Origin of the sequence: Streptomyces sp. NBC_01451 (assembly GCF_036227485.1) — a bacterium.
Taxonomy (GTDB): Bacteria; Actinomycetota; Actinomycetes; order Streptomycetales; family Streptomycetaceae; genus Streptomyces.
This window is the reverse complement of sequence record NZ_CP109479.1, coordinates 5,266,775-5,382,117: the sequence shown is the minus strand read 5'-3', so window position 1 is coordinate 5,382,117 and position 115,343 is coordinate 5,266,775. Positions and strand designations below refer to the sequence as shown.

The window sequence follows — 115,343 nt, the reverse complement described above, 5'->3', positions numbered from 1 at the left end:
CGCATCCTGGACGGCCGCCAGGAAGTCGACATCCTCACCCTGGAGGCGCACCCGAGGGTCGGCTTCCCGGTGATCGCGCTCCTTGCCCGCCGGTACGGCATGAAGGTGGTGCTCACGGACTCCAACCGCTACGGCGGGATGTGCGCCTCGGTCTTCCTGCCCGAGGCCCTTCTCACCACCGCTGCGGCTGAGCTCGAACCGGCTCCGCGACCCGCCCGCGTCGCGGCGCCTGCGCCTTCTTCCCCCGCCCTGACGGAGAACGGACTGCCGACGCGCACGTCTCGCCAACCGGTGCATGCGCAGCAACAGGCTTCTGCCGGGCGTCGCACGAGTACCGAACCGGCCCGGCCCGCGGTCATCGGCGCCTGGCAGCAGGCAAACAGACAGGCTCGCGGCACGGCCGCACCCCCGCAGGATCGCGCCGGGGACACCGACGTACACCCCGACCAGCAAGAAAGGCCCCTCGACTCATGACGACGCAGGTGAACAGGCTCGGCTGGATGCTCGGGGACCTCACGAGCATGCCGGATGTCAGCTACGCCGTCCTTCTGGCCACGGACGGTCTCGCCCTGGGCTACTCGGAATCGGTGGACCGTGACACGGCAGACAAGGTCGCCGCGTCCACCAGCGGCTTTCACTCCATCGGCGTCGCGTTGGCCCCGTACACCGGTGGCAAGAAGAACGGCCTGCGCCAGGTCGTCGCCGAGTTCGACGAGGGACTCCTGTTCGTCAAGACGGTCGGCCACAACGCGTTGTTGGCGGTCTCGACGACCGAGGCGGTGGACGCCGAAATCCTCACCTACCGGATGAACGGACTGACCGAGCGCCTCGGTGCGGAACTGTCCAGCCCGGCACGGGACAAGGGTGACGAAGGCGGCGCTCGGCCATGAGCGCTCTGCGGCGCGATCCCGACATGGTCCGAGCGTATGTCCGGACACGAGGGCACTCGTCACCGTCCCGCGACGGCCTGACCCTGACGACTCTGGTTCGCGCCGCAGACCGCCCGCTCCACGGCCTCGACGTCGAAGCCCGGCGGATCCTGCGGATCTGCAACGGGCCGATCGTGATCGCCGAGATCGCCTCGCTCCTCGATCTGCCCCCCACCGTCGCTCTCATCGTCGTCTCCGGACTTCTCGACACCGGCCACCTCAACACCCCGGCACCGGCCGACCAGCCGGACATCAGCGTTATTGAGGAAGTACTCAATGGACTCCGTGCTCTCGTCTGAGCACCAATACCTCCCAACCACCGTGACCCGGTCAGCGAAGATCCTGATCGCCGGCCACTTCGGGGCAGGCAAGACGACGCTGGTGGGCAGCGTGTCGGAGATCAAACCGCTGAGGACCGAGGAGCCGATCACAGAAGCCAGCACCGGCATCGACGACCTCGCCGGCCTGCCCAGCAAGACGGAGACGACGGTCGCCTTCGACTTCGGCCGCCGCACCCTCAGCCCCCATCTGGCCCTCTACCTGTTCGGCACCCCCGGACAGAACCGGTTCACCCCCTTCTGGGAGCACCTCTTCCACGGGGCGCTGGGCGCGCTGGTCCTCGTCGACACCCGTCGGCTCCAGGACTCCGACGCGGTTCTCGCGCTCTTCGAAGAACGCGGCCTGCCGTTCGGAGTCGCCGTCAACGAATGGGACGGCGCTCAACGGTTCGACCTCGACGAGGTCCGCCGGGCCCTGGCCCTCGACGACGACGTGGTGGTCACGTCCTGCGACGCCCGCGACGAAATGTCCTCCATCCACGCGCTGATCGCGTTCGTCGAATACCTCCACCGATCCAGCCGACTGGAGCACCTGTCGTGACCATGCCGCCACCATCATCGCAAGCCGGCCACCGCGCTCACGCCGGTCGGACGCGGTTCGCGATGTACGCGCCGGAGTTCGCAGCTGATCCCTCCCGCTTCTACACGCAGATGCGGGAGCAACACGGAACACTGGCCCCGGTCTACCTGGACCCCGACGTGCCCGCCACGCTGGTGATCGGCTACCAGACCGCCGTCCGCATCCTTCACGACCCCGTACGGTTCCCCGCCGACCCGCGGGTCTGGCAACAAGGCGTCCCCGCGCACTGCCCGGTCCTGCCGATGCTGGAGCACCGCCCCAACGCGCTGCGCAACTCCGGTCCCGCTCACGCTCGTTACCGTGCCGCGAACACGTCCGCCCTCGACCATGTCCGCCAGCACGAACTGCAGGCCATGGTGGAACAGATCGCCATTCCCCTGATCAACGAGATGTGCGAGGTGGGCCATGCGGACCTGCTGACGCAGTACGCACAGCCTCTGGCCTTCCAGGTCCTCAACGCGATCCTCGGCTGCCCACCGGAGATCGGCCAGCGCGTAGCCCTCGGGATGGCCGCGATCTTCGAAGGCGTAAACGCCGAGGCCGGCAACGCCATGCTCACCGAGGCTCTCAGCGAACTTGTCGACCTCAAGCGCCGCCACCCGGGCATGGATGTCACCACCGGCCTGTTGAGCCACCCGACGCAGCTGAACGAGCTGGAGCTGATACACCAGCTGGTCACCCTCTACGGCGCCGGCATCGAGCCCGAGCAGAACGTCATCGCGAACACCCTTCTGCTGATCGTCAGCGACGAGCGGTACTCCGGCGACGTGCTCCGGGGGAGCCTCAGCGTCCGCGACGCTCTCGACGAGCTGCTCTTCGTGGACCCTCCGCTGGCCAACTTCTGCGTGTCGTATCCACCACGTCCGGTCGAGATCGACGGCGTCGTCCTACCCGCCCACCAGCCGGTCGTCATCAGCATGGCCGCCTGCAACAACGACCCCGCGGTCATCTCCGACCAGCGGGCCGGCAACCGCTCCCACCTGACGTGGAGCGCCGGGCCCCACGGCTGCCCCGCCCAGCCCCTGGCCTACCTCATCGCCCAGGTGGCCATCGAGCAGATCCTCGACGCCCTCCCCGAAATGGAACTCGCCGTCCCCGCCGACCACCTCACCTACCGCCCCGGCCCGTTCCACCGCTCCCTGACCGGCCTGCCGGTCCGCTTCCCCCCGTCGCCGCGCCTCACTCTGACCTAGGGAGAACCCGACATGGACCGCACCCTGCCCCTCGTCCTCGACCCCACCGGCCGTGCGCGCGCGGCCGAAGAAGACGCCCTCCACGCCGCCGGTCCCGCCACGCTCGTGGACATCCTCGGCGTGACCGCCTGGTCGGTCAGCGACCCGGCCATCCTCAAAGGCCTTCTGAACGACGCCCGGGTGTCCAAGGACGCCAGCAGGCACTGGCCGGCGTTCATCAGCGGCGAGATCACCGAGAAGTGGCCGCTGGCCCTGTGGGTCGGCGTGGACAACATGTTCACCGCCTACGGAGACAACCACCGGCGGCTGAGGCGTCTCGTCAGCAAGGCGTTCACCGCCCGACGTACCGCAGAGATGGTGCCGCGCATCGAACAGATCACCGCCCGCCTCATCGACCGGATAGCCCGGACCCAGCCCGGCGAGGTCGTCGAACTGCGCGAGGCCCTCGCCTTCCCCCTGCCGATCCAGGTCATCGGCGATCTCATGGGTCTGACCCAGGACGTGTGGCCCCGCTTCCGGACCGTGGTCGACGGAGTCTTCGACACCACCCTCACCAGCGAGGAGGCCCGCGCCAACACCATGGCCCTGTACGGCATCCTCACCGAACTGGTCGCATCGAAGCGGGCCACCCCCGGCGAGGACATCACGTCGACGCTCATCGACGTACGCGACGAAGAGGGCGATGGCTCCGTTCTCACGGAGCAGGAACTCCTGGACACGCTGCTCCTGATCATCAGCGCCGGCTACGAGACGACCGTCAACCTGCTCGATCAAGCCGTCACCGCGCTGCTCACCCGCCCCGACCAGCTCGCTCACGTCCGGGCGGGGCGCGCGTCCTGGGACGACGTGATCGAGGAGTCCCTCCGCTACGCCGCCCCCATCAGCCACATGCCGCTTCGATACGCCGTCGAGGACATCCCCCTCCCGGACGGGATCGTGATCAGCCAGGGCGAGGCGATCCTCGCCTCGTACGGCGCCGCCGGTCGCCATCCGAACCTGCACGGCGCCACCGCGGGAGCCTTCGACGTCATGCGGGACGACAAACAGCATCTCGCTTTCGGACACGGCGCTCACTTCTGCCTCGGCGCTCCCCTGGCCCGCGCCGAAGCGCGAGCCGCGCTGCCCGCCCTCTTCAACCGCTTCCCGGACATGGCCCTCGCCGTGCCGCCCGAGGAGCTTGAGCCGGTGGCGAGCCTCCTCGTCAACGGGCACCGCACGGTGCCCGTGCGGCTGCAGCCCATGCGCCGACCCGGCTGAGCCGGGGATACGGGCGCGTACAGGGTCGGCTCTATCGAGTGGGAAACGCCCAGTTCAGCGCCCGTTGTCAGTGCCTTTTGGCAGGCTACGCACCCACACGTGAATACCTAGAGAATCCATCCAGTCACATGCTGTGCGCGCAGTGACTGGATGGCCCGGAGAACGAAAGGGGGCACCGAGGTGACGAACATGCCCGGCGCACTCCACGAACTGGTGGCGTCGGTAACCGACACGTACACCGTGGTTGCTGAGCACCCCCGCCCCGGCACCATCAGGCCGTCCCTCTGGGAAGTCCACGCGTCCGGGGGCCGGCGGTGGTTTGCCAAGCAGCACGTGGGCCCCAAGCTGCACCGGCGTGAGGTCGATGCATACCGGAAGTGGACGGTCTCCCTCGGCGAGGGCCGGACGCCCGACCTGGTCGCCGCCAAGGCCGCCTCCCACACCGTCCTGGTCACCGCTGTGCCCGGACACAGCCTCGACTCGCTCCGACTGCCGGCCGAGCAGAAGCGCAAGGCCTACGAGCAGGCAGGTGAGCTCCTCGCTCGCCATCACGCGGCGGCCGGCGACGAGCCCACCGCGGACACGACCGAGGGCGAGTGGGAAGAGACGGTGTCGAAGGTCCTGGTGCCTGCCACCGCGTACGTGCCCAAGCACGAACTCTCAACGGTACGAGCCCTCCTGAGCGAGCCGCCCCCACGGCTGCCCCAGGTCGCCGGGCACGGCGACTACATGCCGAAGAACTGGATGTGGGACGAGTCCGAGCAACTGCTGAGGGTCATCGACTTCGAACGCGCCGAGCTCCAGCCCGCGCCACGCCGGGATCTCAGCCGCCTGCGCTACCGGATCCTGCACCACAACCCGGACCTGAACGCCGCGTTCCACCACGGGTACGGCCGCACCCTCACCGAGGAGGAAGCGGCGGCATGCCGGGCGTACGGGGCCCTGGACGCTGTCGACTCCCTGGCCTGGGGCATCCAGCATCACGACGTCGGTCTGGTCGACGAAGCCCACACCATGCTGGAGAACCTGCGCCTGGAGACCGGCAAGAGCGTGTGGAGCGGGTGGCGCGCGTGAATACCTTCGCCGGACTCTCCGCCTATTACCGACGCTTCCGCCCAGGCATCCCCGTCGCCCTCGCGGCCCTTCTCGACCAGGCCGCGCCAACAGACAGCCCACGGCGCCTTCTGGACATCGGCACCGGCCCGGGACTCGTTGTTCACGCGCTCTTGCCGTACTTCGACGATCTTTTCGTGGTCGATGCCGAGCCGGGGATGCTCACGGAGGCCGAAGCTATGCTCCGTCCCACGCTCGACACCGCCCACCGGCTGCAACTCCGTCACGCGCTCGCGGAGGACTTCCTGCCACCGGAGGGATGGCGACCGCATCTCGTCACCTGCGGCCGTGTCTTCCACTGGCTGAACCAGCCGCGCTTCCTCGACCGGCTCAGTGAGTACGTGGCCCCCGAGGGGGTGGTCGCGGTCTTCAGCGACCGGAGTCTGTGGACCGCCGACAGCCCGTGGCAGCAGGCCGCCCGCGAGGTCGTCCAGCACTTCCTCGGTGGGCAACGGAGAGCAGGCGACTGCGCCTTCAGCACGCCTGGGCCGCCGTACGAGGAGGTACTCCGTGCTTCCGCCTTCTCACACGTCACCTCCACGGTCGTTCCCGTCCACCGCCATTGGAAGATCTCGCAGGTCCTGGGCTACCTGTACTCAACATCGTTCGCGGCCCCGCATCTGTTCGGCGACCGCCGCGACGACTTCGAGCTGGCCGTTGCCAACGTCCTCACACCCTTCGCCGACAGAGGAGTGCTCACGGAGGACAACGCGTTCACCGTCCTCACGGCACGTCGTCCCTCGACACACGAAGGCCTGTGATCCCTATGGACGAAGCAGAGCGGGGTGCGGCGTTGACCGCTGACGTGCTGGAGGACCGGTACGGACTCGTCGTCGACCTCGTCGAGCCGGTGCACATGGGCACGGACACGATCAACCGACGAGTCCTGACCGACGACGGGCTGCGGTTGTTCGTCAAGCAGTACCCGGCGATGGCCGACCTGGACGAGGCACGCAACGCGTGGGACATGTCGGAATACTGCCGGGCAGCGGAACTCCCCGTTCCACGCGTGTGGCCCGACGCCGACGACAACCTGGTCACCATCGCGGAAGGCAGCGCATGGGCCGTCGTCGACGAGGCCCCGGGCCAGGTGACGTCGTCGGCCATGACGGTCCCCCTCGCCGAACACATCGGCGTCGTCATGGGGCGCATGCACCGTGCGCTCGCCGCGTACCCGCTGCCCAAGCGCTTACAGCAGACCCGCTGGCGGACAGAGTCCGTCGAGGACGCGGTAGCGAAGTGCGACACCGTGATGACCAGAGCCACACGGCAAGGCCACGACCGTCTCGACCAACTGCGAGTCGACCTCGACCAGCGGCGTACGGGCTTAAGCACCCACGCTGCCGCGCTGCGGGAACAGCTGCCCGAGACGCTCGTGGAACAAGCACTGCACGCGGATCTCACCCGCACCAACCTGATCACCCTCTCCGATGCCGTCACCGGCATCATCGACTTCCGCTGCGCAAGCGCGATGCCGGCCTGGGAACTGGGGCGAGCGGCGTTCGACCCACGCACCGTCGCGACCAGCACCGAGTGGACTGCCTGCGCCCTGGCCATGGTGAGTGCCTACCGCTCGGAGCATCCCAGCCTCCCCATGCAAGAGGTCCAGGCCTGCGCTCGGATCGCCTTGCTGTACATGCTGTTCAGCTTCTACGGCGCCACCACCGCCGAGTACGACCTGCCTCGGGACGCCGAGCTGGATCTGAAGCGGCACTGGAGCGAGCGTCAGACCGCCATCCGGCGCCTGCTCTGTGACCTTGAGGGCCTCGAAGACGAGCTCACCGCCCTCGGGGCGAGCGAGGACACCTCATGACCATCCGGCGGCTAGCAACTGCACGGCATTCCAAGGATGTTGAGGAACGGCCTCAACCGCACACGGCATTCAGGGGGACGCCATGGCGTATCGAAGAGTGATCGGCCTGTACCTGGTTCTCATCCGTAACCAGCCCGTGCTGGGCTTCCGCACGACCTCGGCCGGGCACCGCGTGTCGGTGGAGGGCTGGAGCTGATGACCACCATCCCGAAGCCCGCTGCCACAACCGCAGCGACCGACGAGGCGGAGGCATCGGATGAGGAGCTGAAGTTCGTCATCCCCGGCGACCGCCGCATCGAGGCCGCCAACGCGATCACCACCCGCGCGATGGCCCGGCGCCTGCCCCAGCTGATCCGCCGATCCCTCGCGCTGGGCTGGCAGGTCGACCGCACCGCAGTCATCGCCCTGCTCGGCGTCCAGCTCCTGTCGGGGGTGCTGGAGGCGTTCGGGCTGATGGCCACCACCGGTGTGATCAAGCCGCTGATCGCCTCTCAGCACATCAGCAGCGACCAGCTCCGCTCAGCCGTACCGTCGCTTATCGTCCTGTCGGTCGCCATCGGTCTGCGTGCCCTGCTGGGTATCGTCTCCACCGCGCTGTCGGCCCGGCTGGCGCCGCGTATTGCCCGGGAGGCCGAACTCGAACTCCTCGACGCGGCGACCAAAGCGGAACTGGCCGCATACGACAACCCCGGATACAACGACCGCTGGGACGCGGCCGACCGGGGAGTGGAGGTCTCCAGGGACCTTCTTACCCAAGCTCAGTACATTCTCGCCGCCTCCACCTCTCTGATCGCCTCCGCGTGCGTCCTGACCGCCGTGCACTGGACGCTGCTGCCGCTGCTCCTCCTGGCGGCATTGCCGAAGGGCGTGGCCAGCGTGCGGGCGGCCCGCATCAGCTACATCGCCTCGCTCGCCACCACGAAGGACCGGCGGCTGCTGGGCATGCTCCGCTGGCACCTGGTCGACAAGCAGACCGCCGACCAGGTCCGCTCCGGCACCATGGCGCCGTTCCTGCTCGACAAGTACCGCACGGCCGGGGTGCGGATCGACACGACGACCGACCAGGCCACCTGGCGCTCCGCCAGGATCTCCCTGGTCGGCGGAGCCGCGGGAGGTCTCGCCCACGCCGTGGTCTGGGTGGCCCTGGCGCTGCTGGTGTCCGCCGGGCAGATCTCGGTCGCCGCCCTCGGCACCGCGTTCCTCGCATTGGGCCGCGTCAGCGCGGGACTGGACGGGATCGTCGGCTACGGAGCCCAACTCTTCCGTACCGGCATGTACTTGGACGACTGGGCGGACTTCATCGACGAAGCCGGCGGACACCGCATCGACCGCGGCCCCCAGACGCCGGCCGTGCCCACGCTCGTATGCGCCGAGAACATCACATTCCAGTACCCGAGCGCAGAGCGCCCGGCCCTGGACGACGTCTCCTTGGAGGTTCGGCGCGGCGAAGTCGTCGCGCTGGTGGGCGAGAACGGCTCCGGCAAGACCACCCTCAGCAAGATCCTGTCTGCTCTGTATCTGCCCGACCAAGGAGCCGTCACCTGGGATGGCACCGACACCAGGGATCTGGACGCGCATGCCACCTGGGCGCGTGTTGCCGTCGTACCGCAGTCCTATGCGAACTGGCCCCTGTCGGCGAGGGAGAACATCACGCTCGGCCAGGCCACCGAGGACGGGGACGCCGCAGTGCTCGCCGCAGCGCATGCCGCGGGCGCCGACGAGGTCATCGACGGACTGCGAAACGGCTTGAACACCCTGCTGGCCAAGGAATGGTGGGGTGGTCAGGAACTGTCCGGCGGGCAGTGGCAGAGGATCGCACTAGCCCGAGCCTTCCACCGGCCGGCCGGACTGCTCGTCCTGGACGAACCGACAGCAGCCCTGGACCCAAGGGCCGAGCACCGCATCTTCACCGGGCTGCGCCGGCTTGCTGCGGACCGCGCGGTCGTCCTGGTCACGCACAGGCTCACCAACGTGACCATCGCCGACCGAATCGTCGTTTTGGACAAAGGCCGCGTCGTCCAGCACGGCACCCCCGAGGAGCTGCTGGCCCAGCAAGACGGCTTGTTCCGCGAACTGTGGGATCTGCAGAACGAGCGCACCGGCCGTGTACCCGCCCCGGCTGTAGGGTCCGCGGTCCGATGCGCAATGTCGGCTGAGGATGCGCAGTGAATGCGCAAATCCAGGGTTCGGTGCGCGATGGCTGTAGTCCGTAGCTGTTCGAGCGGGGCCAGACACAGTGAAGGCCCGGTATCCACCGGGCCTTCACGTTTGAGTAGCGGGGACAGGATTTGAACCTGCGACCTCTGGGTTATGAGCCCAGCGAGCTACCGAGCTGCTCCACCCCGCGTCGGTACGGTGAACTCTACGGCACCGACCCGGCTCGGCCGAATCGGATTTCACCCGACGCCGAGAGTCACAACGAAGCCATTCTTCCGAACGGCGTACCCGTCACGTTCTTACTTGCCGGCTTCGCCGGATTCTTCGCTTGAGAATCCCCCCATGGTTGGCATGCTCAAGCAGCGAGCAGTTCAGACAGACACTCGGAGGGGTCGCCTCCGAGCGTGTTGCGTGGGTGGCTGCGGTGTTCGTCAGCTCTGGCTTCAGGCTTCCCGTCCCCCGACTGCTGGCGCTCCAGGCCGAGCAGCTTCAGCAGGTCGGCGGTGACCACCCGGTAGGCATTGCCGAGACGCAGCACCTTGACCGGGTACTCCCCTTGCTTGGCGAGCCCGTACCCGGTGGAGCGGCCGATCATCAGCGCCCGGTTCGCGGTGTCGAGGTCGATGACCGCCGGAAAAGCGAGTAGCTCGTCGCTCGTCAGCCCTCGCGTCTCACGGGACGAAGAAGATGCCGTCACGATGCTCTCCTGAAGGTGATTGGTGTCGTGGTGCCGCCAAAGATGTACCACGTAGTTGCGGCAGCACCTTTTCTCAACCTAAAGTGCCTACATGACACCTGATCAATGGCCGACAGTGTTCACCGCTCGGATCGCCCAGGCGGTGCGGGAGGCGCGCAAGGCCGCTGGCCTCACCATGGGCGAAGTCGCCCATGGCTGCGCTGAACGCGGCTTGACGGAGTTCACCGAGCACTCCATGAAGAACCTGGAGTCCGGGCGCAAGACGAGCATCACGGTCGCCGACTTCGTCGTCTTGGCCGATGTCCTAGGCGTCCCGCCCGTGGCTCTCCTCTTCCCACTCGGTACCTCCGCCACCGTGGAGGTCCTCCCGGGCAAAGAGGTGTCCACCTGGGACGCTCTCGCGTGGTTCACGGGCGAGACTCCCATGGACCAACCGGCGCCCGAGGGCACCGCCCGGGACGTACTCGACGTCTTCCGTAACCACGGCGACCTGGTGGCCGCCGCGTTGATGTCCACCGCGCTGGCCACGGAGAGACGCCGCCAGGCCAGCACCACTTTGGACCGGGCACGCCGGACCGCGCTCCTGGAGCGGGCCAGCAGCTACGAGGAGCACGCCTTCGAGGACTGTGCCGAGCTGCGGGCTTTCCGGGGGCGCATGCGCGATCGGGATCTGGTGCCGCCCTCGCTCCCCTCAGAACTGGCCCATGTCGACCACCCCGAGAACAACCCCGAGGACAGCGAGTGAAGAACGGTACGACCTCCCGTCGGTGCGCCTGCCGGAACCCGACCACAGGCAAGCCGTACGGGACGGCATGCCCCAAGGCATCCAACACTCGGCATGGCCTCTGGTACGCCATCCAGGAACTTGTCCCCCGCCAGGACGGCACCCGCCGCCGGTTCCGTCGGGGCGGATTCGAAACCGCCACCGCCGCGAAGACGGAGCTCTCCAAGGTCGCGGCGCTCATGGCGATACCGGACGAGGACGACCCGGCCGGTCAGCTCGCCATCAGCGATCTCCTCGAAGCCTGCGCGGCGGCGAAGGAGCCACTGCCGGACTACGACGAGACCCTGCGACGCTTCAAGACCGGCCAGGCACTCAACTCGAAGATCACCGTTGGCGAGTGGCTCGACACCTGGCTGGCGGGCCGCAAGCGCCTTCGCGTGACCGGCTACAAGCGTTACGAGTGCGACGTCCGTGTCCACCTCAAGCCGCACCTGGGCAACATCCGGCTGGACAAGCTCAGGGTCCACCACCTGAATACGATGTTCGACTCGATCAACGAGCGCAACATCGAGATCCAGGAGCAGAACGCCCAGAGGAAGGCAGTCCAGGCCGAACTCAAGGCGACCCCGAACAAGGGTGCTGAGAACCGGGCCCGTCGGGGGTGGTTCAGGGCCCAGCTCGACGCGATGCCGCCGTTCCGTCGTATCACCAGCCTCAATACCCAGCCGCACATCAAAGCCACGCTCAGGGCCGCCCTGAACGTGGCCATCGCCCAGCAGGTGATGTCCCCCTTCAATCCGGCCGAGCACGTCGAGCTCCTCCCTGGCACGAAGCCGAAGGCCCTGATCTGGACCGACGAGCGAATTGCTCGCTGGCAGGCGACTGGAGTCAAGCCTTCGCCCGTCATGGTCTGGACCCCGGAGCAGACGGGGAAGTTCCTCGACTTCGTCGCGGGTGACCGGCTCTACCCGCTGTGGCGGCTGATCTCCTTCCGAGGAACCCGGCGCGGCGAGTCGTGCGGTGCCCGGTGGGAGGACCTGTCGGCCGCTGAGCGGTCCCTGGCCATCGCCACGCAGCTCGTCCAGGACGGCTGGGAGATTCACGAGGGCGCCCCGAAGACCGACTCGGGCATCCGTCTCATCGCCCTGGACGACGAGACCTTCGACGTCCTCCAGGCCCACAAACTTCGTCAGGAGCGCGAGCGCGAGCAGTGGGGCGAGGGCTGGAAAGACACCGGACGAATATTCACCCAGGAGGACGGCTCCCTGCTCCACCCGGGCAAGGTGAGCGACCTCTTCGAGCGACTGGTCACCGCCGCCGGCCTGCCTCCGATCCGGCTCCACGACCTTCGCCACGTCGCCGCCACGCTCATGCTCGCGGCCGGGGTGGACATCAAGGTCGTCAGCGAAACGCTCGGCCACTCGGACACCCGCATCACCCGCGACATCTACCAGGCGGTCCTGGACGGCCTCGCACGCGACGCCGCCGAGAAGGTTGTCCAACTCGTCCCGCGCTCACGCCCCCACCTCAGCGCAGTCCCGGACAAGCAGACCCCCGAGCCCTCCCGCACCCTGCCGAGGATGCAGCCCCCCAAGCGCCCTTCAGACAAGGAAGAGAAGGACACCGCCTGAGAACACCGTGACTAGGGGCTTCGGTCAACAGCCGTCTGACCGGAGCCCTCTGTGGATCACCGGCCGGGGTGGGTGACCGAGGTGTGCCCGGCGCCGATTCCTGGAGCAGCGTTAGCCGGGCCGCTCAGTCGGTCAGCACGGCGAAGGGGTGCGGGTGACGGAGTATCCGGCCTCGAACCCGGTCATCATGGACGCTATGACCGGCACAGAAGAATCGGGCTTTGACGTTGTGGTGACGTTCTCCGCCGCAGAGCGGGAGGCCATCGCCGAGCACGCGGCCGAGCTCCAGGTTCCCCTCAATGCCTATATCCACAAGGCCGCTACTCGGCGGGCCCGAGACGGCGATCTCAAGCGCCGGCTCCGCCGGGAACTCGCCAACAACAGCCGCCCCGAAGAGGCGGCTTCCGGCCGGCTCAGTGACATCTTGGAACCATTCGTCGACCTGCCTGCCCTCACCGATGAGGAGAAGGAAGCCCGGGCACGGGAAGCCGCACGCGAGTGCGGGATTGAATATACGCCCCAGGTCCGGGCCCTGGGGCAAGCACTCTGGGCGAGAACTTACGACTGCCACGGCGCATCCGATGACTGAGCTTTCGATCAACTAGGTCTGCCCTGAACTCGGTGGCCTATTGATGTTCAACGACGACTGACGTCGGCACGTGGGGCGGGCGCACCCCACGCTCTCGCTGGCATCGCGGGCTTCGCAGTGCGTCCCAGCCCGCCGGGTGATCATCCGGCGGGCTGGTCCAGGTACCCGCGGGGTCAGCAGGACCAGAAGGTCATGTTCACCACGATCGCCGGGGCGAACGTACCGTCGGGCAACTGCAGCGCCGAGACACATGAGCCCTACTGGGGCGCGTGACGCCAGTCGTACAACATGTTCCTGTTCAGTGACGTCGCAGGGCCGGTGTGTACGCCGAGATCTGTTCTCGTAGATCGGCGATGTCGATGGCCAGGCGCTCGGCCGTCTCGGGAAGCCGGACTCCGGGAACTGCGGCGGCCAGGCGGAGTGCGTCTTCGTGCAGTGCGCACTCCAGTTGGGTGGCGTCGCGTAGGTGAGCCCGTGCCTGTGCCGCGGCGTCATGGATGAGTGCGTGGATCTGTTCCGGCTCAGGTGCGGGTGTGGGAGGAGTCGGCGCCGGGAGTGCTGATACCGGTTCGTCGGTCAGCTCGTGTGTGTAGGCGGGTAGCAGGGGTGGTTCGGAGCACTCGCGGTACCAGGCCCATGCGTGGTGGGCGGGGATGTGGACCTTTCCGCCGGGCGTCGTGCGGGTGGTGGTGACTGGCTGGTCCGTGCTGGCGGCGGGGCGGTGTTGCGGGGGGCGTTCGGGGAGTCCGCGCAGCGCGGCGAAGTCGGCGGGGCGGGTGGTCAGGCGTGCGGTGATGGCGTGGGTGAGGGCGGCGATGTGGCGGCACGGTGAGATGCCGCAGTCGCAGCTGAAGGTGATCTCGTCAGACGTGGGCTGGATGGGCACGCCGCCGGTATGAGCCGGGTTGGTGAGGCATTCGGGGAGTTTGCCGGTGCGGACGGCTTGGTGGTGCCCGCAGGTGGGGGAGGCGGATTGCCAGGCCGTGGTCTGGTCGTCGGTGAGGACCGGCATGGTGATCGTCGGGTGTGCTGGTGTGGTGTGGTGCCGGTCGCTGGCGGTGGCGCTGACTCGGCCGGGTTCGAGGGCGAGGTGGGTGAGGCCGCCCGCGGACAGGTCGTTGTGGCCGGCGAGCCAGAGGGCGTCGTCGTTGATGGCGGCCCGCAGGATGGTCTCCCAGGTGTGGGCCCATGCGTTCGGGGTCATCGCTGTGCTCCCAGGGCGATCAGGTCGATGATCTGGTCGTCGGTCAGTTCGGTGAGGGCGGAGTAGCTGTCGGCGAGCACGGCGTCGGCGAGGGCCCGTTTGTGGTTGAGGAGTTCATCGACGCGATCCTCCAGAGTGTTCTCCGTGATGAGCGGGTGCACCGTGACGGTGCGCTGCTGCCCCAGGCGATGGGCGCGGTCGATGGCCTGGTTCTCCTTGGCCGGATTCCAGGGGCGGTCGAAGAGCACGACGTGGCTGGCTTGAGTGAGGGTGAGGCCGGTGCCTCCGGCCTTGACCGTCATCACCATGAGCTGGCCGGAGCGGGCCTGGAAGGTGTCGATGATGCGCTGGCGTTCGCGGACGGAAGGGATGTCGCCGCTGTAGTAGAGCGGGTCGTGGCCGTGGCCGCGCAGGTGCCGTACGAGGAGCTTGGCCATGAACCGGTACCGGGTGAAGATCAGCGTGGATTCGTCGGGGGCAGTCAGGGCGGGCAGCAGGTCGTCGAGCGCGCCGAGCTTGCCGGACCGGGATGCCGCCTGCTCAGGGTCGTAGTCGTCGTCCAGGGGGTCTTTGAGGTACTGGGCGGGTGAGTTGCAGATCTGCTGCAGTTTGTTGAACAGCTCCAGCAGCAGGCCTCTGCGGTGCACTCCTTGGGCGTCGCGGATTGCCTGGAGAGTGTCGTCGGCTGTCTGTTGGTAGAGCTGGATCTGTTCGTGACTGAGGTTGACGATGCGTGGCCGGATGTCCTTGGGCGGCAGTTCGGTCAGGATGCCTGGGTCGCTCTTGCGGCGGCGGAGCATGAACGCGCTCATGAGGCCGGACAGCCGTGTGGTTCGCTCGGTGTCGGCGATGTTGTCCTCGATGGGGCGGGCGAACTGGTCGCGGAAGACGCGTTGTGTTCCCAACAGGCCGGGGTTGAGCCAGTCCATGAGGGCCCATGCCTCGGTGAGGTTGTTCTCCACCGGGGTGCCGGTCAGTGCCACCCGGACTGCGGTCTGGATACGGCGCAGGGCGTGAGCGGTGGCAGTGCGGTGGTTCTTGACCATCTGGGCTTCGTCGGCGACGACCAGGTCGAAGTGCAGCAGGGCCAGCAGGTCGACGTCGCGGCGGAGCGTCTCGTAGCTCGTGATGATGATCGTGCGGGAGGTGGCGTCTTCGAGGGTGCGGTCGGCTCCCAGGTAGCGCAGGGTCGGCACGGTCGGGGCGAACCGGTGGACTTCCCGCTCCCAGTTGATGACGACGGAGGCCGGGCAGACGATCAGGGTCGGTCCGGTGGCGCCGGACGTGGATTCCCGGCGGTGCAGGTGTAGCGCCAGTGCGGTCAGGGTCTTGCCCAGGCCCATGTCGTCGGCGAGCAGCGCGCCGAAGCCCGCGCTGGTGGTGTTCGCCAGCCAGGCCAGACCCAGATGCTGGTAGTCCCGCATCGTTGCCTGCAAGGTTTGTGGCGCGGGGACGGGTGTTGTGCGGGAGCCAGTGCGCAGGAAGTCCACGAGGTCGGCGAGCGCGGCCGTCGGCTCGCAGGGCATGACGTGCCCGTCGACATCGATAGTCCCGGTCAAGGACGCGCGGAGGGCTTGTTGCGAGGAGATCGGGCCGATGCGGCGGTCGGCGGCACGGCGGGCGGTGTCTTCGTCGACCATCACCCACTGGCCCCGTACCTTGGCCAGCGGCCGTGGCGCCTGGGCGATGTCGTCCATCTCCTGGTCCGAGAGGTCGGCGTCACCGAGCGACATCTGCCACCGGCCGTCCAGCACGTCGTCGAGAGAGAACCGCGGCCGGGGCACGGCTGCGGACGCGTCGGGCTGTCCCCCGACCACTGCGCGGGTGCGCAGCAGGTCGGTCCACTGCTGTTGCCAGTGCACGCTCAGGCCGGCCCGCTCCAGTTGACCCCGTGTGGCGCCCAGCAGCAGGACGGCCTCACCGGCGAGCAGCGTGAACCGGTCGGGCACCGGGCCCTCAAGGAGCCGTCTGGCCGGCTCCCACACCTCGGCGATGCGCCGCAGCCGTCGGCGGATGTGCCCCACCACTGTCTCGTCGCCGGCCACCTGCTCAACCCGGCGGAACAGCTGCTGCTTACGGCTGTCCGCAGTGGGCTGGGCGACCAGCAGTTCGGCCCACAGCAGTTCCGTGTCGTTGGGGCTGCCCTTCTTCGGGGCCTGTACGGACAGTTTCAAGTCCACAGCCGGCACCTCGGCACGATCGTCCTCGGCACGATCGGCCCACTGGTGCAGTGCGGCACTGCGCTGCTGCTGCGGGATGGGGGCGATGAACGGGGTGTGTCCCAGCACCGCTGCGGTGCCGGGGCCGCGCAGCATCGCCTCGGCGACCGCGTCGAGCCCGGCGCGGATCGCGACGCGCGGCGCCCACAGGAGATAGGGCCGGGTGTCGTTGGCTGCCCCGCAGTGCGCGGGAGGCACAAGGGCCTGCCGGAGCTGCCGTGCGCGCTGGCGCTCGTGTTCGTTGAGCGGGCCCAGACGCCACACGTCGGTGCCGTGGCTGTCCAGTGTCGGGTACACCCGGCCGTCGGCGACCACGGCCATCCCCAGCTGGATCACCTGGCGCCACATCTGGGCGGACGGGGCGATCTTGTCGCCGTCGGCTGTCCGGGCCATGGCGTTGGCCAGCAGTCGCACGGGTACCTGCCAGCATTTCACCATACGGGGGCCGACCGCGAGGCCCTGGCCGGGCAGGACGAGGTCTGCCGTGCAGCATCTGATCGGGCGGCGGCAGATAGCCTCCAACGGGAGCCCGTCGGCCCGGTAGAGCAGGAAGCGGCCGGCGCCGTCCTGCAGATCGATGGTGATCTCCATGTCCTGCCGCAGCAGTTCAACGAGTGTGTCCTCGGCGGCTGCCGCCTCGTCGCGGTCCGCGAGGAGACCGGCCGGATTGCGATGGGCGCCTACGGCTCCTGAGCTGGAGGCCGCCACCGCCGGATCAGGAGCGGTGGGAGCGTTCCGATCGTGGCCCTGCCCCTCCGCCGGAGTTGCCAGCAATTCGATCATGGCCTCGGCGGCTCGGCGTTGCGCGTCGCGCTTGTTTGGCCCCTGCCCCAGGGTCTCCAGCCACTCCGCGTGCACCTGACAGGTGATCCGTGCGACGAATCCTGCGGAGTCCTGGTCGGGGTCCTCGATCCCCAACTTGCTGATCTTGCCGGTCTGTTTGAGCTCGTTCAGGAGCATCAGCGGATTCTTGCCGCCGAGCGCCGGCACCGGAACGCGGCCAAGGCGCAGACCTCGGCCTGCCTTCATGGCGCGCTGAACGGTACCCAGCAGTTGACGCGCTGCCGATGCCCGCGTGCTGGAGCGGCCAAGTCCCCGCTCCGTCACGGTGAGCAGCTCACCGCGGTACACGCAGGCGGCGACGCACACGAACAACGGTTCCAGTCCCGTGATGCCGGGCGCGCTTTTGAAGACGAGTTCGGTGATTGTGCCGGATTCGGCGAGTACCTTCAGCGGCTCCAGCGGATCCTCCTCCTGCGCGGGGCCATTGCCTGCCGCAGGGTGGGGCTCTGCGGCCTGGATCGGCAGCGGCGCTTGCAAGGGCAGGCCGGCCAGTTGGGCCAGCAGCCGGTGTGCGGCAGTTCCGCGCGCCTGCCGCTTGTTGTTGCGCCATGGACCGAGTTCGCTGATCTGCTCTCCGTCGATCATGCAGGTAGCGCGCGATCGGAAGAGCGGCGGACCGGGATCGCTCTTGCGTACTTCTTCTGTATAGGAAGGCGTCGGCCCGTAACGCAGTGACTGATGCAGGGTCAGCACGGCGACAGCGACGCCGGGATCACACGCCGCAGCCAGGGCCGCCTCGCGAGCAGGCAGCCACGCTGAAGCTCGGGCGGTGAACAGAACAGCGTGCAGGTCGCGCGGGATCAACTCTCCTGCGTTGATCCGCAACACGATCTCGGCCACTTCTGCCGGCGCGATCTGGGGGCGTTCCAGAGCCTGTTGGAGGCGGGTCGGGAAGGACCCGTCCCGGGCCTGGGCCGGCGGCGAAGCCGACGAGAAGCGGCCGGCCGGCACCCATCCGGCGAGGGTGCTGTCCTGCTCGACCTGCTCGGCTCCACACAGGTGACCGAGCAGACTCACCGCCGCGCACTGATGGGCGGCCTTGCGGCTGGGGCGGGTCACCACGGCACCGTGGGTGCTCGAGCCGGGCTGCCGCCACCCGGCCTGAGCGCTGAACAGCTTCGGGTTCGCGCTGGGCACCTCGCGGATCACGAAGGCCGACGCAGCTCCGATGTCCTGGCAGTGCGTATGGAGCACGGAGGTGGCCAGCTCCGGACGCGCCGACACAATCGCCCACGCCCCGGAGACAGCCGCCTCGGCGGAAGGGAGCGACGAGGCCCGCATCAACAGCAGACGCAGATCCTTGACACCGAGACGTCCAGACCCTCCACGTGCGGAGGCCTCCGCAGCGACCTCGGGAGGCAAGTAGCGGTTCGCCCACGCCGCCTCCAACAGCCGGGAGAAAACATGCGGATCCACCGACTCAAGAGCAACACGGGAACCGGACGCGGGGTGTGGCACACGGACAGTCGAATTGGGCGATACAGGGGCCATCTCTACCTTCAAGGAGAAACAGAAGAAATGAGGTGGCATGTAGCAAACCAGCACTCCTGTGCGCAGCGGCTGACGAACAAGTCCTGCGACCGTCTGGGACGGGACGCCAGTGACCAGCACGCACTTGCGCACGGCGGTCACCCAGGAGAACCAGGACGAAGCCCCCAAGATCTACTCGATCGAGGGACAGAGGACCGGGACCGGGCGGTTCACCTGTCAGGAGGACGGCGGATGGCGCGTCCTTACGCATGCGCCTGCCCTGGCCCGGGCAGGCGTCAGCGCGTGCGGGAGTAAATGGGCGCCGCAGGTCCGTTCACCGGCTCAGCCACTCGATCGTGTCGGACAGGTCCTGGCGCTCCTCCGAGCCCTGGACGGAGTTGACTCGCTTTTTGTGGAACGCGACAACTCGGCCGTTCCCATTGGTGCAGCTCTCGCCCGAGACGGCATTGCAGAAACCGCAGCCCAGCGTCAACGGCAGCCGTTCGAGTCGGTCCCTGACATCCGTGAGTCTCCTGTACCGGTGGTCGTGGCATGCGAAGACCCCCTGGGGAGTCGTACAGGTGCCGCCGTCACCCAGGGGATAGCCGCACAGTTCACGATCGCGCGGATCGTGATGTGCACACCGGTCGCTTTCCGTACGCCGGTTGAACGGGCAGCGCAGTCCGCCGGAGTAGCGCACCCAGCGGGAGTCCTGGAGTTCCTCATCCAGGGTCACGGTGCACCGGTCCGGGAAGGGATCCGGGACGTCGGCGGGCAGCGGCCACTGGTGCTCGACGCAGCGCTCGTTCGGCGCACCGACAAACGCGGCACAATGGCCCCAGGCCGGGTAGTTGGAGTGCGGTTCCGTGCGCGACGATGCCCAGAAGCACACCGGCCGGAGAATGGCAGCGAACTTGTCCCGCAGCTGACGGGCCTCAGGAGCTGGCGCGTATTGCAGGAGCCGGAAGGCTTCCTCCATCTCTTGGGCGGAGATCTCGACGCGCCGAGCGGCTCCATTACGTCTGCGTGCGATCACGCGTGCCGGCTTGGGCGGAGTGGGGGTGGTCCTCGACATGGAGGCGATTTGTACCGCAGCGCGGCGGTGTCGGCGCGATGTACACGCCGACACCGCCCACGCTACAAAGAATCAGCGCCTGAGCGCTGCACGCGCATCGTAGCCAAAATTCGCTTGAACGCAGCGCAAGGCGGGCGCACCAAATCGGCGGATGGGCTGCCGTCGCCTGTCCGGCTCTGCTCGGAGGTCTCCGAACCGGTCCGGGGCGCCAGGGGCGACGGTCCGCCAGATGGCGCATGGATCGTGACCCTGGCCTGCTGCATGCGTTGGACTCGTCGTGTCGAAGATCGAATCCAGCAACGTCAGCACTGCCCCGGCCGGAAAGCCCCAGACGCTGCCTTTCCTCCTGACGAGTCAGCAAGGTGAAGCTGCGCGGACGTTGCTGAGCTACGTAGTCTCGCTCGGCCTTCCTGACCCCGACGCCCAGCTCGTCGCTGTGGTGGTGGCCATCCGGGCCGCACGTGGCGGTGTCGGCAACCTCACCGGGACGGACCTGTCCGCCCTGCGGCTCAGCGATGCGCGCGGGGCCGTCGATGCCCTCCGCGCCCTGGGCTGGCAGGTGGACGACGCCCTCTTCGACGGCGATGATCCGGCAACGCCGGTACCCGTCACGGTCCCTGACCTGGCACGGGAAGCTGACCGCCCCCTTCCGTTCGGGAAGAACGTGCGCTCACGGGTGTCTGGATGGACCACGAGGGCCTTGTCCGCCAAGCCGGTCAAGAAGCTCCCGCCCGCCGCGCGGCTGGCCGGCTTGTTCCTCGCCGCGCACAGCACGTCCGAGCTCCATGGACAGATCCCGCCCGACCTTCCCGAAGCCTGCCGTGCCGCCCTGCCTGATCTCCTGCGGAAGGGATTCCTCGCGGAGCTGTCCGAGGGCCGTTGCCGGCTCGACCCTGCAGTACGCCACTTGTCGGGCCTGCGCCGTCCCACCGAAGAGGAGCGGGCGGCGGAACCCGCGAAGGCCGAAGGCAAGACTGTGCCCCCTCGAATGCCGGATTTCCAGTTCGACGCTGCCGCCTGGTCAGCGTGGAAGACAGTGGCAACCCCTGCACTGCGACGGCACGTCGAGACGGTCGAGTACTGCGCCATGTGCGCTCTCGAACCGGGGCGGGTCGCGGAGGCATTCATGGGGCGCGTTCGCCCTCAGTTCTTCCCCAAGTGGATCAAGGACGCCTACGGCGACTGGAAGGACTCCCACCCCGACCGCGGCCCGCAGGCGGCCGAGTTCACCGTGGCCTTCCGGGCCGAGCACGGCCACGGCCCGTCCTACAACCAGCTGTGCTCGGGCATGGGCTGGGGCGTGAACCGATCAGTGCGGGGCTTCATCGTGCAACGGCTGCTGGCGAACGAATGGTTGATGGACACGAGCCCCGTGCCGTGGACACTGCGCCCGGGCAGGGCCGCTCAGGACCAGGGCATCGCGCTGCCTAAGGCGCGAAGCTCGACCGTCGCCGCGCACGTCGGGCCGTAGCCCGGCAGCCCCATGGCGATGGGCAGTGGCCCTCTGGCGCGGAGCCGGGAGGATCTATACGTTCGCGGACCATGAGTTGGACTACTGCGCTTGCTGTGTTCGGTGCGAGTACGGGCGCCTTCGGAGTGGCCTGGCAGGTCTGGAGCCATTGGCTCACGGGCGGTCGAGTTCAGGTGCTCGCCTTACGTGGACACCGCAGCGACGATCGCTGGGAGATATCGACATCGGTGGTCAACATCGGTCGCCAGGACGTGACTGTGCACGGGTACACCGTCTGGTTAGACCTGGACGGGATGCTGTGGAAGCGTCTGCGGTGGAAGGCTCGGATGCTGTTCAAGGTCGGTCTCGCCCAAGTACGCAGCACTCTGGTCACCTTGCCGCCTTCGTTCAATGTCAGTGGCAACGGGTGGCTGCGGGACGGGAACGGCGGCATCCAGTTCCCCGTGGTGGTGCGGGCCGGGTCCACCCTCCGGCTGCCGAGCATTCTCCTGGGGTGGGAGTCGGATGCGCGGTGCCGGCCGCGGGTCGCGATCCACTTGGGCTCGGGGAAACTCGTGCAGGCCGAGGCGCGTCCGGCGGATGTGTTCGAGCCGTTGGACGTCACTTCACAGTTCCGGATCGTCGCGTACATGGAGGTTGACACCCGGTCGGATGAGCTCGCGGGCCGCCCAGAGGGAAGCAACGGAGGGCCGACCCGGGTGACCACGAGCGTGAGGAGCCGTGGGAACAATCGAGTCGACAGCGTGATCCATATCGACGAGCCATCCGACCCCGTGTGACGAGTCGCGTCAACTCGCAGCGGGATTCGCCTGGTCAATGCGGGGCCGGGTGCTCGCGGTGCACGGTGTAAGGGAAGACCCCGAGGCTGCGGCAGTCTTCGCACAGGGATTGCATCCTTATCCCGGAGCCGTCGCCGCGGAAACGGATGCGCCCGGCGGCTCCGCAGGCTTCGCAGGTGTGCTCGGACGCGGTCTCGGCGGCATCGGTCAGAGCGGCGGCTTGGTCGGCGAACTCGCCGTCGAACTCGCCGGCCTCGAAGCGATCGACGACGCTGACCCGCAGCCCGCCGAGCTGGGTGCCGAACTCCTCAACCCGGTAGACGGGATCGAGCGCGGACAGGTCGCGATGGAGCTGGTCCAGCAGCTCGGTCCATCCGGGGCCGACGGTGGTGACCCAGGCCGGGATCTGTCGCGAGGTGTCGGTGACGTGGTTCGTGTCCGTCATGCCACCCATGGTGACGTGGGGGTGTGACAACGGGCCCTCGGCAGGGTAGGGCTGACACACACCTCTGCGCTTGTGGAGATCGAACAAAGCGCCTGCTGCGTTGCCGGCTCCCAGCTCGCGCGTCCTGGCCACACACCTGCAGCGCCGCTGCAGGAATGGCCGCACCTCGGCCTCACCTCGCCGTCGACAGGCCCTCTGAGCGCTTCAGCCCTCACCAAGAAGGGTCAAGGGCAAGGAAAAACCCCAGGTCACGGCGAGTGAGTCCTGGGGTTTTCCGGAGCCGCCTTCGGGATTCGAACCCGAGACCTACGCATTACGAGTGCGTTGCTCTGGCCATCTGAGCTAAGGCGGCGCGCTGTCCACACCATGGTGCGATCAGCAACGTCCGCAAGTCTACACAGTTTCCGGGGGTGCTCCGCACACCCCCGGAGGCCCCCGTACCGGCGCCCGCCGCGCCGCTACGAGCAGCGCTTCCCCTCCGCCGGAGGGGTCCCCCGGAGCAGATAGGTGTCGATCGCGTCGTCGATGCAGTCGCTGCCCCGCCCGTACGCCGTGTGACCGTCGCCCTCGTACGTCAGGAGGCGGGCCGAGGAGAGCTGGCGAGAGAGGGACCGGGCCCAGCGGTACGGGGTAGCCGGGTCGCGGGTCGTGCCGACGACCACGATCGGGGCGGCGCCCTTCGCCTCGATGCGGTGCGGCTCGCCCGTCGGCCGAACCGGCCAGTACGCGCAGCTCAGGGAGGCCCAGGCCATGACCTCGCCGAAGACGGGGGACGCCTTCTCGAAGGACGGCAGCGCTTCACGCACCTGGTCGGGGGTGTTGTACGCCGCCGGGAGATCGAGGCAGTTCACGGCCGCGTTGGCGAACATCAGGTTCGAGTAGCGGCCGTCGGCGTCGCGCTCGTAGTAGCCGTCGGAGAGGAGCAGCAGGCCCGCGCCGTCCTTGTCCCGCATCGCCGAGGTCAGCGACTCGCGCAGTTGCGGCCAGGTGCTCTCGTCGTACATCGCGGCGATCACGCCGGTCGTGGCGAGGGCCTCGCCCAGCTTGCGGCCGTCCGCGTCGCCCGCCGGGATGGGCGAGGTGTCAAGGCGGTCGAAGAACGCCTTCAGCTTCGTGCCGACCTCACGTTCCTCCCTGCCCAGCGGGCAGTCCCGCTGCCGTACGCAGTCCTTCGCGAACGCGTCGAACGCCGTCTCGAAGCCCGCCGTCTGGTCGAGGTTCAGCCGGCGCGCGGGCAGGGAGGGGTCCATCGCGCCGTCCAGGACCAGTCGGCCCACGCGGTCGGGGAAGAGGCCCGCGTACGTCGCCCCGAGGAACGTTCCGTACGACGCCCCGACGTACGTCAGCCGCCGGTCGCCCAGCACCGCCCGCAGGATGTCCATGTCCCGGGCCGCCTCGACCGTGGACACGTGCCGCAGCAGGTCGGACGAACTGCCGCCGCAGCCCTCCGCGAACTCCTTGTACGCGCCGACCAGTTCGTCCGTCTCCCGTTCGTTGTCGGGAGTCGTGTCCGTCTGTGTGTACGTGTCCATCTCGCGGCCGTCGAGGCATTCGACCGGCTCGCTGCGCGCCACTCCGCGCGGGTCGACCGCCACCATGTCGTAGCGCGCGCGGACCTCGGCCGGGTAGCCGATCCCGGCGTACGCCTGGAGGTAGCCGACCGCCGAACCGCCCGGCCCACCCGGGTTCACCAGCAGCGAGCCGAGCGGCTTGCCCGAGCCCGTGGCCTTCTTGCGGGAGACGGCGAGCCTGACGTCACCCTTGGACGGGGCGGCGTAGTCGAGGGGTGCCTTCATCGTGGCGCACTGGAATCCGGGTACACCGCACGACCGCCAGCTCAGCTTCTGCGCGTAGTACGACGCGAGGCCGGTCGGCGTGGCCGTCGAACTCGCCGCACTCGTCGAACTCCCCGTGGAACAGGCGGAGACGAGCAGCGCGGCGACCGCGAGCAATGTCCAGGTCTGACGAGGTGTGCGCCTCATATGCATTCAGCGAGCGTAACCCTGCGAAACCGACCGAATACCTTCCGTACGCAACATGACTCGTACGAGTTACGAGTCACGAGTGATGGGGGACGAGGGACGTCACACGCCATCCATCACTCATCGCCCATCACAAGCTGCGGGCTGCGGGCTGCGGGCTGCGGGCTGCGGGCTGCGGGCTGCGGGCTGCGCAAGTGGTACGACTCGCGAGTCGCCGACACCGACCGTCAGCCCGCTCTCAGCGCCAGCGTCATCGCCTCCACCGCCAGCAGGGGTGCCACGTTGCGGTCCAGGGCCTCGCGGCACGCGGCGATCGCGTCGATGCGGCGGAGCGTCGACGCGGGCGAACCGGCGCGGGCCAGGCGCTCCAGGGTGTCCTCGGCGTCCGCGTTGGCGATCGCCAGGCGGGAGCCGAACTGGATGGCGAGAACATCGCGGTAGAAGCCGGTGAGGTCGATCAGGGCAAGGTCGAGGGTGTCTCGCTGCGTACGCGTTCTCCGGCGCTTCTGGCGGTCCTCAAGCTCCTTCATCACGCCCGCCGTACCGCGCGGCATCCGGCCGCCCTGGGCCGCGCCCATCGCCTGCTTCAGCTCCTCCGTCTCCTTCACGTCGACCTCCTCGGCGAGCTGCTTGGCATCCTCCGAGGCCGAGTCGATCAGCTCCTGGGCCGCCTTCAGACAGCCCCCGACGTCCTCGACGCGGAGCGGCAGCCTGAGCACGGCGGCCCGGCGTTCCCGGGCCCGCGCGTCCGTGGCGAGCCGGCGGGCGCGGCCGATGTGCCCCTGGGTGGCCCTGGCCACGGTGTGCGCGACGTTCGGCTCGATGCCGTCCCGGCGGATGAGGATGTCGGCCACCGCCTCCACGGGTGGAGTACGCAGGGTGAGGAGGCGGCAGCGGGAGCGGATCGTGGGCAGCAGGTCCTCGATGGACGGAGCGCACAGCAACCACACCGTGCGCGGCGCGGGCTCCTCGATGGCCTTGAGCAGGACGTTGCCCGCGCCCTCCGTGAGGCGGTCCGCGTCCTCCAGCACGATGACCTGCCAGCGTCCGACGGCCGGTGACAGCTGGGCCCGCCGGACCAGGGCGCGGGTCTCCTTGACGCCGATGGAGAGGAGGTCGGTGCGGACGACGTCCACGTCGGCGTGTGTGCCCGTCAGGCTCGTGTGGCAGCCGTCGCAGAACCCGCAGCCGGGGACTCCGCCGAGGGCACGGTCGGGGCTCACGCACTGCAGGGCGGCGGCGAAGGCGCGGGCCGCTGTGGACCTGCCGGAGCCGGGCGGGCCGGTGAAGAGCCAGGCGTGCGTCATCTTCGACGCCTCGGGCTGGGGCTCGCCCGCGGCGACGGCGGTGACCAGGGCGTCGGCATCCCGCGCGGCGGCCTCCAGCTGCGCGCTCACCTTCGCCTGGCCCACCAGGTCGTCCCACACCGGCATGGGAGCACCACCCTTTCGTCACACCTTGTCGGCGACGCCGCTTCGTCACACCGTTTCGACATACCGTTTCGTCACGGCTTGCCTCGCGAAGTCCATTGTGCGGGTCCCCACTGACAACGAGTCGATCCCCACTGACAACGGGTGCTCACTGACAGCGGCCCGCCTCAGCGGCGCCGCCCGCCCCGCCCCCGCCCCTCGTCCCGGTCGTCGTCCGAGCGTGCCCCGAACAGTTCGTCGGCCAGCGTCGGCAGGTCGTCCAGCGGAGTCTCCTCCGCCCAGTCGGAACGCGGGCGCCGACGCGGGGCGCCGTCGGCATCGAGCTGGGGCAGTTCCCGCGTACGGTCCTCACCGGCCCCGGACTGACCGTCCGCACGCTCGTCCCGGAAGAACCCCGGCGGCACACGATCCGCTGGCGCGCTGTCCCGCCGACCCGTGCTGTCCTCCCGTACGGCAGGCAGCACCGCGGTCTCATCGGCCGCACCCGGCACCACGGGCGGCAGCACAGCCGTGTCGTCGGCGGCCCCCGAAGGAACCGGTGGCAACACCGCGGTCTCGTCCGCCGCGCCGGGCACCACAGGACGCAGCACCGCCGTCTCGTCCGTCGCCCCCGAAGGAACCGGCGGCTTCTGCAGCTTGGCCGTCACCTCGGAGTCGGAAGCACCGGACCGGCCGCCCCCAGCCGCACCGGACCTCGCAGCCGCACCTCCGGCCGCCGCCGTACCCGTACCAGCACCCGAAGCCGCGCCGGTACCCGAAGCCGCTTCCCCGGCATCAGCCGCGGAAGCCGTCGCCGCCGAAGCCGCGGCAGCCTCCGCCGCAGTGGTCGCAGCGGCGGTCGCCGCCGCCTCCGCGACACGCTGCCGTTCAGCCTCCGCGACGCGCCGACGCTCCGCCTCCGCCCGTACGAGCGCCTCCTCGGCCTTCCGCTGCTTCTCCAGCCGGCGTTCCTCCGCCTCCGCGTGCAGCCGTGCCTCCTCCTCGGCCTGCCTGCGGCGGCGGTCCTCGTCGGCCTTGCGGCGGGCCTCGGCCTCGGCGCGGGCCTTCTCCTCCGCGAGGAGCCGTACCCGCTCCTCCTCGGCGCGGCGGCGCGCGTCCTCGGCCCGCTGCCGGGCCTCCTCCGCCTGGCGTTCGGCCTCGCGGCGCTGCGCCTCCTCCAGCTCGCGGCGCTTGCGCTCCTCCTCCTCGGCGCGCAGCCGGGCCAGCGTCTCCTGGCGCTCGCGCTCGACGCGTTCCTCCTCGGCCTTGCGCGCGGCCTCTTCCTCCGCCTTGCGCCTGGCCTCCTCCTCGGCCGCCCTGCGTGCCTCCTCCTGTGCCTTCACCTCGGCCTCGGAGAGGGGCAGCATCTGGTCGAGCCGGTGGCGGACGACCGTCGTGACGGCCTCGGGCTCCTGGGCCGCGTCCACGACCAGGTAGCGGCCGGCGTCGGCGGCGGCCAGCGTGAGGAAACCGGACCGCACGCGCTCGTGGAACTCGGCCGGCTCCGACTCCAGCCGGTCCGGCGCCTCCGTGAACCGCTCCCGCGCGGCCTCCGGGGAGACGTCCAGCAGGACGGTCAGATGCGGGACCAGGCCGTCGGTCGCCCAGCGCGAGATGCGGGCGATCTCCGTCGGGGAGAGATCCCGGCCGGCGCCCTGATAGGCCACCGACGAGTCGATGTACCGGTCGGAGATGACGACAGCGCCGCGCTCCAGGGCAGGCCGTACGACCGTGTCGACGTGCTCCGCGCGGTCCGCCGCGTAGAGCAGCGCCTCCGCGCGGTGCGACAGGCCGGCGCTCGACACGTCCAGCAGGATGGACCGCAGCCGCTTGCCCACCGGGGTGGCCCCCGGCTCGCGCGTGACCACGACCTCGTGGCCCTTGGCCCTTATCCACTCGGCGAGCGCCCTCGCCTGCGTGGACTTGCCGGCCCCGTCGCCGCCCTCCAGGGCGATGAAGAACCCGGTCGAGGCGAGTGCCTGCGCGGGGTCGTCTCCGCCGCGCACCGCGTCCCGCAGGTCGTGCCGCAGGGGTACGCCGGAACGGTCGTCGACCTTGGCGAGGACCAGCGCGGCCACCGGCAGCAGCAGCGCGCCCACCAGCATCAGGGTGAACGCCGCGCCGCCGTGCGCGAACACGAACTTGCCGCTCTCCAGACGGTGCGGGCCGATGAGGGCGGCCACCAGGGGGGCGATCAGCGCGGCCAGTGCCACGGACACCCGTACGACCGCGTGCAGGTGCTCGGTGAGCCGCGTGCGCCGCTGGTCCTCGGTCTCCTGGTCGAGCAGGGTGTGCCCGGTGTTGGCGGCGATGCCCGCGCCGATGCCGGCGAGCCCGACGATCAGCAGCACCGTCGTGACGTCCGGGACCAGCCCGGCGGCGAGCAGCGCGACCCCGGTGAAGGCGACGGCCAGCGCGAGCAGCCGACGCCTCGACAGCGCCACCAGCACCTTCGGTGCCGTACGGATTCCGATGACCGTGCCGCCGGTCAGCACGAGGACGAGGAGCCCGAACGTCACCGGGCCGCCGCCCAGGTCCTTGGCGTGCAGGACGGCCACGGAGACGGCCGCCGCGACCGCGCCCGAGACGGCGGCGCAGGCCAGGACGAGCAGCGGGATCGCGCCCGTACGGCCCGTGTCGGCCGCCGTGCCGGACTTGGGGCGGCGCAGGCCTTCGAGCGGTGACCGCGCGCGCGGGGTGCGCGTGTCGGGCAGCTCCAGGGCGGTGAGCACGGACAGCGAGGCGGCGAACAGTCCGGCCGCGACATACGACCCGAAGGCCGCCTGGTGCCGACTGAACCATTCGATGCCCGTGCCCAGCAGGTTGTTGACAAGCCCGGCGACGACGAGCGCGGCGCCCGCGAGCGGCAGCGCGACGAAGGTCGTACGCAGGGACAGGCGCCGCAGGGCGTCCATGTGGTCCGGCAGCGGGCGGACCGTGGCCCCCTCCGGGGGAGGCGTGGGCAGCAGTGCGGGCGCCGCGCTCTCCCGGCACACCGTCCAGAAGCGCTCGGCGACGCCGGTCACGAAGGCGGTGACCAGGAGGACGGCGAGGGCGTTCTCAGGCGTCCAGTCGATCCACAGGGGCGCGATGATCATGAGTATGGTGCGCAGGCCGTCGGCGCCGACCATGGTCCAGCGGCGGTCGAGCGGGCCCTCTCGCGAGGTGATCGACGTGAGCGGGCCGAGCAGGACGGCGCCGAAGAGCAGTGTGGCCAGAACCCGTGCCCCGAAGACGGCCGTCACGGCGAGCGCCACACCCCGGTCGCCGCCGCCGAACGAGCCCTCGGCGACGGCCGCCTGAAGGACGAGCACCACCAGGACCAGCAGCGCGAGCGCGTCACCGACACCGCCCACCAGCTGCGCGCTCCACAGCCGCTTCAGCTGGGGCTGCCGCAGCAGGGCGCGGACGGCGCGTTCGCGGGAGTCCGCGACCAACGCGTCGTCGGGGGCCTGGGGGGTGGCCGTTGGCTGCTCTGCTGGCGTCATGCTTTCAGCCTATCGGCAGCCACCGACAGGTCGAAGTGGCCGTCCGACGTACGACCGCCCCGACACCTGATGGTGCCGGGGCGGTCGTGTCGCGAAGCCGGCGTGACGGCGAAGTGAAGATCGGTCACCACGGCCGGTCACCACGGCCGGTCACCACGGCCGGTCAGCCCAGCCGATCACCGCAGTCCGTCAGCGCAGTACGTCACCGCAGTCCGTCAGCGCAGTCCGTCAGCGCGCTCGGCCGCGACCGTTCACCGGTGTTCATCCGTGTCGACCGATGATCACCGGTGTCGCCGCGGCCGACGGACTCACTCCTCGCCCGTGACCGTGGCCCTCGCGGCGGTCGCCTTCTTGGCCGGCGCCTTCTTCGCGGCCGTCTTCTTCGCGGTGGTCGTCTTGGCCGCCGTCGTCTTCTTGGCGGCGGTCTTCGTCGTGGCGGCCTTCTTGGCGGGGGCCTTCTTCGCCGGAGCCTTCTTCGCTGTCTTCTTGACCGGCGACTTGGCGCGCTTCTCGGCGAGCAGCTCGTAGCCGCGCTCCGGGGTGATCTCCTCGACGCTGTCGCCGGAGCGCAGGGTCGCGTTGCTCTCGCCGTCGGTGACGTACGGCCCGAAGCGGCCGTCCTTGACGACCACCGGCTTTCCGCTGACCGGGTCCGTGCCCAGCTCCTTCAGCGGCGGCTTGGCGGCGGCCCGGCCACGCTGCTTGGGCTGGGAGTAGATCTCCAGCGCCTCTTCGAGGGTGATCGTGAAGAGCTGGTCCTCGGTCTGCAGCGACCGCGAGTCCGTGCCCTTCTTGAGGTAGGGCCCGTAGCGCCCGTTCTGCGCGGTGATCTCCACGCCCTCCGCGTCCTTGCCGACGACCCTGGGCAGGGACATCAGCTTGAGCGCGTCCGCCAGCGTCACCGTGTCCAGGGACATCGACTTGAACAGCGAGGCCGTGCGCGGCTTGACGGCGTTCTTGCCGGTCTTCGGGGTGCCCTCGGGGAGCACCTCGGTGACGTACGGGCCGTAGCGGCCGTCCCTGGCGATGATCTGGTGGCCGGACTCGGGGTCGGCGCCCAGCTCGAAGTCGCCGCTCGGCTTGGCGAGCAGCTCCTCCGCCAGTTCGACGGACAGTTCGTCGGGAGCGAGGTCCTCCTGCACGTCGGCGCGCTGGTGGTTCTCGGAGTCCTTCTCGCCACGCTCGATGTACGGGCCGTAGCGCCCGACGCGCAGCACGATGTCGTTGCCCACCGGGAACGACGACACCTCGCGGGCGTCGATCGCGCCCAGGTCGGTCACCAGCTCCTTGAGACCGCCGAGGTGGTCCCCGTCGCCGTTGCCCGCCTCGGCCGCGCCGCCGACGGCGGGAACGGGAGCGCCATCGGTGCCCACCCCGAAGTAGAAGCGCCGCAACCACGGCACGGACTGGGCCTCGCCACGGGCGATGCGGTCGAGGTCGTCCTCCATCCGGGCGGTGAAGTCGTAGTCGACGAGCCGCCCGAAGTGCTTCTCCAGGAGGTTGACGACGGCGAAGGACAGGAAGGACGGCACCAGGGCCGTGCCCTTCTTGAAGACGTAACCGCGGTCGAGGATGGTCCCGATGATCGAGGCGTACGTCGACGGGCGGCCGATCTCGCGCTCTTCGAGCTCCTTGACCAGCGACGCCTCGGTGTAGCGGGCCGGGGGCTTGGTGGCGTGCCCGTCGACCGTGATCTCCTCGGCGGACAGGGCGTCGCCCTCGTTCACCTGGGGCAGACGGCTCTCGCGGTCGTCCAGCTCGGCGTTCGGGTCGTCGGCGCCTTCCACGTACGCCTTCAGGAAGCCGTGGAAGGTGATCGTCTTGCCGGAGGCGCTGAACTCGGCGTCACGGCCGTCGGCGGACGTGCCCGCGATCTTCACGGTGACCGAGTTGCCGACCGCGTCCTTCATCTGGGAGGCGACCGTGCGCTTCCAGATCAGCTCGTAGAGCCGGAACTGGTCGCCGGTCAGGCCCGTCTCGGCCGGAGTGCGGAAACGATCACCCGACGGACGGATCGCCTCGTGCGCCTCCTGCGCGTTCTTGACCTTCCCGGCGTACGTCCGCGGGGACGAGGGGAGGTAGTCGGCGCCGTACAGCTGGGTGACCTGGGCGCGGGCGGCGTTGATCGCCGTCTCCGACAGGGTCGTGGAGTCCGTACGCATATAGGTGATGAAGCCGTTCTCGTACAGCTTCTGCGCCACCTGCATGGTCGACTTCGCGCCGAAGCCGAGCTTGCGGCTGGCCTCCTGCTGGAGCGTCGTCGTACGGAACGGGGCGTACGGCGAGCGGCGGTACGGCTTCGACTCGACCGAGCGGACGGCGAAGCTGGTGTCCGCCAGGGCGGCGGCCAGGGCGCGGGCGTTCGCCTCGTCCAGGTGGAGGGTGTTCGCGCTCTTCAGTTGTCCCAGGGAGTCGAAGTCGCGGCCCTGTGCGACGCGCTTGCCGTCGACGGCCGCGAGGCGGGCGACCAGCGACGACGGGTCCGACGAGTCTCCCGCGCGGCCGGTCGCGAAGGTTCCCGTCAGGTCCCAGTACTCAGCAGAACGGAAAGCGATGCGCTCGCGTTCCCGCTCCACCACAAGTCGCGTCGCGACCGACTGGACACGGCCGGCCGACAGGCGCGGCATGACCTTCTTCCACAGGACCGGCGAGACCTCGTAGCCGTAGAGACGGTCGAGGATGCGGCGGGTCTCCTGGGCGTCGACCAGCTTCTGGTTGAGCTCGCGCGGGTTGGCGACGGCGGCCTGGATCGCGGCCTTGGTGATCTCGTGGAAGACCATCCGCTTGACCGGGACCTTGGGCTTCAGGACTTCCTGGAGGTGCCACGCGATGGCCTCGCCCTCGCGGTCCTCATCGGTGGCGAGGAAGAGTTCGTCGGAGTCCTTCAGCAGGTCCTTGAGCTTCTTGACCTGGGCCTTCTTGTCCGCGTTGACCACGTAGATCGGCTGGAAGTCGTGTTCGACGTCCACCCCGAGGCGGCGCACCTCACCAGTGTACTGCTCGGGTACCTCGGCGGCGCCGTTGGGGAGGTCGCGGATGTGCCCGACGCTCGCCTCGACGACGTATCCGGGGCCGAGATAGCCCTTGATCGTCTTCGCCTTGGCAGGCGACTCGACGATGACGAGTCGGCGGCCGCCCTGTGCGGTCTCGCTGGTCGGGGACAACTTCGCTCTTCTCTCCGGTCGACACTGGGGTCTCCCCCGGCCTTGTTCCCGGGGTCGGGTCATGCTGACGCTGCGGAGTGTGACGGTACATCCCGCCCCCGTGTCAAACGGGAAAAGCCCGCAACGGCCACTCGAACGGTAACCCGACTACCGCCATTCCTGCCGCCCGGAGTGTCGACCTGCCCCTTCGAGCTTATTCGGAGGGTGACCTACCAGTTACCTGCGCGGCCACGCCGTGTGCGCCTCCCATACGCCTCCCGCCCACCTCACACACGGGTCAGGCACCATGCGGCGACCCCGACGGCGACCAGCGCGGCGACGCTCGCGAGGACCGCCGATGCGACGGGGTTCACACCGTGGGCGACGGGCGCCCGATGCCGTACCCGGGCCGCGGTCCACACCAGCAGCCCGCCCCCGAACAGGGCGAACACCACTCCCGCGAAGATCGCCGGTCCGCTCTCCATACTCCTGTGCGCCCCTTTCCTCCGGCCCGGGAGTCCCCGGCCCCGGGAGGCTGGCACGTCCGGGAAGCGTCCACGCGAACCCGAGGTGAACACCGGGCGGACAGGGGCCAGGCGCCCCGGTGCGTACCCGCCGACCGCCCTCGGCGCCCTCGCGGGAAGGGCCGGCCGGCCACGTTCCGTCGCGGGCGAGGCCCATGAATCTCACAGGCGGCGGCGCGCGGCCCGCCCGGGTCCGGCCACCCCAACTCGGCGTGAATATGCCGCTCGAACCTCGCCAACCACGCACTCGGTACGGCGGCACGGGCACCGCGAGCGGTCGGCCCACGCCACCCGCGCGCATCCCCATGCCTCGCGCGCCGCCCCTGTGCCTCCCACTGCCGTACGGCGGAGGCGTACGCGACCTGCCGTACCCGTATCGGCCGCCGAGCCCCCCTCCGCCATGGTCGTCACGACGTAGACAACAGGCTCACCGCCACGGAACCGGCAGTACAGGGCCCCACGGCACCGGACCCGGCACGCGCTCACCCGCCCGACGGCTCCAGGAAGCCCTGCTCCACCAGCAACCGGATCTGCGCGGGTGTGCGGTCCCGCAGCGACACCGGGTCCTCGCCGACCAGCTGGGCGATGGCGTCCAGAATCCGCCCGGCGCTCAACTGGCCGTCGCACACGCCCGCGAAGCCCGCGCCGACCGTGTCCACCTTGGTGGCGCGGCGCATCCCGCGGTGCTGGCGCAGCACCACGTGTTCCGGGTCCTCGGCGCCGGGCAGCCCGACCTGCTCCTGCACGACCTCGTCCACCAGTCTGAAGTGCCCGGCGAGCAGGGACGCGTCGTCGTGCGTGCGCAGGTAGTCCACACGCTCGAAGTGGGCGCGAACCGTGTCCCCGAGGGGCTGTTCTACGGGATGCGGCCATTCCTCCACGGTGACCGAAGGCGCCGTCGCCCCCGTCCTCCGCAGCGTGATCCAGCCGAACCCGACCGCCTTCACCTTGCGCGTCTCGAACTCGTCCAGCCAGGCGTCGTACCGCGCCCGGTACTCCGCCGGGTCGGAGCGGTGGTCGCCGGCGTCGCGCAGCCACAGCTCGGCGTACTGCGTGACGTCCTGCACCTCGCGCTGCACGATCCAGGCGTCGCAGCCGCGTGGCACCCAGGACCTGAGCCTGTCCTGCCAGTCCTCCCCCTCCACGTGCTGCCAGTTGGCGAGGAACTGCGCGAACCCGCCCTCACGCAACCGCTCCCCCGCCTCCTGAACGAGCGTGCGGCACAGATCGTCCCCGCCCATCCCGCCGTCGCGGTAAGTGAGCCGCGCGCCCGGCGAGATCACGAACGGCGGGTTGGAGACGATCAGGTCGTACTTCTCGTCGTCCCGGACCGGCTCGAAGAGCGAGCCCTCGCGCAGGTCGGCCGCAGGTGCGCCGGACAGCGCGAGCGTCAGCGCGGTGATGTGCAGGGCACGGGGGTTGAGGTCGGTCGCCGTCACGCGCGTGGCGTGCTGGGCGGCGTGCAGCGCCTGGATCCCGGAGCCGGTGCCGAGGTCGAGCGCGGAGCCGACCGGCGTACGGACGGTGATGCCGGCGAGGGTCGTGGAGGCACCGCCCACCCCGAGTACGACGCCCTCATGGTGACTGCCGATGCCGCCGGCTCCGCCGACCGCGCACCCGAGGTCGGACACGATGAACCAGTCCTCGCCGCCCGGCCCGCCGTACGGCCGTACGTCGACGGCGGCGGTCACCCGGCCGTCGTCCCCGGACACCAGCCACCCGCTCGCCACGCAGTCGTCGACGGGCAGCACGCCCGCCACGCGCGCGCGGGGCACGGACTGCTGCAACAGGAACAGCCGTACGAGCTGTGCCAAGGGCGTGTCGCCGCGGGTCGCCCGGAGCGCGGGCACGGTCTCGCTGCGCGCCAGGGCGGCGTACGCGGGCGCGCCGAGCAGGTCGAGCAGCCCGTCGGCGGTGAAGTCGGCGGCCAGAAGCGCGGCCCGGAGGCTCGCGGCGGCATCGGGGCGGTCGGCGGAGGGCAGGGCGTGCAGGCTGGCGTTACTCACGCCCCCTATTGTGTCCGCCCTGCCGCTCCGCCGCGCACGCCTGTGGACAGACGCGCGCGGACACCCCGTACGCCTGTGGAAAACTCCCGCCGCGGCTCGGCAGGGTCCGGCGGAGCGATCAGCCGGCCGTCGAGGAGGCCGCCGGGGACACCGGGGTCGACTTGCAGCTCTCCTGCTCGGCCATCGACTTGCCGACGTCGCCCTCCTCCAGGGCCTTCAGGGCGTCGTTCCCGCTCTGGCTCAGCTTGTCCAGCTGGGTGGCGACACCCTTGAGACCGTCGGCGAACTTCGCCTGGTTCTTGATGTCGAGTCCGTCCACCTGCTTCTTCAGGCCCGCGTAGGAGGCCGAGATGTCGTTGAGTTCCTTGACGGCGTTCGCCTTCTTCGTCTCGCCGTCGTCGACGTTCGGCGCACCCGCGGTGTTCACGGCCGCGCCGATCGCCTTGTAGGCGTCCGCCATGTCCTGGAAGGCCTGCGCGTCGGTCTTCTGGACGGCCGCCGGGGTGCTGTTGTCGGAGGTCTCCTTCTGGATCGCGGCATTGGCTGCCTCGATCTTCTGCGCCTGCGGTTTCACCGCGTCGCACACCTGCTTGGCCCAGGCATCCAGCTTCTCGTTGCCGTCGTCGCTGCTGCATCCCGACAGCGCCAGTACCAGTACCGCACCGCCGGACAGTGCGACCGCGAGCTTCTTGTTCACCGGATTGGTCCCTTCCATGGCTCTCGGCCCCGGAACATACACGGCAACTGGGCGACATCAGCATGACGGACATCCGCTTGATGTGTTATTGCCGCCATTTGCACCAAGAGAGAGCCAAGAGAGAGAAGGCTCACGGAAAAGGCGTGCAACCCACGTCGAGCGGGCGGACGACGCGTCACAACGCGCCGCCCGCCCGCTCGTTGACCGGTTCCTGACCAGCCATAAGACATCGTGGAAGACGAATCCGTGGTCCGCGGACCCTGCTCGGGCTACGAGACCACCGCGGGATCAGCCGACTTGGCTTCCCGTTCCGCCTCCTCCGCCTCGTCCTCCCCGGCGACCCCGCGCCGTTTGGAGACGTACACCGCGCCCACGATGACCGCGATCGACACGACGGCGATGACGATGCGCAGGGCGAGATTCTCGTCGTCGCCGTAGCTGAACTTGATGATCGCGGGCGCGACGAGCAGCGCGACCAGGTTCATCACCTTCAGCAGCGGGTTGATGGCGGGACCCGCGGTGTCCTTGAAGGGATCGCCGACGGTGTCCCCGATGACGGTCGCCGCGTGGGCCTCGCTGCCCTTGCCGCCGTGATGGCCGTCCTCCACCAGCTTCTTCGCGTTGTCCCACGCGCCACCGGAGTTGGCGAGGAACACCGCCATCAGCGTGCCGGTGCCGATCGCGCCCGCGAGGAACGAGCCGAGCGCGCCGACCCCGAGCGTGAACCCGATGGCGATGGGCGCCAGGACAGCCAGCAGCCCGGGCGTGGCGAGCTCCCGGAGCGCGTCCTTGGTGCAGATGTCGACGACGCGCCCGTACTCCGGTTTCTCGGTGTAGTCCATGATCCCGGGATGCTCGCGGAACTGCCGCCGCACCTCGTAGACGACCGAACCCGCCGACCGCGAGACCGCGCTGATCGCCAGTCCGGAGAACAGGAAGACGACCGCCGCGCCCGCGATCAGACCGACCAGGTTGTTGGGCTGCGAGATGTCCATCACCAGGTTGAGCGGCCCGCCCTCGCCGACCTTCTCGCCGACATCGCGCGCCGCGGTCGTGATCGCGTCGCGGTACGACCCGAAGAGCGCCGAGGCCGCCAGGACCGCGGTGGCGATGGCGATGCCCTTGGTGATGGCCTTGGTGGTGTTGCCGACGGCGTCCAGGTCGGTGAGCACCTGCGCGCCCGCGCCCTGGACGTCGCCGGACATCTCGGCGATGCCCTGGGCGTTGTCGGAGACCGGCCCGAAGGTGTCCATCGCGACGATCACACCGACCGTGGTGAGCAGACCGGTGCCGGCCAGCGCCACCGCGAACAGCGCCAGCATGATGGACGTACCGCCGAGGAGGAACGCCCCGTACACGCCGAGGCCGATCAACAGGGCGGTGTAGACGGCCGATTCGAGCCCGATGGAGATGCCGGCGAGGACGACGGTGGCCGCGCCGGTGAGGGAGCTCTTGCCGATGTCCTTCACGGGTCGGCGGGTGGTCTCGGTGAAGTAGCCGGTCAGTTGCTGGATCAGGGCCGCCAGCACGATGCCGATGGCCACCGCGAGGAGCGCCAGGATCCGCGGATCGCCGCCCTTGTCGGAGATCGCCGTGTCGGCGACCCCGTCCAGATCGGCGTACGACGACGGCAGATAGACGAAGACGGCGACCGCGACGAGTGCGAGCGAGATCACAGCGGAGATGAAGAAGCCGCGGTTGATCGCGCTCATGCCGCTCCGGTCGGAACGCTTCGGCGCCACCGCGAAGATGCCGATCATCGCCGTGAGGACGCCGATCGCGGGCACCAGGAGCGGGAAGGCGAGTCCGGCGTCACCGAAGGCCGCCTTGCCGAGGATCAGCGCGGCGACCAGCGTCACGGCGTACGACTCGAAGAGGTCGGCCGCCATGCCGGCGCAGTCGCCGACGTTGTCGCCCACGTTGTCGGCGATGGTGGCGGCGTTGCGCGGATCGTCCTCCGGGATGCCCTGTTCGACCTTGCCGACCAGGTCGGCGCCGACGTCGGCTGCCTTGGTGAAGATGCCGCCGCCGACACGCATGAACATGGCGATGAGGGCGGCGCCGAGACCGAATCCCTCAAGCACCTTCGGCGCGTCGGCCGCGTACACCAGCACGACGCAGGAGGCGCCCAGCAGGCCGAGGCCCACGGTGAACATGCCGACGACGCCGCCCGTACGGAAAGCGATCTTCATCGCTTTGTGGGAGACCTCGGTGAGATCCCTTTCCGGCTCGCCTTCCGCCGGTGTCGCCTCCCGGGCCGCGGCGGCGACACGCACATTGCTGCGCACGGCGAGCCACATGCCGATATACCCGGTGGCCGCCGAGAACGCGGCGCCGATCAAGAAGAACACCGACCGTCCGGCGCGCTGATTCCAGTCGTCAGCCGGCAGCAGCATCAGCAGGAAGAAAACGATCACTGCGAATACGCCGAGCGTGCGCAACTGCCGTGCCAGATAGGCGTTCGCGCCTTCCTGGATCGCCTTCGCGATCTCCTTCATGCTGTCGGTGCCCTCGCCCGCCGCGAGTACCTGGCGCACCAGGACCCCGGCGACCACGAGCGCCGCCAGGGCGACCGCGGCGATGACCATCACGATCAGTCGGTTGTCGTCGGTCAGTACTGCGGCTGCGAAGGTTGTGGGTTGATCGAACCGATGAGGGGAAGAAAGCCCCGCCATTCGTCCTCCTTGACGCTTGGACTGAGCTCAAGATGTGGACGGATTGTAGGTACCGGAAACTGATCAAAACAGTACGCGGTTGACGGAATTCAACTTCCCGTACCTTCCGCAAATGATCGATAATCCTCGACGAGGACGCGCGACTCCGAAAAACGGTAACGCTTCAAAGACATTGTTGCGTGATCAAATTACCGCTCCATTGATCGTGAAGCAATTCACGAAACGCCGTGCACGATCACGGTAGGACCGGGTACCTGCACCGGGACATGCCAAAGGGCCCTACCGAGTAGGGCCCTTTGGGCAGAGAATTACGGGCCGGACGGCCTCAGGGGAGGAGCGTGACCGGCGGCGTGGTCGGCCAGCTCATGCGGATCGATCCGCCGTTCTCCCCCGAGGTGACCTCGACGTCGTCGACGAGGCCGCTGATGACCGCGAGGCCCATCTCGTCCTCCTCGGCATCCACGTCCACGCCACCGTCGGCACCCGGAGTGTCGTCACCGGGAGTCGAGCGGGGTGCTTCGTCGCCGACCTCGATGGAGAACAGCTTCTCCTCCTCGACCAGCGTCACCCACACCGGCTCCGAGATACCGCTGCTCTGGTGCAGTCCGACGGCACGGGAACAGGCCTCGCCCACGGCGAGTCGCACCTCGTCGAGTACGGCCTCGTCCACTCCGGCCCTGCGCGCCACCGCTGCCGCCACCAGTCGGGCGGTCCTGACGTGCTCGGGCAGCGCGCTGAAGCGGAGTTCAACGGTGGCCATGCATCCCCCTCGGAATACGGGCGTGCGGTCAGGGGGTCGGGTCGCCGAGACCCGGACCCCCCTCGTTAACTTCTTCCGTCGCCGGACGCACCTACGAGTGACCGCGTGCGCGTCCGGTAAACGGCCGTCAGTCGGTGGCCGCCACCGCTTCGTCGACCGAGGTGTGAATCGGGAACACCTTGGTCAGACCGGTGATGCGGAAGATCTTCAGAATGCGCTCCTGGTTGCACACCAGGCGCAGCGAGCCCTCGTGGGCACGCACACGCTTCAGGCCGCCGACCAGTACGCCGAGCCCGGTGGAGTCGAGGAAGTCGACACCCTCCATGTCCACGACGAGGTGAAAACTCCCGTCGTTGACCAGCTCGACCAGCTGCTCACGCAGCTTGGGCGCGGTATAAACGTCGATTTCGCCACCGACCTCGACGACCGTACGATCGCCGACGGTACGGGTCGACAGGGACAGGTCCACGGATCCTCCAGCACCTTGCTATCGAGCGGTCATCCCAAGGGACACCTCGGCAGAGTCCCCAGGACGGTTCGCCAGCCGCGATGGCATTCAATCACTTACCGCAGGGCGTGCACGACGCCTTGGGCCCATTGTCCGTCACGCCAGTGACACACTCGATGCCGATGGCCAAGAATCACCGATCCGAACGACCCTCGGCTTTCGCCGCCTCGCGACCCGATCCGGGCACGATCCTGGACCGGCTCGCCTCGGGGCCGAGCCGCGCTTCGCGCATCACTCATACGGAGCACTTGCCCCCACGTGCGGGCCGTCATGCCGTCTGGCCGGACCGGATTCGCGCCGAGGTCATCGCGGCCGTCCAGTCCGCCGGAATCGAACACCCCTGGGCCCACCAGGCACTGGCCGCCGAGCACGCCCTGGACGGCGACAACGTGATCGTCGCCACAGGCACCGCCTCGGGCAAGTCGCTCGCGTACCTCGTACCGGTCCTCTCACGCCTCCTGGACGGCTCCGAGGCGCCCAACGGCCGCGGGGCGACCGCCCTGTACCTCGCGCCGACCAAGGCCCTCGCAGCCGACCAGCGCCGTTCCGTGAAGGAACTTTCACAACCTTTGGGAAACGCGGTACGACCTGCCGTGTACGACGGTGACACCCCCGTCGAGGAACGCGAGTGGGTCCGCCAGTACGCGAACTACGTCCTCACCAACCCGGACATGCTCCACCGGGGGATACTCCCGTCCCACCCGCGCTGGGCCTCCTTCCTCAAATCGCTGAAGTACGTCGTCATCGACGAATGCCACACCTACCGCGGTGTCTTCGGCTCCCACGTCGCCCAGGTCCTGCGCCGCCTGCGCCGCCTGTGCGCCCGCTACGGCGCCTCCCCGGTCTTCCTGCTCGCCTCCGCCACGGCCGCCGAGCCGTCCGCCTCAGCCGGCCGTCTGACGGGCCTCCCGGTGGTCGAGGTCGCCGACGACGCCTCACCCCGTGGTGAACTGGTGTTCGCCCTCTGGGAGCCCCCGCTCACCGAACTGCACGGCGAGAAGGGCGCCCCCGTCCGCCGGACGGCCACCGCCGAGGCCGCCGACCTGCTGACCGACCTCACCCTCCAGGGCGTGCGCTCGGTGGCCTTCGTACGCTCCCGGCGCGGCGCCGAGCTGATCTCGGTGATCGCCCAGGAACGGCTCTCCGAGGTCGACCGCTCGCTGGCCCGCCGCGTGGCCGCCTACCGCGGCGGCTATCTCCCCGAGGAGCGCAGAGCCCTCGAACAGGCCCTCCACTCCGGCGAGCTCCTCGGCCTCGCCGCCACCACCGCCCTCGAACTCGGCATCGACGTCTCGGGGTTGGACGCCGTCGTCATCGCCGGCTACCCGGGCACCCGCGCCTCCCTGTGGCAGCAGGCGGGCCGCGCCGGACGCGCCGGACAGGGCGCGCTGGCGATCCTGGTCGCCCGCGACGACCCGCTGGACACGTTTCTCGTCCACCACCCGGAGGCCCTGTTCGACCAGCCCGTCGAGTCGACGGTCCTCGACCCGGACAACCCGTACGTCCTGGCCCCCCACCTGTGCGCGGCGGCGGCCGAATCCCCCCTGACCGAGGCGGACCTGGGACTCTTCGGCCCTGAAACGGCGGCCCTGCTACCGCAGTTGGAGGCCGCGAAGCTGCTCCGGCGCCGCACCAGCGCCTGGCACTGGACACGCCGCGAGCGGGCCGCCGACCTGGCCGACATCCGCGGCGGTGGCGGCAACCCCGTCCAGATCGTCGAGGAGGGCACGGGACGGCTGCTCGGCACGGTCGACGCGGGCGCCTCGCACACGACCGTGCACGAGGGCGCGGTCCACCTCCACCAGGGCCGCACCTATCTCGTCCGCTCCCTCGACCTGGCGGACTCGGTCGCCCTGGTCGAGGAGGCGAACCCGCCGTATTCGACGGTCGCCCGCGACACGACGTCCATCGCCGTCCTGGAGACGGACACCGAGATCCCCTGGGGCGACGGCCGCCTCTGCTACGGCTCCGTCGAGGTCACCAACCAGGTCGTCTCCTTCCTGCGCCGACGCGTCATCACCGGTGAGGTCCTGGGCGAGACGAAGCTCGACCTCCCTCCGCGTAAGCTGCGCACCCGTGCCGTGTGGTGGACCGTCACCGAGGACCAACTCGACGCGGCCCGCGTCAATCCGGAGATCCTCGGCGGCGCGCTGCACGCCGCCGAACACGCGTCGATCGGCATGCTGCCCCTCTTCGCGACCTGCGACCGCTGGGACATCGGCGGCGTCTCCGTCCCGCTCCACCCGGACACCCTCCTTCCCACGGTCTTCGTGTACGACGGCCACCCGGGCGGCGCGGGCTTCGCGGAGCGTGCCTTCCACACGGCCCGCTCCTGGCTGACGGCCACCCGTCAGGCCATCGCCTCCTGCGAGTGCGACGCCGGCTGCCCGTCCTGCATCCAGTCCCCCAAGTGCGGCAACGGCAACGAGCCCTTGCACAAAAAGGGAGCGGTGCGGTTGCTGACGGTTCTGCTGCAGGGGGCGCCCGAGGAGAAGGCGCCGGACGAGAAGGGTTAGGGCGCGCACCCGGCACCCGGCACCCGCTCGAACAGGCGCATGAGGCGTGAGGCGTGGATGCACGGGTACGGGTGCACGGGTTCCTCTCAGGTCGGTCTCAGCGGGCCAGGGGGCCCTGGTGGTCCCGCTCTCGACCTGACCTCCGCCCTGAAAAGGCCCCGTCCCGACATCACCGTCAGGTCCGACGTCTCACCCACCATCGCGCACCGAACGAGCCGGGTCTTCTGGGCAGCGGCCACCCGGTCCGCACGCGCGCAGGCCTGCTCGGCACCCTCCGTCCAGTGGTCGGCTGCGGCGAACGCCGCCAGGTCCGCACCCGCGGCGGCCCGATGCCGGGCCACGGCCGCCTGCCCCACGGCGAGCAGTACGCCGAACACCACGCACAGGACGGCGACGGCGCCAACGCTCCAGACCGTCGCGGAGCCACGGTCGGAGCGGACCGAGCGCGCGGAAACAGCTCCGGCGAGCCTGGCAAGCCACCCGCCTCTCCAACGCCTCACGCGCCCACCCCCACCGTCTCCTCCGCCAACGCCGCCGCTTCGTACGCCACATCGACGGCGAGGCCACCGAGTCCCGGCGGCCGAGCCACCACCCGCACACGCACGAGGTCGCCCTCTCTGGTGACGGTGACCTCCGCCCCGCGCGGGGCCGCGCCCCGGGCCACCGCGACGACAGCGCCGGGCGGGTCCTGCCGGGCGGCGGCCCGGGCACCGGCCCGGGCGGCGTCCACACACTGGATCTGCGCGGCGGCGACGAGCAGCGCCCAGACCAGCGCCATCGAGAACAGCACCAGTGCGGGCAGCACCACGGCGGCCTCGGCGGTCACGAAGCCCCGGTCCCGGAACCGTCCCACATCCCTTTCCCGGCCCCGGCGTTCACATCTTGGCATCGAGGGCCTTCTTCACGATGGCCTGCAATTCCGAGCTGACCTGCCCGCTCGTCACCACCTTGTAGAGCACCGCCGCGAACGCCACCGCGGCGATAATGCCGACGGCATATTCCGAAGTCACCATCCCGGCATCCCTCCGCGCCACCAACACCGCACGCGCCCTGCACACCAGGCCGCACATCCGTTCCCGCACCACTGCGAACATCTCAACTCCCTTAATTTTCAACTCTGTTGATGACTCGTCGTTGATGACTTGCTGTCGATGAACTGCTCCCGATCAGGCCCCGCTCGTGTCATCCACCACCCCCGCCCAGCAACCCGTCCGCCAGCCCGATCACCACAGGCAGTACGCCGACGGCGATGAACGCGGGGAGGAAGCACAGCCCCACCGGCGCGGTGACCATGACGGCAGCCCGCCGGGCCCGCTCCGTCGCCGTGCGTCCCCAGTCGGCCCGGGTGTCCGCGGCGAGGCGTGCGACGGGCCCGGACGCCGGTACGCCCGACTCGTCGGCCCGCTCCAGCAGCCTCGCCAGGGGGCCGGCTCCCGGTATCGACGCCAGCCTCCGCCAGGCTTCGGCCGCTTCGCCGCCGAGCCGCACCTCTGCGGCGCCCCGCGCCAGCGCCTCCCCGACCGGTCCCGTCAACGCCTCGCCCACCGCCTGGGCAGCGACCACCGGTCCGGCGCCGGCCGCGATACATGCGGCCAGTAGATCGGCGGCGAGCGGGAGTTGCCGGGTCGCCTCGGCAGCGTCGACGTCCGCCGCCACGCCACCGGCCGCCCTCCGCAGCCGCCACCGCCACAGCCCGACCCCGGCGACCAGCCCCACCACGACGCCAGCCAGGCCGCCGACCAGCACCCATCCGCCGCTCACCGCACCCACCACGGGCAGCCACCGCCGTACGGCAACCCGCGCCCCGAACCACCCTCCCGCCGGGCCGCGTTCCCGCCCCGCCTCCAGCGCGAGCAGCCGGACCAGCCTCCGGCGCACCCTCCGTTCACGCCGGACCGTCTCGATCCACCGGAGCAGCCACCCCAGGGCCAGTACGGCCCCCAGCACCACCCCCAGCCTGTGGAAAACCTCCGCGCTCACGCCAACTCCCTTCTCCGGCCACGCTCGACAGCCGTGCCGCGACGACGGCCTCCGTCATCAACTCCCCCGGCCCTCATGCCGCCTCCGCTCCCCGCACGATCCGCAGCGCCCACCACAGGCCCACGCCCTCCAGCACCCCGCCGACCAGCAGGCAGCCCAGTCCGGCGCCCGTGTGCAACAGCACGTGCAACGGGTCGGCGCCCAGTGCCGTGCCCAGGACGAGGCCCAGCACCGGCAGGCCCGCGAGCATCACCGCCGTCGACCGGGCACCCGCCAACTGGGCACGCAGGTCGGCGCGTTGGTCCCGGTCGGCGCGCAGAGCCCCTTCGAGGCGGTCCAGCCCGGCCGCGAGTCCCGCGCCCTGGTCCACGGCCACCCGCCAGCACGCCGCGAGGCCCAGCAGCCCCTCCGCGCCCGGTTGCCGGGCCGCCGCGGCGAGCGCCCCGGGTACGTCACCGCCGAACCGTGCCGCCGCCAGCACCGACGCCTGTGCCCCGCCGAGGCCGCCGGAGTCGCGTGTCGCCCGCAGCAGCGCCTCCCCCGGCTGCCGCCCGGCGCGCACTTCACCGGCGAGCGCCCCGCACAGCGCGATCACCGCGTCGCCCCGCCGCTCTCCCGCCCGCCGCACCTCCCCGGCGAGCCTGACCCGGCGCAGCAACGGCACCCCGGCCGCGCCCACCAGCGCCGGCACCACGGAGGCACCCAGCAGCGCCACCACCAGCCCGACGGCCAGCGCCCACCACTCGGCCCGCAACCGCCCGCGCAGCCGCCGCAGTTCACCGGACGCCCGCTCCCACGGAGGCGGTCCGGTCCCCACGGCCCCGCCTCCGGCGAGCAGCAACTCAGCCCGCCGGGCCCCGGGATACCGCCCACCCAGCAGCCAGCAGACCACCCCGACACACATCCCGGCCGCGCCCACCACAAGCCCTCCCGTCCCCGTCACGTGCCTTCACTCCCCTGCCCCTTGTCGCCGCCTGCGCGAAGCAGCCCCCGCAGCCGCTCCCATCCCCGCTCGTACGCGAACGCCTCCTCGCCCCACCGCAGCGCCGGCACCGTCACCACCAGCCCCGAGGGGTCACGCTCCAGCACATGCACCTCGGCGATCCGGCGCCGCCCGGCCCGGTCGCGGACGAGATGCAGGACCACCGACAGCGCCGCCGCCAACTGGCTGTGCAGCGCGGCCCGGTCGAGCCCCGCGGCCGTCCCCAGCGCCTCCAGCCGCGCCGGTACGTCCGCCGCGGCGTTCGCGTGGACCGTCCCGCAACCCCCCTCGTGACCCGTGTTGAGGGCCGCCAGCAGATCGAGCGCCTCGGCGCCCCTGACCTCCCCGACGACCAGCCGGTCCGGCCGCATCCGCAATGCCTGCCGCACCAGGTCCTGGAGCGTGACCAGGCCCGCGCCCTCCTGGTTGGCGGGTCTGGTCTCCAGCCGTACGACGTGCGGATGGTCGGGCCGCAGTTCCGCCGAGTCCTCGGCGAGCACGATCCGCTCGCCCGGGCCGACCAGCCCCAGCAACGCGCTCAACAGCGTTGTCTTGCCGCATCCCGTGCCACCGCTGATCAGGAACGACAGCCGTGCGTCGAGCAGCGCCCGCAGCACCCGGTCACCGCCCGGCGGCAGCATTCCCGCGGCCATCAGCTCGTCCAGGGTGAACGCGCGCGGCCGTACCACCCGCAGGGACAGGCAGGTGCAGCCGACGGCCACCGGGGGCAGTACCGCGTGCAGACGGGTCCCGTCGGGCAGCCTGGCGTCGACCCACGGCCGCGCGTCGTCGAGCCGTCGTCCGGCCACCGCGGCGAGGCGCTGCGCGAGCCGCCGTACGGCACCCGCGTCCGGGAAGGACACGGCGGTCAGTTCCAGTCCGCCGCCCCGGTCCACCCACACCCGGTCCGGGGCCGCCACCAGGACATCGGTGACCGACGGATCGGCGAGCAGCGGCTCCAGCGGGCCGGTGCCGACCAGTTCCGACCTCAACCGTTCAGCGGCGCCCAGCACTTCGGCGTCCCCGAGCACCCGCCCCTGCTCCCGCAGGGCCTGCGCCACGCGCGCGGGTGTGGCCTCCGCCCCGCTCTCGGCGAGCCATTGCCGTACGCCGTCCAGCAGGCCGGTGGACGCCCCCGGCCCTTCGTCCCAGCGTCCGCCGTTCATACGCTGCCCGCCTCGGCCAGCGCCCGCTCCCAGAACACCGTGCAGAACCGGGCCAGCGGTCCGCGTGCCGCCGCTCCCGGCGGCGCCTTGCCCTCGTGCGGGCGCGACAGGGCCGATTCGACGGGGACCTCACCTGCCAGCGTCAGATTGAGGAGCCGGGCCACCTCGTGGTCGTCAAGTCCCGGTGTGTAGGGGCCCCGTACCGCCACACGCAGGTCGCGCAGGACCATGCCGACGGCGGAAGCCACCCGGCCGGCCGCCGCGACTGCGCGCAGTTCGCCGGGGACCACGAGGATCCCGACGTCCAGTTGGGCGAGGACTTCCGCGACGCCGTCGTCGATGCGCCGCGGGAGGTCGACGACGACCGCGCCGCCGCGCCGTCTGGCCGCGGCGAGCACCGCGCGTACGGCTTGGGGCGGGACGGCCACGCAGTCCCCGCGGTCCCAGCTCAGCACCCTCAGGGAGTGCAGTTTCGGCAGTGACTCCTCCAGGGCGCCGCCGCCGACCCGGCCGCGTGAGGCGGCGAAGGCCGGCCAGCGCAGTCCGTCGGCCGTCTCGCCGCCGAGGAGTACGTCGAGTCCGCCGCCCAGCGGATCCGCGTCCACGAGCAGGGTGCGCAGTCCCTCGCGCGCGGAGGTGACGGCGAGCGCGCAGGCCAGCGTGGACGCGCCGGCCCCGCCCCGGCCGCCGATGACTCCGACGGTGAGCGCCGGCCTGCCGACACCCTCGGCGACGTCGGCGATCCGGTCGACGAGCCACTGCTCGCCGTCGGGCAGCATCAGGACGTGATCGGCGCCGATCTCGACGGCCCGCCGCCAGACCCCGGAGTCGTCCTGGTCCCGTCCGACCAGCACGACTCCTCGCCGACGTGCGGCCCCGCGCACCCGCCGGACGGCGTCGTCGCCGACCAGGACGAGTGGTGCGGCCTCCCAGCCACCTCCTCGCTCGGGCACCCCGTGGTGCACTTCGGGTGTGGCGCCGGCCGCCGCGCACAGGCGCAACAGGTCGTCCAGCAGGTCGGCGTCCTCGGTGACGATCAGCGGTCCGCTCTGCCGCCCCTCGGCCGCGGACCGATCGTTGTCGTGTGTGATGGCTCCCGCCATGTTTTCCAGCCCCCTTCGCCATATGCACGGCCGGCAGAAACCGGCCAAACGCGTCCGACAAACGCAACCGGCCACGAACTGGCCGCGAGCGGGTCGCGCTGGAATCACGGTGCGGGGAACCCGGAAATCGTGTGGATCTTGGTCGAAATCTGTGGACAACTCGGTGGTTGTGGATATCGCCGTCACCCAAACAGGTGACGGCTGTACTACTTTCCACAGAGCAGCGCTTCAGTTACCCACAGTGATGATGCGTGGGCATGCGAAAGAGGCGGCCGGAGCCGCCTCGGGCGGCACCACGGCCGCGAAGAAAGCGCTTGGGGAGAAAGGAAACCCGCCCGGACATGCGACGACCCCCGCCGGGGGGGAGAGCGGGGGTCGTCCCCACGGTTCGACTCGGGGGGGGAGGAGCCGGACCGGGTTAGCACGGTCGCGAACGATCCGTGACTTCCATGGTGTACCCGAGAGCCCTCCCAGGCAAACCCGGACGCAACACCTTACGCCGAATGGTGGGCGCCTATGCTCAGCCTCGTGGAAAACCACTTCTTGCCCCGCACAGCCGCCTTCTTCGACCTGGACAAGACGGTCATCGCGAAGTCGAGCACGCTCACGTTCAGCAAGTCGTTCTACCAAGGCGGTCTGATCAACCGCAGGGCCGTCTTGCGTACCGCATATGCCCAGTTCGTGTTCCTGGCGGGCGGCGCCGATCATGACCAGATGGAGCGCATGCGCGAGTACCTTTCCGCGCTGTGCCGCGGCTGGAACGTCCAGCAGGTCAAGGAGATCGTCGCCGAGACGCTGCACGACCTGATCGACCCGATCATCTACGACGAGGCGGCCTCCCTCATCGAGGAGCACCACACCGCCGGCCGTGACGTGGTGATCGTGTCGACGTCGGGCGCGGAGGTCGTCGAGCCGATCGGCGAACTGCTCGGCGCGGACCGGGTGGTGGCCACCCGCATGGTCGTCGGCGAGGACGGCTGCTTCACGGGCGAGGTGGAGTACTACGCGTACGGACCCACCAAGGCCGAGGCGATCAAGGAGCTGGCCGCGTCGGAGGGGTACGACCTCGCGCGCTGCTACGCCTACAGCGACAGCGTCACCGACGTCCCCATGCTGTCGTCCGTCGGCCATCCGTACGCCGTGAACCCGGACCGCGCACTGCGCCGGGAAGCGATCGCGCGCGGGTGGACGATCCTCGACTTCCACCGCCCGGTCCGACTGAAGCAGCGCCTGCCCGCGCTCTCCGTACCGCCGCGTCCGGCTCTGGTCGCCGCCGCCGCGATAGGTGCGGCGGCGGCCACGGCGGGTCTCGTCTGGTACGCGAGCAGGCGTCGCCCGACGGTCGCCTGAGACGCCTCTCCCGCCCCGTCCAGGGACATCCGGCACATCGGCGCCCGATTGATTCCTGTTTGAGGACAAAAGTAAAGAAGTGCAGCCAGGGCTTCCGCTTGCCCGGGTCCAGGAGTAGAAAGGACTCAACGGCCCGCGAGACCAAGGACATCCGAAAGGATCACCTTAATAACGCATTTGGCCCCACGGACCGAGCATGAACACTGGGCACCCACGCGACGTCGACCCGTCGATTACGGGCCAGCCGCACCAGGCGACGGGCAGAGTTCCCGACCTGATGGGCGATATTCCGAGGACGCTTGGTAACCCGGGTGAACATGCTGGCGGCGGTACGAATCCTCGTACCGCCGCATCCCGTTGAAGGCCCTCCGCAGAGGGCCTTTTCGTTTCCCTCCGCCCTCTTTTCCTACGCCGCCCCGCGTTGCAGCGCCTCGCACACGGCCGTCGATTCACGTGCCCCGAGTACGACAGCCCGGCCGCAGTGGGCGATCCACGCGGCCATGCCTTCCGGAGTGCCGGAGACATAGCCGTCGAATGCCGCCAGATAGGCCGCGCGGCCCGGTTCGGCGTGGCCGACCTCGGCCGGGCACACCGACTTGGGGTCGAGCCCGCTGCCGACGAGGACGATCCGCTCGGCCGCGCGCGCGACGAGGCCGTTGTAGGAGCCGAAAGGGCGCAGTGCGAGGAGTTCGCCGTGCACGACGGCGGCCGTGACCAGGGCGGGGGCCGAGCCTCCCGCGATGATCAGCTCGGCGAGTCCCTCCAGCCGTCCGGACACCTCGGCCGCACTCGGCAGCGGCAGTTCGACCAGCGGCTCGTCGACCGGTTCACCGTCCTGCCGCGGGCGCCCCACCTCGTCGCCCGTCCCCGCGGCTGCGACCAGATGCAGCCGGGCCAGCACGCGCAGCGGCGACTGGCGCCAGATGGACAGGAGTTGACCCGCCTCCGCGGTCAGCCGAAGAGCCGCGCCGACGACCCGGGCCTCGTCGTCACCGCTGAAGTCGGTGCGCCGGCGCACCTCTTCGAGAGCCCAGTCGGCACCGGAGAGGGCAGCGGAGCCGCGCGCGCCACGCAGTGCCGCCTCGCCGGTGATCGCGTTGCTGCGCCGCCGCATGATGCGATGCCCGTAGACCCGGTCCACGGCCTTGCGCACGGACTCCACGGAATCGGCCACCCCGGGAAGTGACCCCAGGGCCGCGAGCGGGTCGACGTTCGCGTCTGTCGTACTCATGAGTACGACCCTACGCACTCCGGGGAGCCAACCCACGAAGGAGTGGACTTCCTCACGCCCCCTGGACACCGTCGGCGATCACTGCACTACCTTTAGTGAACATGAAAATTGCTTTCGTCGGGAAGGGCGGCAGCGGCAAGACCACGCTGTCCTCCCTGTTCGTCCGTCACCTCGCCGCCTCCGGGGCACCGGTCCTCGCCATCGACGCCGACATCAACCAGCACCTGGGCGCCGCACTGGGCCTCCACGACTCCGAGGCCGCCGCGATGCCCGCGATGGGTGAGCGGACGGACCTCATCAAGGAGTACCTCCGCGGCAGGAACCCGCGCATCGCCTGCGCCGACGCGATGATCAAGACGACCCCGCCCGGCGAGGGCTCGAGGCTGCTGCGGATCCAGGAGACCAATCCGGTGTACGACGCCTGCGCGCGCCCGGTGGAACTCGACGGCGGCGCGGTCCGTTTGATGGTCACCGGCCCGTTCACCGAGGCGGATCTGGGAGTGGCCTGCTACCACTCCAAGACGGGCGCGGTGGAGCTGTGCCTGAACCATCTCGTCGACGGCCCTGGCGAGTATGTCGTCGTCGACATGACCGCGGGCTCGGACTCCTTCGCGTCCGGCCTGTTCACCCGCTTCGACCTCACGTTCCTCGTCGCCGAACCGACCCGGAAGGGAGTCTCCGTCTACCGCCAGTACAAGGAGTACGCCCAGGACTTCGGGGTCGCCCTGAAGGTCGTGGGCAACAAGGTGCAGGGTCAGGACGACCTCGACTTCCTCCGCGCCGAGGTCGGGGACGACCTGCTGGAAACCGTCGGGCACTCGGACTGGGTACGCGCCCTGGAGAAGGGCCGGTCCTCCCGGTTCGAGTTCCTGGAGGACGCCAACCGCCGTTCCCTGCGCCGGTTGCACGCGGCCGTCGACGCCACGTACGAACAGCGCGACTGGGAGCGCTACACGCACCAGATGGTCCACTTCCACCTGAAGAACGCCCACTCCTGGGCCAACGCCCGCACCGGGGTCGACCTGGCCACCCAGATCGACCCCGGCTTCGTCCTGCGCGAGCAACTGGCGGCGACCACAGCGCCCCTCTAGGGACGCGGGGAACTGCGCGACCAGCCCCCACGGACCCGCACCCGACGACCCGCCGCGGAAAGACCCGCACCCGGCGGAGCGCTACCGCTTGGCCGCCGGAGCCCCCGGTACCCCCTTGGGTGCGGGGGCCGGGCGGTCCGCCAGGAAGGTCTTCCAGCCCTCCTTCGGAGCCTCGCCGACGCCCAGGGTCCGCAACTTCGACAGGGTCTGCGGATCCTGCGCGTCCAGCCAGTCGGCGAGCTGCCGGAAGGAGACGCACCGGACGTCGGGCTTCGTGCAGACGCGTTCGATGACCTCCTCGACGGCACGCATGTAGACGCCGCCGTTCCAGGACTCGAAGTGGTTGCCGATGAGCAGGGGCGCGCGGTTGCCGTCGTGGGCGCGCTCGAAGCCCTTGAGGAGGCCGTCGCGGAACTGGTCGCCCCAGTACTCGTGGCGGCCCTCGTCACCCGTACGCGCGGCGGACTGGTTCATGTAGAAGTTGTAGTCCATGGTCAGCGTCTCGAAGCTGCGGCCGGGGACCGGGACGAGCTGCATGGACAGGTCCCACAGCCCCTGCTTCTTCGCGGGCCAGAGCTGGTCGTTGACCCCGCTCGTGTCGTAGCGGAAGCCCAGTTCGCGGGCCGCGCTCATGAAGTTCTTCTGCCCTTCCAGGCAGGGCGTGCGGGCGCCCACGAGTTCCTTCTCGTAGTCGAAGGGCAGCGGGGACGCCTTCTTCATGCCCGTGGTGGTCTTCCAGGACTTCACGAAACGTTTCGCCTGGGCGATCTCGTCCTTCCAGTCCTCCACCGACCACTCACCGACCCCGCCCCCGTTGCCGCAGAAGTGGCCGTTGAAGTGGGTGCCGATCTCGCTGCCCTCCAGCCAGGCGAGCCGCAGCTGCTTCACGGTGTCGGCGATGCCCTGCTCGTCGTTGAAGCCGATGTCGGAGCGGCCGGGCGAGTGCTGGGGCGGCCGGTAGAGGTCGCGCTTGTCTTCCGGGAGCATGTACACGCCGCTCAGGAAGTACGTCATCGTCGCCTTGTTGGCCTTGGCCACCTTGCGGAAGCGGGAGAACAGCCGCTGGCCGTCCTCGCCCGCGCCGTCCCACGAGAAGACGACGAACTGCGGCGGCTTCTGACCTGGCTTGAGACGCTCGGGCCTGGGCTGGTAGGGCTGGGCTCCGGTGTACGCGGTGGAGCCGTCGCCGATCAGCCTTACCGCGCTCTTGGGTGCCGGGGCCGGCGCCGCCTTCTTCGCTCCGTGCGCACCTTCCTTCGCACCGGGGCCGGCGGTTCCCGCCCCGCAGCCGGCGAGTGACGCGGCACAGGCCGCGACGGCCACGACGCCCGCGGCGATCCTCTTGGTGACGGCCATGTCCGCCCACCTCTTCCTTCGTTCGGGCCGGCGCCTTCGGGCGCGGCGCCGTCAAGGTGGCACGGGGACCAGGAAGGAATTAGTACGACAAGCCGATCAAAAGTCCACTTCACTCAGCGGAGTGATTGATTACCCCATTTGCCCCGAAAATACATACACGCACTTTACTGTGCATTACGATCCGTTTACCGAGCGTTGAAAATCCCGCCGCTTGCACGCCGTGACCCACGGCCGCGACCCGCCCCCCGCCCATCGGTGGGGGACCACCTGTTCCGCGACCGCGCTGCCCCGGAGGAGACGGGAAACATGTCTGCCTGCGTCCCCACTCGCGCCCCCGACCCGACTCGGACCAAGCGCATGCACCAGCCCCAGAGCCCCCCACCCACACCGCCGCCGACTCCGCCCCGCCGCTTCCGCATCGCGGGCGCCGACGTGTCGGCCTCCATCGCGGTCTTCCTGATCGCCCTGCCCCTCTCCCTGGGCATCGCCCTCGCCACCGGCGCCCCGCTCCAGGCCGGCCTGGTCGCCGCCGCGGTCGGCGGGCTCGTCGCCGGACGGCTCGGCGGCTCCCCCCTCCAGGTGAGCGGCCCCGCCGCCGGTCTCACCGTCGTCACCGCCGACCTCATCCAGCGGTACGGATGGCGTACGACCTGCGCCATCACCGTCCTCGCCGGGCTCGCCCAACTCGGCCTCGGCTGCCTGCGCGTGGCCCGCACGGCGCTCGCCGTCAGCCCCGCCGTCGTCCACGGCATGCTCGCCGGGATCGGCGTGACCATCGCCGTAGCCCAGTTGCACATCGTCCTCGGGGGTACGCCGGAGAGCTCGGTCCTCGACAACGTCCGCGCGCTGCCCGCCCAGTTGGCCGGTCTGCACCCCGCCGCCGTGTCGATGAGCGTGCTGACCCTGACCCTGCTGCTGCTCTGGCCACGGATTCCCGGCCGGGTGGGAAGCGTGCTGCGCAAGGTGCCTGCGGCGCTCGTCGCCGTCAGCGGCGCCACACTCACCGCCGCACTCGCCGGGTTGAGCCTGCCCAAGGTCGATCTGCCGTCCTGGCGCAGTCACGCGCTCGCCGGGCTGCCCGAAGGACCCGTGCTCGGTGTCGCCGCCGCCGTGCTCACCACCACGCTGGTGTGCAGCGTGCAGTCGCTGCTCGGCGCGGTCGCCGTCGACAAACTGGCGGCATCCCGGCCCGAGCTGCTGGCCGGAGAGTCGGGGCGGTCGGGAGCCTCGGCCCGCGTCGGCCGCTCCGACCTGGACCGTGAACTGCTCGGCCAGGGCGCCGCCAACGTCGTGTCCGGGGTGCTCGGCGGACTGCCGGTCGCGGGTGTGGCCGTGCGGAGTTCGGCGAATGTGCAAGCCGGTGCCGTCAGCCGGAACTCCACGATGTTGCACGGCGTTCTCGTAGTGATCGCCGCGCTGCTGATGGTTCCGGTCCTGGAGCTGATCCCGCTCGCCTCACTCGCCGCCCTGGTGATGGCCGTCGGTATCCAGATGGTGTCCCTGCACCACATCCGCACGGTGACCCGCCACCGCGAAGTCCTGGTCTACGCGGTGACGACCCTGGGCGTCGTCGTCTTCGGCGTCCTCGAAGGAGTGACGCTGGGCGTCGCGGTCGCCGTCGCCGTCGCCCTGAACCGCCTCGCCCGCACCCGGATCACCTATGAAGCGAGAGACGACGAGACCGAGACAGGGGGAATCCACTACGTACGCGTCCGAGGACAGCTGACGTTCCTCGCGGTGCCCCGGCTCAGCCGGACCCTTCACCTCGTGCCCCGGGGCGCCGTCGCAGTCGTGGAGCTGGACGGCTCGTTCATGGACCACGCGGCGTACGAATCCCTGCACCACTGGCAGAGCACGCACACCGCCCAGGGCGGCACCGTCGAGGTGACCGGCCGGGCGGGGACACGGATCGCCGAGCCCGTCGGCGCCTCCGACTGCCGCTGCCGGCCCTGGACACCCTGGCGCAACCACCAGTGCGAGGGCCCGGAGTCCGGACCGGGGCGCGGGGAGACGGCGGACAGGCCCGGCGGGGAGAACGGCTGGACCGGTTCCTCCGGCTCGCCCGGTTCGCCGGACCCGGCCGACTCCACGGGATCGCCCGGTGCCGTCGAGCCGAGTGGGCATCAACTGGCGCGCGGTATCAGCGCGTTCCAGCGGAACACCGCCCCGCTGGTGCGCGGTGAGCTGGCCAGGCTGGCACGGGAGGGACAGCAGCCCTCACAGCTGTTCCTGACGTGCGCCGACTCGCGTCTCGTCACGTCGATGATCACTTCCAGTGGTCCCGGCGACCTGTTCGTCGTACGGAACGTCGGCAACCTGGTGCCGATGCCCGGCGAGGAGAGCGGGGACGACTCGGTGGCGGCAGCGATCGAGTACGCGGTGGACGTGCTGAAGGTGCGCTCCATCACGGTGTGCGGCCACTCCGGGTGCGGGGCCATGCAGGCACTGCTGAACATGGAGCCCGACGGGGCGCGGACCCCGCTGAGGCGGTGGCTGCGGCACGGGCTGCCCAGCCTGGAGCGGATGGCCGCGAAGGACCGGCCCTGGGCGCGGCTCGCCGGGCGGGCGCCCGCCGACGCGGTCGAGCAGCTCGGCCTGACCAATGTGGTCCAGCAGTTGGAGCACCTCCGGGCGCACGAGTCGGTGGCGCGGGCGCTGCGCGAGGGTGTGCTCGATCTGCAGGGGATGTACTTCCATGTGGGTGAGGCACAGGCGTATCTGCTCACCGGGGCGGTGGGCGGGGACGAGGTGTTCGATCATGTGCGGGCGGCCGGGTTGTCCGCCTGAGGAAGCCCGCGGGGGCCCGAACAAGGCTGACGGGTGAACCGGGCGACCATCGTGTACGTGACCTTGGTTGTCCCCCTCACGAAGAGGTGCGCCGACGGGGATGGACCGGACTGGAGGTCTCCGGACCTAAAGGTCTAAACCAATTTTCGGTCGGCCCTTGTCAGCGGGCCCCCCGGTCTGATGAGCTGTGGCCTGGGACACAACGGACACCCTGGGAAAGGGAGATGTCGTGAGCAACGAAAGCCTGGCCGGCCTGTTGAGGGGGGAGAGGGAAGTATGAGTGAGTCGTCCTCCCTCTCCAACCTGCTCAAGGAAGAGCGCAGGTTCGCGCCACCCGCCGAGCTGGCCGCAGCTGCCAACGTCACGGCGGAGGCGTACGAACAGGCCAAGGCTGACCGGCTCGGCTTCTGGGCCGCGCAGGCCCGCCGGCTCACCTGGGCCACCGAGCCGACCGAGACGCTGGACTGGTCGAACCCGCCGTTCGCCAAGTGGTTCAAGGACGGCAGCCTCAACGTCGCGTACAACTGCGTCGACCGGCACGTCGAGGCCGGGAACGGCGACCGGGTCGCCATCCACTTCGAGGGCGAGCCCGGCGACAGCCGCGCGATCACCTACGCCGAGCTCAAGGACGAGGTCTCCAAGGCCGCGAACGCCCTGCTGGAGCTGGGAGTCGAGAAGGGCGACCGGGTCGCCGTCTACATGCCGATGATCCCGGAGACGGCGATCGCGATGCTGGCCTGCGCCCGGATCGGCGCCGCGCACTCCGTCGTCTTCGGCGGGTTCTCCGCGGACGCGCTGGCCACCCGCATCCAGGACGCCGACGCCAAGATCGTCATCACCACCGACGGCGGCTACCGGCGCGGCAAGCCGTCCGCGCTGAAGCCCGCCGTCGACGCGGCCGTCGAGCGCGTCGACAACGTGGAGCACGTGCTCGTCGTCCGCCGTACCGGGCAGGACGTCGAGTGGCACGAGGGCCGGGACGTGTGGTGGCACGAGGTCGTCGAGCGGCAGAGCACCGAGCACACGCCCGAGGCGTTCGAGGCCGAGCAGCCGCTGTTCATCCTCTACACGTCCGGTACGACGGGTAAGCCCAAGGGCATCCTGCACACCTCCGGCGGCTACCTCACCCAGGCCGCCTACACCCACCACGCCGTCTTCGACCTCAAGCCGGAGACCGACGTCTACTGGTGCACCGCCGACGTCGGCTGGGTCACCGGGCACTCGTACATCGTGTACGGGCCGCTGGCCAACGGCGCGACCCAGGTGATGTACGAGGGGACGCCGGACACCCCCCACCAGGGGCGCTTCTGGGAGATCATCCAGAAGTACGGGGTGACGATCCTCTACACGGCGCCGACCGCGATCCGTACGTTCATGAAGTGGGGCGACGACATCCCCGCCAAGTTCGACCTCTCCTCCCTCCGGGTGCTGGGGTCGGTGGGCGAGCCGATCAACCCCGAGGCGTGGATGTGGTACCGCAAGCACATCGGCGGCGACGTCGCGCCCATCGTCGACACCTGGTGGCAGACCGAGACCGGCGCCATGATGATCTCCCCGCTGCCCGGTGTGACCGAGACCAAGCCGGGTTCCGCACAGCGGGCACTGCCCGGGATCTCCGCGACCGTCGTCGACGACGAGGCGCGCGAGGTGCCCGACGGGGGTGGCGGCTACCTCGTGCTGACCGAGCCGTGGCCGTCCATGCTGCGCACCATCTGGGGCGACGACCAGCGGTTCCTCGACACGTACTGGTCCCGGTTCGAGGGCAAGTACTTCGCGGGTGACGGCGCGAAGAAGGACGACGACGGCGACATCTGGCTGCTCGGGCGCGTGGACGACGTCATGCTCGTCTCGGGGCACAACATCTCCACCACCGAGGTCGAGTCCGCGCTCGTCTCGCACCCCTCCGTCGCCGAAGCGGCCGTCGTCGGCGCCGCGGACGAGACGACCGGGCAGGCCATCGTCGCCTTCGTCATCCTGCGCGGCACCGCCTCCGAGACCGACACCCTCGTCGCCGAACTGCGCAACCACGTCGGTGACGTTCTCGGCCCGATCGCCAAGCCCAAGCGCATCCTGCCGGTCGCGGAGCTCCCCAAGACGCGCTCCGGGAAGATCATGCGCCGCCTGCTGCGCGACGTCGCCGAGAACCGGGAACTGGGCGACGTGACGACCCTGACCGACTCCACCGTCATGGACCTCATCCAGACGAAGCTGCCCGCGGCGGGCAGCGAGGACTAGAACAGGACCGGAGCACTAGAACAGGACCAGAGACCGACAAGGGATCGGCGAGAGGTCGGCGAGAGCTCGACGAAAGGGTTTCCTCCGGGCGACATATCCCGCGCACCTTAGGTAAGCTAAAGATCGCGTCAACAACGCGACAAGATCCGCGAGGATCGACTAGGTGCGCCGGGAAGTCTGGTCGGCATGCGTTTCGTGCTGCCCACCGACCGGAGGACTCCCCGTGGCCGCCCCCCGCACCGCCAACCGCAAGCTCCTCGGACGGCTCTCGCTGCCCGAGCGGACGTACGTCGCGGACGCCCTGCGGACGGAGACCGTCGGCGGGGTGCTGCTGCTCATCGCCGCGATCACCGCGCTGATCTGGGCGAACACCCCGGCCAAGGAGAGTTACGAGGCGGTCCTCGGCTTCCACGTCGGGCCCGCCGCCCTCGGGCTCGACCTCTCCCTCCAGCACTGGGCCGCCGACGGGCTGCTCGCCGTCTTCTTCTTCGTCGCCGGCATCGAACTCAAGCGCGAACTCGTAGCCGGGGATCTGCGCGACCCGAGGGCCGCCGCGCTGCCCGTCGTCGCCGCCCTGTGCGGAATGGCCGTACCGGCGCTCGTCTACACCCTCACCAACGTCACCGGCGGCGGTTCGCTCGCCGGCTGGGCCGTGCCCACCGCCACCGACATCGCCTTCGCGCTCGCCGTGCTCGCCGTCATCGGTACGTCCCTGCCGAGCGCCCTGCGCGCGTTCCTGCTCACGCTCGCCGTCGTCGACGACCTCTTCGCCATCCTGATCATCGCGGTCTTCTTCACCGACGACCTGAACTTCGCCGCGCTCGGCGGCGCGCTCGTCGGCCTCGCCGCCTTCTGGCTGCTGCTCCGCAAGGGCGTACGCGGGTGGTATGTGTACGTCCCCCTCGCGCTCGTCATCTGGGGGCTGATGTACAACAGCGGCATCCACGCCACCATCGCCGGTGTCTCGATGGGCCTGATGCTGCGGTGCACGACCCGGGCCGAGGACGGGGAGACGTGCTCGCCCGGCGAGCGCGTGGAGCATCTGGTGCGGCCTCTGTCGGCGGGGCTCGCCGTGCCGTTGTTCGCCCTGTTCAGCGCGGGCGTCTCGGTGTCCGGCGGGGTGCTGGGAGACGTGTTCACCCAGCCGGAGACGCTCGGGGTCGTGCTCGGGCTCGTCGTCGGGAAGACGCTCGGGATCTTCGGCGGGACCTGGCTGACCGCACGCTTCACCCGTGCCTCGCTCAGCGACGACCTCGCCTGGGCAGACGTCTTCGCCGTCGCCTCCCTCGCCGGGATCGGGTTCACCGTCTCCCTGCTGATCGGTGAACTCGCGTTCGACGGCGACCCCGCGCTCACCGACGGGGTCAAGGCCGCCGTCCTGACCGGCTCGCTCATCGCCGCACTCGCCGCGACCGTGCTGCTGAAGATACGGAACGCCAGGTACCGCAAGCTGTGGGAGGCGGAGGAGCGCGACGACGACCTCGACGGCATCCCCGACATCTACGAGGAGCACGATCCGGCGTACCACCTGCGCATGGCCGACATCCACGAGGGGAAGGCGGCAGAACACCGGCGCATCGCCGCGCTCAAGACCGCCGAACTGGAGGCCGCCGAGCGGGACGGGCTTGCCGAAGTGGTGGGCGGGGCGGGCGACCGGGGTGACGGTCCGGCATGATCTGACACGTAGACGTCAGACATGCGGTCAGCCGCGTGCGCCTGGCGCGTACCTCAGGCACGTACGTTCAGACATCCGAGCAGGACGACCAAGACAACAGGGAGATCTCGATGAGCGCACCCGACGGCAGCCCGGTCGGCGCCGAACGCAGCATCGGCCAGTTGTTCGCCTCGGCGACGACCGAGATGTCCGCGTTGGTGCACGACGAGATCGCGCTGGCGAAAGCCCAGCTCAAGCAGGACGTGAAGCGTGGCGTGACAAGCGGCGGCGCGTTCACGGTGGCCGCCGCCGTACTGGTGTTCTCCCTGCCGATGCTCAACTTCGCACTGGCGTACGCCATTCGGACCTGGAGCGACTGGAACCTCGCGGTCTGCTTCCTGCTGTCGTTCGCCGCGAACGTCCTCCTCGCCGTCCTCCTGGTGCTGGTCGGCGTCGTCTTCGCGAAGAAGGCCAAGAAGGGCAAGGGCCCGCAGAAGGTCGCCGCTTCCATGAAGGAGACGGCGGGCGTCCTCCAGAAGGCCAAGCCGCACCCCCGGCCCGCCCCGGTAAGTGACGCGGTCGAGGTTGTGGCACGCTCGTCCTCATGACGGACCCCGCCACACCCTCGGCGCAACCCGGCTCGGCCGTACGGCTCGACCTCCCCGGCGGGCGCGAGGTGACTCACCGGGATGTCGCCGCGAACGGCGCCCGGTTCCACATCGCCGAACTGGGCGACGGGCCGCTGGTCATGCTCGTGCACGGGTTCCCGCAGTTCTGGTGGACGTGGCGGCACCAGCTGACCGCCCTCGCCGACGCCGGCTTCCGGGCCGTCGCCATGGACCTGCGGGGCGTGGGCGGCAGCGACCGTACGCCCCGGGGTTACGACCCCGCGAACCTCGCCCTCGACATCACGGGCGTCGTCCGGTCCCTGGGCGAGCCCGACGCCGCACTGGTCGGCCACGACCTGGGCGGATATCTGGCGTGGACGGCCGCGGTGATGCGCCCCAAGCTGGTACGGCGGCTCGTGGTCACCTCGATGCCCCATCCCCGGCGCTGGCGCTCGGCGATGCTCTCCGACGTCAGGCAGACAGCCGCCGGTTCCTACATCTGGGGGTTCCAGCGGCCCTGGCTCCCCGAGCGGCAGCTCGTCGCGGACGACGGGGCGCTCGTCGGGCGGCTGATCCGGGACTGGTCGGGGCCACGGCTGCCCGACGACGAGGCGGTGGAGACGTACCGCCGGGCCATGCTCATCCCGTCCACCGCGCACTGTGCGATCGAGCCGTACCGCTGGATGGTCCGCTCGATGGCCCGGCCGGACGGCATCCAGTTCAACCGGCGCATGAAGCGGCCGGTGCGGGTGCCGACGCTCCATCTGCACGGCTCACTCGATCCGGTACTGCGCACACGCAGCGCGGCCGGCTCCGGGGAGTACGTCGAAGCGCCGTACCGCTGGCGCCTGTTCGACGGGCTGGGACACTTCCCGCACGAGGAGGATCCGGCCGCGTTCTCGACGGAACTGGTCAACTGGCTGAAGGACCCCGAACCGGACCGGTGACCGTGGAGTGTGAGGGTCCCGGCACGCCCGGTATCCGCGAAGTGGAACAGGTGTACTACGAACAGCCAAGTGCCTGACGCATAGGCCAATTGGGGGCCCATGGGGCGGTTATCGACCTTGGGGCAGGGGCAGACGTCGGGGTATGGGCTGGACGCACGACTACAGTGACGCCGCACGCAATCGCCGCTCGGGCCACGGTCCGGGCTCCCACCAAGGAGGTTCCCCGCACATCGCGGGAACCGACCTGAGGGTGGGAATCCCGCGCATCCTGCGCCGTCGGGCCCGCTGGGTCTCGATGCGCCTGCGCCATCCCCGCCCCTGAGCCCCGCAGGGGCCTCAGAGCGCGCAGCTGTCGCTGTCCACCTGCTGGCCGGCGGTGCGACCCCGGGCGATGTCCTCCCGGATCTCGTCCGCCGTGAGCGCGTAACCGGTGTCCGGGTCGTCGAGGGACTTCGCGAAGACCACGCCGTAGACCTTGCCGTCGGGCGTGAGCAGCGGGCCTCCCGAGTTGCCCTGACGGACGGTCGCGAACAGTGAGTAGACATCGCGGCGGACCGTGCCGCGGTGGTAGATGTCCGGGCCGTTGGCCGTGATGCGACCACGCACGCGCGCGGGACGGACGTCGTACGACCCGTTCTCCGGGAAACCGGCGACGATCGCGCTCTTGCCGCTGCTCGCGTCCGAGGTCGAGAACTGCAGCACGGGCGCGCGCAGATCGGGTACGTCGAGTACGGCGATGTCGCGCTCCCAGTCGTAGAGGACGACCGTCGCGTCGTACTTCCTGCCCTCGCCGCCTATCTGGACGGTGGGTTCGTCGACGCCGCCGACCACGTGCGCGTTGGTCATCACGCGCCGCTGGCCGAAGACGAAGCCGGTGCCCTCCAGGACCTTGCCGCAGCTCTGCGCGGTGCCCATGACCTTGACGATGGAACGCTGGGCGTTGACGGCGACCGCGCTGTTGGCGAGCGCGGGGTCGGGCGGATCGACGTCCTTGATGGGCTCGTCGGAGAACGGGCTGAAGACCTGCGGGAAGCCGTTCTGCGCGAGGACCGAGGTGAAGTCCTTGAACCAGGTGTCCGCGTCGGAGGGCAGTACCTCCTGCACCCCTGCCAGCACCTTGGAGCCGCGGACCTCCTTGCCCACGGTGGGCATCGTGGTCTGCGCGAGGGCGGCGCCGATCAGCCAGGCGACCAGGAGCATCGCGACGACGTTGACGAGGGCCCCGCCGGTCGCGTCGAGGGCGCGGGCGGGCGACCAGGTGATGAACCGGCGCAGCTTGTTGCCGAGGTGGGTGGTCAGGGCCTGGCCGACGGAGGCGCAGACGATCACGATGACGACCGCGACGATGGCGGCGGTCGTGTTCACCTCGGCCTCGTCGGTCACGCCGTCCCAGACGACGGGCAGCAGATAGACGGCGACGAGACCACCACCCAGGAAGCCGATCACCGACAGGATGCCGACGACGAACCCCTGGCGGTAGCCCACGATCGCGAACCACACGGCGGCGACCAGCAACAAGATGTCCAGCACGTTCACGAGGGCCACCCTGTCACGCGCGCCAGTCCAGCGGGACCTGCTTGTTCCTGTCCCAGGGGCGCTCCCAGCCCGAGTAGTGCATCAGGCGGTCGATGATCCCGGCCGTGAAGCCCCACACAAGGGTCGATTCGACCAGAAATGCCGGACCCTTGTAGCCACTTGGGTGTACGACGGTGGCCCGGTTCGCCGGATCCGTGAGATCCGCCACGGGGACCGTGAAGACCCGCGCCGTCTCGTTCGGGTCGACGACCCCGACCGGCGTGGGCTCGCGCCACCAGCCCAGCACAGGCGTGACGACGAAGCCGCTCACCGGGATGTAGAGCCTGGGCAGTACGCCGAAGAGCTGGACGCCGGACGGATCGAGCCCCGTCTCCTCCTCGGCCTCGCGCAGCGCGGCCCACAGCGGACCGTCGCCCTGCGGGTCCCCGTCCTCGGGATCGAGGGCCCCGCCGGGGAAGGAGGGCTGACCGGCGTGGGAGCGCAGCGAACTGGCCCGCTCCATGAGCAGCAGCTCGGGCCCGCCGCCACCGTCGGCGCGGTCACCCGCATCACGGCCGTTCCCGGCCTTGCCCTCGCCCTCTCCGAAGAGGATCAGTACGGCCGACTGGCGGCCGGCGCCGTCCTCGGGCGGCAGGAAGCGGCTCAGCTGGAGCGGCTCGACCGTCTCGACGGCGTGCACCACCGGATCGAGCCAGCCGGGCAGGCCGTCCTTGCTGAGCGTCGCCTCGCCGCCCTGTGTGTTGCTCGCGCGCGTCACAGCCACCCCCGTTCTGCTGATTCCAACGCCTGCGGCTGCCCTGTTGGTTCCGACGACGCCGTACGACTCCCCGGCCCCGCCCCGGGCCTCATCCGGCCCCCAGCGGCGGCGCCGGGATGCCGCCCGCGTCGAGGTAGGCCTGGGGCGGGTTCAGCCGCTGGCCGGGGAAGCCGCCCTTCTCGTACTTCAGGAGCTTGCGCGCCTTCTCCGGGTCCGTCTCGCCCTCCCCGTAGGCCGGGCAGAGCGGGGCGAGCGGGCAGGCGCCGCAGGCGGGCTTGCGGGCGTGGCAGATACGGCGGCCGTGGAAGATCACGTGGTGCGAGAGCATCGTCCAGTCGCTCTTGGGGAAGAGCTCGCCGACGGCGGCCTCGATCTTGTCCGGGTCCTTCTCCGTCGTCCACTGCCAGCGGTGCACGAGCCGCTGGAAGTGCGTGTCCACGGTGATTCCGGGGCGCCCGAAGGCGTTGCCGAGCACGACGAAGGCCGTCTTGCGACCCACGCCGGGGAGTTTGACGAGGTCTTCGAGGCGGCCGGGCACCTCCCCGCCGAACTCCTCCGACAGCGCCTTCGACAGCCCTATGACGGACCTGGTCTTGGCCCGGAAGAAGCCGGTCGGGCGCAGGATCTCCTCGACCTCCTCGGGGTTGGCGGCGGCCAGGTCCTCGGGGGTGGGGTACTTGGCGAAGAGGGCCGGGGTCGTCTGGTTGACCCTCAGGTCGGTGGTCTGGGCGGACAGGACCGTGGCGACGAGCAGTTGGAAGGAGTTCTCGAAGTCCAGCTCGGGGTGCGCGTACGGATAGACCTCGGCGAGCTCCCGGTCGATCCGGCGGGCACGCCGGACGAGCGCGGTGCGCGACTCGTTGCGGGGCGGCTTCGGGGCAACCGCCTTGGCAGCGGGCTTCGGGGCGGCGGCCTTGGCAGCGGCAGTCCTGGAGGTGGCGGCTTTGGAAGCGGCGGCCTTGGAGACCGGCTTGGTGGCGGCCGACTTCGCGGAGGCAGACTTCGTGGTCACGGCCTTGGCGGAGGCAGACTTCGTGGTCACGGCCTTCGTAGCCGCCGCCTTCGTAGCCGCCGCCTTCGTGGCCGCCGTCCTCGCGGCCGCCGTCTTCTTCAGGGCGGCCGTCTTCTTCGCCGCCGCGGAGGCAGCCTTCTTCGCCGGGGCGGCCTTCTTCACCGTCCCGGCCGACCGCGTGGCCCGCTTCTCCGGGGCGTCCTTCGCACTCGTCCCACCCGTCCCGGCCGTTCCGGTCACCTTGTTGGCGGCTTTCTCCACCGACATCACCTCTGCCGCTTTCTCCGCATTCCGACCCCCACCCGCGTCCTGTTCGCCCACAGCGGAATCACCCCCTGCGGCCACCCGCTCAGCCCCCTTGGCCTGTGCTCTCACCGGCGATTTGGACACCCGGCCAGCCTAGAGCCCGGCACCGACATCCGCCCCGGACCCCGAAGATCGGCGCCCAATTGGCCCCCTGCCGCACTGATCGGGACACCCGTGCGGCATCCTTGTGACAGATCACACTGTTTGGACCGTCCGGCAAGATGGGGAACACGGTCCCCGTTAACCGGGGAGCAAGATCCCCTGAGCAGGTCGACAAGGAGAGAACTCGTGGACGACGTTCTGCGGCGCGCCCCGCTCTTCGCGGCGCTCGATGACGAGCAGGCCGCGGAGCTCCGCGCCTCCATGAGTGAGGTGACCCTCGCGCGCGGTGACGCCCTGTTCCACGAGGGCGACCCGGGTGACCGGCTCTATGTGGTCACCGAGGGCAAGGTCAAGCTGCACCGCACGTCCCCGGACGGGCGCGAGAACATGCTGGCCGTCCTCGGCCCCGGCGAGCTGATCGGCGAGCTGTCGCTGTTCGACCCGGGCCCGCGCACGGCCACGGCCACCGCACTGACGGAGGTCAAGCTGCTCGGCCTCGGCCACGGCGACCTCCAGCCCTGGCTGAACGCCCGCCCCGAGGTGGCCGCCGCGCTCCTGCGCGCCGTCGCCCGACGCCTGCGCAAGACCAACGACCAGATGTCCGACCTGGTCTTCTCCGACGTGCCGGGCCGCGTAGCGCGGGCCCTGCTCGACCTCTCGCGCCGCTTCGGCGTGCAGTCGGAGGAGGGCATCCACGTCGTGCACGACCTGACCCAGGAGGAGCTGGCACAGCTCGTCGGCGCCTCCCGCGAGACGGTCAACAAGGCGCTCGCCGACTTCGCGGGCCGCGGCTGGCTGCGCCTGGAGGCGCGGGCCGTGATCCTGCTGGACGTGGAGCGCCTCGCGAAGCGTTCGCGTTAGCCGGGAGCGTCCGTACGCGAGAGAGGGGCCCTGCCGCACGGCGGGGCCCCTCTCGCATTTCAAGGGTTCACCGGGGCGGGGGCCGTGCGGTGACGAGAACGTGCTGAACGGAACAAGGGGTGGGTGGGATGCACCAGGACAGGGCGCCCGAGTCGGTCTGGGCGGCGGCACCGGAGCCCGCGAAGCGCCGGTTGCGCCTCTTCCGCCGGGACCCGGAGGCGCAGACGCTGTGGCAGTCCGAGTTCGAGCAGCGGGACCTCGGCGAGCCGCTCGGCCTGTGGGCGACGGACGAGGCGGTTGCCCTGGCCCGCTTCGACCGCGTGTCGGCGTACGCGCCGGCGACGGGTGAGCCTCTCTGGACCTGGCAGCCGCCGGGTCAGGACGTGATCGTCGGAGTGTCCCAGGACACCCGGGACGGCCTGGGCGTCGTCCTGCACCACGACGACGGCGCGCGGGCGGCCGAGCACGTCCGGCTCACCGCCCTCGACCTGGGCTCCGGGGCCGTGGCCTGGTCGCGCGAGCAGCCGAAGAAGCAGCTGGGACACGTGGGCGCCGACCACTCCCGCGAGGTGGCGATCGGCGGCGGCCGAATCGCGACCGCCCCCGTCCGGATCGCGAACAGCCAGGGCCGGAAGGGCGACGAACCCCCGGCCGTCCGGTGTCTCGACGCGCGCACCGGCGACCTCCAGTGGGAGCGGTCGCTGCCGGACGAGTGGGGCGACCGGTTCTCCGTCCTGGCGACGGACCCGCCGGTCCTGTCCGTCCGCAACGCCGGCAGGCGCTCCCGCACCCGGCTGTACGTGGTGCGCGAGGACGGGCAGTGGCACATCGAACTTCCTGACGGGTACAAGGACTTCGGGCCCGCGGTCGCCGTCCTCGGCGACACGCTCGCCTTCGGGCTGGAACCGGAAGAACCCGCAGGAAGCGACGAGAAGGGCGCCGACGCGGTCCTGCGCGCCTACTCCGTGTCGACCGGCGAACAGCTCTGGGAGTGGCGCACCGACCACGGCCGTACGCTCCATCCGCTGGTCCACCGCGGGTACTTCATGGTGGGCAACGGCTACGGCAGCCGGGTGACCGTCCTCGACCCCGCCGACGGCCGGGTCGTCGCGGAGCGCAGGATCCCCGGCTTCAGCTACCGGGCGCGGTACGCGGCCTGGGGCGACCGCCTGGCCGTGGTGTGCCACGCCGTGAGCGAGACCCGCCGCGTGCGGGTGTTCCGCTGGAAGTGACGCGGTGACGTACGGGGTGACACCGCGCCCGGGGCTGGACGAGCAGGGGTTCATCGCCCGTGAGGGCTCCCTCACGCGCGTGCCGCCCGTTTTCCGGCCCGTGGTCGATGCGGCCCGCGACCGGGTTCTCGACGTCTTCGGGGCGCGGCTGCACAGCGCGTACGTCTACGGGTCGGTCCCGCGCGGCACCGCGCGCGTGGGCCGCAGCGACCTGGACCTGCTGCTCGTGCTGCGCGAGGAGCCCACGGAGGCGGACCGGGTGGCGGCCCACGCGCTGGACACGGCGCTCGACAAGGAGTTCGAGCAGATCGACGGCTCCGGCACACTGCTGGTCTCGCGGGCACGGACGCTCAGCGACCTGGAGAGGCACGACCTGGGCTGGTTCGTGGCCTGCCTCTGCACGCCCCTCCTCGGCGAGGACCTCGCCGGGCACCTGCCCCGCTACCGCCCCGACTCCCTCCTCGCCCGCGAGACCAACGGCGACCTGGCCCTGTGCCTCCCGCGCTGGCGACACCTGATCGCCGAGGCGACCGCCCCGGGGGCTCCTCCGGGGGCGGTACGCGCACGCGTGCGGGGCATTTCCCGCCGCCTGGTGCGTACGGGCTTCACCCTGGTGATGCCGCGCTGGGAGGGCTGGACCAGCGATCTTTACGAGATGGCCGAGGCGTTCGCCGCGTACCACCCGGAGTGGGGACCGCGCATGAGGGAGGCGGCGTCCCTGGCCCACGAACCGACGGACGATCCGGCCGTCCTGCGGTCGTTCCTGCGCTCGCACGTCGAGGAGCTGGGCCCGTGGCTGGCCGGGGAGTACGCGCGCGTGCACGGCGTCAAGGCGCCCCGGCCCGACACGTCCGGCTAGATCAGGCCGTGCTCGCGCAGGTACTCCAGCTGGGCGCGTACGGACAGTTCGGCGGCCGGCCACAGGGAGCGGTCCACGTCCGCGTACACGTGGGCGACGACCTCCGCGGAGCCGGTGTAGCCGTTCTCGACCGCCGTCTCGACCTGGGCGAGCCGGTTGGCGCGGTGGGCGAGGTAGAACTCGACGGCCCCCTGGGCGTCGTCCAGGACGGGCCCGTGGCCCGGCAGGACGATGTGCACGCCGTCGTCCACCGTCAGGGACCTCAGGCGCCTCAGGGAGTCCAGATAGTCCCCCAGGCGGCCGTCAGGATGGGCCACCACGGTCGTCCCGCGCCCCAGGACGGTGTCCCCGGTCAGGACGGCCCGATCGGCCGGGAGATGGAAGCACAGCGAGTCCGCGGTGTGCCCCGGCGTCGGTACGACCCTCAGCTCCAGCCCGCCGACGGTCACGACGTCCCCGTGCCCGAGGCCCTCGTCGCCCAGCCGCAGCGCCGGATCGAGCGCCCGCACGTGCGTGCCCGTCAGCTCGGCGAACCGTCCGGCGCCCTCCGCGTGGTCCGGATGCCCGTGCGTGAGCAACGTCAGCGCGACCCGCTTGCCGGCCTTCCCGACGGTGTCGACGACATGCCTGAGGTGCGCGTCGTCCAGGGGCCCCGGGTCGACGACGACGGCCAGGTCGGAATCCGGCTCGGAGACGATCCAGGTGTTCGTGCCGTCGAGGGTCATCGCGGAGGCGTTGGGCGCCAGGACGTTGACCGCGCGCGCGGTCGCGGGTCCGGAGAGAACCCCGCCGCGCGGCTGGCCGGGGAGAGCGGCGGCTTCGGTCATGCGGGGGCACCTGCCGGGAGGAGGGTGGCTGCCGGGGAGTGGGGCGCTGCTGCGGTCATGCGGGGGCTCCGCCGATCCGGATGTGCTTGGTGAACTCGTCGTGTCCCGGCCAGGCCAGCACGATCTCGCCGTCCTCCAGGCTGGCCCTGGCCAGGACGGGGGCCAGGTCCCGCTCCAGAGCCCCGGCGAGAGCCCCGGACGCGCTGTCGTACGGTGCCAGCGCGCGCAGGGTCGCGATCGTGGGCGGCATCATCGTCAGCTCGCCCCTGTCGTACGCGGCTGCCGCGTCGGCCGGTTCGATCCACACCGTGCGGTCCGCCTCCGTGGAGGCGTTCCGGGTGCGCTGGCCCCGCGGGAGCGCGGCGACGAAGAACCAGGTGTCGTAGCGGCGGGTCTCGAACTCCGGGGTGATCCAGCGGGCCCACGCCCCGAGAAGGTCCGAGCGGAGCACCAGCCCGCGGCGGTCCAGGAACTCGGCGAAGGACAGCTCCCGGGCGACCAGGGCCGCGCGGTCCGCCTCCCATTCCTCACCCGTGGTGTCGCCGACCACGGAGTCGGCGGCCGGGCCCGCGAGCAGGACGCCCGCCTCCTCGTACGTCTCCCGTACGGCGGCGCAGACGACCGCCTGGGCGGACGTCTCGTCGGTGCCGAGGCCGAGCCGGGACGCCCACCACGCGCGCGTGGGGCCCGCCCAGCGGATCAGGTGGTCGTCGTCGCGCGGGTCGACCCCGCCGCCCGGATACGCGTACGCGCCCCCGGCGAAGGCCATGGAGGCGCGTCTGCGCAGCATGTGGACGACGGGGCCGCCGTCGGTGTCCTTGAGGAGCATGACGGTGGCCGCGCGCTTGGGGGTGACCGGGGTGAGGGTGCCTTCGGCGAGCCCGCGGATGAGGTCCGGCCACTCAGGTGGGTACCACTGCCCGTTTGCCATGGGCGGAGGCTATCCGGTGGTGGGCGCATGTTCGAGGGGCCGAGGTTTCTCGCCCCCGGCGCCCCTGCCCGTCCCGTCCTCGGGGGCCGCGCCCCCGAACCCCCCTTTCGCGCTGAACGCGCTCGTCCTCAAACTCCCCCAGAGGGGGTGGCCCCGGACGGGCTAAAAATCGCTCAGCTCCACCTGGACCTCGACCTCGACGGGCGCGTCGAGTGGCAGCACCGCCACACCGACCGCGCTGCGGGCGTGGACGCCCTTGTCGCCCAGGACCTCGCCGAGGAGTTCGCTCGCGCCGTTGACGACTCCGGGCTGGCCCGTGAAGTCGGGGGCCGAGGCGACGAAGCCGACGACCTTCACGACGCGCGCGATCCGGTCGAGGTCACCGGCGACCGACTTGACCGCCGCGAGCGCGTTCAGCGCACACGTGCGGGCCAGCTGTTTGGCCTCCTCGGGCGTGACCTCCGCGCCCACCTTGCCGGTGACCGGGAGTTTCCCGTCCACCATGGGCAGCTGGCCCGAGGTGTACACGTACACCCCCGACTGCACGGCGGGCTGGTACGCGGCCAGCGGCGGTACGACCGCGGGCAGTGTCAGCCCCAGCTCGGCGAGGCGTGCCTCGACCGCGCTCACGACTTCTCCCTCTTCAGGTACGCCACGAGCTGCTCGGGGTTGTTCGGCCCGGGCACGACCTGGACGAGCTCCCAGCCGTCCTCGCCCCAGGTGTCCAGAATCTGCTTCGTGGCGTGGACGAGCAGTGGCACGGTCGAGTATTCCCACTTGGTCATGGGGGCGACTTTATCCGCTGGCGCCGGGCGGTCCGCGCCCACGTTGTCCACAGCCTCCGGCGTAGCTTCGGGCCGGACTGGTTAACCTCGGATACGTGAGCAGGTTCCAGGTCGTCAGCGGTAAGGGCGGGACCGGAAAGACCACGGTCGCCGCAGCGCTCTCCCTCGCCCTCGCCACCGAGGGGAAGCGCACGCTTCTCGTCGAGGTGGAGGGCAGGCAGGGCATCGCGCAGCTCTTCGAGACAGAAGTGCTGCCTTATGAGGAGCGGAAGATCGCCGTCGCTCCCGGGGGCGGGGAGGTGTTCGCCCTCGCCATCGACCCCGAGCAGGCGCTGCTGGACTACCTCCAGATGTTCTACAAGCTCGGGAGCGCCGGCCGGGCGCTGAAGAAACTCGGCGCGATCGACTTCGCCACCACCGTCGCCCCCGGCATCAGGGACGTACTCCTGACCGGCAAGGCGTGCGAGGCGGTCCGCCGGAAGGACAAGAGCGGGCGGTTCGCCTACGACCATGTCGTGATGGACGCCCCGCCGACCGGCCGCATCACCCGTTTCCTGAACGTCAACGACGAGGTGGCCGGCCTCGCGAAGATCGGCCCGATACACAATCAGGCGCAGGCTGTGATGCGGGTGCTCAAGTCTCCCGAGACGGCGGTCCACCTGGTGACACTGCTGGAGGAGATGCCCGTCCAGGAGACCGCGGACGGTATCGCCGAGCTGCGGGCGGCGAAGCTGCCGGTGGGGCGGATCATCGTCAACATGGTGCGGCCGGAGGTTTTGGACGAGGCCGAGCTGGAACTCGTACGGGCGGCTCCGCGCGGCGCGCTCGCGCGGTCGCTGTCGGCCGCCGGGCTCGGCGGGGCGCGGCGCGGCGGGAACGCCGAGAAGCTGGTGGACCCGCTGCTGACCCAGGCCGAGGAGTACGCCGAGCGGTATGCGCTGGAGCACGAACAGCGTTCTGTGCTCGCCGAGTTGCAGTTGCCGCTGCACGAACTGCCGCTGTTCACCGAGGGCATGGACCTGGCAGGTCTGTACGAACTGGCCGACGAGCTGCGGAAGCAGAGGATTTCATGAGTCCGGATCCGCACGACACCGCTTCCCGCCATGGCCTGTACCCCACGCGTGTGCTGGAGGTGGATCCGCTGATCGACGATCCGAACACGCGGATCGTGGTGTGCTGCGGAGCCGGCGGGGTCGGCAAGACGACCACCGCGGCGGCGCTCGGGCTGCGCGCCGCCGAGCGGGGTCGGAAGGTGGTCGTGCTCACCATCGACCCGGCCCGCAGGCTCGCCCAGTCCATGGGCATCGACTCGCTCGACAACGTGCCGCGGCGGGTCAAGGGCGTCGACGGCGGCGGCGAACTGCACGCCATGATGCTCGACATGAAGCGGACGTTCGACGAGATCGTCGAGGCGCACGCCGACGGTGAGCGGGCCGCCGCGATCCTCGCCAACCCCTTCTACCAGTCGCTCTCGGCGGGCTTCGCGGGCACGCAGGAGTACATGGCGATGGAGAAGCTGGGGCAGCTGCGGTCGCGCGACGAGTGGGATCTCATCGTCGTCGACACGCCCCCGTCCCGGTCCGCGCTGGACTTCCTGGACGCCCCGAAGCGGCTCGGTTCGTTTCTCGACGGCCGGCTGATCCGGCTGCTGACGGCCCCGGCGAAGCTCGGCGGGCGCGCGGGGATGAAGTTCCTGAACGTCGGGATGTCGATGATGACCGGCACCCTGGGCAAGCTCCTGGGCGGCCAGCTCCTCAAGGACGTCCAGACGTTCGTGGCCGCGATGGACACCACCTTCGGTGGATTCCGTACCCGCGCCGACGCCACGTACCAGCTGCTTCAGGCTCCCGGCACGGCGTTCCTGGTGGTGGCGGCCCCGGAGCGCGACGCGCTGCGCGAGGCCGCGTACTTCGTGGAACGGCTGGCCGCGGAGAACATGCCGCTCGCCGGGCTGGTGCTCAACCGGGTCCACGGCAGCGGCGCCGCCCAGCTGTCGGCCGAGCGCGCGCTCGCCGCCGCGGAAAATCTTGAAGAGCCCCGCATTGTCGATCAGGAGGACGGGAAAGCTGGACTTCGTAACTCTCCCGACACGCACGACAGTTCAGACGACACACCAGCTCATGAGGCAGACGTCGAAGAACACGTCGAAGGCTCCCCCACCGCCACCGACAGTGATCCGACCGCCGACCCGAGCGAACCCGGCGTTGAACCCACCGTCCAACAACTCACCGCAGGCCTGCTCCGGCTGCACGCCGACCGTATGCAACTGCTCTCCCGCGAGCAGCGCACACGCGACCGCTTCACCGCGCGCCACCCGGAGGTGGCGGTGACCGAGGTCGCCGCACTGCCCGGCGACGTACACGACCTCGCGGGCCTGCGGAACATCGGTGACCGGCTCGCGACCGAACGGCCGGAGCTGCCGGCGATTCCGGAGCTGTCGAAGCCTTCCGGAGACGCGTGACCGACGCTGACGACGAGTGATGACCGGGGCGGTGGTGACCGACCGGGACGGCTCAGCCCACCGCCAAGTAGTTCTCGTACACCTCTTCCTCATCGAGAGGCAGGATTCCCGCCCCCCGCTCGTACTCCGTACGCGCTGTTTCGAGCAGCCGACGCCACGAGGTGACGGTGGGACGCCTGCGCAGCAGTGCGCGGCGCTCCCGCTCCGTCATTCCTCCCCACACGCCGAACTCGACGCGGTTGTCGAGCGCGTCAGCCAGACATTCCGTGCGTACCGGACATCCGGTGCACACCGCCTTGGCCCTGTTCTGCGCTGCTCCTTGAACGAACAGTTCATCCGGATCGGTAGTGCGGCAGGCCGCCTGCGCACTCCAGTCGGTAACCCAGCCCATACCGGCGCCGTCCTCTCCCGAATCGAGGCTCCCCCACGGCGGCAGCGGCATATTCACCGCCGCCAGTTGAGGACGTTACGGAAGGCGGGCACAGCGCAACACCCCCTTCGGGCCCAATCTTGAATGGCCCGAACGGACTATGGGTAAGCGGCAGATCACCCGGGGGAGTGAGCGACCGACATGCGCGACCATCCCGGCGAAGCGGGAGGTTTCGGCTGGGTCACAACGGACACCATGTGACACACGAGGCGGATCCGGGCACGTAGTCCACAAAAAAATCCACAAAAAAGTTGGGCAACATCCGAACCGTTTCGGGTCTCGCGGACGTATTGATACGTGACCTCACTGCTGTGACAGTTGTGAACAGCTTAGGCCAAGGCCTATACGTGTGTCCGGCGAATGAGAACGTAGGCTGCCCTCATGCCAAACAAGCGCTCGGGCGGTGGCCTGTCGGTAACCCAGCAGGCTGCCAAATTCCTCGGTGTCAGCGTGCTCGCGGGAGCCGTCATGGCGGGCATCGCCCTGCCCGCCGCCGGCGCGCTCGGTCTCGCGGCCAAGGGTTCGGTCGAGGGGTTCGACGAGATCCCGGCCAACCTGAAGCGCCCGCCGCTCAGCCAGCGCACCACCATCCTGGACGCCAAGGGCGGCCAGCTCGCGACGGTCTACTCGCGCGACCGCACGGTCGTCGAGCTCAAGGACATCTCGCCTTACATGCAGAAGGCGATCGTCGCCATCGAGGACTCCCGGTTCTACGAGCACGGCGCGATCGACCTCAAGGGCGTCCTGCGGGCGCTCAACAAGAACGCGCAGAGCGGTGGCGTCGCGGAAGGCGCCTCCACGCTCACGCAGCAGTACGTGAAGAACGTCTTCGTGGAGGAGGCCGGCGACGACCCGACGAAGGTCGCGCAGGCCCAGCAGCAGACCATCGGCCGCAAGATCAAGGAGCTGAAGTTCGCGATCCAGGTCGAGGAGGAGCTGGGCAAGAAGAAGATCCTCGAGAACTACCTGAACATCACGTTCTTCGGCCAGCAGGCCTACGGCGTCGAGGCCGGCGCCCGCCGCTACTTCTCCAAGTCCGCGAAGGACCTCACCCTCCCCCAGGCGGCCCTGCTGGCCGGCATCGTCCAGTCGCCGACCCGGTACGACCCGGTGAACGACCCGGCGGAGGCCACCAAGCGCCGCAACACCGTGCTCCAGCGCATGGCGGAGGTCGGTGACATCTCCCCGCAGGAGGCCGCCGCCGCCAAGGAGAAGCCGCTCGGCCTGAAGGTCAGCCAGCCCAAGAACGGCTGCATCGCGGCGGTCAAGGGCGCGGGCTTCTTCTGCAAGTACGTCGAGCAGGAGTTCCTCGCCAACCCGGTCTTCGGCAAGACCCGCGAGGCCCGGACGAAGATCTGGAACCAGGGCGGCCTGACCATCCGTACGACGCTGGACCCGCAGTCGCAGGCGTCCGTACAGGCGTCGATCAAGGAGCACGTGTACAAGTCGGACAAGGTGGCGACGGCCGTCACGCTGGTCGAGCCGGGCACCGGCAAGATCCTCGGCATGGGCCAGTCGAAGCCGTACGGCTACGGCAAGAACGAGACCGAGATCAACTACTCGGTCGGCAGCGACCGGGGCGGCTCCAACTTCGGCTTCCCGACCGGTTCGACGTTCAAGCCGTTCGTGGCGGCGGCTGCCCTGGAGGAGGGCCGCCTGCCGATCCAGGAGTACTCGGCGCCGTACGAGATGGAGTACCCGAGCCCGGTCCAGACGTGCAGCGGCAGTCCGTGGATCAACCAGGAGAACGCGAAGGTCGAGAACGAGAGCGAGTCGGAGAAGGGCCCGTACCGCCTGCGCAAGGCGATGGAGCTGTCGGTCAACACCTACTTCGTGCAGATGATCTCCGACATCGGCCTGTGCCCGGTGGTCAAGATGACCGACGCGCTGCACGTCACGCAGGGCAACGGCGACAAGCTGCCCGAGGTGCCCGCCATCGCCCTCGGTTCCAAGGGCATCTCCCCGCTGACGATGGCGAGCGCGTACGCGGCCTTCGCCTCCCGGGGCACGTACTGCACGCCGATCGCCATCGAGTCGATCACGCAGAAGACCGGCAGCGGGCAGAAGTCGCTGGCGGTCCCGAAGTCGACGTGCACGCGCGCGATGTCGGAGACCACCGCGGACACGATCAACACCCTGCTCCAGGGCGTGGTCGACTCCGGCACGGGTCAGGCGGCCGGTCTCACCGACGGCCGCGACAACGCGGGTAAGACGGGTACGACGGACGAGCGCAAGAACGCCTGGTTCGTCGGCTACACGCCGACCCTGTCCGGCGCCGTCTGGGTCGGCAGCGCCATGCAGAACGTGAAGATGCGCAACATCACGATCGGCGGCGTCTGGAACGAACTCGTCTTCGGCGGCAAGGTCCCCGGCCCCATCTGGAAGGACGCCATGACCGGCGCCCTCGAAGGCAAGGACTCCGGGAAGTTCAACCTCGTCCCCATCATCGAACCGCCCGTCCAGAAGCCGGACGACAACGGCGACAACAACGGTGACGACGGCGGCACGACGAACGGCAACGACAACGGCGGCACCACGAACGGCAACGGCGACGACAACGGCGACGACAACGGCGGCAACACGACGTTCCCGACCCCGTCCTTCTCCCTCCCCGAGGGATTCATCCAGGGCAACGACAACGGCGGCAACAACGGGAACAGCAACGGGGGATTCCAATAGGTCCCGTAGGAGCCGGTCCGCGCGCCGAGTGACGTGAGCGAGCCGTAGCGACCGCGCTGTACGTCGATGGGGGCGCCCTTCTCAGGAAGGGCGCCCCCATCGACGTACAGGCGCGTCGGGCCCGTGGTCCGTGACACCCACGGGCACCTCGGTGTTCGTGACGTACGGGCGCCTCGGCGTTCGTGGGCGGTCAGCCGGCGAGGAGCCTCTTCACAGCGGCGGCGACCCGGCCGCCCTCGGCGAGGCCCGCGACCTTCGGGTTCACGATCTTCATGACCTGACCCATGGCACGCGGCCCCTCGGCACCGGCCGCCTTCGCCTCCTCGACGGCCTGGGCGACGATCCGGTTCAGCTCCTCGTCGTCGAGCTGCTTGGGCAGGTAGGCGGCGAGGATCACACCCTCCGCCTTCTCCCGTTCGGCCTGCTCGGGGCGGTTGCCCTGCGCGAAGGCGTCGGCGGCCTCGCGGCGCTTCTTCGCCTCACGGGTGATCACCTTGGTGACCTCCTCGTCGGAGAGCTCGCGCTTCTCCTTGCCGGAGACCTCCTCCTGGGTGATCGCGGTGAGGGTGAGCCGGAGCGTCGAGGAGCGGAGCTCGTCGCGCTCCTTGATGGCGGCGTTGAGGTCTTCCCTGAGCTTCGACTTGAGCGTGGTCATGGGATCGATTGTCGCAGGTGCGGGAAGGCCGCCGCCCGTGGATTTCCACCGTCGCTGCGCGCCTGACACGATGGGAGCATGCGCGCGCGATACGCAGTACCCCTGGGAATCACGGCCGTTGCCGCCGCCGGCCTCGTCTACTCGGCGGGTTTCGAGACCCGCTCCTTCCGCCTCCGACGGGTGACCGTGCCGGTGCTGCCCGCGGGTACGCGCCCCCTGCGCGTGCTCCAGGTCTCCGACATCCACATGGTCGGCGGGCAGTACAAGAAGCAGCGCTGGCTCCGCTCCCTGGCCGGCCTGCGCCCCGACTTCGTGATCAACACGGGCGACAACCTGTCCGACCCGGAGGGCGTGCCCGAGGTGCTGGACGCACTCGGCCCGCTGATGGAGTTCCCGGGCGCGTACGTCTTCGGCTCGAACGACTACTACGGCCCCAAACCCCGCAACCCCGCCCGCTACCTGGTCGAGAAGATGCAGGGAAAACACGGTCTCAACGGCAACCCGCCCGCCGTCGACGTGGTCCACAACCCGTGGGAGGACCTGCGCGACGGCTTCGACACGGCGGGCTGGCTGAACCTGACGAACACCCGCGGCACGCTGAAGATCGACGGCATGGCGGTGGAACTGACCGGCCTGGACGACCCGCACATCAAGCGGGACCGGTACGCGCAGGTGGCCGGCGGCCCCTCGAAGACGGCGGACTTCTCGATGGCCGTCGTCCACGCCCCCTACCTCCGGGTCCTGGACGCGTTCACCGCGGACGCGTACCCGCTGACCCTCGCCGGCCACACGCACGGCGGCCAGCTGTGCATCCCCTTCTACGGCGCCCTGGTCACCAACTGCGACCTCGACACCGACCGCGTGAAGGGCCTGTCGACACACACGGCCGAGGGCCGGACGTCGTACCTCCACGTCTCGGCGGGCTGCGGCGCCAACCGCTACACGCCGGTACGGTTCGCCTGCCCGCCGGAGGCGACACTGCTGACGCTGACGGCGCGAGACTGACGCGCCCGGCACCTCGCGGCACGGGACCGGGCGGCGGCCCACCGATCCGCGACTGCTGACGCTGACGCTGACGCTGACGACGCGGGTGTAACCCACTCAGCCCGCCCGGATCGCCCCATTTGCCCTCCCGTCCTAGCGTGAGGGCATGACCGCCCCGATACCCAGGGACATCCCGGACCTCCCCGCGCTCCCGGGCGGACCGGCACTCCTCTCCTCCCCCGTCCCCGCCACGGCTGTGGTGACCCCGGTACGCCGCCCCATGACGGCGATCTTCCGCCTCCTCACCGCCGCCACAGCGGCCATGGCCGTGACAGTCGAACTGCTCCTCGGCAGCCCGCTCCACGTCCTGAGCCAGTTCACGATCCAGAGCAGCATCCTGCTGACCCTGGTCATGACCGCCTCGGCCCGCCGCGCCTGGACAGCCCACCGCCCCCTGCCCGCCACCCTGACCGGCGCCACACTCCTGTACGTGGTGATCGGGGCCCTGGTCCACCACCTGCTGGTGGCAAACCCGTCAAGCCCCTTCGCCACACCGGCTCCGCCGACCGGCTGGCACGTCGTCACCGACCAGATCCTGCACACGGCGATCCCGATCGCGGCACTCGTGAACCTGCTGCTCCTGACCGCCTCCGGCCAACTGCACCTGCGCCAGACGGCGCCCTGGCTCCTGTACCCCCTGGCATACCTGGCCTTCTCCCTGGCCCGAGGCGAACTGCTCCTCCCCGGCACACCGCACCGCTACCTGTACGGCTTCCTCGACGTGGCCGAGCACGGCTACAAGAGCGTCCTGGGCAACGCCCTCCTCCTCGGCCTCGCCTTCTACGCCCTCGCCGTCGCCCTCGTAACCCTCGACCACATCCGCCCGAACCCCGTCCACCACCGCGCCAAAACCGGATTTCGCCTGGGGCCACCCGTGGGCTAAAGTAAACGACGTCGCCGCGACAAGCAGGACAAGCAGCGACATCGGGGTGTAGCGCAGCTTGGCAGCGCGCTTCGTTCGGGACGAAGAGGTCGTGGGTTCAAATCCCGCCACCCCGACAGCTGGGCACCAGATCAGGGTCACCTACTCACGTAGTAGGTGACCCTGATTTCGTGGTGCGTGGGCGGTTGCGTGGTTACCGCTTCGGGTCGGTGCCGCGGATGGCGGCCGACGCGGCCAGTGCCGGCCTCGGCGTCCAGGGTGGTCTTGTCACCGGGATCAGCCGTCTGCGCGAGTTCTCGTAGGGCGGCGACCACGCCTGCTGCGCCCTACTGGCGTCGCGGCATCCCGACAGCCGGCCCCGACAGGCAGCCCGGCAGGGCCGACTGTCGAATCCGGGTCCCCCACGGCCGTCTGTCGCTCGGGAGTGGTGAGGTCAGGGGCGGCCGTCGCCCTGTGTTGGCGACGGCCGCCTGCGCGCGGACCTGCCCCCCCCTGTCGCGGGATCCGCGCGCGCGGATCGTCCTCGCGGTCGGCGGGGCGACTCAGGAGTGTGCCCCGACTGGAACGGACCGGGAGGACGCGGGCCGGAGTCCGGTCACGTCCGGTGCATGGACGTGGGTTCCGGCCACTTGACGGATGGGTCTCTCCCGACCCGGGGGCACGGGGTCGGTATTGGACATCGGAATCGGAATCGGCAACGGCCCCCTGCGGGGGGGGGCAGTCGTGCTGACTCGGCGGGCGAGGGCGAGGCCTCCTGCCCGCAGCCTAGGCCGAGTTGCGCGCCGGGCGACAGCCCGTGAACCGGACTGTTCCGCAGGAGAACCCGGCCTCCGCCCGTGTCCGCCCTCGGCTCGACAGTGAAGCGGGCGGCATCGGATATGCGCAGCCACCCGGGAACAGAGGTGACGAAGGGGTGGCTTCGGGGCGGGATTTCCAGCGTGAGCGCTTCGCTCCAGGGCGGAGTGGGCTCCGCCGTTCGGGTGTAATTTTGTAGGAATTCTTGATGAGGAGTCCGAATAGTGAGCTCGGATCAGGAAGTTGCTCCGGAAGGCGTCGGCCGCGAACCCGGGCGCTCGTCGGCCGCTTCGGCTCCCCAACGGCCCGTACCGCTCCACCGCGCTCGCCGCGTGACGCGTGACCAGCCGACCGCGGAGCACTACAGCGTCGTCGCCGTCGCCTCGTCCGCGGGTGGCATCCAGGCACTGACCGCGCTGCTCGGGGCACTGGGTCCCGAGCTGCCGGTGCCGGTACTGCTCGTCCAGCATCTCGACCCGCGGCACCGCACGCTGCTCGCCGAGGTTCTCGCACGCCGGACCGAGCTGCGGGTCAAGCTCGCCGAGGCGGGGGAACGCGTGCGGCCCGGCACCGTCCACATCGCCCCTCCCGACCGGCACCTCCTCGTCGACTCGGACGGCGTCCTGAGCCTGTCCAGCACCGAGCTCGTCCACTTCGTACGCCCTTCCGCCGACCTTCTCTTCGAGTCGGTGGCCGGTGCCTACGGGCCGGCGGCGATCGCCTGCGTGCTCACCGGGACCGGCCGGGACGGAGCGACGGGAGTCGATGCCGTGAAGTCACATGGCGGTACGGTGATCGTCCAGGATCCGGAGACCGCGGACTTCCCGGGGATGCCGCAGTCGGCGGTGGACACGGGAGCGGTGGACTTCCTGCTACCCCTTGAGGAGATCGCCGCGGTCGTGCGGGGACTCGTCGGGGCCGAGAGGCAGTGATGGGCGAACCGCTGGACGACGAGGACAACGACGGCGACATCGAGGCGCTGGAGGAACTGCTCGTCTTCATCCGGGAGGCCCGCGGTTTCGACTTCACGGGGTACAAGCGCTCGACGCTGGCCCGGCGCATCCACAAGCGGATGACGGACGTCGGTATCCGCTCGTACCCGGACTACCAGGATCTCCTGGAGACCGACACCGACGAGTTCGGCGTCCTCTTCAACACGATCCTGATCAATGTCACCTCCTTCTTCCGCGACCCGGAGGCGTGGACCCTCCTCCAGCACGAGGTCGTTCCCGAGCTGCTCACCACTCTCGATCCGGAGCAGGAGATCAGGGTGTGGAGCGCGGGCTGCTCCAGCGGCGAGGAGGCGTACTCGATGGCCATGATGTTCGCGGAGGCGCTCGGCATCGAGGAGTGTCTGCGCCGCGTCAAGATCTACGCCACGGACGTCGACGAGGAAGCGCTGCGCGAGGCCCGTTCCGGGCTGTACACGGCGAAGTCGCTGGAGCCGCTCTCCCCGGAGACTAGGGAGAAGTACTTCGAGCAGAACAGCGCGCGGTTCGGCTTCCGCCCCGATCTGCGGCGCCGGGTGATCTTCGGGCGGCACGACATCACCCGTGACGCCCCGATCTCCCGGCTCGACCTGCTCGTGTGCCGTAACACGCTGATGTACTTCAATGTCGAGGCCCAGGCGCAGATCGTCGACCGGTTCCACTTCGCGCTGCGTCCCAGCGGTTTCCTCTTCCTCGGCAAGGCCGAGATGCTGCTGAACGACAGCGAGCGCTTCGAAGTGGTGAACATGCGTCAGCGTGTCTTCCGGCGCCGGGGCGGCAACAACGGGCTGACCTATCATCCGGCCCCCCTGAAGATCAGGACGGGCACAGGGGGCGAGGTGCACTCGATGGCGCGCGCCCGCCAGTTGCGCGATCTGGTGCTCGACGCCGGACCCACCCCGCTGATCGCCCTCGACAGCGACGGAACCGTCGTGACGGTCAACAACCAGGCGAGGATCCAGCTCGGCCTGACCACCGGCGACATCGGCCGTCCCTTCCAGGACCTGGAGGTCTCCTACCGGCCGGTCGAACTCCGTTCCCTGATCGACCAGTCCATGCACGAGCGCCGGACCCTGCGGGTCAACCGGGTCGAGCGCCGGACGGGCGAGGACGTCCAGTACTACGACATCCTCATCCAGCCGCTCTCCGGATCCGGCGGGCTGCACATCGCCACGGTGATCTCGTTCACCGACGTGACCGTCCCCACGCATCTGAAGGCCGAGGTCAAGAGGGTTCGGGAGGAGCTGGAGACGGCGTACGAGGAACTCCAGTCCACCAACGAGGAGCTGGAGACCACCAACGAAGAACTCCAGTCCAGCATCGAGGAACTGGAGACGACGAACGAGGAACTCCAGTCCACCAACGAGGAGTTGGAAACCACCAACGAAGAACTCCAGTCCGGCAACGAGGAACTGGAGACGATGAACGAGGAGATGCGCATCCGCACGGACGAACTGGACGAGGCCAGGGCGTTCCTGGAGGCGGTTCTGAAGAGCATCGCGGCGGGTGTGGTGGTGCTGGGCAAGGACCTGAGGGTCAAGAGCTGGAACCGGGGCGCCGTCGACCTGTGGGGGCTGCGCGCGGACGAGGTGCTGGGTGAGCCCTTCTTCGAGCTGGACTTCGGGCTGCCGACGAAGGAGTTGCGGCCCGTCGTGGACCGGTGCATGGAGACCCGCAGCCGCTCCGGTCCGGTCGGCGTCGAGGCCCTGAGCCGCATCGGCCGGCCCATCAGCTGCGACGTGTTCTTCTCCCCGTTCGGCGGGAACCACGGTGGCGTCGTCCTGATGATGGAGGAGAGCCGAAGCGATGTCTCCGGCTGAACCCGCGGCGTAGCCTGGGCGCATGGACCCGCAGGGGCGCCCGGAGGACCTCGGTCTGGCGGCTGCGGCACGGCAACGTGCCGCGCTGGCCCGTGAGCGCGCGGACCGGGCGGAGGCGGCGGCCGAGCGGCACGAACTGCTGGCGGCGAAGTCCGGGCGGGAGTTCCACAGCCAGATCGCCGGTGCGCATCGCAGAACCGCCGAGTGCCATCGCGCCTCGGCCCGGCTCCAGGACAGTTTCGCCCTCCGTGCGACGGCGTGGGCCGGCGGGCGGGGCACCCGGCCGCGGTTCATGACGGTGGTCGCGGAGGCGTGCGGTACCGACAGTGCGGCGATGGCACTGCTCGACGCCGGGCAGAACCAGCTCGCGGTCGCCGTGTCGGACCAGTTGTCCCGTGCTGCCCAGGACCTGGAGTACGTACTGGGTGAGGGTCCGGGCCAGGACGCGGTGGCGGGACACCGTCCGGTGCATGTGTCCGGGCCCGGGATCGAGGCGCGCTGGCCGGGGTACGGGCCTTCCCTGGTGTCGCTGGGTGTCGCCTCGGTGGCCGCCGTACCGCTGCGGACCCAGGACAACTGCATCGGGTCGCTGACGGTGTTCGACCCGCGGCCGGCGGACGCGGGGCCCGCCCGCCTCGCCGAGGTCGCCGAGGCCCTCACCCGCATCGTGCTGCTCGACCCGGACGCCGACCCGGACCTCTACGGCGGGACCGACGTACGAGCCACCGTGCACCAGGCGGTCGGGATGGTGTCCGTACGGATCGGCTGCTCGGTCGCGGACGCGCTGGCGCTCATCAAGGCCGTGGCGTTCGCCGAGGAGGTGTCCTCCGACACCGTCGCCCGGCAGGTCGTGCACGGGGACCGGAAACTCATCTGAGGGAGAAGTGTGCCCCCGGTGCCGCTCCGGCCGGCGAAGCCGTCACGCCGGGTGGCGGTGCGCGGGACCCCGGCGGTTTGGCTACGCTTGACTTCAAGGTCGCATACATACCTTTTGGGTTGATTTTTTACTGCGCTCCAGAATCGCACAACAGTTCTAAGGAACCGAACATGGGTCTCGGTGCCGGTCCTCCAGCCCTGAAACGTGGGTTCCTCGCGGTCTCGGTCGCCGCCGGTCTGGGCCTGGTCGCGGCCTGTGGAAACGAAGGCGGCGAAGGAGCCGGCGGCGACAGTCCCACCGTGGGTGTTCTCCTGCCCGGAGGTGGCTCCTCGCGGTTCGGGCAGTTCGACAAGCCGCTCATCGTGAAGAAGCTGAAGCAGTTGTGCCCGGACTGTCCTGCCGCGACCGTCGCCGCCACGGCCGACCCGACGGTTCAGCAGCAGCAGTTCGAGGCGATGATCACCCGGGGTGTGGACGTGCTCGTCCTCGCCGCCGTCGACCCCCAGCTGATGCGGCCCTCCGTCGAGGCCGCGCACCGGGCCGGTATTCCCGTCGTCGCCTACGACCGGCTCGCGCAGGGGCCGATCTCCGGGTACGTCACCTTCGACGGGGAGGAGGTCGGGCGCCTCCAGGCCGAGGGGCTGCTGAAGGCCATGGGCGCCGAGGCCGACGGTGGGCGGATCGTCATGATGAACGGGGCCACCACCGACCCCAACGCCGGGTGGTACAAGGAGGGCGCGCTTGCCGTGCTCAAGGGCAGGGTGCGGATCGCCAAGTCGTACGACACCGTCGGGTGGCGGCCCGAGAACGCCTACGTCAACATGACCGGCGCCATCGCCGCCCTCGGCGCGGAGAACATCGACGGTGTTCTCTCCGCCAACGACAGCATGGCCGGTGCCGTCGTCTCCGCCCTCAACGCCGCCAAGGTCAGGCCGCTGCCCCCGATCACCGGACAGGACGCCGACCTCACGGCCGTACGGCGGATCGTCAAGGGCGACCAGTACATGACCGTCTACAAGCCCTTCAAGCGCGCGACCGACGCGACCGTCGAGATGGCCGTCGCCCTCGGGCGCGGCGAGAAGGTCGGGGCCATCGCCACCGGCAGCGTCGACAGCCCCACCACCGAGGACGTGCCGGCGGTCCTGCTGCCGTCCGTCCCGGTGACTGTCGGCAATATCGGGGAGACGCTGGTCAAGGACGGTATGTACACCGTCGACGAGATCTGTACGCCTGCCCTCCGGGCCGCCTGTGACCGGGCCGGCCTCACCTGACGCGTCCTAAGGAGGTGGCCCCGTGCCCGGTCAGCCCCTGCTGGCGCTGCGCGGTGTGTCCAAGCGGTTCGCCGCCGTACAGGCACTGGTCGACATCGAACTGGAGGTCAGGGCCGGCGAGGTGGTCGCCCTGGTCGGTGACAACGCCGCCGGGAAGTCCACCCTGGTCAAGGTGATCTCGGGGGTCGGGCCCCCGGACAAGGGTGTGGTCGAGTGGGAGGGCAGCGCCGTCCAGATCCGGCGGCCCCAGGACGCCAGCCTCCTCGGGATCGCGACCGTCTACCAGGACCTCGCGATGTGCGAGAACCTCGATGTCGTCGCCAACCTCTTCCTCGGCCGGGAGATCCACCGCTTCGGCATCCTCGACGAGGTCGAGATGGAGCGCCGCACCCGCGAGCTGCTGCACACGCTGTCCATCCGGATTCCCGACGTACGGGTGCCTCTCGCCAGTCTCTCCGGCGGCCAGCGGCAGGTCGTCGCGATCACCCGGTCGTTTCTCGCCTCGCCCCGGCTGCTCCTGCTCGACGAGCCCACCGCCTCCCTGGGCATCCAGCAGACCAACCAGCTCCTCGACCTGATCGAGGAACTGCGCGACAAAGGGCTCGGGGTGCTCCTCATCAGCCACAACATGAGCGACATCAAGGCCGTCGCCGACCGGGTCGCCGTCCTGCGGCTGGGCCGCAACAACGGCCTCTTCGACGTCAACACCACCTCACAGGAGCAGATCATCTCCTCCATCACCGGCGCGGCCGACCATGCCGTGGCCCACCGGCCGCACGCGGACGAGGTGTGGCCGTGAGAGGTGCGGCGCCGAGAGGCGTGGCCGGGAAAGTGAGGCCGCGCCTCGTGGCGTGCGCCGGTGCCGTGCGCCGCAGGGTGCGCGAGGGCGGGCTCGGGCCCGCCCCGGTGCTCCTCGCGCTCGCCGTGACCTGGGTCGTCTTCCAGTGCCTCAACGATCATTTCCTGTCGCCGCGCAACCTGTCCGTCCTCAGCGTGGACATCGTCGGGACCGGCATGGTCGCCGTCGGCATCGTCTTCGTCCTGCTGATCGGTGAGATCGATCTGTCCGTGGGGTCGCTCGCCGGTCTGGCGGGCGCCCTGTTCGCGGCGCTGAACGTGAACCTCGGTATGACGGAATGGCTCGCCGTGGTCATCGCGGTGATCTGCGGTACGGCCATCGGGGCGCTCCACGGGTTCCTCTTCGCCCGGTTCCGCGTACCCGCCTTCGTCGTCACCCTCGCCGGACTGCTGGCCTGGAGCGGCCTGATGCTCTACCTGCTCGGCCCGGACAGTTCCATCCACTTCAGCGAGGACGGGCTGGTCGCCACGCTGACCAGCCGCTACTTCAGCGCCCCCGTCCTCACCTACGGGCTCGCGGCGCTCTGCACGGCCGTCCACCTCCTCGTCTCCCTGCGCGACCGCGGACGCCGGGCCGGCGCCGGGATGCCGTGCCGGCCGGTGGGCGAGATCTGGGTGCGTACGGCCCTGGTCGCCCTCGTCGCGTTCGCCGCGGTCTCCGTGCTGGACCGCTTCGAGGGGCTCCCGCTGGCGCTGCTGATCTTCCTCGGGGTCATCGTCGCCTCGGACCTGCTGCTGCGCCGCACGCCCTACGGACGGCAGGTCCTCGCCCTGGGCGGCGGAGTGGAGGCGGCACGGCGGGCCGGCGTCGACGTGACGCGCGTACGGATCTCGGTGTTCATGGTGTCGGGGACGCTGGCGGCGGTCGGCGGGCTGTTCGTCGCGTCGCGGTTCACCTCGGCGAGCCCGGTCTCGGGCTCCGGCATGCTGCTGATCAACGCCGTGGCCGCCGCCGTCATCGGCGGCACCAGCCTGTTCGGCGGACGCGGCTCGACCTGGTCCGCGCTGCTGGGGGTGCTCATCATCCAGTCGATCGCCTCCGGCATGGCGCTGCTGGGCGTCGAGACCGCCGTCCAGTTCATGATCACGGGTGGGGTGCTGATCACCGCGGTGATCTTCGACTCGCTGGCGCGGCGCACCCCCGAGTCCCGTGGGCGGGCCTGAGAGACGGCCACACCCACCTGCCCCCGACCACTCACTCCTCCGGTACGTCGTCCCGCCACGCCGTCGCGTGCGGGCCGAACCTGTTCTCGTCGCCGTACGCCACCATCCGGGCGTTGCGGGCCTCGGCCTCCGGCCCGTCCGGCAGGTGGTAGGCATCGCCCGCGCTCGCCGAACCGGCCTGCACCCGCGTCGCGGTGGCGAGCCGTCGGCGTACGAACCGGGTGAGCGCGTCCGGGATCTCCGCCGGGGCCGTGTCCGCGAGGGAGTCGCCCAGGACCGCCGCGTCCATGATGGCCTGGGCGGCGCCCTGGGCCTGGAACGGCACCATCGCATGGGCGCTGTCGCCGAGCAGCGTCACCCTGCCTATGTTCCAACGGGCCAGCGGGGCGCGGGTGTTGATGCCGTACCGGAACACCTGGCCGGCGCGTCCCAGGGCGGTGAGCACCCGGCGGTCCCAGCCGGCGAACTCGCGGAGCTGTTCTCCCGGTTCCGCCCGGGCGGTCCATGACTCGCGCACCGACTCCGACTCCGCGGCCCCTGCTGTGAACACGGCGACCAGGTTGAGGAGTCGGCCGCCGCGCACCCAGTAGTGGACGACGTGCCGGCCCGGTCCGAGCCAGGCCGCGTACTCCGGCAGGTCCAGGTCGGCCACCTCGGCGGCCGGGAGCAGTGCCCGGTAGGCGGCGGTACCGGAGAAGACGGCCTCGTCGGCGCCGAACAGCCACTGGCGGGCGGCGGACCGCACCCCGTCGGCGGCCACGACCAGGTCCGCGCCGAGGCGTTCACCGTCGGCCGTGGTGACATGGGCGGTTCTGTCGTCCTGGTCGATGCCCACGACCTGGGTGTTCAGCCGCACCGAGCGGGGCGGAATCCTGGCGGCCAGGGCCTGGTGCAGGTCGGCCCGGTGGACCTGCAGGTAGGGCGCCCCGAACTCGTCCTCGACGTCGGGGCCGAGCACGTAGCCGCAGATCTCGGTGCCGTCCGACCAGGTGCGGAAGCTCAGCCTGGAGGGGCGGGCGGCCCGGGCGGCGACCGTGTCGAGCAGGCCCAGCCGGCGCAGTACGCGGGTGGCGTTGGGCGCGAGCTGGATGCCGGCGCCGATCTCGGTGAAGCGCCGCGCCCGCTCGACGAGGGTGACCTCGTGACCGGCCGCGCGCAGGCTCAGTGTCGCGGCCAGTCCGCCGATGCCCGCGCCCACGACGATCGCCCTCATTGCCCCGCCCTCCCCGATTCGCGGCGTGGTACGGACCGATCCTCGCCCTGCGGCACGGCGTCGTCGAGAGCCGAGAGCCGAGAGCCTTTGCGTAGACGCAGACGACAGACACAAACACAGGCGCATGCGCATGCAATCCGGTCGCATGATCGGATGACAGGTTCTTCAAAAGTTCTTCATCATGTCCGTTCTACCGTCGGGCTGCCCGCCGCGTTCGTGGCCGGGCACGACAGGAGGACGGGGAGAAACCGATGAGGACGAATCGGGTACTGCTGGCCGTGGCGGCCTCGGTCATGGCGTTCGCGCTGACCGGCTGCGGAGGCGACGACGGTGGCTCGAAGGTTCCCACGGCGGCGAGCGGTGGAGCGACCACGGCGTCCGGCTCGTCGGCCGGGAACGGCTCCGGGGACGATGTGGCCGCGTACGTGGCGGCCCAGGGCAAGTACGTGAAGTGTCTGCGGGAGAACGGGATCGACGCACCGGACCCGGACGCGCAGGGCAACATCGACTTCGGCGGCGGCGACAATCTGCGGGCCCTGAAGAAGGACCCGAAGTTCAAGACCGCCTCGGTGGCGTGTGCCGAGTATCTGACGGCCGTTCCCGAGAGCGTCGAGAAGGGCAACCAGCCCGCGCTCACCGCCGCGCAGATCAAGGTGAAGCAGGAGTACGCCACCTGCATGCAGAAGAACGGCGCCGCCGACTTCCCCGACCCGGGTGCCGACGGGCTGGGCCAGGGCGAGTGGGACCAGACGTCGGCCGGGGCCAAGCGGGCCACCCGCGTCTGCGGGCCGATCATCGGCGTTCCGGCGACCGCCGCCCCGGGCAAGGGCTGACCGTGACGGAGACGGACACCGTGACGCACTTCGACGACGCCGAGCCGACGGACGTCGACCCGGCGGAAACCGAACCGCCCCGCGGTGCGCGTGGCCGGCGCACCGCGCTCATCGCCTGTGCCGTGGTCGTCGTGGCGGCCGTCGCCGTGGTCGGGGCTCTCGGGCTCGGCGGCGGCGAGGAGAAGGGCCCGAGCGCACCGCCCCGGGCCGGTTCGGTCGTTCCGGTCACCCGGGCGACGCTCACCGAACGCACGGACGTGGACGGGCAGTTGGGCTTCGGTACGGAGATACCGCTGCCGGTGAAGGCGACGGGCACCGTGACCTGGCTGCCCCAGCAGGGCGCGACGGTGGAGCGCGGCGACACGCTGCTGCGGGTCGACGACCGTCCCGTGGTGCTGCTGTACGGGTCGATGCCCATGTACCGGGATCTCGCTCTCACCTCGACCGCCGCCTCCTCCTCTGTCGCCGGGTCCGCGGAGTCCGGATCCGGGGAGTCCGACACCGGGACCGGCGCCGCCGCGTCCCCCTCCCCCACCACGGGAACGGAGACGGGAACCGGAACGGGAACAGGGACAGGAACAGGAACCGCGGCACCCGCGCCGCTCACCGGTATGGACGTCCTGCAGTTCGAGACCAACCTCGCCGCGCTCGGCTACACCGGCTTCACGGTGGACGAGAAGTTCACCGACGCCACCGCGCGGGCCGTCAAGCGCTGGCAGAAGTCGCTCGGGCTGGCCGAGACCGGGACGGTCGGTGTCGGGGACGTCATCTACTCCGCCGGCAAGGTACGGATCGGTCAGCCGGGCGCCCGGCTCGGCGCGGCCGTCGGCGAGAACACGCTGACGTACACCGGTACGGCACGCAAGGTCGTCGTCAACGCCTCGGCGGCGGACGCCGGTTGGGCCGTACGCGGCACGGTCGTCGGGATCACGCTGCCCGACGGGAAGTCCGTCAAGGGCGAGGTCGCCTCGGTCGGGCGGCAGGCCAGCGCCCCCGAGGGGGGCAGCTCCGAGGGCGAGTCGGGGGCGGGCGCCGCGACCCTGCCGGTGACCATCACCATCGCGGACCAGAAGTCCGTGGGACGGCTGGAGAGCGGGCCCGTCACCGTCGAGTACGTGGGCCGTGAGGTCAAGGACGTGCTGAGTGTGCCGGTCGCCGCGCTGGTCGCCCTCGCCGAGGGCGGACACGGGCTGGAGACCGAGGACGGCCGGTTCGTCGCGGTGAGGACGGGACTCTTCGCCGACGGGAACGTGCAGGTCAGCGGTCCCGGGGTGGACGAGGGCATGAAGGTGAGGATTCCCGAGTGAACGAGTCCGCACCTCCGGCCGCGTCGACTCCGACCACGGCCACTCCGGCCGCATCGACTCCGACCACGTCGGCTCCGGCCGCGTCGACTGCTGTCGCGCCGACGCCCGTTGTCGAGTTCGACGGCGTCTCCAAGACCTATCCCGGCGGGGTCGCCGCCGTCCGTGACGTGAGTCTGCGGATCGGGCGCGGCGAACTGGTCGGGGTGGTCGGGCCGTCGGGGTCCGGCAAGTCGAGCATGCTGCACCTCATGGGGAGCCTGGACCGGCCCTCGGCGGGGCGGGTCCTGGTCGACGGGTACGACGTGGCGAAGCTGTCCGACCGTGAGGTCTCCGCGCTGCGGGCCACCCGGATCGGCTTCGTCTTCCAGCAGTTCCATCTGGCCGTCGGGGTCCCGGTGCTGGACTCGGTGGCGGACGGGCTGCTCTACACGGGCATGCCGATGCGCCGCCGCCGGGCCAGGGCCGCGTCCGCGCTCGCCCGGGTCGGGCTCAGCCATCGCGTCCGGCATCTGCCGCACCAGCTCTCCGGGGGCGAGCGGCAGCGGGTCGCGGTCGCCCGTGCGGTGGTCGGCGAGCCGTCGGTCCTGCTGGCGGACGAGCCGACCGGCAACCTCGACTCCGTGTCGGGGGCCGCCGTACTGGAACTGCTGCGCGAACTGCACGCGGCCGGTACGACGGTCGTGGTCATCACCCACGACCTGGAGATCGCCGGCCGGCTCCCCCGCCGTATCGAGATGCGCGACGGCCGTCTCATCAACGACACCCCGCAGAACACGACTTCGGGTTCGAGTACGACGATCGGGGCGCATCGGTGACCGACCCCTTGGACAGGCCCAGGCCGTTGCGCGCCGCGCGGCTGCGGCCCGCCGACGTCGTACGGCTCGGCGGGACCGGGCTGCGGACGCGGCCGTTGCGGGTGTTCCTGTCGGCGCTCGGGATCGCCATCGGGGTCGCCGCCATGGTCGCGGTGGTCGGTATCTCCGGGTCAGGGCAGGCGGAGGTGGACCGGCGGCTGGACGCCCTGGGGACGAACCTGCTGCGGGTCGCCCCCGGCGAGTCCCTCACGGGCGAGAAGACCAGGCTGCCGTACGAGGCTGTCGCGATGGTCCGGCGTATCCCGCCCGTGGAGCAGGTGACCGCCACCGGCGCGGTCAGCGCCAGCGTGTACCGCAACGAGCGCATCGCCATCGGACGGACCAACTCGCTGACCGTGCTCGCGTCGGGCACCGACCTGCTGCCCGCCGTCGGCGGGGAGATGAACAGGGGCCGCTGGCTGGACTCGGCCACCGACAAGTACCCGGCGGTCGTGCTGGGCGCCACGGCGGCGCAGCGCCTGGACGTGTACACCCCGGGGACCCGGCTGTGGATCGGTGGCCGCTGGTTCTCCCTGATCGGCGTCCTCGAACCCGTGCCGCTGGCGCCGGAGCTGGACAGTGCCGCGCTGGTCGGCTGGCAGGCGGCCCGGAGCTATCTGCGCTTCGACGGTCATCCGTCGACGGTCTACGTCCGTGCCGAGGACAGCCAGGTGACCGCCGTACGGTCGGTGCTGGCGGCGACCGCCTACCCGGAGAAGCCGGGCGAGGTGCAGATCTCGCGGCCCTCCGACGCGCTCGCGGCCCGCGAGGCCACCGAGTCGGCGCTGACCGGGCTGCTGCTCGGGCTCGGCGGGGTCGCGCTGCTCGTCGGTGGGGTGGGCGTGGGCAACACCATGGTCATCTCGGTGCTGGAGCGGCGGCCGGAGATCGGGCTGCGCCGCGCTCTCGGGGCGACCCGGGGCCAGATCCGGACGCAGTTCGTGACGGAGTCGCTGCTGCTGTCCCTCATCGGCGGGCTGGGCGGGACGGTGCTCGGCACGGCCATCACGGCGGGCTACGCCGTCAGCCGCGACTGGCCGACGGTCGTCCCGGCGTGGGCCAGCGTCGCGGGCATCGGTTCGACCCTGCTCATCGGCATGATCGCCGGGCTCTATCCGGCGGTCCGGGCGAGCCGGCTGGCTCCGACGGAGGCGCTGGCCGGCACATGACCACCACCGGGCGTTCTGGCCGACGTTCCGGTGGTACGGAGCGGGGGCGGACCCGAGAACCGGGAACGCCCCCGCTGTCGCGCTATTTCACTGTGCGAGCCGTACCGGGCGGATCAGAAGCCGCAGTACACGCTGCTGCCGTTGTCGCTCAGCAGGTCGTCGCGGATCCAGCCGGTGACACCGGTGGCGTCGTTCCTGACGAACGTCCAGGTGCCGCCCTCGCCGGAGGTCCAGCAGTGGTAGTCCAGCGCCTGGGTGTTGTAGGCAATGCCCTTGATGGTGCAGCCGGTGCTGGAACCGCTGCGCTCGTTGGCCCCGTTGGCCGTCTTGTTCCAGGAGCTGCCGTCCTTGTCGGCCACGGTGGTGCCGCACGAGGCGGACGCACTGGCCGGCGAGGCGATGGACAGCGGAACGGCGATGGCCACGGCCGCGAGTGCGGGAACGACGGCCGCGATTCGACGCTTCATTTCATACCCCCTGTATGTGATTCGTCGGCGCTGCGAAATGCGAAAGCAGCGGCCCCTGGACCCCCTGCGACAACTGGGGAGCCAGTGGCTTAAGTACGATCACCTCGCGTTAATGCTGAAGAAATAATTCCGCTCGCAACTGTCCATATCTGATACTTCACAGGCCGAAAGTGACTGGGGGGAGAATTCGCCACTCCTGGGGTTTTCTGGCCGACCCCGCCCTCTTGTCATCCGCTGTCATCCGCCGCCATCCGCACCGAAAGGGTCACGCGATGAGTTTCCGGCTCCGGGTCCTCGGCCTGCTCATGCTGGTCGCCCTGGCCGCCACCGCCGCCACCGGCTGGCTGACCCTGCGGCAGGCGAACCGCCAGGTCCAGGAGACCGTCACGGCCGGGCGGCAGGAGGTCGCCCGGATCACCGGCGAGCTGCGGACGTACGGATTCACCCACGGCACCTGGGAGGGGCTCTCGCCCACGGTCGCCGAGCTCGCCCGGGACACCGGCCAGCGCATCCGGGTCGCCACCGAGTCCGACGTACTGCTCACCGACTCCGACGCCCTGGCCGGACGTACGCCCCGTGCCCTGAGCGGCCAGCCCGCGGTGCTGGTGGACGCGCGGCCGGTGCTGAAGGTGCCCGCGGGGCAGGGGCACCGGGCCTCGATGAAGCAGGTCTCCGTCGCGATCGCCGAATACCGCGCCGAAGTGGCGTACGCGGCCTGCCTCACGGAGGCCGGAGCCGAGGTGACCGTCCGGCCGGACGGCCTGGGCATCCCCCGGTACAGCACCGACCGGCGGCCCGCGCGGTGCCCGGCGCCGGGCACCGACGGTCCGCTGGCCCCGGCGGATCTGGACGCCGTCGACGCCTGCCGGGCCCAGCAGCAGTTCACCGTCTGTCTGCAACGGGTGTTCAACAGCCGGGTCGGCCCGGCCGCCCCGCCCCGGCTGGAGGTCCGGCTCGGTGTGCGGAACGAGTCGGCGCCCACCCTTGCCGCCGCGCCCACAGTGGCCGTCGCGGCGGGCGTCGCCCTCGCGGTCGTCGCCGTCGGGCTGCTGCTGAGCAGGGCCGTCCTGCGTCCCGTACGGGCCATGACGGTCGCCGCGAAGGGGCTCGGCGAGGGCGACCTCGGGCGCCGGGTGCCCGTCTCCGGGCGGGACGAGATCGCACAGCTCGGCGGCGCCTTCAACCGTATGGCCGACTCCATCCAGGCCGGCGAGGAACGGCAGCGCCGGCTCACCGGGGACATCGCGCACGAGCTGCGCACCCCGCTGGCCAACCTGCGCGGGTATCTGGAGGCGCTGCGGGACGGGGTCGTCGACCCGACCCCCGAACTGCTCGAATCCCTCCACCGGGAGGCCCTGCTCCAGCAGCGGATCGTGGACGACCTTCAGGATCTCGCCCTCGCGGAGGCGGGCGCGCTCACCTACCACCCCGCCGACGTCGACCTGCGCGAGATCCTGGAGGCCGGGCGCCGGGCCCATCACGCCCAGGCCGAGGCGGCGGGTGTCGCGCTGCGGCTGGAGGCGCCGGAGCCGGTCCACGTCACCGCGGACACGGACCGGCTGCGCCAGGTCGTCGGGAACCTGGTCGGCAACGCGCTGCGGGCCACCCCGGCGGGCGGCTCGGTCACGCTGGCCGTGCTCCCCCGGGGGGAGCTGGCCGTCGTGGAGGTCCGGGACACCGGCAAGGGGATATCGCCGGAGGACCTGCCGCACCTCTTCGACCGCTTCTGGCGCGCGGACGCGTCACGGGGGCGGGCGACCGGGGGCAGCGGGCTCGGGCTGTCGATCGCCCGCCAGATCGTCACGGATCACCGGGGCACGATCGACGTACGCAGCGAGGTCGGGGCGGGGACGACGTTCACGATCGTGCTGCCGAGGGCGGCTGAGCGCTCCGCCGGGTAGGCGCCCGTTCCACCGCGGCTCCGGCGGAGGCGGATGCCGACGGGGCCCCGCGTCCCTTCAGGGCGCTGTCGAACCGTCGGCCAGGCGGTAGCCCCGGCCGTACACCGTTTCCAGCAGCCGGGGTCCGCCCTGGCGTCCCGCTTCCAGCTTCCTGCGTAAGTTCATGACGTGGGCGTCGACCGTGCGCTCCAGTACGTCCCGGTCGTACCCGAAGACGCGTTCGATTATCTGGGCCCGGGTGAAGACGCGGCCGGGTTCGCGGGCCAGGGTCTCCAGGATGTTGAACTCCTTGGAGGTCAGCGCCACCGGCCGGCCGCCCATCCGTACCTCGAAGCGCGCCGTGTCCAGCTCCATCTCGCCGACCCGCAGCACCGACGGCTGCGCCGCCGCGCCCGCCTTGCGGGACCGGCGCAGCAGCGCCCGCACCCGCGCGGTCAGTTCCCGGGGGCTGTACGGCTTGGTGAGGTAGTCGTCGGCGCCGAGGTCGAGGCCCAGGAGCATGTCCTCCTCGGTGGTGCGGGCGGTGAGCAGCAGGATCGGCACGTCCGACTCGGTGCGCAGGATGCGGCACACGTCGAGTCCGTCGACCAGGGGCAGCATCACGTCGAGGACGATGAGGTCGGGCCGGGTCGAGCGGGCCCGCTCCAGGGCCGCGCGGCCGTCGGCGACGACCTGCACCGCGTTCCCCTCCCGTTCCAGATAGATCCGGATCAGGCGGGACTGCATCTCGTCGTCTTCGGCGACCAGAATCCGAGCGCTCAACGGTTCTCCCCCAACAACCCCGACAAGGCCCTGCGCGTACCGGCACCGTACTGCGGCCGCAACGCGCCGTTCGGCACCGGTCCCTCCCCACGTGGGGACCGGTGCCGAACGATGGACGGGGATCCGGGACGCGTCCGGACGATGCCGGTTTTCCGCGGATCTCAGGCCCACGCGGTGCGACCGACTCCCCCGGCCGGCGAATCCGACGGAAGCTGGCCGAGAACGTTCGGTTCCCGAGCTGCCCTGGGGATCGCTGCGCTGGTGGTCCGGGTGGACGCCACGTGGCTGGTTCCTTGTTGCGTCATGATCCTGCCATCCAAGGCTCCAAGAGTGGAGGTTCCGGTACAGGCCGGACGGCTTAACCGCAGGTCAGCCATATAGAATGGGTTTTCCGGTCCGGATGACACCGGATGACGAGGCGGGGGAAGTAAGGGGTGGAGACCTTGAGTTCCGACTCAGGGGCACGCACGGCCTTCGCGGAGCGGCTCTCGCTGTTGTACAAGGAGGCCGGTAATCCTCCCCTCAAACGGGTGTCCGAAGCCGTCGCCCAGTTGCAGCGGGTCGACGAGCGCGGGCGCCCCGTGCGGGTCTCCGTCCAGCGGATCAGCGACTGGCGGCGGGCCAAGAACGTGCCCGCCCAGTTCGCCGCCCTCGCCGCCGTCCTGAGTGTCCTCGTCCCGCAGGCCCGGCGCGACCGGCCCGTGCCCGTCTCCCCCGGGCTGTACGACATGGTCCAGTGGCAGCACCTGTGGGAGCGCGCCGTCGCCGACCCCGTCGGGGGCCGGGACACCGGGTCCCTGGACGAGGAGGAACCGGCCGCCGCCGAGGTCGTGGCCGTGCCGGGCGGGGTGTGCCCCTATCTGGGCCTCGCCTCGTACCGTCTGGAGGACACCCGGTGGTTCTTCGGCCGGGAGCGGAGCACCAACGCCCTTGTCGCCCAGCTCCGCGCGGCGGAAACCCCGGCGGCCCCGGAGACCGCAGGGACCGCGTCCGCCGACACCGACAGCGGCACAGGTGCCGGTGTCGGCACCGGCACCTGCGGTCTGGTCATGCTCGTGGGCGCGTCCGGGGCCGGCAAGTCGTCCCTGCTGAGCGCCGGGCTGGTGCCCGCGTTGCAGGAGGGGGCGCTGGGCGGCCCGGGTCAGCCGGCCCGCGAGGTCCTCCAGCTCGTCCCGGGCAGTGATCCCCTCGCCGAGCTGACCTGCCGTATCCCCGGGCTCTCGGAGATCGTGTCGCCGACCGGGCAGCCGGCGGCCGAACCCGGTACGCCCGAATTCGCCCGTGCCGTACGGGAGACGGTCGCCGCCTGGGCCCGCCGCGACGCCCCCGGCCCCGACTCCGACTCCGGGACCGTGTCCTCAGCCCGCCCCGTCATCATCGTCGACCAGTTCGAGGAAACGTTCACCCTCTGCCCCGACGAGACGGTCCGCAACACCTTCATCCAGCTCCTGCACGCCGCTTCCTCCCCTCCCGGACCCGGTGAGCGGGCCGGACGTGGTGAGGGGGCACCCGCGCTCGTCGTCCTCGGCATCCGCGCGGACTTCTACGACCAGTGCCTGCGCCATCCCGAACTCGCCGACGCGCTCCAGCACCGGCACATGGTCCTCGGGCCGCTGACCACGGCCGAGCTGCGGGAGGCGGTGACCGGTCCCGCCAAGGCGGTCGGCCTGGAGCTCGAACCGGGGCTCGCCGAGCTGATCGTGCGGGAGGTGAGCGCCGACGGCCCGCGCGGAACCCACGACGCGGGCGTGCTGCCGCTCCTCTCGCACGCCCTGCTCGCCACCTGGCAGCGCCGCAAGGCAGGCCGGCTGACGCTGTCCGGCTACCGCGCCGCCGGAGGTATCCAGGGAGCGGTCGCGGCGACCGCCGAGCGCGCCTGGACCGGCCTCGACCCGGCGGCACGTACCGCCGCGAGGCTGCTCCTGCTGCGGCTGGTGCGCCTCGGCGAGGACACCCAGGCCACCCGCAGACGCGGTACGCGACGGCAGCTGGCCGCCGAGTCGACGGACCCGGGCAAGACGGAGGAGTCCCTCGAAGCGCTGGTGCGCGCCCGGCTGGTGACACTCGACGCGGAGAGCGTGGAGATCACCCACGAGGCGCTGCTGCACGCCTGGCCGCGCCTGCGCGACTGGATCGACGAGGACCGGGGCGGCAACCTGCTGCGCCAGCGCCTGGAGGACGACAGCAGATCCTGGGAGGAGTCGAAGCGCGACTCGTCCCTCCTCTACCGGGGCTCCCGGCTGGAGCAGGCCCACACCTGGGCGAGGTCAGCCGGTGACACCTCCCTGACCCGCAGCGCGGTGCAGTTCCTGGCCGCCTCGGTCAGGCTGCGCCGACGCACCGTGGTGATCAGCCGCGCCGCCGTCGCCGTGGTGGTCGTGCTGGCCCTGCTGGCCGCGGGGGCCGCGCTGATCGCCCGGCAGCAGCGCGACGACGCGGTGTTCGAGAACGTGCTCGCCGAGGCCGACCGCGTCCAGTACACGGACCCGTCGCTGTCGGCGCAGCTCAGTCTGGTCGCCCACGGTCTCCGTCCGGACGACGCGGGCACCCGCAGCCGGCTGATCTCGATCGTGAACACCCCGCTGTCCACCCCGCTGATCGGTCACACCGGCGCCGTCTACCTCACCACGTTCAGCCCGGACGGGCGGCTCCTGGCCACCGCCAGCTACGACAGGACCGTACGCCTGTGGAACGTGGCGGACCCGTCGGACCCCAAGCCGCTCGGCAAACCCCTCGCCGCGAACGCGAGCTGGGTGAGCAGCGCGGTCTTCAGCCCCGACGGCCGCACCCTCGCCGCCGCGGGCGACGACGGCACGATCCGCCTCTGGGACCTGTCCGACCCCGCGCGTCCGCGCTCCCTCGGCGCGCCCCTGACCGAGCACGACGGCACGATCTATCTCATCGCCTTCAGCCCGGACGGCCGTACGCTCGCCTCGGCCGGCGAGGACCGCACGGTCCGCCTGTGGAACATGGCCGACCGGGCCCGCCCCAGATCGATCGGCACCCTCACCGGCGCGGGCGCCGCGGTGCGCGCGATCGCGTTCAGCCACGACGGCCGGAAACTGGCGGCGGGCGGCGACGACAACGCGATCCGGCTGTACGACGTGTCGAAGCCGGACGATCCGAAGCCGTACGGCACGAAGCTGACCGGGCACACGGACCTGGTGCACTCCGTGGCCTTCAGCCCGGACGGCCGCACCCTCGCCAGCGGCGCCGCCGACGACACGATCCGGCTGTGGGACGTGTCCGACCCCGCGCACGCCTCCCAGCTCGGCGCGCCGCTCACCGGCCACACGGACGCGATCTGGTCGGTGGCCTTCAGCCCGGACGGGTCCACGCTGGCCGCCGCCAGCGCGGACAGCACCGCGAGCCTTTGGAACGTCAGCGATCCGCAGTACCCCTCCCAGGTCGGCGAACCCCTCGCGGGCAGCAGCGGCGAGATGTACGCGCTGGGCTTCAGCCCCGACGGCCGTACGCTCGCCACGGGCAGCGGCGACAGCAGGGTCCGGCTGTGGTCCCTGCCGACGACGGACATGATCGGCCGCCTCGGGGTGTTCCGCCCGGACGGCAAGCTGCTCGCCACGGGTTCGCGTGACGGACGGGTCCGGCTGTGGAACGTGGAGCGGCCCGACCACCCGGTGGCCCAGGGCGAACCGTTCACACCCGGGGAGGGCGAGGTACGGACGCCGGTGTTCTCCCCGGACGGCCGCACGCTCGCGATGGTGGCCGGGAACAGCACGGTGCAGCTGTGGAACGTCAGCGACTCGAAGCACCCCGTCGCCTGGGCGGACCCCGTGAAGGTGAGGACGCGGTTCGCCGCCTCGGTGGCGTTCAGCCCGGACGGACGCACGCTGGCCACGGCCTACGAGGACTTCACCATCCAGTTGTGGGACGCGAGCGACCCGGCCCGGCTGCGTCCGCTGGGCTCCCAGCTCACCGGGTACAAGGGCTACGTCAGCTCCCTCGTCTTCAGCCGGGACGGCCGCACGCTGGCCGGCGCGAGCTCCGACGGCACGATCCGGCTCTGGAACGTCGTCGACCCGGCCCGGGCCACCCTCGGCAAGGTGCTCAAGGGACACCTCGGTCCCGTCAACGAACTCGCCTACAGTCCGGACGGCCGTACGCTGGCCAGCGGGAGCGACGACGGCACGGTCCGCCTCTGGGACGTCACCGACCCGGCCGGGACGCACAGCCTGGGCCCTCCGCTCACCGGGCACACCGAGGCGGTCGAGGCGCTGTCGTTCAGCCCGAACGGTGAGGTACTGGCGAGCGGCGGCAACGACAACGGGGTCCGGCTCTGGGACGTCAGCGATCCGTCGCGGGCCACGTCCATCGGCCAGTCGATGAGTCCCAACGCCAAGACGGGCAACTTCCTGGCGTTCAGCCCCCGCGGCCGCATCGTCGGGGTGTCGAGCGGCGCGGACACGGTCCGGCTGTGGAACCTCGACGTGGACGCGGCGGTCACCCACATCTGCTCGACGACCCGGCGCGTCCTGACGGCCGAGAAGTGGCACGAGTATCTGCCACGGCTGCCGTACGAGCCCCCGTGCGACGAGTAGGGGACGCGCCCCTCCCTCTCCCCTCGCTCAGGTGAAGTCGTACACGCCCCAGACGGCGATCAGCCGGTAGCCGATGCGCTGGTAGAGGGCGTTGCTGGTGAGGTTGGCGGGGTCCGTGTACAGGACGACGTCCGTGGCCCCCGCGGCGAGCGCGGCGCGGGTGACCTCGACCGTCACGGCGCCCGCGTAGCCGCGACCGCGCAGGTGGGCCGGGGTGTAGACGGGGTCCACCCGGACGTGGCCGGCGACCGTCGGGTTGACGCCCGCCATGGAGACGGGGGTGCCGTCCGGGGTCTCCCAGTAGGTGTAGCTCTTCTCGCCGAAGCGGGTGCCGGCCCAGGTGTCGGCGTTGATGGTGATGTCCTCCCCGAACTCCTCCGCGACCTCACGGCACCACTGCATGAGGTGCTCGTGCTCGTCCTCGCCGACGGGCCGGCCCCGGCCCGCCGGGACCGGCTGCGGTGGGGTGAGCGTGCCCAGGCGGTACAGGTTGATCGGGACGCGGAAGGTCGTCGTCGCGCCGGTGCGCCGCTGCCAGGCCTCGGCGAAGGCGGTGGCGGTGCCCTGTTCCGCGCTGACGCCCGGGAGACGCCGGCCGAGGGCGTCCGGGTGGGCGGCGAGGCGGGCGGCGAGACCGTCGGCCTGCTCCGGGACGAGGGGGGTGACGCTCAGCAGGTTTCGCCGGGTGAAGCGGTAGCAGACGGCGCTTACCCCGCCCGACTGCTCCAGCCGGCCGAAGAGGGGGGTTTCCGCGTCGTTCGCGCCCGCTCCCCCCGTTCGCAGCTTCTCGAACGTGGTCAGCGCGGTGGTGTGCAGGGCGGGCCGTGAGCGGAGGAAGTCTCCGGCCCGGTCGAGGAACTCGTCGATGTCTTCGGTGAAGTGCCAGTCGTCCGGGCGCATGCTTCATGATCCCCTGAAGCGCCCGACACGGGGAAGCGCTTGCTCACGTCACCTGCGGTCCACGGAAACGGTTGTACGGAAGCAGGGGTGAATGAGAGTGATCCCAGTCACAACTGGTCGCCATAGGGGAGCAGTCGGCTCCCACTGAGCATGCAGTCTTGTTACCCTTGGCCAGAGCCCGATCGCTGGTGCATCCCCCGTCGCCAGCGGTCGGGTTCTTTGATGCCCGGAGGGGCCCCGAAGGGGCGGAACGAACCCCCGCCCCTCCCGCCCGCCGTCGTGCCCCGGCCCTCGCCGGGACCGGAAATCCACGGCTGCCTGAGCCGAACCCGCGAACGGACGAGCCGGGCGGAGGGGCCTGCTGTTGCCCCGTGGGCAGAGCGCCGCAGGAGAACTGTGTGTCCTGCGCGCCGCCGGCCTCACCCGCGTGGTCATCCACTCGGAGACCGTCCACCCCGACCTGCCGGCCGCCCGGTCAGCCACCGGCCTTCTTGTCGAACCATCCGAGCGACCGGATGACGGACGCGCCGATGAAAAGGATGCCGAGAGGAACGATCGTGAACCAGGTGGCACCGGCTTTCATGGCCGCGAGCAGGACGATGGCGCCGATGGCCAGCGCCAGGAGCACGAGCATGCCCAGAAGGACACGAATCTTGGAAACCAACGGAGAACTCTCCAATGCTCAGCCGGGCTCTACTGAATGGACAGCGTTCGCTACCCCGTCGGACCGCCGACAACGGTTGCCCGGCAGGGAGGCGGCAAGCTCCCCGGCGTGACACCACCGCTCCGTCAGGAAGCTCATGGGGCGAGTCTTCCAACGCCGCCTTCCGGAGTCTCCAGTAGAACTACGTAGTCGAATACGTAGCGCTGAGCCGTGCGGCCCGGGTGCCGTTCGCATCCGACCCGTCGGCACCCCGGTGGCCGGCCCGCTCCAGGTCACCCCGAGGCCAGCTGCTCCGCTATCTCCGCGATCCAACCGGAGGTCTTCGCCGGGTCGTTGAGGGTCTCGGCCCACGCGTCCGGCTCCAGCTTGTGCTTGGCGGGTCCGGATTTGAGGGCGACGAGCAGGGACCTGGCGGACTCCCGCATCTCGGCCGTGGTGTTCCCGGAGATGTCGGGGCCCGCCGCCAGGGCGTAGATCTCGCGCGCCATCGCCTGGCGTTCGCCCTTCGACACCTTTTTCCAGAACTTCATCGCGTGCTTCAGCGACTCCTTGCGGGAGGCGGCCTCCGCCGGGGTCTCGCCCTGCGGCGCCCAGCGCTCGGGGTGGTGGACCTCCTCGTAGCGCTTCGTGGCGGCGCGGAGCGCCTTGTACAGGGTGACGCCGAGGACGAGACCGGCCCCGGCCCCGGCGAGGCCCCATCCGACCGGGTTGCTCGCCAGGCCGGCTGTTCCCGCCGCGACCGCCGTCACGACGCCGGCCGCGGCCTTGACGGACTCGCCCCCGCCGGCGGCCGTCTCCTTGCCTATCTTGGTGAGCTGCTTCTTCTTCGCGTACTGCTGCACCTTGCTCAGCTTTTCCACGTCGTTCTCGGCGTGCTGAAGGCTCTCGGCGGCGTCACGGGCTTCGCCCATCGCCTCCCAGGCGGCGTCGATGGCCTCGGAAACGGCCTCCAGCCGTCCCGGGCCCTCGTGCTTCCAGTAGGTGTCCAGCGCGACGTAGGCCTCCGCTGCGGCCCAGTCGGCCTGCACCTGCGACTCGTTCAGCCGCGCCAGTGACCCCGCATGGACGAGGTGGGGATCTCCCAGCTTTTTGACCTGCTTGTACTTGTTGGCCGCTCCCCCGATGCGGAAGGCGGACCGCATGCCCTTGATCGCGCCGACGGAAGCGCCGGCGACACCGCTCGCCTCGGATGCCACCGCGGCGTCCGCCGCCTTCTGGATCTTGGTCACCTCCTTGGCGATGGCGGCGCTGTAGCTTCCCGAGCCGGCGGCGCCGACGACCGTGTCGGTCCCCTTGGTCCTGGCCTTCTTCATCGCCGTGTGGTGGTCGGCCCCGGTCTCGTGCTTCTTGGCGCCCTTCATGTTCTTGTACGCGTCCATGCCGCTGACCACGGTGCCGGCGGCCTCCGTGAGGAGGTTGCCCGACGCCGCGGAGGTCCCCGAGGCGGCGGCGGAGTGCTTGAGGCCCTCGTTGGCCGCGACGGCGGCCTGCTGGCTGAAGGCCGCGTTGGTGGGGGTCTGGAAGCCCTTGATGAAGGTGTCGATGGGTTCGAGATTCTTCTTGAACCTGTCGAGGAGCGCGGCGATCCGGTCGCGATAGCTCTTCTTCTTCGCTCCGGGGGACGCGTCACCGGTCGCCGCCGCGTTCCCTCTCTCGGCCCGTACGCGCTGCACCACCGCGGTCGTGGCCCGGTTGCCGGCACGGGACTGCATCTCCAGGAGGACGCGCTCCGGCGAGCGTGCGGACGTACTCCGGGTCCGGCTCCCTCCCTCACGGTGCCGGGCCGACGCCAGGACGGCTGCGGACTGCCGTGTCGGGGTGCGGTGGATCGGCGTGCTCATGAATGAACCTCTCCTGTACCGGACCGGGCGAGGCGAAGGTAGCCAGACCTGGCCAACAGAAGGGGCACGGCGGGGAAACTTCCCACGGACGCTGCGGGGCGCACGTGGTGGCTCCGACCGGGCGTCGCTTCATGAGCGTGCTGCGCGAGAAAGAGAGGCTGGATCCGTTCGTGTCGGTCAGCCTCTGGTCAGGTGGTTGAGGGGTGGATGATCTGCCACTCCTGGTCGTCGGTGTTGGAGCAGGTGAAGAGTGTGAGGTCGGTTCCCTTGCCGCCGGTGCTGTAGCCGGCGACGTCCAGGCACGCGTTGTTGCTGGCGTAGTTGCGGATCCAGTAGTCGCCGCTCGGCTGCTTCGCCAGCCACCACAGCTGGTTGTCGGCGGTCGTGCCGTTGCAGGTGTATTCGAGGATCGGTGACCTGATGGGCTTGGCACCGTAGTCCGACAGGTCCACGCAGAGCTGGTCCTTGACGTTGCGGATCTGGAAGAGCGCCGAGCCGCCGGGACCCAGTTTCGGGTACCTCACCTCCAGGTTCCACCGCTGGGTGCCGGCGGCGTTCTCGTCGCAGGTGGACTGGACGACCCGGCCCTTCGAGTCGGTGTCGTCGGCGGGCGGGAGGTCGGCGCACATCCTGGTGGTCGGGTTGCGCAGCATGATGCCGGACGCGGGCAGCACGCTCGGGGCCTTCGGCTCGGCCGACGGGGGTTTCTCGCCCTCGTCGTCTCCGCCCGCCTGCGCCGGGGCCGTCGGCTGAGGTGACGGCTGGGCAGGCTCGGCGGGTGCGGCCGGGGCGGAAGGGGCCGACGGCGCCGTAGGCGTGGGTGTCGAGAGGGGAGGCGGCAGCGTGCTGACGGCGACCTCCTGAAGCTCCCGGGCGCTGCTGGTGACCCTGGGCTTGTAGGCGATCCACAGCATCACGAAGGTGATCGCGAGCGCCAGGAAGACGCCGAGCGCGGTGGCGAGCCAGCCGGGCAGGAAGCTCCGCTGCACGTAGGTGCCCTCGACGGCGAGCGGCGTCACCCCCGACCGCTTCACCGCGAGGGTGTAGGGCCGTTCCTGCTTGGAGCCGAACCAGGTGAGCTGGCGTGGCTTCAGCGTCGCGTTCACGAACGCGGCACGGCCGGGTTCGATCTGGACGTTGCCCGGATGGATGTCGTACGACAGGTGGTCGCCGTTGTCGCCCCCGCTGAGCGACGCGGTCACCTTCGTGTTGCCGAGGTTGTCGACGGCCAGCTTCGGGCGTCCCCGGAAACGGCCCTTCACCGTCGGGGGTACGAGTTCGGCCCGCACCTCCGTGAAGGGGGTGATCGTCAGGTTGCCCTCGGGGACGGTCGTCGCCTCGGGATGTTCGGTCGGTGTGATCCGTACCGCGTAGGGGTTCGGTCCCGCTGTCGCGTCCGGGGTGCGCGGCGGCGCGAACGTCAGCTCCACCGTCCCCGTCGTCCCCGGGTACAGCCGCAGCGAGGCGGGCTCCACCGTGGTCCAGGGCGCGAGAGCACCGACGGGTTCGAAACGGTACTCGTCGACCACGTCACCGGTGTTGCGCAGCCGCAGCCGCACGGTCGTACTGCCACCGGGGTCCACCGTGGCCGAAGCAGGTTCGAGGGAAGTCCAAAGGCTCACTGTTCGACGTTACGGTGGCGATCGGCCCCCGTCAGGAGTCAGCGGGGCAGGCCGGGCTGCCCCTACGGGCACCGGTCACCTGGCGGCGGCAGGACCCGGCCCGCCACAGTGACCGGCGTGCCTCCTACCTGCCCGCCGCGGCAGCCGCGACCGCCGCCCGCGCCCGGGTCCGGAACGCCTCCAACTTGTCGACCGGTTCGGTCAGTTGACGGCTCCGGGAGCGGATGCTGACGTCGTGGCCCTGGGCCGCCGCGCGCAGGGCGCCGACCGTGGCCCGGTCCTTGGGGATGTGCGAGAAGGGGTCGAAGGAGTACCAGCGCATCGCGTTCTCATGGGTCATCCTGATGGTGTCCTCGTCCGGCACGGAGTGCTTCTCCAGGACGCCGTGGACCTGTTCCGGCGCGTCCGGCCACATGGAGTCGCTGTGCGGGTAGTCGCCCTCCCAGCAGATGTTGTCGATGCCGATCTCGTGCCGGAGCTTCACACCGAGGTCGTCGCTGATGAAGCAGGTCAGGAAGTGCTCGCGGAACACCTCGGACGGCAGCTTGCCGCCGAAGTCCTGGAGCGTCCACGTCGCGTGCATCTCGAAGGTCCGGTCGACCCGCTCCAGGAAGTACGGGATCCAGCCCGTGCCGCCCTCCGACAGCGCGATCTTCAGGTCCGGGTACTCCTTGACGGGCCGGGACCAGAGCAGGTCGGCCGCCGCCGACACCAGGTTGATCGGCTGGAGGGTGATCATCACGTCCGGCGGAGAGTCCACCGCCGGGATCGCCAGCCGCCCGGACGAACCGATGTGCACCGACATCACCGTGTTCGTGTCGGACAGCGCCTGCCACACCGGGTTCCAGTACTCGTCGTGGAAGCTCGGGTAGCCCAGGGCGGCCGGGTTCTCCGGGAAGGTGAGGCTGTGGCAGCCCTTTTCCGCCACCCGGCGGATCTCGGCCGCGCACAGCTCCGCCGACCAGATCGCGGGCAGTGCCATGGGGATGAAGCGGCCCGGGTACGCGCCGCACCACTCGTCGATGTGCCAGTCGTTGTACGCCCGCACCAGCGCCAGCGAGAAGTCGTCGTCGTCCGTGGCGAACAGTCGCGCCGCGAACCCGGGGAAGGACGGGAAGTTCATCTGGGCCAGGACTCCGCCGGCGTTCATGTCCTTGACGCGCTCGTGCACGTCGTAGCAGCCCGGCCTGATCTCGTCCATGCCCTGGGGGTCGAGGCCGTACTCCTCCTTGGGCCGACCGGCGACCGCGTTCAGCGCGGCGTTGCCGATGGTGCTGTCGCGGAACTGCCACACGTCACTGCCGTCCTCGCGGTGGACCAGCTTCGGAGCGTCGTCCAGATACCGCTTCGGGAGGTGGTTCACGAAGATGTCGGGCGGCTCGATGATGTGGTCGTCCACGCTGATCAGGATCAGGTCGTCCCGTTCCATGACGTTCCTCCGCAGTGGTCCGCAGTGACTGCACAGTGGTTCCGCAGTGATTTCGACCTTCTCTGTCAACGTAAATTAGCTTCTCACTTTCAGAGAATCAACCGTCCGAACGTGGTGGGAAAGGGCTCGTACATTCGTAGAATCACCGGGCCCGCAGCACGGACGTCGACGGATGAGTGAGAGCACAGTGGTCGAGAACCCGTTCGAGTACGAGAAGGACGGCGCCGCGATCTACCGCCAGTCCTTCGCCACCATCCGCGCCGAGGCCGACCTCGCCGGGCTGCCCGCCGACGTCGCCCAGGTCGCCGTACGGATGATCCACGCCTGCGGGATGGTCGACCTCGCCGGCGACCTCGGCTACACACCCGGCGTCGTCACCCGCGCCCGCGAGGCCCTGCGCGCGGGCGCCCCCGTCCTCTGCGACGTCTCGATGGTGGCCAGCGGCATCACCCGCAAGCGGCTGCCCGCGGACAACGAGGTCGTCTGCACGCTCACCGACCCGGCGGTACCGGACCTGGCGGCGGAACTCGGCACCACGCGCAGCGCCGCCGCGCTGGAGCTGTGGCGCGACCGGCTGGAGGGTGCCGTGGTGGCCGTGGGCAACGCGCCCACCGCCCTCTTCCGGCTCCTGGAGATGATCGAGGAAGGGGCACCCCGCCCGGCGGCGGTGATCGGCGTCCCGGTGGGCTTCGTCGGCGCGGTCGAGTCGAAGGACGCGCTGGCCGGGCATCCGTCCCGGCTGGAGCATCTGGTCGTACGGGGGCGCCGGGGCGGGAGCGCCATCGCGGCGGCGGCGGTCAACGCGATCGCGAGCGAGGCGGAGTGAGCGGGGACGGCACACAACCGGGGGCGGCTCCCCACCAGGAGGGAGGCAGGCCGAGACGGGGGCAGGGGCAGAGCCGGGTACAGGGGGCGGTCTACGCCTCCGCCTCCACAGGTTTCCGCTCCGGCCCAGCCAGTCCCGACGTCCACCTCTCCTCGATCCGGCCGACCTTCCACACCACCAGGGCGACGGCCCAGGTCGCGAAGAACAGCCCGACGATGACGTAGCCGACGATGTTGAGGTCGAGGCCGGACACCCGGTCCCAGAACGGGCCGTGGAGGTCCGCCCGGTCGGCGATCAGGCCCAGCAGCTCGACCGTGCCGATGATGAGCGCGACGGCGACCGACAGTCCGGTGATCGTGAGGTTGTAGTAGACCTTGCGGACCGGCTTGGAGAAGGCCCAGCCGTACGCGAAGTTCATGAACGAGCCGTCGATCGTGTCCAGCAGCGACATCCCGGCCGCGAAGAGGACGGGCAGGCACAGGATCGCGTACCAGGGCAGCCCCGAGGCCGCGCCCGAACCGGCCAGCACGAGGAGCGCGACCTCGGTGGCCGTGTCGAAGCCGAGCCCGAAGAGCAGGCCCAGCGGATACATCTGCCACGACTTGGTGATCGACCTCGTGAAGCGGCCCAGGAGCCGGTTCATGAACCCCCGGCTGTTCAGCTGCTCTTCGAGGGCGTCCTCGTCGAAGTGGCCGGTCCGCATCCGCCGGAACACCTTCCAGATGCCGGCGAGGATGACGAGGTTGATGCCGGCGATGAGGTAGAGGAACGTCCCGGAGACGGTCGTACCGATGAGGCCGGTGACGTCGTGCAGGTTGGAGCCGTCGTCCTGGACCGGCCCGGCGAGGGCCTTGACGCCCAGGGACAGCAGAAGGGCGAGGGCGAAGACGACGCTGGAGTGGCCGAGCGAGAACCAGAACCCGACGGACAGCGGGCGCTGCCCCTCGCCCATCAGTTTCCGGGTCGTGTTGTCGATGGCGGCGATGTGGTCGGCGTCGAAGGCGTGCCGCATACCGAGCGTGTAGGCGGTCACCCCGATACCGATGCCGAAGGCCTTCCCACCGGCGGTGTAGTGCTCGGGCGCGACGATCGCCACGAGCGTGAACCAGCCGATGACGTGCAGCGCCACGATGAAGGCGGCCATGCCACCGACCCTGATCCACTCCTCACGACTCATCGCTCCAGCCTTCTGCCAGCATCCATTACCTGCAATCAATGTGCAGTAAAGGTCCCGACAGGTTTCGGTCAGGAGGCCAGGAGGCCAGGGAAGCAAGGGGACAGGGGACAGGGGACGAGGAGGTCAGGGGTGTCGGGACGTCAGGAGCCAGTGCAGGGCCTGCTCCGGGCTGTCGACCACCCGCACGCCCTCCGGTACCGCCGGGCGCCGTACGACGACCACCGGCAGCCCCGCCTCCCTCGCCGCCGTCAGCTTCGGTGCGGTCGCCGGGCCGCCGCTGTCCTTCGTGACGACGACGTCGATGCGGTGGCGGCGCAGCAGCTCGCGTTCGCCGGGTTTGCCGTCCTCGCCGTCGAGAGTGAAGGGGCCGCGGTCGAGCAGCACCTCCATACGGGCCGGGTGCGGGGGCTCGGGCGCGTCGACGGAACGGACGAGGAACCACAGCTCGTCGAGCGCGGCGACGGCGAAGGCGGCCAGGCCCAGGCGCCCGGTGGTGAGGAACACGCGCCGGCCGAGCGAGGGCAGCAGTGCGGCGGCCTCTTCCAGAGAGCCGGCCTCGTGCCAGTCGTCCCCGTCGACCGGGACCCAGCCGGGGCGCCGGAGCGCGAGCAGGGGAACATGGGCTGCGGCGGCGGCCCGCGCCGCGTGGAAACTGATCGTGTCGGCGAAGGGGTGGGTGGCATCAATGAGGACGTCCACCTGGTGCTCGCCCAGCCACGCGGCCAGCCCCTCGGCGCCGCCGAAGCCGCCCACCCGCACCTCGCCGGGCGGCAGCCGGGGCGTGGAGACCCGTCCGGCCAGGGAGTTCGTCACCCGGAGCGCGGGCAACCGCGTACCGGCCGTCTCGTCCGCGTCGGCCGTCAGGAGCTCGGCGAGGCGGCGGGCCTCGGCGGTTCCGCCCAGGATCAGTACGTGCGGCACGACGACCGGGTTCCTTTCATGAGCGGCGGCGAGGCCGGCGGGGCCAAGGGCGGACGCGGTGCCCAACTCAAGCACACCGGCCTGCGCCCCGGCTGGACCACCGGCGCCTGTGCGACCGCCGCCACGACAGCCGCGTACACCGCCCTGCTCACCGGGGACTTCCCCGACCCGGTGACGATCACGCTGCCCAGGGGCCAGACACCGGCGTTCGCGCTGGCCACCGAGGAGCTGACCGGCTCGTACGCCATGGCGGGCATCGTGAAGGACGCGGGCGACGACCCGGACGTCACCCACGGCGCACTGGTCCGGGCGACGGTACGGCTGCTGCCCGCCGGGTCGGGCGTCGTCTTCCGGGCCGGTCCGGGCGTCGGCACAGTGACCCGCCCCGGGCTGCCGCTGGCGGTCGGCGAACCGGCGGTCAACCCGGTCCCCCGGCAGCTGATGCGCGACCACGTCGCCCGGGTGGCCGCCCTGCACGGGAACAGCGGGAACAGCGGGAACAGCGACGGGAACGGGAACGGGAGTAGGCAAGGAAACGGGAACGGGGGTGATGTCGAGATCACCATTTCCATCGACAACGGCGAGGAGATCGCCCGCTCCACCTGGAATCCGCGGCTCGGCATCCTCGGCGGGCTGTCCGTCCTCGGCACCACCGGAATCGTCGTCCCCTACTCCTGCTCGGCGTGGATCGACTCGATCCGGCGGGGCGTGGACGTGGCCCGGGCCGCCGGACACACCCACGTCGCCGGATGCACCGGCTCGACCTCGGAGAAGACGGTCGTGGCCGCGTACGGACTCCCCGAGGAAGCCCTGCTCGACATGGGCGACTTCGCGGGGGCGGTGCTGAAGTACGTACGACGGCATCCCGTCGAACGGCTCACGATCTGCGGCGGGTTCGCGAAACTGTCGAAGCTGGCGGCCGGTCATCTGGACCTGCACTCCGCCCGTTCCCAGGTCGACAAGGGACTTCTCGCCGAACTGGCCCGGCGCGGCGGCGCGAGCGAGACGCTGGCCGCCGAGGTCGCGGACGCCAACACCGGCCTCGCGGCACTCCAGTTGTGCGCGGCGGCCGGGGTCCCGCTCGGCGACCTGGTCGCGGTGGCCGCGCGCGACGAGGCACTCGCGGTACTGCGCGGGGCACCCGTCGCGGTCGACGTGATCTGTATCGACCGGGCGGGACGGGTGGTGGGCCGCAGCGAGGTGGCCTGACGGTGCGTCGGTCCGTAGGTTCGTAGGCCCGTCGGCCCGTCGGTGGCCCCCGGCCTGCAACCACCCGTCACGGTGAGGCAGTCTTCTCCCTCGTGGCGATCCTGGGGAACCTTCCGAGTCAGAGCGGGCCGAACGGGCCGGGTGGTCCGGGTATCGGTGATCCCGCCGCGCACATGATCGTGTGCGGCGACGACGGGCTCGCGCACCGGCTGGCCCACGAACTCCGCAACGTGTACGGCGAGCAGGTCACGCTCGTCGTCCCGCCCTCGGAGCGGAACGTACGGCCGCCGGTGATCGTCCGGGCCGCCGGAACCGCGTCGGCGCTGCTCGACCGGATGACCGCGGCCGTCAACCGGGCCGCGGGAAACGGGACCAACGGGGGCGGCAACGGAACCACCGGGGGGACCAGCAGGACCGGTGGGACGGGTGGGACGGGTGGCGGTGAACCCGGGTCGCACGAAGGGGTGTTGGAGGCCGTCGAGCTGACCGAGGCCGTGCTCGCCGAGGCCGGTGCGGAGCGGGCCGCCGCGCTGGCGCTCGTGTACGACGACGACGAGACCAACATCCGCGCCGCGCTCACCGCCCGCCGCCTCAATCCACGACTTCAGCTCGTACTCCGGCTCTACAACCGGCGGTTGGGACAGCACATCGGCGAACTCCTCGACCAGGCATCGGCGTTGGCGGCAGCGGCCAACAGCACCGGTGACAGCGACGACGACGGCAGCGGCTATCCGGACAACCGCTCCGACGCGTCCACCACCGTCCTCTCCGACGCCGACACGGCCGCCCCGGCACTCGCCGCCACCGCGATCACCGGTACCAGCAAGGTCGTTCAGACCGCCGGGCTGCTGCTGCGCGCGGTGGAACGGCTGCCGCCGGCGCCGGGCGAGGTCGCCGACCCGGGCCTCTACACCCTCGCCCTGCTCTCCGCCACGAGCAGTGACCCGGCCGGCGCCGACGGCTCCGAGGGCAGCGGCGACCAGGGGCCCCAACTGCTCCCCGACGAGGCGGCGGTGGCGGCGGCGACCGGGCGCGGGACGGTCGTGCTCCAGCAGGTGGCGTACGCCTACTCCGGGACGTCGATGTCGGGCGGACGGGGCTGGGCCGTGGTCCCGCCGTTCGCCTCGCTGTTCTCGCGGCGGCTGCGGTGGTCGCTGGCCGGGATGCTCGGGTGCGTGATCGCCCTCGCCGTCGCGCTGACGGTCACGACGGGCGAACACCCCGTCCACGCGACCTACTTGACCCTCCTGGACCTGTTCGCCATCAACGACCCGGCGCTCGGGGAATCCATGACCCGCCAGATCCTCCAACTCCTGTCGGGGCTGGTCGGGTTGCTGCTGCTGCCGGTGCTGCTGGCCGCCGTGCTGGAGGCGCTGGGCACGTTCCGCAGCGGGTCCGCGGTACGGAGGCCGCCGCGCGGGCTGAGCGGGCACGTGGTGCTGCTCGGGCTCGGCAAGATCGGTACGCGCGTGCTGACCCGCCTGCGGGAGCTGAACATCCCGGTGGTGTGCGTCGAGGCGGATCCCGACGCGCGCGGGCTCGCCACGGCGCGGCGGCTGCGGGTGCCGGTGGTGCTGGGCGACGTGACCCAGGAGGGCGTCCTGGAGGCCGCGAAGATCAACCGCGCGCAGGCTCTCCTCGCCCTCACCAGCGCCGACACGACGAACCTGGAGGCGGTGCTGTACGGACGTTCCGTACGGCCCGACCTGCGCGTCGTCCTGCGCCTGTACGACGACGACTTCGCCACCGCCGTGTACCGCACCCTGCGGGCCGCGCACCCCGGCGCGACCACCCGCAGCCGGAGCGTGTCGCACCTGGCCGCGCCCGCGTTCGCCGGGGCGATGATGGGGCGCCGGACGCAGATCCTGGGCACGATTCCCGTCGAGCGGCGGGTCCTGCTGTTCGCGGCGATGCGGGTGGGCGGGCATGCCCAGCTGGAGGGGCGGACGGTCGGGGAGGCGTTTCGGGCGGGCGCCTGGCGGGTGCTGGCGCTGGACACGGGGGCGGGAGCCGTCGGTGCGGACGGACGTCCGTCGGGGCTGGTCTGGGATCTGCCGGAGACGTATGTGCTGCGGGCGGAGGACCGGGTGGTACTGGCCGCCACCCGGCGGGGACTGGCGGAGCTGCTGGGGAGGCGGCGGGGTGAGCGGGCGGGGGTGTAGTTCCTCGCCCGCTCACCCCGCCGCCGCTGCCCGTCCCATCCAGGCCCTGGGGCTGCCGCCCCCGGACGCCCGCTTCGGCCCTGAAGGGGCCTCGTTCTCAAACTCCCCCAGAGGGGAGACCCCCGGACGGGATGACAGGCAGATGCCGTTCCGCGAACTCCAGTTCAAGCCGCACCTGCTTGATCCGCTCGTCCACCACCAGTGATCCGTGACCCGCGTCGTAGCGGTACACCTCGTGCACCGCGCCCCTTGCCTCCAGCCGCTTCACGTAGTTGTCGATCTGGCGGATCGGACAGCGCGGGTCGTTCACCCCGGCCGAGATGTACACCGGCGCCTTCACCGCGTCGACGTATGTGAGGGGCGACGACGCTTCGAAGCGCTCCGGGACCTCCTCCGGTGTGCCGCCCAGCAGTGTGCGGTCCATCGCCTTCAGCGCCTCCATCTCGTCGTGGTACGCCGTGACGTAGTCCGCGACCGGCACCGCCGCGAGGCCCAGTGCCCACGCGTCGGGCTGGACGCCGAGGCCGAGAAGCGTGAGGTAGCCGCCCCAGGAACCGCCGGTCAGGATCAGCCGGCCGGGATCCGCGAGACCCGAGGTCACCGCCCATTCCCGGACCGCCGCGATGTCCTCCAGCTCGATCAGACCGACCCGGTGCTTGAGGGCGTCGGTCCACTCACGCCCGTACCCGGTGGATCCCCGGTAGTTGACCCGCACCACCGCGTACCCGTGGTCGACCCAGGCCGCCGGGCCCGCCGCGAACGCGTCGCTGTCGTGCCAGGTGGGACCGCCGTGGATATCGAAGACGGTCGGGAACGGGCCGTCGACGCCCGCCGGCTTCTGGACCAGGGCGTGGATGCGGCCCCCGGGACCCTCCACCCACACGTCCTCCACCGGCACCGAGCCCGGCGACTTCAGCCCGGGCGGGTCCAGGACCACCGCTCCCGTCGTCGAGCGCACCGACGACGGCTGCGCGGACGACGACCACAGGTACTCCACGCTCCCGTCGGGCCGGGCCGTCGCCCCGGAGACCGTACCGGCGGGTGTGGGCACCTTCACCAGTTCGCGCGACCCCAGGTCGTAGCGGAACAGCTCGCTGCGCGCCTCGAAGCCGTGGGCGATCAGAAGTCCCGAGCCGTCCGGGTACCACTCCGCGCTCACATCACCCGGCAGGTCGAGGCCGAGGTCCGTCTCCTCGCCGCTCACCACGTCCCACACCAGCGGCTCCCAGCGGCCCCGGCGCTGATGCCCGACGAGCAGCCGCGTGTCCCCTTCGACGGGAGCGAAGCCCAGTACCTCCAGGCCCAGTTCCTCCGCGCCGCCCTTGGTGTCGTCGAGTTCGGCGACCGTCGTGCCGTCCGGGCGCAGGACGCGCAGCGCCGAGTGCATCGCGTCGCCGTGCTCCGTGTGCTCGACCGCGATCAGCGAACCGTCGTGCGAGAGGTCGCCGACGCCCGCCGACTCGCGGTGCCGGTAGATCACCACCGGGGGCTCGCCTGCCACCGCGAGGTGGATCGTCGTACCCTCCTCGTCCGTCGACCGGCCCACGACCGCCGTACGGCCGTCCCGGCCCAGCGCCAGCCCCGCCGGGTAGGAGGCCTCAAGACCGGGAGTCGCGAACTCGTCCTCGGTGCCGTCCGCGCCGCCCGCGAACGGCTGCCGGCGCCACACGCCGAACTCGTCGCCGTCCTTGTCGTCGAACCACCAGATCCACTCGCCGTCGGGCGACAGCACGCCGTCCGTCGTGCCGTTCGGCCGGTTCGTCACCTGGCGCTGCTCGCCGGTGGCGCGGTCCCAGGCGTACAGCTCGTACGTCCCCGTCGCGTTGGACACGAACAGGGACCGGTCGGGGGCGTCCTCCGCCCAGTCCGGCAGCGACACCCGGGGCGCCCGGAACCGCTTCTCCCAGTCCGGCGTGACCGTGTCCCGCGTGGCCGTGTCGGGCGTTTTCGTGTTCGGCGTGGACCCGTTGCTCTCAGTCATGGCCCCATACTGCCCGCCCACCACGACAATGCGCCGCCCAGGTCCCCAGCCTGTGGAAAACTTCGCAAGAGATCAGACATGTCCACAGGTCAGAGCCGATTGTCAGTGGCCGGGTGCAGACTCTGCCGCATGACCGAAACCACTGATCTGCGCGAGACAGTCGAGAGGTTCTGGGCGACCGCCGAGGCCAGGGACTGGAGCGCGTTCGCCGACACCCTCGCCGACGACGTCGTCTACACGCTCCCCCAGACCCGGGAGCGGATCAGCGGCAAGGAGCGCTTCGTGCGGTTCAACATGGAGTACCCGAGCGGCTGGCACCTGCGGGTGGAGCGCGTGGTCGCCGAGCCGGGGCAGGTCGTCACCTGGCTCCGGTTCACCACGGGGTCCGGGGAGGCGGAGGAGGCCCACGCCCTCTCCTTCTTCACCGGGGACGAGAAGGGGAACATAGCCACCATCACCGACTTCTGGCCCGAGCCCTACGAGCCCCCGGCGAGCCGGGACCACCTGACGGCGCTGACCGAGCGGTACTGACCTGGGGGCCGGTCCCGCCGACCCCGCGAACCCGGCGCCGACGGCGGCCCCGTACCTTTGAAGGCGTGTACCGGTTTCTGCTGACGCCCCGTTGGTGGGGGATCAACGTCTTCGTGCTGCTCGCCATCCCCTTCTGCGTGTTCATGGGGTCGTGGCAGCTGAGCCGGTTCGAGGACCGGGTGCAGGACCACCGGACCGCCACCGAGGAGGTCTCCGCCGAGAAGGGGGAGGCCGCCCGGCCGCTCGCCGAACTGCTGCCCGTCGACAAGAAGACCTCCGGGGACCGCGTCACCGTCACCGGTCGGTACGCCAGGCAGTTGCTCGTCCCGGACCGGCAGCTCGACGACCGCGACGGCTACTACGTACTGACCCTCCTGCGCACCGACACGGGCAAGGCACTGCCCGTCGTACGCGGCTGGCTGCCCGGCAGCCCCGACCCCGCGAAGGTTCCCGCCCCGCCCGCCGGCGAGGTCACCGTCACCGGCGCGCTCCAGGCGTCGGAGACGCCGGGGTCCAACGGGGTGAGCGCGGCGGGCGGTCTCCCCGCCGGGCAGACCGGCGCGATCAGCGCGGCCTCGCTGGTCAACCTCGTGCCGTACGACCTGTACGACGCGTGGGTCACCCTCGACAAGGGCGACTCGGGGATGAAGGCAGTACCGGCGACCGCGCCCGCGGACACCGGGCTCGATCTGAAGGCGTTCCAGAACCTCGGCTACACCGGCGAGTGGTTCGTCTTCGCGGGCTTCGTCGTCTTCATGTGGTTCCGGCTGGTGCGCCGCGAGGCGGAGTTCGCGCGGGACGCGGAGCTGGGGCTCACGCCGCCCGCCGGGACACCCGCGGCGGAACCCGCGGGAGAGCCCGCAGGCGAACCCTCCCGGGAAGGCGTCCGCGCCTGACCACCGGCGAGTGCCGCCGGCTGGTGGCTGGTGGCTGGTGGCGCCGGGTTCTGCCGGTGGGTGGCTACGCCGTCTCCGGCATGACCCCTGTCTTGTACACCGTGCCCGCGCAGGCGTTGGCCACCGTCGCCGTCACCGTGGGCGAGCCGGCCTCCGCCGTGTAGGACACCGCCACGCTGCCGTCGGCCACAGTGCCGTCCTCCGTGACGAGCTGGGGCGTGGTGCCCGTGTCGCCGCCGGTGGAGGTGGTCCCGGCCGAG

At 70.5% G+C, this 115,343-nt stretch carries 94 protein-coding genes, 3 tRNA genes and 1 pseudogene (2 of these 98 running past the window's edge); 51 read left to right on the top strand and 47 right to left on the bottom strand.

Annotated features, from left to right (window positions below):
- The 10 genes from OG595_RS23530 to OG595_RS23485 all read left to right on the top strand — a co-directional run.
- On the top strand, positions 1-474 hold the end of the coding sequence (locus tag OG595_RS23530; RefSeq protein WP_329275128.1) for an ATP-binding protein. The gene continues 831 nt to the left of window position 1, outside the view; the window shows 474 of its 1,305 coding nt (coding positions 832-1,305); its start codon lies off the left edge, out of view; its stop codon occupies positions 472-474.
- Positions 471-890 carry a roadblock/LC7 domain-containing protein gene (locus tag OG595_RS23525; protein WP_046707969.1) on the top strand — a complete coding sequence of 140 codons (420 nt, stop codon included), beginning with the start codon at positions 471-473 and terminating at the stop codon, positions 888-890. The genes OG595_RS23530 and OG595_RS23525 overlap by 4 nt, the downstream gene beginning before the upstream one ends.
- Positions 887-1,228 (top strand): DUF742 domain-containing protein, encoded by a 342-nt coding sequence (locus OG595_RS23520; RefSeq protein ID WP_046707968.1) that lies wholly within the window; start codon positions 887-889, stop codon positions 1,226-1,228. Before OG595_RS23525 ends, OG595_RS23520 begins: the two co-directional genes overlap by 4 nt.
- The gene (locus OG595_RS23515) at positions 1,206-1,808 is read left to right on the top strand and encodes a GTP-binding protein (RefSeq protein WP_046707967.1); all 603 of its coding nucleotides are present in this window, start codon (positions 1,206-1,208) and stop codon (positions 1,806-1,808) included. The genes OG595_RS23520 and OG595_RS23515 overlap by 23 nt, the downstream gene beginning before the upstream one ends.
- Before the next feature lie 2 nt (positions 1,809-1,810).
- Positions 1,811-3,040, top strand: coding sequence for a cytochrome P450 (locus tag OG595_RS23510; protein WP_046707980.1), 1,230 nt, complete (start codon positions 1,811-1,813; stop codon positions 3,038-3,040).
- A gap of 12 nt (positions 3,041-3,052) precedes the next feature.
- Positions 3,053-4,297 carry a cytochrome P450 family protein gene (locus OG595_RS23505; protein ID WP_046707966.1) on the top strand — a complete coding sequence of 415 codons (1,245 nt, stop codon included), beginning with the start codon at positions 3,053-3,055 and terminating at the stop codon, positions 4,295-4,297.
- A gap of 189 nt (positions 4,298-4,486) precedes the next feature.
- Complete coding sequence (locus tag OG595_RS23500; protein WP_244901724.1) at positions 4,487-5,371, top strand: phosphotransferase enzyme family protein; 885 nt, start codon at positions 4,487-4,489, stop codon at positions 5,369-5,371.
- The gene (locus tag OG595_RS23495) at positions 5,368-6,171 is read left to right on the top strand and encodes a class I SAM-dependent methyltransferase (RefSeq protein WP_046707979.1); all 804 of its coding nucleotides are present in this window, start codon (positions 5,368-5,370) and stop codon (positions 6,169-6,171) included. The genes OG595_RS23500 and OG595_RS23495 overlap by 4 nt, the downstream gene beginning before the upstream one ends.
- Before the next feature lie 32 nt (positions 6,172-6,203).
- Positions 6,204-7,223: a phosphotransferase enzyme family protein gene (locus tag OG595_RS23490; protein WP_244901723.1), complete on the top strand. Its 1,020-nt coding sequence runs from the start codon at positions 6,204-6,206 to the stop codon at positions 7,221-7,223.
- 195 nt (positions 7,224-7,418) lie between these two features.
- Positions 7,419-9,392, top strand: a complete 1,974-nt coding sequence (locus tag OG595_RS23485) for an ABC transporter ATP-binding protein (protein WP_173531635.1) — start codon at positions 7,419-7,421, stop codon at positions 9,390-9,392.
- A gap of 104 nt (positions 9,393-9,496) precedes the next feature.
- Here the strand turns inward: OG595_RS23485 and OG595_RS23480 are convergent.
- Both OG595_RS23480 and OG595_RS23475 read right to left on the bottom strand, forming a co-directional pair.
- A tRNA-Met gene (locus tag OG595_RS23480) sits at positions 9,497-9,570 on the bottom strand.
- Positions 9,571-9,735: 165 nt separating this feature from the next.
- A complete protein-coding gene (locus tag OG595_RS23475) occupies positions 9,736-10,077 on the bottom strand; it encodes a hypothetical protein (protein WP_078935616.1) in 342 nt (113 codons plus the stop codon).
- 91 nt (positions 10,078-10,168) lie between these two features.
- Between OG595_RS23475 and OG595_RS23470 the strand changes: the two genes are divergently transcribed.
- From OG595_RS23470 to OG595_RS23460, 3 genes are all read left to right on the top strand, one after another.
- Positions 10,169-10,822, top strand: coding sequence for a helix-turn-helix domain-containing protein (locus OG595_RS23470; RefSeq protein WP_046707963.1), 654 nt, complete (start codon positions 10,169-10,171; stop codon positions 10,820-10,822).
- On the top strand, positions 10,819-12,432 hold the full coding sequence (locus tag OG595_RS23465) for a site-specific integrase (protein ID WP_055522497.1): 1,614 nt from the start codon (positions 10,819-10,821) through the stop codon (positions 12,430-12,432). The genes OG595_RS23470 and OG595_RS23465 overlap by 4 nt, the downstream gene beginning before the upstream one ends.
- 196 nt (positions 12,433-12,628) lie before the next feature.
- Positions 12,629-13,021: a hypothetical protein gene (locus tag OG595_RS23460; protein ID WP_159015145.1), complete on the top strand. Its 393-nt coding sequence runs from the start codon at positions 12,629-12,631 to the stop codon at positions 13,019-13,021.
- A 298-nt stretch (positions 13,022-13,319) separates the two neighbouring features.
- On the opposite strand, the gene OG595_RS23455 is transcribed toward OG595_RS23460, so the two are convergent.
- The 3 genes from OG595_RS23455 to OG595_RS23445 form a co-directional block, all read right to left on the bottom strand.
- Complete coding sequence (locus OG595_RS23455; protein WP_329275115.1) at positions 13,320-14,225, bottom strand: hypothetical protein; 906 nt, start codon at positions 14,223-14,225, stop codon at positions 13,320-13,322.
- Positions 14,222-18,703 (bottom strand): SNF2-related protein, encoded by a 4,482-nt coding sequence (locus OG595_RS23450; RefSeq protein ID WP_244901711.1) that lies wholly within the window; start codon positions 18,701-18,703, stop codon positions 14,222-14,224. The genes OG595_RS23455 and OG595_RS23450 overlap by 4 nt, the downstream gene beginning before the upstream one ends.
- 388 nt (positions 18,704-19,091) lie before the next feature.
- On the bottom strand, positions 19,092-19,793 hold the full coding sequence (locus tag OG595_RS23445; RefSeq protein ID WP_329275111.1) for a hypothetical protein: 702 nt from the start codon (positions 19,791-19,793) through the stop codon (positions 19,092-19,094).
- A 418-nt stretch (positions 19,794-20,211) separates the two neighbouring features.
- Between OG595_RS23445 and OG595_RS23440 the strand changes: the two genes are divergently transcribed.
- Positions 20,212-21,303 (top strand): hypothetical protein, encoded by a 1,092-nt coding sequence (locus OG595_RS23440; RefSeq protein ID WP_329275109.1) that lies wholly within the window; start codon positions 20,212-20,214, stop codon positions 21,301-21,303.
- 71 nt (positions 21,304-21,374) lie between these two features.
- Entirely contained in the window at positions 21,375-22,082 is a 708-nt protein-coding gene (locus tag OG595_RS23435) for a hypothetical protein (protein ID WP_157876897.1), read from the top strand.
- A 34-nt stretch (positions 22,083-22,116) separates the two neighbouring features.
- Here OG595_RS23435 and OG595_RS23430 read toward each other — a convergent pair whose 3' ends face one another.
- The 12 genes from OG595_RS23430 to bldG all read right to left on the bottom strand — a co-directional run bounded on the left by OG595_RS23430 (position 22,117) and on the right by bldG (position 39,680).
- A complete protein-coding gene (locus OG595_RS23430; RefSeq protein WP_159015132.1) occupies positions 22,117-22,527 on the bottom strand; it encodes a hypothetical protein in 411 nt (136 codons plus the stop codon).
- A 278-nt stretch (positions 22,528-22,805) separates the two neighbouring features.
- A tRNA-Thr gene (locus OG595_RS23425) sits at positions 22,806-22,879 on the bottom strand.
- Between the two features lie 106 nt (positions 22,880-22,985).
- On the bottom strand, positions 22,986-24,515 hold the full coding sequence (locus OG595_RS23420) for an alpha/beta hydrolase (protein WP_329275104.1): 1,530 nt from the start codon (positions 24,513-24,515) through the stop codon (positions 22,986-22,988).
- Positions 24,516-24,736: 221 nt separating this feature from the next.
- A complete protein-coding gene (locus OG595_RS23415; protein ID WP_329275102.1) occupies positions 24,737-25,942 on the bottom strand; it encodes a DNA polymerase III subunit delta' in 1,206 nt (401 codons plus the stop codon).
- Positions 25,943-26,106: 164 nt separating this feature from the next.
- The gene (tmk, locus tag OG595_RS23410; protein WP_329275099.1) at positions 26,107-29,406 is read right to left on the bottom strand and encodes a dTMP kinase; all 3,300 of its coding nucleotides are present in this window, start codon (positions 29,404-29,406) and stop codon (positions 26,107-26,109) included.
- A gap of 308 nt (positions 29,407-29,714) precedes the next feature.
- Complete coding sequence (gene topA / locus OG595_RS23405) at positions 29,715-32,570, bottom strand: type I DNA topoisomerase (protein ID WP_329275097.1); 2,856 nt, start codon at positions 32,568-32,570, stop codon at positions 29,715-29,717.
- 266 nt (positions 32,571-32,836) lie between these two features.
- A complete protein-coding gene (locus OG595_RS23400; RefSeq protein ID WP_329275096.1) occupies positions 32,837-33,034 on the bottom strand; it encodes a hypothetical protein in 198 nt (65 codons plus the stop codon).
- Positions 33,035-33,555: 521 nt separating this feature from the next.
- Positions 33,556-35,079, bottom strand: coding sequence for a class I SAM-dependent methyltransferase (locus OG595_RS23395; RefSeq protein WP_329275094.1), 1,524 nt, complete (start codon positions 35,077-35,079; stop codon positions 33,556-33,558).
- Between the two features lie 118 nt (positions 35,080-35,197).
- The gene (locus tag OG595_RS23390; protein ID WP_329275092.1) at positions 35,198-35,794 is read right to left on the bottom strand and encodes a small secreted protein; all 597 of its coding nucleotides are present in this window, start codon (positions 35,792-35,794) and stop codon (positions 35,198-35,200) included.
- A gap of 251 nt (positions 35,795-36,045) precedes the next feature.
- Entirely contained in the window at positions 36,046-38,451 is a 2,406-nt protein-coding gene (locus tag OG595_RS23385) for a sodium-translocating pyrophosphatase (RefSeq protein ID WP_329275090.1), read from the bottom strand.
- 325 nt (positions 38,452-38,776) lie between these two features.
- Positions 38,777-39,211, bottom strand: coding sequence for an ATP-binding protein (locus OG595_RS23380; RefSeq protein WP_329275088.1), 435 nt, complete (start codon positions 39,209-39,211; stop codon positions 38,777-38,779).
- Positions 39,212-39,338: 127 nt separating this feature from the next.
- The gene (gene bldG / locus OG595_RS23375; protein WP_005475923.1) at positions 39,339-39,680 is read right to left on the bottom strand and encodes an anti-sigma factor antagonist BldG; all 342 of its coding nucleotides are present in this window, start codon (positions 39,678-39,680) and stop codon (positions 39,339-39,341) included.
- 80 nt (positions 39,681-39,760) lie between these two features.
- Here bldG and OG595_RS23370 point away from each other — a divergent pair, with 80 nt between their 5' ends.
- Positions 39,761-42,235 (top strand): DEAD/DEAH box helicase, encoded by a 2,475-nt coding sequence (locus OG595_RS23370; protein WP_329275085.1) that lies wholly within the window; start codon positions 39,761-39,763, stop codon positions 42,233-42,235.
- A gap of 86 nt (positions 42,236-42,321) precedes the next feature.
- On the opposite strand, the gene OG595_RS23365 is transcribed toward OG595_RS23370, so the two are convergent.
- The 7 genes from OG595_RS23365 to ssd all read right to left on the bottom strand — a co-directional run bounded on the left by OG595_RS23365 (position 42,322) and on the right by ssd (position 47,466).
- Complete coding sequence (locus OG595_RS23365; protein WP_329275082.1) at positions 42,322-42,735, bottom strand: Rv3654c family TadE-like protein; 414 nt, start codon at positions 42,733-42,735, stop codon at positions 42,322-42,324.
- Positions 42,732-43,088 (bottom strand): TadE family type IV pilus minor pilin, encoded by a 357-nt coding sequence (locus tag OG595_RS23360; protein ID WP_443073120.1) that lies wholly within the window; start codon positions 43,086-43,088, stop codon positions 42,732-42,734. The genes OG595_RS23365 and OG595_RS23360 overlap by 4 nt, the downstream gene beginning before the upstream one ends.
- Before the next feature lie 22 nt (positions 43,089-43,110).
- Positions 43,111-43,329 (bottom strand): DUF4244 domain-containing protein, encoded by a 219-nt coding sequence (locus tag OG595_RS23355; RefSeq protein ID WP_329275078.1) that lies wholly within the window; start codon positions 43,327-43,329, stop codon positions 43,111-43,113.
- 88 nt (positions 43,330-43,417) lie between these two features.
- Positions 43,418-44,215 (bottom strand): type II secretion system F family protein, encoded by a 798-nt coding sequence (locus tag OG595_RS23350; protein ID WP_329275076.1) that lies wholly within the window; start codon positions 44,213-44,215, stop codon positions 43,418-43,420.
- Between the two features lie 73 nt (positions 44,216-44,288).
- Positions 44,289-45,119: a type II secretion system F family protein gene (locus tag OG595_RS23345; RefSeq protein WP_443073358.1), complete on the bottom strand. Its 831-nt coding sequence runs from the start codon at positions 45,117-45,119 to the stop codon at positions 44,289-44,291.
- 35 nt (positions 45,120-45,154) lie between these two features.
- Positions 45,155-46,363: a TadA family conjugal transfer-associated ATPase gene (locus tag OG595_RS23340; RefSeq protein WP_329275070.1), complete on the bottom strand. Its 1,209-nt coding sequence runs from the start codon at positions 46,361-46,363 to the stop codon at positions 45,155-45,157.
- Positions 46,360-47,466: a septum site-determining protein Ssd gene (gene ssd / locus OG595_RS23335; RefSeq protein ID WP_329275068.1), complete on the bottom strand. Its 1,107-nt coding sequence runs from the start codon at positions 47,464-47,466 to the stop codon at positions 46,360-46,362. Before ssd ends, OG595_RS23340 begins: the two co-directional genes overlap by 4 nt.
- A gap of 516 nt (positions 47,467-47,982) precedes the next feature.
- On the opposite strand from ssd, the gene OG595_RS23330 reads away from it, so the two are divergent.
- A complete protein-coding gene (locus OG595_RS23330) occupies positions 47,983-48,816 on the top strand; it encodes an HAD family hydrolase (RefSeq protein WP_329275066.1) in 834 nt (277 codons plus the stop codon).
- 406 nt (positions 48,817-49,222) lie between these two features.
- Here the strand turns inward: OG595_RS23330 and OG595_RS23325 are convergent, their stop codons facing one another.
- Positions 49,223-50,047 carry an oxidoreductase gene (locus OG595_RS23325; protein ID WP_329275064.1) on the bottom strand — a complete coding sequence of 275 codons (825 nt, stop codon included), beginning with the start codon at positions 50,045-50,047 and terminating at the stop codon, positions 49,223-49,225.
- Positions 50,048-50,148: 101 nt separating this feature from the next.
- On the opposite strand from OG595_RS23325, the gene OG595_RS23320 reads away from it, so the two are divergent.
- Positions 50,149-51,138: an ATP-binding protein gene (locus OG595_RS23320; RefSeq protein WP_329275062.1), complete on the top strand. Its 990-nt coding sequence runs from the start codon at positions 50,149-50,151 to the stop codon at positions 51,136-51,138.
- 81 nt (positions 51,139-51,219) lie between these two features.
- Here OG595_RS23320 and OG595_RS23315 read toward each other — a convergent pair whose 3' ends face one another.
- Complete coding sequence (locus tag OG595_RS23315; protein ID WP_329275060.1) at positions 51,220-52,494, bottom strand: hypothetical protein; 1,275 nt, start codon at positions 52,492-52,494, stop codon at positions 51,220-51,222.
- A gap of 306 nt (positions 52,495-52,800) precedes the next feature.
- Between OG595_RS23315 and OG595_RS23310 the strand changes: the two genes are divergently transcribed.
- The 6 genes and pseudogenes from OG595_RS23310 to OG595_RS23285 all read left to right on the top strand — a co-directional run bounded on the left by OG595_RS23310 (position 52,801) and on the right by OG595_RS23285 (position 61,047).
- Positions 52,801-55,281, top strand: a complete 2,481-nt coding sequence (locus OG595_RS23310; protein ID WP_329275057.1) for a bifunctional SulP family inorganic anion transporter/carbonic anhydrase — start codon at positions 52,801-52,803, stop codon at positions 55,279-55,281.
- 187 nt (positions 55,282-55,468) lie between these two features.
- Positions 55,469-57,516 (top strand): annotated as a pseudogene (gene acs, locus OG595_RS23305) (acetate--CoA ligase).
- Between the two features lie 223 nt (positions 57,517-57,739).
- The gene (nhaA, locus tag OG595_RS23300; protein ID WP_329275055.1) at positions 57,740-59,191 is read left to right on the top strand and encodes a Na+/H+ antiporter NhaA; all 1,452 of its coding nucleotides are present in this window, start codon (positions 57,740-57,742) and stop codon (positions 59,189-59,191) included.
- 110 nt (positions 59,192-59,301) lie between these two features.
- The gene (locus OG595_RS23295) at positions 59,302-59,778 is read left to right on the top strand and encodes a phage holin family protein (protein ID WP_329275053.1); all 477 of its coding nucleotides are present in this window, start codon (positions 59,302-59,304) and stop codon (positions 59,776-59,778) included.
- Positions 59,775-60,725 (top strand): alpha/beta fold hydrolase, encoded by a 951-nt coding sequence (locus OG595_RS23290; protein ID WP_329275051.1) that lies wholly within the window; start codon positions 59,775-59,777, stop codon positions 60,723-60,725. The genes OG595_RS23295 and OG595_RS23290 overlap by 4 nt, the downstream gene beginning before the upstream one ends.
- A 142-nt stretch (positions 60,726-60,867) precedes the next feature.
- Positions 60,868-61,047 (top strand): hypothetical protein, encoded by a 180-nt coding sequence (locus OG595_RS23285; RefSeq protein ID WP_329275048.1) that lies wholly within the window; start codon positions 60,868-60,870, stop codon positions 61,045-61,047.
- A gap of 14 nt (positions 61,048-61,061) precedes the next feature.
- Here OG595_RS23285 and OG595_RS23280 read toward each other — a convergent pair whose 3' ends face one another.
- The 3 genes from OG595_RS23280 to nth all read right to left on the bottom strand — a co-directional run bounded on the left by OG595_RS23280 (position 61,062) and on the right by nth (position 64,291).
- The gene (locus OG595_RS23280) at positions 61,062-62,261 is read right to left on the bottom strand and encodes a MarP family serine protease (RefSeq protein WP_329275046.1); all 1,200 of its coding nucleotides are present in this window, start codon (positions 62,259-62,261) and stop codon (positions 61,062-61,064) included.
- A 13-nt stretch (positions 62,262-62,274) separates the two neighbouring features.
- The gene (locus OG595_RS23275; RefSeq protein WP_329275044.1) at positions 62,275-63,018 is read right to left on the bottom strand and encodes an NUDIX hydrolase; all 744 of its coding nucleotides are present in this window, start codon (positions 63,016-63,018) and stop codon (positions 62,275-62,277) included.
- An 88-nt stretch (positions 63,019-63,106) separates the two neighbouring features.
- The gene (gene nth, locus OG595_RS23270; RefSeq protein WP_443073118.1) at positions 63,107-64,291 is read right to left on the bottom strand and encodes an endonuclease III; all 1,185 of its coding nucleotides are present in this window, start codon (positions 64,289-64,291) and stop codon (positions 63,107-63,109) included.
- 333 nt (positions 64,292-64,624) lie between these two features.
- On the opposite strand from nth, the gene OG595_RS23265 reads away from it, so the two are divergent.
- From OG595_RS23265 to OG595_RS23255, 3 genes are all read left to right on the top strand, one after another.
- Positions 64,625-65,299, top strand: a complete 675-nt coding sequence (locus OG595_RS23265; protein ID WP_006382668.1) for a Crp/Fnr family transcriptional regulator — start codon at positions 64,625-64,627, stop codon at positions 65,297-65,299.
- 128 nt (positions 65,300-65,427) lie between these two features.
- Positions 65,428-66,531, top strand: a complete 1,104-nt coding sequence (locus OG595_RS23260) for an outer membrane protein assembly factor BamB family protein (protein ID WP_329275042.1) — start codon at positions 65,428-65,430, stop codon at positions 66,529-66,531.
- Between the two features lie 4 nt (positions 66,532-66,535).
- Positions 66,536-67,390: a nucleotidyltransferase domain-containing protein gene (locus OG595_RS23255; RefSeq protein ID WP_329275040.1), complete on the top strand. Its 855-nt coding sequence runs from the start codon at positions 66,536-66,538 to the stop codon at positions 67,388-67,390.
- Here OG595_RS23255 and OG595_RS23250 read toward each other — a convergent pair.
- The 4 genes from OG595_RS23250 to OG595_RS23235 form a co-directional block, all read right to left on the bottom strand.
- On the bottom strand, positions 67,387-68,217 hold the full coding sequence (locus tag OG595_RS23250) for an MBL fold metallo-hydrolase (protein ID WP_329275036.1): 831 nt from the start codon (positions 68,215-68,217) through the stop codon (positions 67,387-67,389). The two genes, OG595_RS23255 and OG595_RS23250, sit on opposite strands and share 4 nt — an antisense overlap.
- 55 nt (positions 68,218-68,272) lie before the next feature.
- Positions 68,273-69,148 (bottom strand): NUDIX hydrolase, encoded by an 876-nt coding sequence (locus OG595_RS23245; RefSeq protein WP_329275034.1) that lies wholly within the window; start codon positions 69,146-69,148, stop codon positions 68,273-68,275.
- A gap of 162 nt (positions 69,149-69,310) precedes the next feature.
- On the bottom strand, positions 69,311-69,778 hold the full coding sequence (locus OG595_RS23240) for a RidA family protein (protein WP_329275031.1): 468 nt from the start codon (positions 69,776-69,778) through the stop codon (positions 69,311-69,313).
- Entirely contained in the window at positions 69,775-69,933 is a 159-nt protein-coding gene (locus tag OG595_RS23235) for a DUF4177 domain-containing protein (protein WP_164409936.1), read from the bottom strand. The genes OG595_RS23240 and OG595_RS23235 overlap by 4 nt, the downstream gene beginning before the upstream one ends.
- A 95-nt stretch (positions 69,934-70,028) precedes the next feature.
- On the opposite strand from OG595_RS23235, the gene OG595_RS23230 reads away from it, so the two are divergent.
- Together OG595_RS23230 and OG595_RS23225 are read left to right on the top strand one after the other, a co-directional pair.
- Positions 70,029-71,006, top strand: a complete 978-nt coding sequence (locus tag OG595_RS23230; protein WP_329275025.1) for an ArsA-related P-loop ATPase — start codon at positions 70,029-70,031, stop codon at positions 71,004-71,006.
- On the top strand, positions 71,003-72,394 hold the full coding sequence (locus OG595_RS23225) for an ArsA family ATPase (RefSeq protein ID WP_329275023.1): 1,392 nt from the start codon (positions 71,003-71,005) through the stop codon (positions 72,392-72,394). Before OG595_RS23230 ends, OG595_RS23225 begins: the two co-directional genes overlap by 4 nt.
- A gap of 52 nt (positions 72,395-72,446) precedes the next feature.
- On the opposite strand, the gene wblA is transcribed toward OG595_RS23225, so the two are convergent.
- On the bottom strand, positions 72,447-72,785 hold the full coding sequence (wblA, locus tag OG595_RS23220; RefSeq protein ID WP_053745774.1) for a transcriptional regulator WblA: 339 nt from the start codon (positions 72,783-72,785) through the stop codon (positions 72,447-72,449).
- A gap of 420 nt (positions 72,786-73,205) precedes the next feature.
- Between wblA and OG595_RS23215 the strand changes: the two genes are divergently transcribed.
- Positions 73,206-75,503 carry a transglycosylase domain-containing protein gene (locus OG595_RS23215; protein ID WP_329275021.1) on the top strand — a complete coding sequence of 766 codons (2,298 nt, stop codon included), beginning with the start codon at positions 73,206-73,208 and terminating at the stop codon, positions 75,501-75,503.
- 190 nt (positions 75,504-75,693) lie between these two features.
- Here the strand turns inward: OG595_RS23215 and OG595_RS23210 are convergent, their stop codons facing one another.
- The gene (locus OG595_RS23210; RefSeq protein WP_329275018.1) at positions 75,694-76,158 is read right to left on the bottom strand and encodes a GatB/YqeY domain-containing protein; all 465 of its coding nucleotides are present in this window, start codon (positions 76,156-76,158) and stop codon (positions 75,694-75,696) included.
- 78 nt (positions 76,159-76,236) lie between these two features.
- Here OG595_RS23210 and OG595_RS23205 point away from each other — a divergent pair, with 78 nt between their 5' ends.
- The 10 genes from OG595_RS23205 to OG595_RS23160 all read left to right on the top strand — a co-directional run bounded on the left by OG595_RS23205 (position 76,237) and on the right by OG595_RS23160 (position 85,859).
- Positions 76,237-77,163: a metallophosphoesterase gene (locus OG595_RS23205; protein WP_329275017.1), complete on the top strand. Its 927-nt coding sequence runs from the start codon at positions 76,237-76,239 to the stop codon at positions 77,161-77,163.
- 145 nt (positions 77,164-77,308) lie between these two features.
- Positions 77,309-78,085, top strand: a complete 777-nt coding sequence (locus OG595_RS23200; protein WP_329275015.1) for a Pr6Pr family membrane protein — start codon at positions 77,309-77,311, stop codon at positions 78,083-78,085.
- Positions 78,086-78,127: 42 nt separating this feature from the next.
- A tRNA-Pro gene (locus OG595_RS23195) sits at positions 78,128-78,201 on the top strand.
- A 54-nt stretch (positions 78,202-78,255) separates the two neighbouring features.
- Entirely contained in the window at positions 78,256-78,387 is a 132-nt protein-coding gene (locus tag OG595_RS23190) for a hypothetical protein (RefSeq protein ID WP_329275012.1), read from the top strand.
- Between the two features lie 825 nt (positions 78,388-79,212).
- Positions 79,213-79,812, top strand: a complete 600-nt coding sequence (locus OG595_RS23185) for a chemotaxis protein CheB (protein ID WP_329275010.1) — start codon at positions 79,213-79,215, stop codon at positions 79,810-79,812.
- On the top strand, positions 79,812-81,689 hold the full coding sequence (locus tag OG595_RS23180) for a CheR family methyltransferase (RefSeq protein ID WP_329275007.1): 1,878 nt from the start codon (positions 79,812-79,814) through the stop codon (positions 81,687-81,689). The genes OG595_RS23185 and OG595_RS23180 overlap by 1 nt, the downstream gene beginning before the upstream one ends.
- 22 nt (positions 81,690-81,711) lie before the next feature.
- Positions 81,712-82,566 (top strand): GAF and ANTAR domain-containing protein, encoded by an 855-nt coding sequence (locus OG595_RS23175; protein WP_329275005.1) that lies wholly within the window; start codon positions 81,712-81,714, stop codon positions 82,564-82,566.
- Positions 82,567-82,736: 170 nt separating this feature from the next.
- Positions 82,737-83,837 carry a sugar ABC transporter substrate-binding protein gene (locus OG595_RS23170; protein ID WP_329275003.1) on the top strand — a complete coding sequence of 367 codons (1,101 nt, stop codon included), beginning with the start codon at positions 82,737-82,739 and terminating at the stop codon, positions 83,835-83,837.
- Positions 83,838-83,859: 22 nt separating this feature from the next.
- Positions 83,860-84,636, top strand: a complete 777-nt coding sequence (locus OG595_RS23165) for an ATP-binding cassette domain-containing protein (RefSeq protein WP_329275000.1) — start codon at positions 83,860-83,862, stop codon at positions 84,634-84,636.
- A gap of 20 nt (positions 84,637-84,656) precedes the next feature.
- The gene (locus OG595_RS23160) at positions 84,657-85,859 is read left to right on the top strand and encodes a sugar ABC transporter permease (protein WP_329274997.1); all 1,203 of its coding nucleotides are present in this window, start codon (positions 84,657-84,659) and stop codon (positions 85,857-85,859) included.
- A 31-nt stretch (positions 85,860-85,890) separates the two neighbouring features.
- Here the strand turns inward: OG595_RS23160 and OG595_RS23155 are convergent, their stop codons facing one another.
- The gene (locus OG595_RS23155) at positions 85,891-87,072 is read right to left on the bottom strand and encodes an FAD-dependent monooxygenase (RefSeq protein ID WP_329274995.1); all 1,182 of its coding nucleotides are present in this window, start codon (positions 87,070-87,072) and stop codon (positions 85,891-85,893) included.
- A 251-nt stretch (positions 87,073-87,323) separates the two neighbouring features.
- Between OG595_RS23155 and OG595_RS23150 the strand changes: the two genes are divergently transcribed.
- From OG595_RS23150 to OG595_RS23135, 4 genes are read left to right on the top strand one after another with little or no spacing between them, the layout of a single operon-like run.
- Positions 87,324-87,905: a hypothetical protein gene (locus OG595_RS23150; RefSeq protein ID WP_329274992.1), complete on the top strand. Its 582-nt coding sequence runs from the start codon at positions 87,324-87,326 to the stop codon at positions 87,903-87,905.
- Positions 87,906-87,907: 2 nt separating this feature from the next.
- The gene (locus OG595_RS23145) at positions 87,908-89,212 is read left to right on the top strand and encodes a peptidoglycan-binding domain-containing protein (RefSeq protein ID WP_329274990.1); all 1,305 of its coding nucleotides are present in this window, start codon (positions 87,908-87,910) and stop codon (positions 89,210-89,212) included.
- Positions 89,209-90,027, top strand: coding sequence for an ABC transporter ATP-binding protein (locus OG595_RS23140; RefSeq protein ID WP_329274987.1), 819 nt, complete (start codon positions 89,209-89,211; stop codon positions 90,025-90,027). Before OG595_RS23145 ends, OG595_RS23140 begins: the two co-directional genes overlap by 4 nt.
- Positions 90,024-91,235, top strand: a complete 1,212-nt coding sequence (locus tag OG595_RS23135) for an ABC transporter permease (protein WP_329274984.1) — start codon at positions 90,024-90,026, stop codon at positions 91,233-91,235. Before OG595_RS23140 ends, OG595_RS23135 begins: the two co-directional genes overlap by 4 nt.
- A gap of 113 nt (positions 91,236-91,348) precedes the next feature.
- On the opposite strand, the gene OG595_RS23130 is transcribed toward OG595_RS23135, so the two are convergent.
- Positions 91,349-91,702, bottom strand: coding sequence for an SH3 domain-containing protein (locus tag OG595_RS23130; RefSeq protein ID WP_329274981.1), 354 nt, complete (start codon positions 91,700-91,702; stop codon positions 91,349-91,351).
- A gap of 272 nt (positions 91,703-91,974) precedes the next feature.
- Here OG595_RS23130 and OG595_RS23125 point away from each other — a divergent pair, with 272 nt between their 5' ends.
- Positions 91,975-93,603, top strand: coding sequence for a sensor histidine kinase (locus tag OG595_RS23125; protein WP_329274979.1), 1,629 nt, complete (start codon positions 91,975-91,977; stop codon positions 93,601-93,603).
- Positions 93,604-93,660: 57 nt separating this feature from the next.
- Here OG595_RS23125 and OG595_RS23120 read toward each other — a convergent pair whose 3' ends face one another.
- Positions 93,661-94,365: a response regulator transcription factor gene (locus tag OG595_RS23120; RefSeq protein WP_329274976.1), complete on the bottom strand. Its 705-nt coding sequence runs from the start codon at positions 94,363-94,365 to the stop codon at positions 93,661-93,663.
- A gap of 434 nt (positions 94,366-94,799) precedes the next feature.
- Here OG595_RS23120 and OG595_RS23115 point away from each other — a divergent pair, with 434 nt between their 5' ends.
- Positions 94,800-98,924, top strand: a complete 4,125-nt coding sequence (locus OG595_RS23115) for a WD40 repeat domain-containing protein (RefSeq protein WP_329274973.1) — start codon at positions 94,800-94,802, stop codon at positions 98,922-98,924.
- Positions 98,925-98,951: 27 nt separating this feature from the next.
- Here OG595_RS23115 and OG595_RS23110 read toward each other — a convergent pair whose 3' ends face one another.
- The 5 genes from OG595_RS23110 to OG595_RS23090 form a co-directional block, all read right to left on the bottom strand.
- The gene (locus tag OG595_RS23110) at positions 98,952-99,824 is read right to left on the bottom strand and encodes a GNAT family N-acetyltransferase (RefSeq protein ID WP_329274970.1); all 873 of its coding nucleotides are present in this window, start codon (positions 99,822-99,824) and stop codon (positions 98,952-98,954) included.
- 475 nt (positions 99,825-100,299) lie between these two features.
- On the bottom strand, positions 100,300-100,458 hold the full coding sequence (locus OG595_RS23105; protein WP_329274969.1) for a hypothetical protein: 159 nt from the start codon (positions 100,456-100,458) through the stop codon (positions 100,300-100,302).
- 302 nt (positions 100,459-100,760) lie between these two features.
- Positions 100,761-102,329, bottom strand: a complete 1,569-nt coding sequence (locus tag OG595_RS23100; protein ID WP_329274967.1) for a hypothetical protein — start codon at positions 102,327-102,329, stop codon at positions 100,761-100,763.
- A gap of 188 nt (positions 102,330-102,517) precedes the next feature.
- Positions 102,518-103,951 (bottom strand): RICIN domain-containing protein, encoded by a 1,434-nt coding sequence (locus OG595_RS23095; RefSeq protein ID WP_329274964.1) that lies wholly within the window; start codon positions 103,949-103,951, stop codon positions 102,518-102,520.
- 124 nt (positions 103,952-104,075) lie between these two features.
- Positions 104,076-105,380 carry an amidohydrolase family protein gene (locus tag OG595_RS23090; RefSeq protein ID WP_329274962.1) on the bottom strand — a complete coding sequence of 435 codons (1,305 nt, stop codon included), beginning with the start codon at positions 105,378-105,380 and terminating at the stop codon, positions 104,076-104,078.
- A 172-nt stretch (positions 105,381-105,552) separates the two neighbouring features.
- Here OG595_RS23090 and OG595_RS23085 point away from each other — a divergent pair, with 172 nt between their 5' ends.
- On the top strand, positions 105,553-106,206 hold the full coding sequence (locus OG595_RS23085) for a precorrin-8X methylmutase (RefSeq protein ID WP_329274960.1): 654 nt from the start codon (positions 105,553-105,555) through the stop codon (positions 106,204-106,206).
- 91 nt (positions 106,207-106,297) lie between these two features.
- Here the strand turns inward: OG595_RS23085 and OG595_RS23080 are convergent, their stop codons facing one another.
- Both OG595_RS23080 and OG595_RS23075 read right to left on the bottom strand, forming a co-directional pair.
- Positions 106,298-107,422 carry a HoxN/HupN/NixA family nickel/cobalt transporter gene (locus tag OG595_RS23080; RefSeq protein ID WP_443073116.1) on the bottom strand — a complete coding sequence of 375 codons (1,125 nt, stop codon included), beginning with the start codon at positions 107,420-107,422 and terminating at the stop codon, positions 106,298-106,300.
- Between the two features lie 84 nt (positions 107,423-107,506).
- Positions 107,507-108,304: a cobalt-precorrin-6A reductase gene (locus OG595_RS23075; protein ID WP_329274955.1), complete on the bottom strand. Its 798-nt coding sequence runs from the start codon at positions 108,302-108,304 to the stop codon at positions 107,507-107,509.
- Positions 108,305-108,322: 18 nt separating this feature from the next.
- Between OG595_RS23075 and OG595_RS23070 the strand changes: the two genes are divergently transcribed.
- A complete protein-coding gene (locus OG595_RS23070) occupies positions 108,323-109,513 on the top strand; it encodes a cobalt-precorrin-5B (C(1))-methyltransferase (RefSeq protein WP_329283134.1) in 1,191 nt (396 codons plus the stop codon).
- 173 nt (positions 109,514-109,686) lie between these two features.
- A complete protein-coding gene (locus tag OG595_RS23065; protein WP_329283131.1) occupies positions 109,687-111,675 on the top strand; it encodes a potassium channel family protein in 1,989 nt (662 codons plus the stop codon).
- A gap of 97 nt (positions 111,676-111,772) precedes the next feature.
- Here the strand turns inward: OG595_RS23065 and OG595_RS23060 are convergent, their stop codons facing one another.
- Positions 111,773-113,656: a S9 family peptidase gene (locus OG595_RS23060; protein ID WP_329274952.1), complete on the bottom strand. Its 1,884-nt coding sequence runs from the start codon at positions 113,654-113,656 to the stop codon at positions 111,773-111,775.
- Between the two features lie 129 nt (positions 113,657-113,785).
- Between OG595_RS23060 and OG595_RS23055 the strand changes: the two genes are divergently transcribed.
- Positions 113,786-114,187, top strand: a complete 402-nt coding sequence (locus OG595_RS23055) for a nuclear transport factor 2 family protein (RefSeq protein WP_329274949.1) — start codon at positions 113,786-113,788, stop codon at positions 114,185-114,187.
- 65 nt (positions 114,188-114,252) lie between these two features.
- Entirely contained in the window at positions 114,253-115,083 is an 831-nt protein-coding gene (locus OG595_RS23050; RefSeq protein ID WP_329274946.1) for an SURF1 family protein, read from the top strand.
- Positions 115,084-115,147: 64 nt separating this feature from the next.
- Here the strand turns inward: OG595_RS23050 and OG595_RS23045 are convergent, their stop codons facing one another.
- Positions 115,148-115,343 carry the final stretch of a hypothetical protein gene (locus tag OG595_RS23045; protein ID WP_329274944.1) on the bottom strand. 863 nt of this gene lie beyond the right edge of the window, so only the last 196 of its 1,059 coding nucleotides appear in the window; its start codon lies beyond the right edge, outside the window — the gene reads right to left on this strand; it ends in the stop codon at positions 115,148-115,150.

Coding starts and splice junctions, on each gene's coding strand:
- OG595_RS23525 (WP_046707969.1), top strand. CDS start 471: ATGACGACGCAGGTGAACAGGCTCGGCTGGATGCTCGGGGACCTCACG.
- OG595_RS23260 (WP_329275042.1), top strand. CDS start 65,428: ATGCACCAGGACAGGGCGCCCGAGTCGGTCTGGGCGGCGGCACCGGAG.
- OG595_RS23320 (WP_329275062.1), top strand. CDS start 50,149: ATGAAAATTGCTTTCGTCGGGAAGGGCGGCAGCGGCAAGACCACGCTG.
- OG595_RS23430 (WP_159015132.1), bottom strand. CDS start 22,527: ATGACGGACACGAACCACGTCACCGACACCTCGCGACAGATCCCGGCC.
- OG595_RS23125 (WP_329274979.1), top strand. CDS start 91,975: ATGAGTTTCCGGCTCCGGGTCCTCGGCCTGCTCATGCTGGTCGCCCTG.
- OG595_RS23175 (WP_329275005.1), top strand. CDS start 81,712: ATGGACCCGCAGGGGCGCCCGGAGGACCTCGGTCTGGCGGCTGCGGCA.
- OG595_RS23100 (WP_329274967.1), bottom strand. CDS start 102,329: ATGAGCACGCCGATCCACCGCACCCCGACACGGCAGTCCGCAGCCGTC.
- OG595_RS23310 (WP_329275057.1), top strand. CDS start 52,801: ATGTCTGCCTGCGTCCCCACTCGCGCCCCCGACCCGACTCGGACCAAG.
- OG595_RS23105 (WP_329274969.1), bottom strand. CDS start 100,458: ATGCTCGTGCTCCTGGCGCTGGCCATCGGCGCCATCGTCCTGCTCGCG.
- OG595_RS23205 (WP_329275017.1), top strand. CDS start 76,237: ATGCGCGCGCGATACGCAGTACCCCTGGGAATCACGGCCGTTGCCGCC.
- OG595_RS23400 (WP_329275096.1), bottom strand. CDS start 33,034: ATGGAGAGCGGACCGGCGATCTTCGCGGGAGTGGTGTTCGCCCTGTTC.
- OG595_RS23325 (WP_329275064.1), bottom strand. CDS start 50,047: ATGAGTACGACAGACGCGAACGTCGACCCGCTCGCGGCCCTGGGGTCA.
- wblA (WP_053745774.1), bottom strand. CDS start 72,785: ATGGGCTGGGTTACCGACTGGAGTGCGCAGGCGGCCTGCCGCACTACC.
- OG595_RS23200 (WP_329275015.1), top strand. CDS start 77,309: ATGACCGCCCCGATACCCAGGGACATCCCGGACCTCCCCGCGCTCCCG.
- OG595_RS23215 (WP_329275021.1), top strand. CDS start 73,206: ATGCCAAACAAGCGCTCGGGCGGTGGCCTGTCGGTAACCCAGCAGGCT.
- OG595_RS23455 (WP_329275115.1), bottom strand. CDS start 14,225: ATGACCCCGAACGCATGGGCCCACACCTGGGAGACCATCCTGCGGGCC.
- tmk (WP_329275099.1), bottom strand. CDS start 29,406: ATGACGCCAGCAGAGCAGCCAACGGCCACCCCCCAGGCCCCCGACGAC.
- OG595_RS23180 (WP_329275007.1), top strand. CDS start 79,812: ATGGGCGAACCGCTGGACGACGAGGACAACGACGGCGACATCGAGGCG.
- OG595_RS23315 (WP_329275060.1), bottom strand. CDS start 52,494: ATGGCCGTCACCAAGAGGATCGCCGCGGGCGTCGTGGCCGTCGCGGCC.
- OG595_RS23460 (WP_159015145.1), top strand. CDS start 12,629: ATGACCGGCACAGAAGAATCGGGCTTTGACGTTGTGGTGACGTTCTCC.
- OG595_RS23060 (WP_329274952.1), bottom strand. CDS start 113,656: ATGACTGAGAGCAACGGGTCCACGCCGAACACGAAAACGCCCGACACG.
- OG595_RS23355 (WP_329275078.1), bottom strand. CDS start 43,329: ATGTTCGCAGTGGTGCGGGAACGGATGTGCGGCCTGGTGTGCAGGGCG.
- OG595_RS23235 (WP_164409936.1), bottom strand. CDS start 69,933: ATGACCAAGTGGGAATACTCGACCGTGCCACTGCTCGTCCACGCCACG.
- OG595_RS23250 (WP_329275036.1), bottom strand. CDS start 68,217: ATGACCGAAGCCGCCGCTCTCCCCGGCCAGCCGCGCGGCGGGGTTCTC.
- OG595_RS23470 (WP_046707963.1), top strand. CDS start 10,169: ATGACACCTGATCAATGGCCGACAGTGTTCACCGCTCGGATCGCCCAG.
- OG595_RS23170 (WP_329275003.1), top strand. CDS start 82,737: ATGGGTCTCGGTGCCGGTCCTCCAGCCCTGAAACGTGGGTTCCTCGCG.
- OG595_RS23390 (WP_329275092.1), bottom strand. CDS start 35,794: ATGGAAGGGACCAATCCGGTGAACAAGAAGCTCGCGGTCGCACTGTCC.
- ssd (WP_329275068.1), bottom strand. CDS start 47,466: ATGGCGGGAGCCATCACACACGACAACGATCGGTCCGCGGCCGAGGGG.
- OG595_RS23150 (WP_329274992.1), top strand. CDS start 87,324: ATGAGGACGAATCGGGTACTGCTGGCCGTGGCGGCCTCGGTCATGGCG.
- OG595_RS23290 (WP_329275051.1), top strand. CDS start 59,775: ATGACGGACCCCGCCACACCCTCGGCGCAACCCGGCTCGGCCGTACGG.
- OG595_RS23515 (WP_046707967.1), top strand. CDS start 1,206: ATGGACTCCGTGCTCTCGTCTGAGCACCAATACCTCCCAACCACCGTG.
- OG595_RS23415 (WP_329275102.1), bottom strand. CDS start 25,942: ATGCCGGTGTGGGACGACCTGGTGGGCCAGGCGAAGGTGAGCGCGCAG.
- OG595_RS23510 (WP_046707980.1), top strand. CDS start 1,811: ATGCCGCCACCATCATCGCAAGCCGGCCACCGCGCTCACGCCGGTCGG.
- OG595_RS23070 (WP_329283134.1), top strand. CDS start 108,323: ATGAGCGGCGGCGAGGCCGGCGGGGCCAAGGGCGGACGCGGTGCCCAA.
- OG595_RS23295 (WP_329275053.1), top strand. CDS start 59,302: ATGAGCGCACCCGACGGCAGCCCGGTCGGCGCCGAACGCAGCATCGGC.
- OG595_RS23110 (WP_329274970.1), bottom strand. CDS start 99,824: ATGCGCCCGGACGACTGGCACTTCACCGAAGACATCGACGAGTTCCTC.
- OG595_RS23385 (WP_329275090.1), bottom strand. CDS start 38,451: ATGGCGGGGCTTTCTTCCCCTCATCGGTTCGATCAACCCACAACCTTC.
- OG595_RS23130 (WP_329274981.1), bottom strand. CDS start 91,702: ATGAAGCGTCGAATCGCGGCCGTCGTTCCCGCACTCGCGGCCGTGGCC.
- OG595_RS23085 (WP_329274960.1), top strand. CDS start 105,553: ATGAGTGAGAGCACAGTGGTCGAGAACCCGTTCGAGTACGAGAAGGAC.
- OG595_RS23065 (WP_329283131.1), top strand. CDS start 109,687: ATGATCGTGTGCGGCGACGACGGGCTCGCGCACCGGCTGGCCCACGAA.
- OG595_RS23330 (WP_329275066.1), top strand. CDS start 47,983: ATGCTCAGCCTCGTGGAAAACCACTTCTTGCCCCGCACAGCCGCCTTC.
- OG595_RS23505 (WP_046707966.1), top strand. CDS start 3,053: ATGGACCGCACCCTGCCCCTCGTCCTCGACCCCACCGGCCGTGCGCGC.
- OG595_RS23225 (WP_329275023.1), top strand. CDS start 71,003: ATGAGTCCGGATCCGCACGACACCGCTTCCCGCCATGGCCTGTACCCC.
- OG595_RS23520 (WP_046707968.1), top strand. CDS start 887: ATGAGCGCTCTGCGGCGCGATCCCGACATGGTCCGAGCGTATGTCCGG.
- OG595_RS23245 (WP_329275034.1), bottom strand. CDS start 69,148: ATGGCAAACGGGCAGTGGTACCCACCTGAGTGGCCGGACCTCATCCGC.
- OG595_RS23210 (WP_329275018.1), bottom strand. CDS start 76,158: ATGACCACGCTCAAGTCGAAGCTCAGGGAAGACCTCAACGCCGCCATC.
- OG595_RS23435 (WP_157876897.1), top strand. CDS start 21,375: ATGAGTTGGACTACTGCGCTTGCTGTGTTCGGTGCGAGTACGGGCGCC.
- OG595_RS23380 (WP_329275088.1), bottom strand. CDS start 39,211: ATGGCCACCGTTGAACTCCGCTTCAGCGCGCTGCCCGAGCACGTCAGG.
- OG595_RS23370 (WP_329275085.1), top strand. CDS start 39,761: ATGGCATTCAATCACTTACCGCAGGGCGTGCACGACGCCTTGGGCCCA.
- OG595_RS23340 (WP_329275070.1), bottom strand. CDS start 46,363: ATGAACGGCGGACGCTGGGACGAAGGGCCGGGGGCGTCCACCGGCCTG.
- OG595_RS23055 (WP_329274949.1), top strand. CDS start 113,786: ATGACCGAAACCACTGATCTGCGCGAGACAGTCGAGAGGTTCTGGGCG.
- OG595_RS23345 (WP_443073358.1), bottom strand. CDS start 45,119: ATGTGTGTCGGGGTGGTCTGCTGGCTGCTGGGTGGGCGGTATCCCGGG.
- OG595_RS23420 (WP_329275104.1), bottom strand. CDS start 24,515: ATGCATATGAGGCGCACACCTCGTCAGACCTGGACATTGCTCGCGGTC.
- OG595_RS23285 (WP_329275048.1), top strand. CDS start 60,868: ATGGGCTGGACGCACGACTACAGTGACGCCGCACGCAATCGCCGCTCG.
- OG595_RS23155 (WP_329274995.1), bottom strand. CDS start 87,072: ATGAGGGCGATCGTCGTGGGCGCGGGCATCGGCGGACTGGCCGCGACA.
- OG595_RS23500 (WP_244901724.1), top strand. CDS start 4,487: ATGCCCGGCGCACTCCACGAACTGGTGGCGTCGGTAACCGACACGTAC.
- OG595_RS23485 (WP_173531635.1), top strand. CDS start 7,419: ATGACCACCATCCCGAAGCCCGCTGCCACAACCGCAGCGACCGACGAG.
- OG595_RS23090 (WP_329274962.1), bottom strand. CDS start 105,380: ATGGAACGGGACGACCTGATCCTGATCAGCGTGGACGACCACATCATC.